The 115,343-nt window shown below is 51.0% G+C and carries 109 protein-coding genes, 1 tRNA gene, 6 pseudogenes and 1 other annotated feature (1 of these 117 running past the window's edge); of the genes and pseudogenes, 45 read left to right on the top strand and 71 right to left on the bottom strand.

The genetic code is table 11. The annotated features are described in order from the left end of the window. The 3 genes in view from gpmM to ACLD3P_RS14740 are tightly spaced (at most 33 nt apart) and all read left to right on the top strand, a layout consistent with a single transcriptional unit that may run on beyond the window. Window positions 1-800, top strand: partial view of a 2,3-bisphosphoglycerate-independent phosphoglycerate mutase gene (gpmM, locus tag ACLD3P_RS14750; protein ID WP_080210349.1) — the 3' portion only. It extends 745 nt beyond the left edge of the window; 800 of the gene's 1,545 nt are visible here — the last part of the coding sequence; its start codon lies off the left edge, out of view; its stop codon occupies window positions 798-800. 33 nt (window positions 801-833) lie between these two features. After that, complete coding sequence (gene envC / locus ACLD3P_RS14745) at window positions 834-2,093, top strand: murein hydrolase activator EnvC (RefSeq protein ID WP_058814511.1); 1,260 nt, start codon at window positions 834-836, stop codon at window positions 2,091-2,093. A 3-nt stretch (window positions 2,094-2,096) separates the two neighbouring features. Further along, window positions 2,097-3,059 carry a divergent polysaccharide deacetylase family protein gene (locus ACLD3P_RS14740; RefSeq protein ID WP_001135510.1) on the top strand — a complete coding sequence of 321 codons (963 nt, stop codon included), beginning with the start codon at window positions 2,097-2,099 and terminating at the stop codon, window positions 3,057-3,059. On the opposite strand, the gene ACLD3P_RS14735 is transcribed toward ACLD3P_RS14740, so the two are convergent. The 3 genes from ACLD3P_RS14735 to kbl all read right to left on the bottom strand — a co-directional run bounded on the left by ACLD3P_RS14735 (window position 3,046) and on the right by kbl (window position 6,805). Next, complete coding sequence (locus ACLD3P_RS14735; protein WP_000798190.1) at window positions 3,046-4,080, bottom strand: glycosyltransferase; 1,035 nt, start codon at window positions 4,078-4,080, stop codon at window positions 3,046-3,048. The two genes, ACLD3P_RS14740 and ACLD3P_RS14735, sit on opposite strands and share 14 nt — an antisense overlap. 493 nt (window positions 4,081-4,573) lie before the next feature. Further along, window positions 4,574-5,599: an L-threonine 3-dehydrogenase gene (gene tdh, locus ACLD3P_RS14730; protein WP_131046734.1), complete on the bottom strand. Its 1,026-nt coding sequence runs from the start codon at window positions 5,597-5,599 to the stop codon at window positions 4,574-4,576. 9 nt (window positions 5,600-5,608) lie between these two features. Next, entirely contained in the window at window positions 5,609-6,805 is a 1,197-nt protein-coding gene (kbl, locus tag ACLD3P_RS14725) for a glycine C-acetyltransferase (protein ID WP_001213790.1), read from the bottom strand. 202 nt (window positions 6,806-7,007) lie between these two features. Here kbl and rfaD point away from each other — a divergent pair, with 202 nt between their 5' ends. The 4 genes from rfaD to rfaL are packed head-to-tail and all read left to right on the top strand — an operon-like array spanning window position 7,008 to window position 11,196. Then, entirely contained in the window at window positions 7,008-7,940 is a 933-nt protein-coding gene (rfaD, locus tag ACLD3P_RS14720) for an ADP-glyceromanno-heptose 6-epimerase (protein ID WP_000587771.1), read from the top strand. 2 nt (window positions 7,941-7,942) lie between these two features. Further along, window positions 7,943-8,989, top strand: coding sequence for an ADP-heptose--LPS heptosyltransferase RfaF (gene rfaF / locus ACLD3P_RS14715; RefSeq protein WP_023213299.1), 1,047 nt, complete (start codon window positions 7,943-7,945; stop codon window positions 8,987-8,989). After that, a complete protein-coding gene (rfaC, locus tag ACLD3P_RS14710; protein WP_001264614.1) occupies window positions 8,989-9,942 on the top strand; it encodes a lipopolysaccharide heptosyltransferase RfaC in 954 nt (317 codons plus the stop codon). The genes rfaF and rfaC overlap by 1 nt, the downstream gene beginning before the upstream one ends. A gap of 39 nt (window positions 9,943-9,981) precedes the next feature. Beyond that, window positions 9,982-11,196, top strand: coding sequence for an O-antigen ligase RfaL (gene rfaL, locus ACLD3P_RS14705; RefSeq protein ID WP_131046733.1), 1,215 nt, complete (start codon window positions 9,982-9,984; stop codon window positions 11,194-11,196). Window positions 11,197-11,253: 57 nt separating this feature from the next. Here the strand turns inward: rfaL and ACLD3P_RS14700 are convergent, their stop codons facing one another. The 10 genes from ACLD3P_RS14700 to rfaQ form a co-directional block, all read right to left on the bottom strand. Beyond that, on the bottom strand, window positions 11,254-12,399 hold the full coding sequence (locus ACLD3P_RS14700) for a lipopolysaccharide N-acetylglucosaminyltransferase (protein ID WP_000591817.1): 1,146 nt from the start codon (window positions 12,397-12,399) through the stop codon (window positions 11,254-11,256). Between the two features lie 99 nt (window positions 12,400-12,498). Continuing rightward, on the bottom strand, window positions 12,499-13,308 hold the full coding sequence (gene waaZ / locus ACLD3P_RS14695) for a 3-deoxy-D-manno-oct-2-ulosonate III transferase WaaZ (RefSeq protein ID WP_131046732.1): 810 nt from the start codon (window positions 13,306-13,308) through the stop codon (window positions 12,499-12,501). 149 nt (window positions 13,309-13,457) lie between these two features. After that, window positions 13,458-14,156, bottom strand: a complete 699-nt coding sequence (rfaY, locus tag ACLD3P_RS14690; RefSeq protein ID WP_000582820.1) for a lipopolysaccharide core heptose(II) kinase RfaY — start codon at window positions 14,154-14,156, stop codon at window positions 13,458-13,460. A 22-nt stretch (window positions 14,157-14,178) separates the two neighbouring features. Next, on the bottom strand, window positions 14,179-15,189 hold the full coding sequence (gene rfaJ / locus ACLD3P_RS14685) for a lipopolysaccharide 1,2-glucosyltransferase RfaJ (protein WP_023217913.1): 1,011 nt from the start codon (window positions 15,187-15,189) through the stop codon (window positions 14,179-14,181). A gap of 17 nt (window positions 15,190-15,206) precedes the next feature. Beyond that, a complete protein-coding gene (gene waaO, locus ACLD3P_RS14680) occupies window positions 15,207-16,220 on the bottom strand; it encodes a lipopolysaccharide 3-alpha-galactosyltransferase (RefSeq protein ID WP_131046731.1) in 1,014 nt (337 codons plus the stop codon). A gap of 5 nt (window positions 16,221-16,225) precedes the next feature. Next, a complete protein-coding gene (gene waaB, locus ACLD3P_RS14675; RefSeq protein WP_131046775.1) occupies window positions 16,226-17,305 on the bottom strand; it encodes a lipopolysaccharide 1,6-galactosyltransferase in 1,080 nt (359 codons plus the stop codon). A gap of 85 nt (window positions 17,306-17,390) precedes the next feature. After that, complete coding sequence (locus ACLD3P_RS14670) at window positions 17,391-18,263, bottom strand: glycosyltransferase family 52 (RefSeq protein WP_253777133.1); 873 nt, start codon at window positions 18,261-18,263, stop codon at window positions 17,391-17,393. 105 nt (window positions 18,264-18,368) lie between these two features. Next, complete coding sequence (gene rfaP, locus ACLD3P_RS14665; protein ID WP_076935879.1) at window positions 18,369-19,166, bottom strand: lipopolysaccharide core heptose(I) kinase RfaP; 798 nt, start codon at window positions 19,164-19,166, stop codon at window positions 18,369-18,371. Then, on the bottom strand, window positions 19,159-20,283 hold the full coding sequence (locus tag ACLD3P_RS14660) for a glycosyltransferase family 4 protein (protein ID WP_079944099.1): 1,125 nt from the start codon (window positions 20,281-20,283) through the stop codon (window positions 19,159-19,161). The genes rfaP and ACLD3P_RS14660 overlap by 8 nt, the downstream gene beginning before the upstream one ends. Beyond that, the gene (rfaQ, locus tag ACLD3P_RS14655; protein ID WP_001522125.1) at window positions 20,280-21,350 is read right to left on the bottom strand and encodes a lipopolysaccharide core heptosyltransferase RfaQ; all 1,071 of its coding nucleotides are present in this window, start codon (window positions 21,348-21,350) and stop codon (window positions 20,280-20,282) included. Before rfaQ ends, ACLD3P_RS14660 begins: the two co-directional genes overlap by 4 nt. A 408-nt stretch (window positions 21,351-21,758) precedes the next feature. Between rfaQ and waaA the strand changes: the two genes are divergently transcribed. Both waaA and coaD read left to right on the top strand, forming a co-directional pair. Beyond that, window positions 21,759-23,036 carry a lipid IV(A) 3-deoxy-D-manno-octulosonic acid transferase gene (gene waaA / locus ACLD3P_RS14650; protein ID WP_000891580.1) on the top strand — a complete coding sequence of 426 codons (1,278 nt, stop codon included), beginning with the start codon at window positions 21,759-21,761 and terminating at the stop codon, window positions 23,034-23,036. Window positions 23,037-23,044: 8 nt separating this feature from the next. Then, window positions 23,045-23,524 carry a pantetheine-phosphate adenylyltransferase gene (coaD, locus tag ACLD3P_RS14645; protein WP_076727425.1) on the top strand — a complete coding sequence of 160 codons (480 nt, stop codon included), beginning with the start codon at window positions 23,045-23,047 and terminating at the stop codon, window positions 23,522-23,524. A gap of 27 nt (window positions 23,525-23,551) precedes the next feature. Here coaD and mutM read toward each other — a convergent pair whose 3' ends face one another. The 4 genes from mutM to radC all read right to left on the bottom strand — a co-directional run bounded on the left by mutM (window position 23,552) and on the right by radC (window position 25,766). Further along, on the bottom strand, window positions 23,552-24,361 hold the full coding sequence (gene mutM, locus ACLD3P_RS14640; protein ID WP_001114508.1) for a bifunctional DNA-formamidopyrimidine glycosylase/DNA-(apurinic or apyrimidinic site) lyase: 810 nt from the start codon (window positions 24,359-24,361) through the stop codon (window positions 23,552-23,554). Window positions 24,362-24,458: 97 nt separating this feature from the next. Further along, the gene (gene rpmG, locus ACLD3P_RS14635) at window positions 24,459-24,626 is read right to left on the bottom strand and encodes a 50S ribosomal protein L33 (RefSeq protein ID WP_001051798.1); all 168 of its coding nucleotides are present in this window, start codon (window positions 24,624-24,626) and stop codon (window positions 24,459-24,461) included. 20 nt (window positions 24,627-24,646) lie between these two features. Then, complete coding sequence (gene rpmB / locus ACLD3P_RS14630; RefSeq protein ID WP_001519051.1) at window positions 24,647-24,883, bottom strand: 50S ribosomal protein L28; 237 nt, start codon at window positions 24,881-24,883, stop codon at window positions 24,647-24,649. Window positions 24,884-25,100: 217 nt separating this feature from the next. Further along, on the bottom strand, window positions 25,101-25,766 hold the full coding sequence (radC, locus tag ACLD3P_RS14625; protein WP_000380129.1) for a RadC family protein: 666 nt from the start codon (window positions 25,764-25,766) through the stop codon (window positions 25,101-25,103). Between the two features lie 175 nt (window positions 25,767-25,941). Here radC and coaBC point away from each other — a divergent pair, with 175 nt between their 5' ends. The 3 genes from coaBC (at window position 25,942) to slmA (ending at window position 28,302) form a co-directional block, all read left to right on the top strand. After that, window positions 25,942-27,162: a bifunctional phosphopantothenoylcysteine decarboxylase/phosphopantothenate--cysteine ligase CoaBC gene (coaBC, locus tag ACLD3P_RS14620; protein ID WP_000050176.1), complete on the top strand. Its 1,221-nt coding sequence runs from the start codon at window positions 25,942-25,944 to the stop codon at window positions 27,160-27,162. Next, complete coding sequence (gene dut / locus ACLD3P_RS14615; RefSeq protein WP_000976078.1) at window positions 27,140-27,598, top strand: dUTP diphosphatase; 459 nt, start codon at window positions 27,140-27,142, stop codon at window positions 27,596-27,598. Before coaBC ends, dut begins: the two co-directional genes overlap by 23 nt. A 107-nt stretch (window positions 27,599-27,705) precedes the next feature. Then, complete coding sequence (gene slmA, locus ACLD3P_RS14610; protein ID WP_000818607.1) at window positions 27,706-28,302, top strand: nucleoid occlusion factor SlmA; 597 nt, start codon at window positions 27,706-27,708, stop codon at window positions 28,300-28,302. A gap of 77 nt (window positions 28,303-28,379) precedes the next feature. Here slmA and pyrE read toward each other — a convergent pair whose 3' ends face one another. Continuing rightward, window positions 28,380-29,021, bottom strand: a complete 642-nt coding sequence (gene pyrE / locus ACLD3P_RS14605; RefSeq protein WP_000806167.1) for an orotate phosphoribosyltransferase — start codon at window positions 29,019-29,021, stop codon at window positions 28,380-28,382. 78 nt (window positions 29,022-29,099) lie between these two features. After that, the gene (gene rph / locus ACLD3P_RS14600) at window positions 29,100-29,816 is read right to left on the bottom strand and encodes a ribonuclease PH (protein ID WP_001247078.1); all 717 of its coding nucleotides are present in this window, start codon (window positions 29,814-29,816) and stop codon (window positions 29,100-29,102) included. 125 nt (window positions 29,817-29,941) lie between these two features. Between rph and ACLD3P_RS14595 the strand changes: the two genes are divergently transcribed. Beyond that, the gene (locus ACLD3P_RS14595) at window positions 29,942-30,805 is read left to right on the top strand and encodes a YicC/YloC family endoribonuclease (protein WP_000621352.1); all 864 of its coding nucleotides are present in this window, start codon (window positions 29,942-29,944) and stop codon (window positions 30,803-30,805) included. A gap of 47 nt (window positions 30,806-30,852) precedes the next feature. Here ACLD3P_RS14595 and ACLD3P_RS14590 read toward each other — a convergent pair whose 3' ends face one another. Next, window positions 30,853-31,755 carry a LysR family transcriptional regulator gene (locus ACLD3P_RS14590; protein WP_001050866.1) on the bottom strand — a complete coding sequence of 301 codons (903 nt, stop codon included), beginning with the start codon at window positions 31,753-31,755 and terminating at the stop codon, window positions 30,853-30,855. A 73-nt stretch (window positions 31,756-31,828) separates the two neighbouring features. Here ACLD3P_RS14590 and ACLD3P_RS14585 point away from each other — a divergent pair, with 73 nt between their 5' ends. Beyond that, window positions 31,829-32,710 (top strand): HARLDQ motif MBL-fold protein, encoded by an 882-nt coding sequence (locus tag ACLD3P_RS14585; RefSeq protein ID WP_131046730.1) that lies wholly within the window; start codon window positions 31,829-31,831, stop codon window positions 32,708-32,710. A gap of 250 nt (window positions 32,711-32,960) precedes the next feature. Then, on the top strand, window positions 32,961-33,578 hold the full coding sequence (locus ACLD3P_RS14580; protein WP_000924334.1) for a trimeric intracellular cation channel family protein: 618 nt from the start codon (window positions 32,961-32,963) through the stop codon (window positions 33,576-33,578). On the opposite strand, the gene ligB is transcribed toward ACLD3P_RS14580, so the two are convergent. After that, the gene (gene ligB / locus ACLD3P_RS14575; protein ID WP_131046728.1) at window positions 33,575-35,260 is read right to left on the bottom strand and encodes an NAD-dependent DNA ligase LigB; all 1,686 of its coding nucleotides are present in this window, start codon (window positions 35,258-35,260) and stop codon (window positions 33,575-33,577) included. The two genes, ACLD3P_RS14580 and ligB, sit on opposite strands and share 4 nt — an antisense overlap. Window positions 35,261-35,516: 256 nt before the next feature. Here ligB and gmk point away from each other — a divergent pair, with 256 nt between their 5' ends. From gmk to recG, 5 genes are read left to right on the top strand one after another with little or no spacing between them, the layout of a single operon-like run. Beyond that, window positions 35,517-36,140 carry a guanylate kinase gene (gmk, locus tag ACLD3P_RS14570; protein ID WP_000046966.1) on the top strand — a complete coding sequence of 208 codons (624 nt, stop codon included), beginning with the start codon at window positions 35,517-35,519 and terminating at the stop codon, window positions 36,138-36,140. Between the two features lie 54 nt (window positions 36,141-36,194). Next, window positions 36,195-36,470 carry a DNA-directed RNA polymerase subunit omega gene (gene rpoZ / locus ACLD3P_RS14565; RefSeq protein WP_000135058.1) on the top strand — a complete coding sequence of 92 codons (276 nt, stop codon included), beginning with the start codon at window positions 36,195-36,197 and terminating at the stop codon, window positions 36,468-36,470. An 18-nt stretch (window positions 36,471-36,488) separates the two neighbouring features. After that, complete coding sequence (gene spoT / locus ACLD3P_RS14560) at window positions 36,489-38,600, top strand: bifunctional GTP diphosphokinase/guanosine-3',5'-bis pyrophosphate 3'-pyrophosphohydrolase (protein WP_000280481.1); 2,112 nt, start codon at window positions 36,489-36,491, stop codon at window positions 38,598-38,600. Window positions 38,601-38,604: 4 nt separating this feature from the next. Continuing rightward, on the top strand, window positions 38,605-39,294 hold the full coding sequence (trmH, locus tag ACLD3P_RS14555) for a tRNA (guanosine(18)-2'-O)-methyltransferase TrmH (protein WP_001068433.1): 690 nt from the start codon (window positions 38,605-38,607) through the stop codon (window positions 39,292-39,294). A 5-nt stretch (window positions 39,295-39,299) separates the two neighbouring features. Next, window positions 39,300-41,381 (top strand): ATP-dependent DNA helicase RecG, encoded by a 2,082-nt coding sequence (recG, locus tag ACLD3P_RS14550; protein ID WP_131046727.1) that lies wholly within the window; start codon window positions 39,300-39,302, stop codon window positions 41,379-41,381. A 35-nt stretch (window positions 41,382-41,416) separates the two neighbouring features. On the opposite strand, the gene gltS is transcribed toward recG, so the two are convergent. Beyond that, window positions 41,417-42,622: a sodium/glutamate symporter gene (gene gltS, locus ACLD3P_RS14545; protein ID WP_000462249.1), complete on the bottom strand. Its 1,206-nt coding sequence runs from the start codon at window positions 42,620-42,622 to the stop codon at window positions 41,417-41,419. Between the two features lie 227 nt (window positions 42,623-42,849). Between gltS and xanP the strand changes: the two genes are divergently transcribed. Next, window positions 42,850-44,241 carry a xanthine/proton symporter XanP gene (gene xanP, locus ACLD3P_RS14540; protein ID WP_000115428.1) on the top strand — a complete coding sequence of 464 codons (1,392 nt, stop codon included), beginning with the start codon at window positions 42,850-42,852 and terminating at the stop codon, window positions 44,239-44,241. 120 nt (window positions 44,242-44,361) lie between these two features. Next, entirely contained in the window at window positions 44,362-46,071 is a 1,710-nt protein-coding gene (locus ACLD3P_RS14535; RefSeq protein WP_000766665.1) for an AsmA family protein, read from the top strand. Window positions 46,072-46,173: 102 nt separating this feature from the next. On the opposite strand, the gene yicI is transcribed toward ACLD3P_RS14535, so the two are convergent. Both yicI and ACLD3P_RS14525 read right to left on the bottom strand, forming a co-directional pair. Then, window positions 46,174-48,492: an alpha-xylosidase gene (yicI, locus tag ACLD3P_RS14530; RefSeq protein WP_131046726.1), complete on the bottom strand. Its 2,319-nt coding sequence runs from the start codon at window positions 48,490-48,492 to the stop codon at window positions 46,174-46,176. 11 nt (window positions 48,493-48,503) lie between these two features. Then, window positions 48,504-49,886: a glycoside-pentoside-hexuronide family transporter gene (locus ACLD3P_RS14525; protein WP_000834259.1), complete on the bottom strand. Its 1,383-nt coding sequence runs from the start codon at window positions 49,884-49,886 to the stop codon at window positions 48,504-48,506. 287 nt (window positions 49,887-50,173) lie between these two features. On the opposite strand from ACLD3P_RS14525, the gene ACLD3P_RS14520 reads away from it, so the two are divergent. From ACLD3P_RS14520 to ACLD3P_RS14505, 4 genes and pseudogenes are all read left to right on the top strand, one after another. Next, window positions 50,174-50,268: transfer RNA gene (locus ACLD3P_RS14520), tRNA-Sec, on the top strand. A 161-nt stretch (window positions 50,269-50,429) separates the two neighbouring features. Then, window positions 50,430-50,609, top strand: a pseudogene (locus tag ACLD3P_RS14515) (Arm DNA-binding domain-containing protein); the annotation flags it as partial. Between the two features lie 369 nt (window positions 50,610-50,978). Further along, entirely contained in the window at window positions 50,979-51,932 is a 954-nt protein-coding gene (locus ACLD3P_RS14510; protein ID WP_023210794.1) for a retron St85 family effector protein, read from the top strand. Then, window positions 51,919-52,869: a retron St85 family RNA-directed DNA polymerase gene (locus tag ACLD3P_RS14505; RefSeq protein WP_080250800.1), complete on the top strand. Its 951-nt coding sequence runs from the start codon at window positions 51,919-51,921 to the stop codon at window positions 52,867-52,869. Before ACLD3P_RS14510 ends, ACLD3P_RS14505 begins: the two co-directional genes overlap by 14 nt. Before the next feature lie 225 nt (window positions 52,870-53,094). Here ACLD3P_RS14505 and ACLD3P_RS14500 read toward each other — a convergent pair. Beyond that, window positions 53,095-53,434, bottom strand: a pseudogene (locus tag ACLD3P_RS14500) (transposase); the annotation flags it as partial. Between the two features lie 385 nt (window positions 53,435-53,819). On the opposite strand from ACLD3P_RS14500, the pseudogene ACLD3P_RS14495 reads away from it, so the two are divergent. From ACLD3P_RS14495 to misL, 3 genes and pseudogenes are all read left to right on the top strand, one after another. After that, window positions 53,820-53,930 (top strand): annotated as a pseudogene (locus ACLD3P_RS14495) (transposase); the annotation flags it as partial. Window positions 53,931-54,686: 756 nt separating this feature from the next. Next, complete coding sequence (locus tag ACLD3P_RS14490) at window positions 54,687-55,304, top strand: helix-turn-helix transcriptional regulator (protein ID WP_000984809.1); 618 nt, start codon at window positions 54,687-54,689, stop codon at window positions 55,302-55,304. Window positions 55,305-55,378: 74 nt separating this feature from the next. After that, window positions 55,379-58,246, top strand: a complete 2,868-nt coding sequence (gene misL / locus ACLD3P_RS14485) for an intestinal colonization autotransporter adhesin MisL (RefSeq protein WP_131046725.1) — start codon at window positions 55,379-55,381, stop codon at window positions 58,244-58,246. Between the two features lie 94 nt (window positions 58,247-58,340). Here the strand turns inward: misL and ACLD3P_RS14480 are convergent, their stop codons facing one another. Both ACLD3P_RS14480 and ACLD3P_RS14475 read right to left on the bottom strand, forming a co-directional pair. Then, entirely contained in the window at window positions 58,341-58,805 is a 465-nt protein-coding gene (locus ACLD3P_RS14480; protein WP_001521985.1) for a hypothetical protein, read from the bottom strand. Window positions 58,806-58,815: 10 nt separating this feature from the next. After that, window positions 58,816-59,673, bottom strand: coding sequence for a transcriptional regulator (locus ACLD3P_RS14475; protein WP_131046724.1), 858 nt, complete (start codon window positions 59,671-59,673; stop codon window positions 58,816-58,818). A 784-nt stretch (window positions 59,674-60,457) separates the two neighbouring features. On the opposite strand from ACLD3P_RS14475, the gene ACLD3P_RS14470 reads away from it, so the two are divergent. After that, window positions 60,458-61,138 (top strand): isochorismatase family protein, encoded by a 681-nt coding sequence (locus ACLD3P_RS14470; protein WP_000106461.1) that lies wholly within the window; start codon window positions 60,458-60,460, stop codon window positions 61,136-61,138. Window positions 61,139-61,365: 227 nt separating this feature from the next. Here the strand turns inward: ACLD3P_RS14470 and cigR are convergent, their stop codons facing one another. The 5 genes from cigR to ACLD3P_RS14445 form a co-directional block, all read right to left on the bottom strand. Next, window positions 61,366-61,845 (bottom strand): anti-virulence regulatory inner membrane protein CigR, encoded by a 480-nt coding sequence (gene cigR, locus ACLD3P_RS14465; protein WP_115285537.1) that lies wholly within the window; start codon window positions 61,843-61,845, stop codon window positions 61,366-61,368. Between the two features lie 101 nt (window positions 61,846-61,946). Continuing rightward, window positions 61,947-62,033, bottom strand: a complete 87-nt coding sequence (gene mgtU, locus ACLD3P_RS14460; RefSeq protein WP_253777138.1) for a magnesium transporter protection protein MgtU — start codon at window positions 62,031-62,033, stop codon at window positions 61,947-61,949. Window positions 62,034-62,045: 12 nt separating this feature from the next. After that, complete coding sequence (gene mgtR / locus ACLD3P_RS14455) at window positions 62,046-62,138, bottom strand: protein MgtR (protein ID WP_001082117.1); 93 nt, start codon at window positions 62,136-62,138, stop codon at window positions 62,046-62,048. A 21-nt stretch (window positions 62,139-62,159) separates the two neighbouring features. Further along, on the bottom strand, window positions 62,160-64,886 hold the full coding sequence (gene mgtA, locus ACLD3P_RS14450; RefSeq protein ID WP_131046723.1) for a magnesium-translocating P-type ATPase: 2,727 nt from the start codon (window positions 64,884-64,886) through the stop codon (window positions 62,160-62,162). A 219-nt stretch (window positions 64,887-65,105) separates the two neighbouring features. Further along, entirely contained in the window at window positions 65,106-65,801 is a 696-nt protein-coding gene (locus tag ACLD3P_RS14445) for an MgtC family protein (protein ID WP_000392699.1), read from the bottom strand. Window positions 65,802-66,307: 506 nt separating this feature from the next. Between ACLD3P_RS14445 and ACLD3P_RS14440 the strand changes: the two genes are divergently transcribed. Next, window positions 66,308-67,210: an EamA family transporter gene (locus ACLD3P_RS14440; RefSeq protein WP_131046722.1), complete on the top strand. Its 903-nt coding sequence runs from the start codon at window positions 66,308-66,310 to the stop codon at window positions 67,208-67,210. Between the two features lie 42 nt (window positions 67,211-67,252). Here ACLD3P_RS14440 and ACLD3P_RS14435 read toward each other — a convergent pair whose 3' ends face one another. From ACLD3P_RS14435 to dagR, 8 genes are all read right to left on the bottom strand, one after another. Next, window positions 67,253-68,182 carry an Rpn family recombination-promoting nuclease/putative transposase gene (locus tag ACLD3P_RS14435; RefSeq protein WP_000749536.1) on the bottom strand — a complete coding sequence of 310 codons (930 nt, stop codon included), beginning with the start codon at window positions 68,180-68,182 and terminating at the stop codon, window positions 67,253-67,255. Window positions 68,183-68,417: 235 nt separating this feature from the next. Next, on the bottom strand, window positions 68,418-69,161 hold the full coding sequence (gene dagF, locus ACLD3P_RS14430; protein WP_001631336.1) for a 2-dehydro-3-deoxy-phosphogluconate aldolase: 744 nt from the start codon (window positions 69,159-69,161) through the stop codon (window positions 68,418-68,420). After that, a complete protein-coding gene (dgaE, locus tag ACLD3P_RS14425) occupies window positions 69,148-70,257 on the bottom strand; it encodes a D-glucosaminate-6-phosphate ammonia lyase (RefSeq protein ID WP_131046721.1) in 1,110 nt (369 codons plus the stop codon). The genes dagF and dgaE overlap by 14 nt, the downstream gene beginning before the upstream one ends. A 3-nt stretch (window positions 70,258-70,260) precedes the next feature. Continuing rightward, on the bottom strand, window positions 70,261-71,121 hold the full coding sequence (locus ACLD3P_RS14420) for a PTS system mannose/fructose/sorbose family transporter subunit IID (protein WP_001526325.1): 861 nt from the start codon (window positions 71,119-71,121) through the stop codon (window positions 70,261-70,263). After that, a complete protein-coding gene (locus tag ACLD3P_RS14415; protein WP_000380259.1) occupies window positions 71,118-71,867 on the bottom strand; it encodes a PTS mannose/fructose/sorbose/N-acetylgalactosamine transporter subunit IIC in 750 nt (249 codons plus the stop codon). Before ACLD3P_RS14415 ends, ACLD3P_RS14420 begins: the two co-directional genes overlap by 4 nt. Before the next feature lie 145 nt (window positions 71,868-72,012). Next, window positions 72,013-72,498 (bottom strand): PTS system mannose/fructose/N-acetylgalactosamine-transporter subunit IIB, encoded by a 486-nt coding sequence (locus ACLD3P_RS14410; protein ID WP_001284295.1) that lies wholly within the window; start codon window positions 72,496-72,498, stop codon window positions 72,013-72,015. 10 nt (window positions 72,499-72,508) lie between these two features. Further along, window positions 72,509-72,934 carry a PTS sugar transporter subunit IIA gene (locus ACLD3P_RS14405; protein ID WP_000214106.1) on the bottom strand — a complete coding sequence of 142 codons (426 nt, stop codon included), beginning with the start codon at window positions 72,932-72,934 and terminating at the stop codon, window positions 72,509-72,511. 218 nt (window positions 72,935-73,152) lie between these two features. Then, window positions 73,153-75,951, bottom strand: a complete 2,799-nt coding sequence (dagR, locus tag ACLD3P_RS14400) for a transcriptional regulator DagR (RefSeq protein WP_069721088.1) — start codon at window positions 75,949-75,951, stop codon at window positions 73,153-73,155. Between the two features lie 196 nt (window positions 75,952-76,147). On the opposite strand from dagR, the gene ACLD3P_RS14395 reads away from it, so the two are divergent. Together ACLD3P_RS14395 and ACLD3P_RS14390 are read left to right on the top strand one after the other, a co-directional pair. Further along, on the top strand, window positions 76,148-76,441 hold the full coding sequence (locus ACLD3P_RS14395) for a YicS family protein (protein WP_076166800.1): 294 nt from the start codon (window positions 76,148-76,150) through the stop codon (window positions 76,439-76,441). A gap of 105 nt (window positions 76,442-76,546) precedes the next feature. Further along, window positions 76,547-77,929 (top strand): glycoside hydrolase family 1 protein, encoded by a 1,383-nt coding sequence (locus tag ACLD3P_RS14390; protein ID WP_411006477.1) that lies wholly within the window; start codon window positions 76,547-76,549, stop codon window positions 77,927-77,929. 59 nt (window positions 77,930-77,988) lie between these two features. On the opposite strand, the gene nepI is transcribed toward ACLD3P_RS14390, so the two are convergent. Further along, a complete protein-coding gene (nepI, locus tag ACLD3P_RS14385) occupies window positions 77,989-79,182 on the bottom strand; it encodes a purine ribonucleoside efflux pump NepI (protein ID WP_061377038.1) in 1,194 nt (397 codons plus the stop codon). 215 nt (window positions 79,183-79,397) lie between these two features. On the opposite strand from nepI, the gene ACLD3P_RS14380 reads away from it, so the two are divergent. The 3 genes from ACLD3P_RS14380 to ACLD3P_RS14370 all read left to right on the top strand — a co-directional run bounded on the left by ACLD3P_RS14380 (window position 79,398) and on the right by ACLD3P_RS14370 (window position 81,028). Further along, a complete protein-coding gene (locus tag ACLD3P_RS14380) occupies window positions 79,398-79,757 on the top strand; it encodes a type II toxin-antitoxin system RelE/ParE family toxin (protein ID WP_001217953.1) in 360 nt (119 codons plus the stop codon). Further along, window positions 79,741-80,064: a helix-turn-helix domain-containing protein gene (locus tag ACLD3P_RS14375; protein ID WP_001274842.1), complete on the top strand. Its 324-nt coding sequence runs from the start codon at window positions 79,741-79,743 to the stop codon at window positions 80,062-80,064. Before ACLD3P_RS14380 ends, ACLD3P_RS14375 begins: the two co-directional genes overlap by 17 nt. Before the next feature lie 184 nt (window positions 80,065-80,248). Further along, on the top strand, window positions 80,249-81,028 hold the full coding sequence (locus ACLD3P_RS14370) for an LEM-3-like GIY-YIG domain-containing protein (RefSeq protein ID WP_411006710.1): 780 nt from the start codon (window positions 80,249-80,251) through the stop codon (window positions 81,026-81,028). Window positions 81,029-81,055: 27 nt separating this feature from the next. On the opposite strand, the gene ACLD3P_RS14365 is transcribed toward ACLD3P_RS14370, so the two are convergent. From ACLD3P_RS14365 to uhpA, 13 genes are all read right to left on the bottom strand, one after another. Continuing rightward, window positions 81,056-81,217 (bottom strand): hypothetical protein, encoded by a 162-nt coding sequence (locus tag ACLD3P_RS14365; RefSeq protein ID WP_000343619.1) that lies wholly within the window; start codon window positions 81,215-81,217, stop codon window positions 81,056-81,058. A gap of 161 nt (window positions 81,218-81,378) precedes the next feature. Further along, on the bottom strand, window positions 81,379-81,648 hold the full coding sequence (locus tag ACLD3P_RS14360; RefSeq protein ID WP_000621026.1) for an HPr family phosphocarrier protein: 270 nt from the start codon (window positions 81,646-81,648) through the stop codon (window positions 81,379-81,381). A gap of 9 nt (window positions 81,649-81,657) precedes the next feature. Next, window positions 81,658-82,518: a class II aldolase gene (locus tag ACLD3P_RS14355; protein WP_001131798.1), complete on the bottom strand. Its 861-nt coding sequence runs from the start codon at window positions 82,516-82,518 to the stop codon at window positions 81,658-81,660. A 62-nt stretch (window positions 82,519-82,580) separates the two neighbouring features. After that, the gene (locus ACLD3P_RS14350; protein ID WP_079983975.1) at window positions 82,581-84,065 is read right to left on the bottom strand and encodes an FGGY-family carbohydrate kinase; all 1,485 of its coding nucleotides are present in this window, start codon (window positions 84,063-84,065) and stop codon (window positions 82,581-82,583) included. Further along, window positions 84,058-85,416, bottom strand: a complete 1,359-nt coding sequence (locus tag ACLD3P_RS14345) for a PTS galactitol transporter subunit IIC (RefSeq protein ID WP_000997825.1) — start codon at window positions 85,414-85,416, stop codon at window positions 84,058-84,060. Before ACLD3P_RS14345 ends, ACLD3P_RS14350 begins: the two co-directional genes overlap by 8 nt. Window positions 85,417-85,491: 75 nt before the next feature. Continuing rightward, window positions 85,492-85,779, bottom strand: a complete 288-nt coding sequence (locus ACLD3P_RS14340) for a PTS sugar transporter subunit IIB (RefSeq protein WP_000041396.1) — start codon at window positions 85,777-85,779, stop codon at window positions 85,492-85,494. After that, a complete protein-coding gene (locus ACLD3P_RS14335) occupies window positions 85,776-86,249 on the bottom strand; it encodes a PTS sugar transporter subunit IIA (RefSeq protein ID WP_001152237.1) in 474 nt (157 codons plus the stop codon). The genes ACLD3P_RS14340 and ACLD3P_RS14335 overlap by 4 nt, the downstream gene beginning before the upstream one ends. 17 nt (window positions 86,250-86,266) lie before the next feature. Next, window positions 86,267-87,010, bottom strand: coding sequence for a GntR family transcriptional regulator (locus ACLD3P_RS14330; protein WP_000854956.1), 744 nt, complete (start codon window positions 87,008-87,010; stop codon window positions 86,267-86,269). Between the two features lie 352 nt (window positions 87,011-87,362). Beyond that, entirely contained in the window at window positions 87,363-87,815 is a 453-nt protein-coding gene (locus tag ACLD3P_RS14325) for a DUF1198 domain-containing protein (RefSeq protein ID WP_001519640.1), read from the bottom strand. Between the two features lie 192 nt (window positions 87,816-88,007). Beyond that, window positions 88,008-89,399, bottom strand: coding sequence for an MFS transporter (uhpT, locus tag ACLD3P_RS14320; RefSeq protein WP_411006478.1), 1,392 nt, complete (start codon window positions 89,397-89,399; stop codon window positions 88,008-88,010). A gap of 142 nt (window positions 89,400-89,541) precedes the next feature. Continuing rightward, the gene (locus ACLD3P_RS14315) at window positions 89,542-90,870 is read right to left on the bottom strand and encodes an MFS transporter (RefSeq protein WP_000948164.1); all 1,329 of its coding nucleotides are present in this window, start codon (window positions 90,868-90,870) and stop codon (window positions 89,542-89,544) included. 9 nt (window positions 90,871-90,879) lie between these two features. Continuing rightward, window positions 90,880-92,382, bottom strand: a complete 1,503-nt coding sequence (uhpB, locus tag ACLD3P_RS14310) for a signal transduction histidine-protein kinase/phosphatase UhpB (protein WP_411006479.1) — start codon at window positions 92,380-92,382, stop codon at window positions 90,880-90,882. Continuing rightward, window positions 92,382-92,972, bottom strand: coding sequence for a transcriptional regulator UhpA (gene uhpA, locus ACLD3P_RS14305; protein ID WP_064013038.1), 591 nt, complete (start codon window positions 92,970-92,972; stop codon window positions 92,382-92,384). Before uhpA ends, uhpB begins: the two co-directional genes overlap by 1 nt. Window positions 92,973-92,994: 22 nt before the next feature. On the opposite strand from uhpA, the pseudogene ACLD3P_RS14300 reads away from it, so the two are divergent. Continuing rightward, window positions 92,995-93,180, top strand: a pseudogene (locus ACLD3P_RS14300) (hypothetical protein); the annotation flags it as partial. On the opposite strand, the gene ACLD3P_RS14295 reads toward ACLD3P_RS14300, so the two are convergent. The 3 genes from ACLD3P_RS14295 to rbsK are packed head-to-tail and all read right to left on the bottom strand — an operon-like array spanning window position 93,126 to window position 96,418. Next, on the bottom strand, window positions 93,126-94,139 hold the full coding sequence (locus tag ACLD3P_RS14295) for an aldose 1-epimerase family protein (RefSeq protein ID WP_000213195.1): 1,014 nt from the start codon (window positions 94,137-94,139) through the stop codon (window positions 93,126-93,128). The pseudogene ACLD3P_RS14300 and the gene ACLD3P_RS14295 overlap by 55 nt on opposite strands. 11 nt (window positions 94,140-94,150) lie before the next feature. Next, window positions 94,151-95,467, bottom strand: a complete 1,317-nt coding sequence (fucP, locus tag ACLD3P_RS14290; protein ID WP_000998359.1) for an L-fucose:H+ symporter permease — start codon at window positions 95,465-95,467, stop codon at window positions 94,151-94,153. Window positions 95,468-95,497: 30 nt separating this feature from the next. Beyond that, on the bottom strand, window positions 95,498-96,418 hold the full coding sequence (rbsK, locus tag ACLD3P_RS14285) for a ribokinase (RefSeq protein WP_024798149.1): 921 nt from the start codon (window positions 96,416-96,418) through the stop codon (window positions 95,498-95,500). A 327-nt stretch (window positions 96,419-96,745) separates the two neighbouring features. On the opposite strand from rbsK, the gene ACLD3P_RS14280 reads away from it, so the two are divergent. Then, window positions 96,746-97,531 carry a DeoR family transcriptional regulator gene (locus ACLD3P_RS14280; protein ID WP_000448642.1) on the top strand — a complete coding sequence of 262 codons (786 nt, stop codon included), beginning with the start codon at window positions 96,746-96,748 and terminating at the stop codon, window positions 97,529-97,531. Window position 97,532: 1 nt separating this feature from the next. On the opposite strand, the gene ilvN is transcribed toward ACLD3P_RS14280, so the two are convergent. From ilvN to ivbL, 3 genes are all read right to left on the bottom strand, one after another. After that, on the bottom strand, window positions 97,533-97,823 hold the full coding sequence (ilvN, locus tag ACLD3P_RS14275) for an acetolactate synthase small subunit (RefSeq protein WP_001171826.1): 291 nt from the start codon (window positions 97,821-97,823) through the stop codon (window positions 97,533-97,535). Window positions 97,824-97,826: 3 nt separating this feature from the next. After that, window positions 97,827-99,515 carry an acetolactate synthase large subunit gene (gene ilvB, locus ACLD3P_RS14270; RefSeq protein ID WP_000168439.1) on the bottom strand — a complete coding sequence of 563 codons (1,689 nt, stop codon included), beginning with the start codon at window positions 99,513-99,515 and terminating at the stop codon, window positions 97,827-97,829. Window positions 99,516-99,621: 106 nt separating this feature from the next. Continuing rightward, window positions 99,622-99,720 (bottom strand): ilvB operon leader peptide IvbL, encoded by a 99-nt coding sequence (ivbL, locus tag ACLD3P_RS14265; RefSeq protein WP_001541152.1) that lies wholly within the window; start codon window positions 99,718-99,720, stop codon window positions 99,622-99,624. A gap of 522 nt (window positions 99,721-100,242) precedes the next feature. Between ivbL and ACLD3P_RS14260 the strand changes: the two are divergent. From ACLD3P_RS14260 to emrD, 4 genes and pseudogenes are all read left to right on the top strand, one after another. Further along, window positions 100,243-100,357 (top strand): annotated as a pseudogene (locus tag ACLD3P_RS14260) (hypothetical protein). Continuing rightward, window positions 100,354-100,443, top strand: a complete 90-nt coding sequence (tisB, locus tag ACLD3P_RS14255) for a type I toxin-antitoxin system toxin TisB (RefSeq protein ID WP_000117642.1) — start codon at window positions 100,354-100,356, stop codon at window positions 100,441-100,443. The pseudogene ACLD3P_RS14260 and the gene tisB overlap by 4 nt, the downstream one beginning before the upstream one ends. A 92-nt stretch (window positions 100,444-100,535) precedes the next feature. Next, window positions 100,536-101,396 (top strand): DMT family transporter, encoded by an 861-nt coding sequence (locus ACLD3P_RS14250; RefSeq protein WP_079973792.1) that lies wholly within the window; start codon window positions 100,536-100,538, stop codon window positions 101,394-101,396. A 202-nt stretch (window positions 101,397-101,598) separates the two neighbouring features. Next, on the top strand, window positions 101,599-102,783 hold the full coding sequence (gene emrD / locus ACLD3P_RS14245; RefSeq protein WP_000828742.1) for a multidrug efflux MFS transporter EmrD: 1,185 nt from the start codon (window positions 101,599-101,601) through the stop codon (window positions 102,781-102,783). Here the strand turns inward: emrD and ACLD3P_RS14240 are convergent. Both ACLD3P_RS14240 and dsdC read right to left on the bottom strand, forming a co-directional pair. Continuing rightward, entirely contained in the window at window positions 102,710-103,795 is a 1,086-nt protein-coding gene (locus ACLD3P_RS14240) for a cellulase family glycosylhydrolase (protein WP_033903574.1), read from the bottom strand. The two genes, emrD and ACLD3P_RS14240, sit on opposite strands and share 74 nt — an antisense overlap. Window positions 103,796-103,858: 63 nt before the next feature. Continuing rightward, window positions 103,859-104,782, bottom strand: a complete 924-nt coding sequence (dsdC, locus tag ACLD3P_RS14235; protein ID WP_001522218.1) for a DNA-binding transcriptional regulator DsdC — start codon at window positions 104,780-104,782, stop codon at window positions 103,859-103,861. A 225-nt stretch (window positions 104,783-105,007) separates the two neighbouring features. On the opposite strand from dsdC, the gene dsdX reads away from it, so the two are divergent. Both dsdX and dsdA read left to right on the top strand, forming a co-directional pair. Next, the gene (gene dsdX / locus ACLD3P_RS14230; RefSeq protein WP_000543317.1) at window positions 105,008-106,345 is read left to right on the top strand and encodes a D-serine transporter DsdX; all 1,338 of its coding nucleotides are present in this window, start codon (window positions 105,008-105,010) and stop codon (window positions 106,343-106,345) included. 17 nt (window positions 106,346-106,362) lie between these two features. Further along, window positions 106,363-107,685, top strand: coding sequence for a D-serine ammonia-lyase (gene dsdA, locus ACLD3P_RS14225; protein WP_079982166.1), 1,323 nt, complete (start codon window positions 106,363-106,365; stop codon window positions 107,683-107,685). Between the two features lie 81 nt (window positions 107,686-107,766). Here the strand turns inward: dsdA and ACLD3P_RS14220 are convergent, their stop codons facing one another. From ACLD3P_RS14220 to ibpA, 6 genes are all read right to left on the bottom strand, one after another. Next, the gene (locus ACLD3P_RS14220; RefSeq protein WP_000147830.1) at window positions 107,767-108,297 is read right to left on the bottom strand and encodes a radical SAM protein; all 531 of its coding nucleotides are present in this window, start codon (window positions 108,295-108,297) and stop codon (window positions 107,767-107,769) included. Then, complete coding sequence (locus tag ACLD3P_RS14215; RefSeq protein ID WP_001113454.1) at window positions 108,294-108,656, bottom strand: DUF202 domain-containing protein; 363 nt, start codon at window positions 108,654-108,656, stop codon at window positions 108,294-108,296. The genes ACLD3P_RS14220 and ACLD3P_RS14215 overlap by 4 nt, the downstream gene beginning before the upstream one ends. After that, window positions 108,646-108,993 (bottom strand): YidH family protein, encoded by a 348-nt coding sequence (locus ACLD3P_RS14210; RefSeq protein WP_000703964.1) that lies wholly within the window; start codon window positions 108,991-108,993, stop codon window positions 108,646-108,648. The genes ACLD3P_RS14215 and ACLD3P_RS14210 overlap by 11 nt, the downstream gene beginning before the upstream one ends. Before the next feature lie 442 nt (window positions 108,994-109,435). Next, entirely contained in the window at window positions 109,436-111,097 is a 1,662-nt protein-coding gene (locus ACLD3P_RS14205) for a putative transporter (RefSeq protein ID WP_063916960.1), read from the bottom strand. A 188-nt stretch (window positions 111,098-111,285) separates the two neighbouring features. Next, window positions 111,286-111,714 (bottom strand): small heat shock chaperone IbpB, encoded by a 429-nt coding sequence (ibpB, locus tag ACLD3P_RS14200; RefSeq protein WP_001246919.1) that lies wholly within the window; start codon window positions 111,712-111,714, stop codon window positions 111,286-111,288. A gap of 109 nt (window positions 111,715-111,823) precedes the next feature. Then, window positions 111,824-112,237, bottom strand: a complete 414-nt coding sequence (ibpA, locus tag ACLD3P_RS14195; RefSeq protein WP_080083144.1) for a small heat shock chaperone IbpA — start codon at window positions 112,235-112,237, stop codon at window positions 111,824-111,826. Beyond that, window positions 112,231-112,304: a sequence feature (ROSE (Repression Of Heat Shock gene Expression) occurs in the 5'-region of heat shock genes and acts as an RNA thermometer to modulate expression.), on the bottom strand. It overlaps the preceding gene by 7 nt. Before the next feature lie 242 nt (window positions 112,305-112,546). Here ibpA and ACLD3P_RS14190 point away from each other — a divergent pair. Next, window positions 112,547-112,879, top strand: coding sequence for a YceK/YidQ family lipoprotein (locus ACLD3P_RS14190; protein WP_001675643.1), 333 nt, complete (start codon window positions 112,547-112,549; stop codon window positions 112,877-112,879). Between the two features lies 1 nt (window position 112,880). Here the strand turns inward: ACLD3P_RS14190 and ACLD3P_RS14185 are convergent, their stop codons facing one another. The 3 genes and pseudogenes from ACLD3P_RS14185 to ACLD3P_RS14175 all read right to left on the bottom strand — a co-directional run. Further along, window positions 112,881-114,107 carry a DUF3748 domain-containing protein gene (locus tag ACLD3P_RS14185; RefSeq protein ID WP_411006480.1) on the bottom strand — a complete coding sequence of 409 codons (1,227 nt, stop codon included), beginning with the start codon at window positions 114,105-114,107 and terminating at the stop codon, window positions 112,881-112,883. Between the two features lie 121 nt (window positions 114,108-114,228). Further along, the gene (locus ACLD3P_RS14180) at window positions 114,229-115,272 is read right to left on the bottom strand and encodes a cytochrome c-type biogenesis protein CcmH (protein WP_411006481.1); all 1,044 of its coding nucleotides are present in this window, start codon (window positions 115,270-115,272) and stop codon (window positions 114,229-114,231) included. Further along, window positions 115,269-115,343, bottom strand: a pseudogene (locus ACLD3P_RS14175) (hypothetical protein); the annotation flags it as partial. The gene ACLD3P_RS14180 and the pseudogene ACLD3P_RS14175, both read right to left, overlap by 4 nt.

The raw sequence follows: 115,343 nt of genomic DNA, 5'->3' as shown, positions 1-115,343 counted from the left end.
CGGCGATGGAAGACGGCGACACGCTGATTTTCATGAACTTCCGCGCTGACCGCGCGCGCGAAATTACCCGCGCTTTCGTTAATGCTGATTTCGACGGCTTTGCGCGTAAGAAAGTGGTTAATCTGAACTTCGTGATGCTGACCGAATACGCCGCCGACATCAAAACTGCCGTTGCCTACCCACCAGCCTCGCTGGCGAACACGTTCGGCGAGTGGATGGCGAAAAACGATAAAACCCAACTGCGTATTTCCGAAACGGAAAAATATGCGCACGTAACCTTTTTCTTTAACGGCGGCGTAGAAGAACCGTTTGCTGGCGAAGAGCGCATTCTGATCAACTCCCCGAAAGTGGCCACTTATGACCTGCAACCGGAAATGAGCTCTGCAGAATTGACTGAAAAATTGGTCGCGGCGATCGAAAGCGGTAAGTACGACACCATCATTTGTAACTATCCAAACGGCGATATGGTCGGTCATACCGGCGTGATGGAAGCCGCCATCAAAGCGGTGGAAGCGTTGGATAACTGCATTGAACAGGTAACAAAAGCGGTTGGGTCCGTTGGTGGACAACTGTTGATTACCGCGGACCACGGCAACGCGGAGCAGATGCGCGATCCGGCGACCGGTCAGGCGCATACCGCCCACACCAACCTGCCGGTGCCGCTGATTTATGTCGGCGAGAAAAACGTGAAGGCGGTCGAAGGCGGCAAACTTTCAGACATTGCGCCTACCATGCTGTCGCTGATGGGGATGGAAATCCCGCAAGAGATGACTGGTAAGCCGCTGTTCATCGTGGAATAATCCCTCCCCATGAGGGGAAAGGCGATTAACACCATTCAACAGGCCGTGAAACCAAGAACGTTTTCAGTCAGGCCTTTGTTCTACGCCAGCGTACTTAGCGCTGGCGTATTGTTGTGCGCCTTTTCCGCCCACGCGGATGACCGTGATCAACTCAAATCTATTCAGGCCGATATCGCCGCGAAAGAACGCGACGTACGCCAGCAGCAGCAACAGCGCGCCAGCCTCCTGGCACAACTGAAAGCCCAGGAAGAGGCCATCTCGGCCGCAGCGCGTAAGCTGCGCGAAACGCAAAGCACTCTGGATCAGTTAAACGCGCAAATTGATGAGATGAACGCCTCAATTGCCAAACTGGAGCAGCAAAAAGCCAGCCAGGAGCGTAATCTTGCCGCGCAGTTGGACGCCGCTTTCCGCCAGGGCGAACACACCGGCATTCAGCTTATTCTTAGCGGAGAAGAAAGCCAGCGTGGGCAACGCCTGCAGGCCTACTTCGGCTATCTGAACCAGGCGCGCCAGGAGACTATCGCCGAACTGAAACAGACTCGCGAACAGGTCGCCACACAAAAAGCCGAGCTGGAAGAGAAGCAAAGCCAACAACAAACGTTGCTGTATGAACAGCGCGCTCAGCAGGCGAAGCTGGAGCAGGCGCGTAATGAACGTAAGAAAACGCTTGCCGGACTGGAGTCGTCTATTCAGCAAGGCCAGCAACAGTTAAGCGAACTACGCGCCAACGAATCACGCCTACGCAACAGTATCGCGCGGGCGGAAGCGGCGGCCAAAGCGCGAGCGGAGCGTGAAGCCCGCGAAGCGCAGGCGGTACGCGATAAGCAGCAGGAAGCCTCGCGTAAAGGCAGCACCTATAAGCCGACGGAAAGCGAGCGTTCGCTAATGTCCCGCACCGGCGGTCTGGGCGCGCCTCGCGGTCAGGCATACTGGCCGGTACGCGGCCCGATATTGCATCGCTATGGCGAACGGCTGCAGGGTGAGCTACGTTGGAAGGGGATGGTGATCGGCGCGTCGGAAGGCACCGAAGTCAAAGCCATCGCCGACGGCAGGGTGATTCTGGCGGACTGGCTGCAAGGCTATGGCCTGGTGGTGGTCGTGGAGCATGGTAAAGGCGATATGAGCCTTTACGGCTATAACCAGAGCGCGCTGGTCAGCGTAGGCGCGCAGGTGCGCGCCGGACAACCTATCGCCCTTGTGGGCAGTAGCGGCGGTCAGGGCAGACCCTCGCTTTATTTCGAAATTCGTCGCCAGGGTCAGGCCGTCAATCCACAGCCGTGGTTGGGAAGATAAGTTTTGCCTCAGTTTCGTCGCTCCATTCTCACGCTGGCCACTTTGCTGGCGTTTGCACATCCCGTTTTCGCTGGCAAGCTCGCCATCGTGATTGATGATTTTGGCTATCGCCCGCATACGGAAAACCAGGTTCTGGCGCTGCCGCCAAACATCTCCGTCGCCGTGCTGCCCAACGCGCCGCACGCGCGCGAAATGGCAACTAAAGCGCACAATAGCGGGCATGAGGTGTTAATCCATCTGCCGATGGCGCCGCTAAGCAAACAGCCGCTGGAGAAGGATACGCTGCGACCAGATATGAGCAGCGATGAGATCGAGCGCATTATCCGCGAGGCGGTAAACAACGTGCCGTATGCCGTCGGGCTTAATAACCACATGGGCAGCGCAATGACTTCCAGCCTGTTCGGTATGCAAAAAGTGATGCAGGCGCTGGAACATTACAATCTCTATTTTCTCGACAGCATGACGATTGGCAATAGCCAGGCGATGCGCGCGGCATCCGGTACGGGTGTGAAAGTGATCAAGCGCAAAGTGTTCCTCGACGATACGCAAAACGAGGCGGATATCCGCCGTCAGTTTAATCGCGCTATCGAACTGGCCCGTCGCAACGGTTCCGCTATCGCGATTGGACATCCGCATCCCGCAACGGTTCGCGTGCTGCAACAGATGGTTTATCGCCTGCCGGCGGATATCACCCTGGTACGCCCAGGCAGCCTGCTCAACGAACCGCAGGTAGATACGTCCCGACCTGATTTGACACCGCAGAAAATTGACGCGCCGCGCAATCCCTTTCGCGGCGTGAAGATGTGCAAGCCGAAAAAACCGCTGCAACCGGTCTACGCTACGCGCTTTTTCAGCGTCATCGGCGAGAGCATTACGCAAAGTTCCGTGGTTGCCTGGTTTCAGCACCAGTGGCAAGGCTGGGGGAAAATCGCCGCGCCTAAAAACGTGAGCGCTAAGACAGATTGAGCGCCTTACGGGCCATACGACGGTGCGACAAGGTTTTGTCGCGCCATTGCCACAGCCGGAAAGACCAGAGCAGCGTCTGATAAGCCGCTTTCGCGCTGCGGACGTTAGCCATCATTCGTCTATACATGCCAGAAGTAAAAATTTCGGCAATCATACGCTGGCGGGTCAAAATATCAGGCTCTTTACGTACCGCATGACAAACGCGTAACGCTTCCCAGGTAATTTGCTGGCGAAATTCCGGGTAAATCGGAATACGACGGGCATAATCACGATTGAGCTTTTCTAATAACCGCGTAATTTTAATATAATGCCGCTGATAATTAAGATTTTTATTGCCTTGTCTTTGCAAACGGCTTACCGAATTATCATGCAGGAAATATTTATATAATGATTGTTCGGTATAACGTACGCGCGTGGCATTAAACATGACTTCCGTCGACCATAATATGTCCTGATGATGTAGTCCGGGAACGAAAGTAATATTATTATCGGTAATTAACGCACGTCGATAAACGCCCATCCAGACAACATGCGTCCAGCGCCGCGAGGCCAGCGCCATACGCAACCAATCCGGTCCGCTTAATACCCCGGTGGAACGCAGACGATCGGTCGGAATAGATTGCCAGGCGTGCCCGGTTTTTCGGACGCACCAGTCCGCATTACACTGCGCAACGTCCAGATCATCGTTAAGCGCCATGGTCATCAGCGTTTCATACATCTTCGGGTAGACCAGGTCATCCGCATCGACAAAGGCAACGTAATCGCCGGTCGCCGCTTGCAGGCCAAGATTACGGGCGACAGATGCGCCAGCATTGGCCTGATGAAGCAGTCGAACATGCGGGTAATGTTCCGCGTAATGTTTTGCTATCTCAACGGAATGATCCGTCGATCCATCATTCACAATAATAATTTCCAGCGCCGACCACGTTTGCGCGATTAACGACGCCATGCAAGCATTAAAATCCGCTCCCGCATTATATAACGGGATAATGATACTCACTTTGGTTTTACTATTTTTCATAACGATTACCAGAAAAACCTTAATTTACCCTGCCTTTATACTGTTGCTCTATTAAGAAACTATTAAGTCGCCATAATTAATTTTTACAGTAAAAAGCAAGCACAAAACTCAGAGTAGAGCGTGACGTTAGCGAGTAAAATAAGAGTAAAGCGCAATTACGAATGCTTGATGTCTATGACAATTCTTTACGGCTTTCCAGATTTTCCCTAACAAAAAAGGTTGGCGAATGACACCAACCTTTTACGATGAAACGTATATCAGACCCGATAAATATCATCGGGTCTCTATACCCTTCATACTTCAAGTTGCTTATGTGTTGGCTACGGATTACTCGGCCCATCCATGGGCCTCGCCCTGACGGGCCGTCGCAAGCGACGTTCAAATCTGCTCCCGGCAGATTTGTCGTTCACCCCAGTCACATAGTTATCTATGCTCCTGGGGCTCACTCCCTTGCCGCCTTTAAGCAACTCGAATTATTTTGGGTATATACATATTAATCCCAGCTCAGAATAACTTTTCCTGACTGGCCTGAACGCATGGCGTCAAAACCTTTCTGGAAATCATCAATAGAGAAACGATGGGTGATAATCGGTGACAGATCCAGACCGGACTGGATCAGCGCCGCCATTTTGTACCACGTTTCGAACATCTCACGACCATAAATACCTTTAATGAACAAGCCCTTAAAGATAACTTTTGTCCAGTCGATAGACATATCTGATGGCGGAATCCCCAGCATCGCAATACGACCGCCGTGATTCATGGTGTCCAGCATGGTACGAAACGCCGGCGGCGCGCCGGACATCTCCAGACCCACATCGAACCCTTCGGTCATTCCCAGCTCCGCCATGACGTCGTTCAGGCTCTCTTTCGCGACGTTGACCGCGCGGGTGACGCCCATTTTACGCGCCAGCTCCAGACGGTATTCATTGACGTCAGTAATCACCACATGACGCGCGCCGACATGTTTCGCCACCGCGGCGGCCATTACGCCGATTGGCCCCGCCCCCGATACCAGTACATCTTCGCCGACCAGATCGAAAGACAGCGCCGTATGCACCGCATTACCAAACGGGTCGAAAATAGAGGCTAAATCATCAGAAATGTTATCCGGGATTTTAAACGCATTGAACGCCGGGATGACCAGGTATTCCGCAAAGCAGCCGGGACGGTTGACGCCCACGCCGGTGGTGTTGCGACACAGGTGAGTACGACCGCCACGGCAGTTGCGGCAATGACCGCAGGTGATATGACCTTCGCCGGAGACGCGATCGCCGATTTTAAAGCCTTTCACTTCCTGACCGATGCCGACCACTTCGCCGACATATTCATGCCCCACGACCATCGGAACCGGGATGGTTTTTTGCGACCAGCCATCCCAGTTATAGATGTGAACGTCAGTGCCGCAGATGGCTGTTTTACGGATTTTAATCAGCAAATCGTTATGGCCGACTTCCGGTTCCGGAACGTCGGTCATCCAGATGCCCTCTTCCGCTTTCAGTTTGGATAACGCTTTCATCTTACATCCTCAGGCAATCACGCCCAGTTGTTTACCAATACGCGTGAACGCGTCTACCGCACGCGTAATTTGCTCAGGCGTATGCGCCGCAGACATCTGGGTACGAATACGCGCCTGACCTTTTGGTACGACCGGATAGAAGAAACCGGTAACGTAAATGCCCTCTTTTTGCAGTTCGCGGGCAAATTTCTGCGCGACAACCGCATCTCCCAGCATTACCGGGATGATGGCGTGATCCGCGCCTGCCAGCGTAAATCCCGCGGCAGACATCTGCTCACGGAACTGCCGGGCGTTCGCCCACAAGCGATCGCGCAGTTCTGCGCCCGCTTCCACCATCTCTAACACTTTAATAGAAGCCGCCACGATCGCCGGCGCCAGTGAATTGGAGAACAGATATGGGCGGGAACGCTGACGCAACCACTCAACGACCTCTTTGCGCGCCGCGGTATAACCGCCGGATGCGCCGCCTAACGCTTTGCCCAGCGTACCGGTAATAATATCTACGCGGCCCATTACGTCGCAGTATTCATGGGAACCGCGACCGTTTTCGCCGACAAAGCCTACCGCGTGAGAATCATCAACCATCACCAGCGCATCGTATTTATCGGCCAGATCACAGACACCTTTCAGATTGGCGATGACGCCATCCATTGAGAATACCCCGTCGGTGGCGATCAGGACATGACGCGCGCCGGCCTCACGCGCCTCTTTCAGCCGCGCTTCCAGCTCAGCCATATCGTTGTTGGCATAGCGATAGCGCTTCGCTTTACACAAACGCACGCCGTCAATGATAGACGCGTGGTTCAGCGCGTCGGAGATAATGGCGTCTTCCGCGCCCAGCAACGTCTCAAACAAGCCGCCGTTAGCGTCGAAACAGGAGGAATACAGAATCGCATCTTCCATGCCGAGGAAGCTTGCCAGCTTTTGCTCCAGCGCTTTGTGGCTGTCCTGGGTGCCGCAGATAAAACGCACGGACGCCATACCGAAACCGTGGCTGTCCATGCCCGCTTTTGCGGCATTAATCAGCTCAGGGTGATTCGCCAGCCCGAGATAGTTATTGGCGCAAAAGTTAATAACGTGGCTTCCATCCGCCACGGTGATATCCGCCTGCTGCGCAGACGTAATAATGCGCTCTTCTTTAAACAATCCTTCCGCCCGGGCGGTTTCCAGATCGTTGGTTAACTGTTTGTAAAAATCCCCACGCATTGCGATTCTCCAGACTGGGCAAATTTCAGCACATATTACCCAAAGCGATACGTTGATACGAGATGACGCGTCATCACTTCTTTAAAATGCAGCATAAATCACGCGTATCCTCACGGGTTATCAGTGAATGGATGAATAGTGTTATGATAAGAGCATTCATGTCTGAGACAGTCTCTGACACCATAATTCAAAGGTTACAGTTATGATCATCGTTACCGGCGGCGCGGGCTTTATCGGCAGCAATATCGTTAAGGCCCTGAATGATAAAGGTATCACCGATATTCTGGTGGTGGATAACCTGAAAGACGGCACCAAGTTTGTAAACCTGGTGGATCTGAACATTGCTGACTATATGGATAAGGAAGATTTCCTGATCCAGATTATGTCCGGAGAAGAGCTCGGCGATATCGAAGCTATTTTCCATGAAGGCGCCTGCTCTTCCACCACCGAGTGGGACGGCAAGTATATGATGGATAATAACTATCAATACTCCAAAGAGCTGCTGCACTATTGTCTTGAACGCGAAATCCCGTTCCTCTACGCCTCTTCTGCCGCCACCTATGGCGGTCGCACGTCTGATTTCATCGAATCGCGCGAATACGAAAAACCGCTTAACGTTTACGGCTATTCTAAATTCCTGTTTGATGAATATGTGCGCCAGATCCTGCCAGAAGCGAACTCGCAGATTGTCGGTTTCCGCTATTTCAACGTCTATGGACCACGTGAAGGCCATAAAGGCAGCATGGCAAGCGTGGCATTTCATTTGAATACACAGTTAAACAACGGCGAAAGCCCGAAACTGTTTGAAGGCAGCGAAAACTTCAAGCGCGACTTCGTTTACGTGGGCGATGTGGCCGCCGTTAACCTGTGGTTCCTGGAAAGCGGCAAGTCCGGCATCTTTAACCTGGGCACAGGCCGTGCGGAATCTTTCCAGGCCGTCGCCGACGCGACGCTGGCATACCATAAAAAAGGCAGCATTGAATACATTCCGTTCCCGGATAAGCTGAAAGGTCGCTATCAGGCGTTTACGCAGGCGGATTTAACCAATCTGCGCAACGCGGGCTACGACAAACCCTTTAAGACCGTCGCCGAAGGCGTCACGGAGTATATGGCCTGGCTGAACCGCGACGCGTAAGTATGAAAATTTTGGTCATTGGCCCGTCCTGGGTGGGCGACATGATGATGTCGCAAAGTCTCTATCGCACGCTTAAAGCGCGCTATCCCCAGGCGATAATCGACGTGATGGCGCCAGCCTGGTGCCGTCCGTTGTTATCGCGTATGCCGGAAGTTAACGAGGCGATACCCATGCCGCTGGGCCACGGCGCGCTGGAAATCGGCGAGCGCCGTAGATTGGGCCATAGCCTGCGTGAGAAGCGCTACGATCGCGCCTGGGTGCTGCCAAATTCGTTTAAATCGGCGCTGATTCCTTTCTTTGCCAATATCCCGCACCGTACCGGCTGGCGCGGCGAAATGCGCTATGGCCTGCTGAACGATGCGCGCGTCCTTGATAAAGACGCCTGGCCGCTGATGGTGGAGCGCTACGTGGCGCTGGCCTATGACAAGGGCGTGATGCGCACGGCGAAAGATCTGCCGCAGCCGCTACTCTGGCCACAGCTCCAGGTTAGCGAGGGTGAAAAGTCGCTGATGTGCAGCGACTTTTCGATATCTTCTGAACGTCCTCTGATCGGCTTTTGCCCCGGCGCGGAATTTGGCCCGGCAAAACGTTGGCCGCACTATCACTACGCCGAACTGGCAAAACAGCTCATTAACGAAGGGTATCAGGTCGTACTGTTTGGCTCGGCAAAAGACCATGAAGCCGGAAATGAGATCCTGGCGGCGCTGAATAGCGAGCAGCAGGCATGGTGTCGCAACCTGGCGGGGGAAACCCAGCTGGAACAGGCCGTCATTCTGATAGCCGCCTGTAAAGCCATCGTCACTAACGATTCCGGGCTGATGCACGTCGCGGCGGCGCTCGACCGCCCGCTGGTCGCATTGTATGGCCCAAGTAGCCCGGATTTCACGCCGCCGCTGTCTCATAAGGCCCGGGTGATTCGTCTCATTACGGGTTATCACAAAGTGCGTAAAGGTGATACGGCGCAAGGCTATCACCAGAGCCTGATCGATATCACGCCGCAGCGGGTTCTGGAAGAGCTTCATTCGCTGTTGTCGGAAGAGGGCGTTTAATGCGGGTTTTGATCGTTAAAACATCATCGATGGGCGACGTATTACATACCCTGCCTGCGCTTACCGACGCGCAACAGGCGATTCCGGGGATTCAATTTGATTGGGTTGTCGAAGAAGGGTTTGCGCAAATTCCGTCCTGGCACAGTGCTGTCGATCGCGTGATTCCCGTCGCTATTCGCCGTTGGCGCAAGGCCTGGTTTTCCGCGCCCATCAAAGCGGAACGCACAGCCTTTCATCGGGCGGTATGCGCATACCAATACGACGCTGTGATTGATGCGCAGGGGCTGGTGAAAAGCGCGGCGCTGGTGACGCGTCTGGCGCATGGGATAAAGCACGGTATGGACTGGAGTACCGCCCGCGAACCGCTGGCCAGCCTGTTTTATAACCGTAAACACCATATCGCAAAGCAACAACATGCGGTTGAACGGACGCGCGAGCTGTTCGCCAAAAGTCTGGGATACGATAAACCGCAGTCGCAGGGCGATTATGCCATCGCAAAACATTTTCTGCATTGCCAGCAGGCGGTTAGCGATCCGTATGCGGTGTTTTTACATGCCACGACCCGCGATGATAAACACTGGCCGGAAGCAAACTGGCGCGAGCTTATCGGCCTGGTGGGCAACACCGGATTACGGATAAAACTTCCCTGGGGCGCGCCTCATGAGGAGGCCCGTGCTAAACGACTGGCCGAAGGCTTTGACTATGTGGATGTGTTACCGCGCATGAGCCTGGAGGAGGTCGCCAGAGTGCTGGCTGGCGCAAAATTTGTCGTATCGGTTGATACCGGCCTGAGCCATCTCACCGCCGCGCTCGACAGACCGAATATTACGCTATATGGCCCAACGGACCCTGGGTTAATTGGAGGTTATGGGAAGAACCAAATGGCATGCTGCTCACCAGAACAGAACCTGGCGAATTTAGATGCCACAAGCGTATTTGGAAAGATTCATTAAAGAGACTCTGTCTCATCCCAAACCTATTGTGGAGAAAAGATGCTAACCACATCATTAACGTTAAATAAAGAGAAATGGAAGCCGATCTGGAATAAAGCGCTGGTTTTTCTTTTTGTTGCTACGTATTTTCTGGATGGTATTACGCGTTATAAACATTTGATAATCATACTTATGGTTATCACCGCGATTTATCAGGTTTCACGCTCACCGAAAAGTTTTTCTCCTCTTTTCAAAAATAGCGTATTTTATAGCGTAGCAGTATTATCATTAATCCTTGTTTATTCCATACTCATATCGCCAGATATGAAAGAAAGTTTCAAGGAATTTGAAAATACGGTACTGGAGGGTTTCTTATTATATACTTTATTAATCCCCGTACTATTAAAAGATGAAACAAAAGAAACGGTTGCGAAAATAGTACTTTTCTCCTTTTTAACAAGTTTAGGGCTTCGCTGCCTTGCAGAGAGTATTCTGTATATCGAGGACTATAATAAAGGGATTATGCCATTCATAAGCTATGCGCATCGACATATGTCCGATTCCATGGTTTTCTTATTTCCAGCATTATTGAATATTTGGCTGTTTAGAAAAAATGCAATTAAGTTGGTTTTTTTGGTGCTTAGCGCTATCTACCTTTTCTTTATCCTGGGAACCCTATCGCGAGGGGCATGGTTGGCGGTGCTCATAGTAGGTGTTCTGTGGGCAATACTGAACCGCCAATGGAAGTTAATAGGAGTTGGTGCCATTTTATTAGCCATTATCGGCGCTTTGGTTATCACTCAACATAATAACAAACCAGACCCAGAACATTTACTGTATAAATTACAGCAGACAGATAGCTCATATCGTTATACTAACGGAACCCAGGGCACCGCATGGATACTGATTCAGGAAAACCCGATCAAGGGCTACGGCTATGGTAATGATGTGTATGATAGTGTTTATAATAAACGCGTTGTCGATTATCCAACGTGGACCTTTAAAGAATCCATCGGTCCGCATAATACCATCCTGTACATCTGGTTTAGTGCTGGCATATTGGGTCTGGCGAGCCTGGTCTATTTATACGGCGCTATCATCAGGGAAACAGCCAGCTCTACCTTCAGGAAAGTAGAGATAAGCCCCTACAATGCTCATCTTTTGCTATTTTTATCTTTCGTCGGTTTTTATATCGTTCGTGGCAATTTTGAACAGGTCGATATTGCTCAAATTGGTATCATTACTGGTTTTCTGTTGGCGCTAAGAAATAGATAAAAAAAACGCGCTGATACTTATTACGGTATCAGCGCGTTTTCCATCGTCCGGACTCAATCACTTATCAAACCAGCTTTTCATTTGTTCCTCGAAACGCTGAGCTACATTTTCCCAACTGTATTTTGAAAACACCAGGGATTTTGCTTTTTCGGCAATCTGGTGGCGTTCCTTATCAGCAAGCGCACGGTTAATATCATTAATTATACTGTCGCTCGACATAGGTTCTGCGAGGTGATAGCCCGTTATGCCATCTAACACAAATTCGCTAATCCCCCCTTTTTTGCTGGCAAGAACCGCTTTTCCTGCTGCCATCGCTTCTACAGCCACCATGCAAAATGCTTCTTCAACCTGAGATGGCACAATAACCAGATCGGCTATATGATAGAAGTTATGCATCTGGTCAGGAGATTGCCCCCCAGCCATAATACAATCAGTTCCAATCTCTTTTGCGGCGTCCAGTACTTTCTTTTGATACTCTGCTTTTTCACCCTTGCGGCTTGCATAAGGATCGCCAACAACGACAAGTTTAATATTACTTCTTAAGGTACGTAATTTTTTGAACGCCTGCAAAAGCAACAGGATGCCTTTATCAGGCGAAATTCTCCCGGCATATAAGAGAACGGTGGCATCTTCCGCAATATTTAATTGCTGACGGAGGTTATTTTGTGGGTTTCTTTTATAAGTCTCAGCACAAAAACCATTAGGCACAATACTAACAGCAGCGGCGGGCAATCTTTCTTCATAAAACGCTTTAAGAAACTGACTGGGCACGATAATTTTTGCATCCTTATCAGGAAGTTCTGGTTCAAATGCGTTATGCATGTGCATAACCAGTTTTGCATTCGGATTGCGCTCTCTGATCTGCCGATACAGTTTCATACTATTATGAATAACAATGACGCTATCTTCCTGGGTAGTCACTTTATCTCTAATATTAAGGATGCGCTGGGAATAGGGTAATGGGTCGAGACGAGTCCATTTCTGAAAAAGACGCTTATAAACTTTACTAAACCCGATGTAATGAATATCACAATTATCGTTTATTTTATTATATTCAGGATAGCCAGCATTCTTTATACAAGCAATAGCATTCGGTATTGATAGTCGTTTTGCAACCTGGTAAATCCAGGTTTCTACCGCAGCCGCGCCACGTGGAGGAATTGAAAATATAGGAGTAACAGTAAATATGATTTTTTTAATCATAATAGCTATAATCCAGAATAGTTAACTTTATAGAAAAAGAAATGTTATAGAAAAAGAAATACGTGCCGAAGCAACGCAAAATAATGATTTATCTAGTGTCTAGACAATTTTATCGTAATATATTTCATCCTCAAGTTCCGAGGCTGTAATATATGGAATAATATCGTAATGAATTGCAGTATCATCTGATAAATTATAGATATTTAAATCACTCACATTTTTTCTCATAAAAGTAAAAAATGGCAGTATTTTAAACAGGTCTTTACTAAGCTCAGATGGCATAGGGCTGGTAGATTCGTCATAGAAACGTGGGCAACTCCCTGTTAAGTCAAGCCCAGAACATATAATACGGCCATACTTGAGGGAATAGGCAACCTGAATAGCGGTATAAGCAATAGTATGGCAAGAGCAATACCCGATGCTGATATCCTTGCAAAATCCAGCCAGTCGCCCTCTTTTCGAAAGGGGAACTGAAATAAGTAATGCTTTATGAACCCGCTTGAGGATATTAAATTTAATTTTCTTTAAAAAGCCTCCTTTTTCTCGGCGATAAAAGGAGCGAATAATTAAACAGTTTTCTTCAATATATTTTTGATCATCCACTGAAGCCTGTTCATACACATCAAGATTGACGATAGTGAACTGACTGTTACGGCTAAAGTTATAAAAATCTTCGCGCCGACGATGGAGGAAGCGAACATCCGTCAGAAGGTACAAAAATGGCTTGACGTTATTGTTTAGCAAATATTGAACAGAACCATTGACTGCAATGACATCTTTCATTCGTAACAAGGACAGCGGCGTCTTTCTGGACGTAGGACCAGAAAGAAAAATAATACAATCTTCAGCCGTTCTTTTCGCAATAAGTTGCAGAACATCGGCGTGAGTTATGAAGTTAACGCTGCCCATAAAAAACTCGTATGTTTATCATGCAACCTATAAATAAATGTTATATTCAATAACTAATATTACATCTCAAATTCTCTCAAGTATGTCATAACACTGCAGCAAATAAAAGTTAGTCAGCCCCTTAAATTAAACTAAACGTGCTACATTGATCAGCGCTTTTCCTTACCCTTAATACGACGAAGGAAATTTCGAAGTTTTTTCTTATAAATCAATAAGTAAAATCCGATATCTCTCACATTATTTTTGATACCATAATGTCTTTCTAAATCAATACGATCCTTTGCTTTTCGTTGCCTGGAAGGTCTTTTTCCGGACAAATCGATAATTCTGATCTCATTGCCCTGCAGGATAAAGTTACCTTTATGGGGATCGCCCGAAACCATACCATGCTGATGCAGAGAATATATCGACTGTTTGATTTTCCCTCTCACCTCGTCAGAAATTTCTGGCATATCAACAAGTTCAATACCTTCAATATATTCAATTATCATCACGTATGTTTTTACATAGCGTAATGTTTTAATTTCCGCCAGCAGGTAAAAATCATTAAGCGCCGCAAACCCTTCACGCCGCACACGATCTGTCTGATGAAAAAGCTTTTCGTAGTAATCCCCTTTTACTAACGATTTGAAAAAGCGTTCAGTATTTTTTACTTTTGGACTAAATACTTTGAGAATATATTTTCCGTAGTCTGTATTAATCAATACAACTTTTGTATCTTCTATATTACGGAAGACTTTAATAACCTGATGATTATAAGATAGAAAATCTTTAAATATCTCAATGTATTTTTCACCGTCTTTTTTGACAAAGACGGTATAGTTTTTAACCTTTTTTTCAATAATCATAATGGAGATTTAGGGAAGGGAATTATTTGTGGAAAAGTTTACGATAAAGATATGCGCTTCCAGCCAGAAGGCCTTTAAAGTAATGACCCTGCACGAGAAGATGTTTATATCGCTTCTTAAATTCAACTATGGTACGCGCATCTTTTGCAGGAAAATCTTTCCAGGGCGAATTCAACCGTGCATTTTTATAATAGATAACTGAAGGATAATTTGCCCAGGCATGCCATGGTTTTGTAGCGCCCGTATAATGAATTAAAATAGTATTATCATTAATTATATTGCTATACTTTTTATGTGACTTATCTTTCAACTCACTTTTGATAGTATAAATGGTATTATACGGTCGTGGGAGAAAAATGACTTTGTCCTGTAGGAGAATATTCAAAACATCCTGATCGGGATATTTAAAAGAGTCAGCCTCTTTACCTGCCAAAAGTAAAAATGCCTTTTTGGTTAAGGCATTCTCTTTCCATAATTTCAGGTTAACAAAAACCACGCCGGAGTTAAAATAACCACCTTGTAAATTAAATGCTCTTAATCTCTCATTTACCTTATTCTGGATGGAATCAACATCTTTTACGACCGCAGCAATCTTCTCTGTCAAATCAAGCTGTAGAAGATCTTGCAAAGATCCTTTGCATACAACATCGGCATCCAAATAAAGTAAGGTGTTTACCTTCTTGCTGAGATAATCGAAAGCAAATAAACGAAAATACATTGCTCTCGACCATACTTTAGTTTGAGGCAATACCTCAAGGCTTTCTACTTTAATAAGATAAAGAGAAATTTTTATGTGATGCTGTACGGCTAAACGCTCTATATATTTTACAAAACACGGAGAGTATGAATCACAAATAATGTGAAAAGCGAGCGGGATATTATTGTTTAGTACAACTGAAGCAATTGATACCCCCACACCATCAAGATAGTTTTCATCAACGCCATAAGAAATGTTTAATACGTTATCATCATTATTATTACTTTCATCAAAAACTTTATATTCAGCTATTTCTATCTCAGGAAATGAATCCATTACATCACCTATGGGTTTTATTCAAGAAGTTTACGTTTAAAGTAGGCTATATAATAATTTATACCCGAAGTATAATGCTTCTGATTAAACATATGCTTTGCCGCATAACGTAACTGATGGCTAGTCACTGGATTTAAAAGCGCACAATGAGACCATGGTGAGTTGGTCTTAGCCTGTAAAAAATATTGTGACACAGGATAAGCCCCCCAACTATGCCAGGGCTTCGTTGGTCCGATATAATGAACAAATACAGTCTCAGCATCAACTGGATTAATAACTGAATCTTTTAATTCATAGTTAAGACTAAATTGTGTATTAAATTTTTTATCAACAAAACGTACTTTATTCACTAACAATATATTTAATACATCCTGATCAAGGTGCGTTATGCGCTGTACTACCTCCGGATCTTTTAGCATTTCAATCGCTTTCTTAGAGATATTTTCTGCGGTCCAAAGAGGTATGTTAATTAAAATAAAACCGGCATTAAAATAGCCAGAAACCAGCCCAGGCGTTGCCAGGCTAACCGAGCGCTTAGTCCACCATTCCAACTCGCCTTCAGCAACGACAGCCGCAATCTCATTTTCAGCGAAGTTAAGATCAATAAGTTCCTGAATACTCCCCTTACATGCAATATCTGCATCCAGATAAAGTACTCTATCTGTTTTATCTGAAAAATAATCGGCGATAATGAATCTAAAGTATGTTGCATAGGTCCAGTTTTTGGTACTGGGTAGCGATTTTAAGCGCTCACAGTCGATTAGGTAAACAACAATCTGCGTAGCGTACTGTTTTGCTAATGCCTCAAATCGCTGCTGGTCTTCAGAGCCAAAGAAATCGGTAAAAACATGAAAAGCTAACGCCTTCTCTGGGTTAGTGAGGAGAACCGATGCAATAGAGACACCACAGCCAAAAAGAAAGTTTTTATCAATCCCATAAGCTATATTAAATTTAGCAGCATCACTATGTTGTGCATAGTTATAATCTAAAGTCTGTTGAATGACTTCTTCTTCAAAATATTTTCTGCTCATAGTGATCACTTTTGTAATTTCGAGAATATTGCATTATTAAAATTTTTAAAATATAGCACATCGTAAAATCTCTCAATCGTGCCGGGAATAATATCATGCTGATATTTTACCTCACCAGAAATAACACGATTAAGGTGTCCTACAAAATCATCTATAGCCCCCGGAGTGTAAAGCTCACCATTCAAACCGGGTTTAATCATATCGCGCGGGCCAGACATACAATCAGAACTAATACACGGAATTCCATATGACATTGCTTCCAGCAGGGTCATAGGAAATCCCTCAAATGCAGAGGTAAGTAGTAACGCGGTGACATTTTTTATTTTTTGCTGTACGACTTGCCACGGCGCGCTTTGCCAACCATACCAGATCACACGCTGCTCAATACCAAGCTCCCGACTATAGGCCTGGCACTTTTCAAAATCTGAGCCATCACCAATAATATGTAGCTGCCATTCCCCTGTCGTACGAGCTAAGCCATCAAATAAATCTTTAACTCTTTTCTGCCCTTCAAATTTAAGACGCCCTACATAGAGAAATACAGCGGGTTTATCGCGCTCAGGCGGTGGCACAATGATTGTTTTAATAGAGACAGGATTATAAACGACGCTAATATCTTGCGCTGAGATCCCCCGTGCCATCATCTGTTCTTTAATACCACTACTGATGGCCAGATGATAATCCGCGTACGTTATACATTCTGCATGTTTTTTATGGTCGAGCGAAAAATGCGGCCACGAGAAAATAAGAAACTGTTTACCACTTTTCTTTTGTGCTTTATTGGCATAAAGACATGAGATGACATCAATACATATCACAATATCCGGTGACGTTTCTTTCAGCCACTGACTAAAATTATAAATATGCTTAGCTCGACGAAGAAAACTTAATTTTATATTTGAGAATGATTGCGCATATTTAATCTCTTTTAGCCATGCTTTATCCATTTTGTCATTACGACAAAAGAAAAACATTTCACAGTTGATTTTCGGAGAGCTATTTTCAAACGTATGGATAACGTTGCTAATAACGGTTTCCATCCCTCCAAAACCAGATACCGCTTCGCCTATAAATGCTATTTTCAATGAAGTCACCATTTGCTGACACTCATGTTATTCGGCTTCCTTCACTTTTAAAATTCTGTAAGAACAAACCCAATCAACACTATATTTATACTGAGACCTGATTAAAATCGAACCCCAGTCCATGATTAAAGCTATCTTTTAGAAAAGGGCTGGTTATTTTATAGTTTTTGATAGTTGAGATATTATTTAGGTTATACTGAACTGTGCTATTAAATCCATATATCTCTAATGATATCCCTTGTTCCAGATATTCTAAAATAATGTCCTCGGCTATCATTTCAGAGTTAACATTCAATACACCATTAAACTGATGAGAGTCATATCGAGGGTGAGGAATATATATATCAACCGTTTCTTTTTTAATAAACCGCTGAAGATGCTGAAGAAAAACACACTCATCTTCTTTATTTTTTAACGCATCAGTATATACAGTTCCCAATAATACTTTTTTAAAGCCATTATTCGTATCAGGAAGACCGTTATGGTGTACCAATATAATTCCTTCGGTCTTTTCAATTATGTTGGTTCTATTAGGAAATAGAGTATAATGTTTTGCGTCTAACTTTAATATTTCATCTTTATGATATTTACGCCCCATCAGCTTTCGTATTAACTTCGATGTGGCGTTTATATTCTTATTTTCATACATTATACTTTTCTGATTGATATTATTTGTACCATCATCAAAGGTTTTTATTTCAGAAAAAGTGATACAAGATAAAATATGGTGTATAAGCGGGACATGAAAATTCGCGAAGAAAACGGTATGATATTCTCTGGCATACTTTTCCATGATTTTTTTAGCATACCGTGTTCTTTGAATCGTTTTAAATGTCGAAAATTTTTCTACCTGCGGGACGATCTCTGAGTGCCGACATAACGGCTGAATTTTTTTTAAATAGTACTGATTTTTTACGTTATCTACATCGCCGATAAATAAAACATCAACTTTTTTCAACCGCTCTTTTTCTATAATTGACCGTGCAATCAATAATTGCAAATTAGTCATGCATATGAATAGAAACATATAGCCTCTAAGCTATTTAAAAATATAATTTTTATATTAAAGATTTTTTCTTATTGTTCTTTCTTTGATTCGAGCGGCTTTAACATCCGCCAGGTGAATCAACCCCGATTCTTTTTGTAAAATCTCTCGCAGGGGGAGAGAGAAATACTCACGCATAAACCGGAATATATCTCGCTGAGTCAGGCCAATATTCATTGAAGAAAAATAAAGCCCAATTAAATCTTTGTCACGCCAGCGAAGGGGAACGTGCTGACGTATCTGCGCGCGATGCAGGTCGATTACGGAGATTTTTAAATCCTCTTCACGACCTGTGAAAGGTAAATGCAGAAGAAAGTGGCAAATATAACAGTCACGATGGTTAATTCCCCCGGCGTGCATTTTACGTACCATAGTCGCAACACGCTTAATGATCATCCACTTCACCTGCGCGTCCGGTGGATTAACAGCCCAGTCAGCACAGTAGTCTTCAAGGCTAATGGTGGGCGTTAAATCTTCGGTGATAATAAATGATGTTCTGGTTAGCGGGTTTACGCCTTTTTCACCAAAACCAACGCCGTGCATCGTATCAACGCCCAGCTCATGTAGACGATGAATGGCGTGCCATTCTCTGTCAGCGCCCAGAACAGGCATACGTAACGAAATCAGGTTCTTCACAATTTCTTTCAGCGAAGTGCCTTTATGCCACTTCAGGAAGTAGCTTTTGCCGTCCAGCTCAAACCGCAATGTTCGACGCGTCTCCAGCTCTCTGAACACTTCGCCCTGTAACGTTTTCACTTCCTCAAAAGCATCTTTACCGCGCCATAGTGTGGTTAACGGCGCTTTCAGCTCAACCATCTAAATCACCTGTAATAATATCTGCGGCCTTCTCCGGTAAGCTGTATAAATCCTGGGTATCAGCATAATACCGCGCATTTTCAGCCCAGGCGTTGCGTAAGGAAGGCTGTGTCAGCGCTTTGAGTAAAACCTCATTTAGCGCATCCTGGCGAAAAGGTTCCGTCATCGCTTCGCCACAGTTTGCATCCACAATATAATGTGCATAACCGCACACCGCGGTTGTCAGCACCGGCAAACCAGCAGTAATGGCTTCCAGCAAAACAATACCAGCAGCTTCCTGATAGGCTGGATGCAGTAAAAGGTCGGCTGCCGCCATTAACTCCGCGATATCATTACGTCCGGAGAAAAAATGCACATTCGTGCCAACGCCGCTTCTTTCAGCCAGTGCGGCAAACTTCTTCGGCTTATCCTGCCCGACAACATAGAGCACCGTATTTTGCCGTAAAGATTCGGGTAGCGATGCCAGCGCTTCAATAGAGCGATCCACACCTTTACGGGTGAAGTCAGACCCTACTTGCAACAGTAATTTTTGCTGTTCTGAGATACCATTTTTCTGACGATAAATTTGACGACTGTTTGGGATCTGTTGGCTATATTTTCTGTCCGGGTAAATCCCCGGTGGAAGAATATGGAAACGCTCCGCTTCAGTCTGATAATGTTTTTGGAAGTCAGCAATCTGCTTATTCGTCAGCATTAATAGTTGCGTCTGCTTGCCGTGTTCAAACGTGGCGCGTTCAAAAGCAGCATAATGCCGATAGCGTGATGTCAGGCGATAGAAAAATCCTTTTTCCTGTGCGACTTTTTCGGCGTAACACACGTCTGCGGCGTAATACACATCAAGGCCCGGCATCTTATTGAATCCAACCACCCGATCGACAGGGTGGTCGTGCAAATGGTGTTGCACCCAGGCATAATATTCTGCGTTACGACCGTGGTTCGTCCGGGATTTAACCGGCACGCGGATTAATTCAAAATTATCCGGGCATTCCCCTTCCCATGACTGAGTATAAACACGAACCTGATGCCCTCGCGCCGCCACGGTTTGGGCAATGCGCATAAAATCACGCTGCAGACCGCCAAAAGGAAAATATTTATATAAGCAAAAGGCAACTCTCATAGCAGGCTGTCCAAATCTATGGGGCGTGCCTCATGCGGCAGCATTTTTTCCGTCGCGGCGATAACATCTTCAGCTGGAATCACGGAAAGGTATTTTTTATTACGATCAAGCTCATGCCGTTCAGGCATCGGCTGATAATTTCCTGCCCAAAACTGAATGATGTCGTCGGTCCAGGGACGCCAGAACACATGATCCGTCGCGCCGAAAAGGCAAATGACCGGCGTTTTGACTGCTGCGGCAATATGACCAGGGGCCGAATCAACGCCGATAAAGAGATCCGCATGGTCAATCAACGCGCCCAATTCAGGAAAGCGAGTTTTACCCGCCAGACCAGTAACCGGTTTTGTCTCACAGCCGCGTGCAATAGCATCCACGCAGGCCATCTCGTCTGCGGCCGGGCCTGACGTCAGTACAACCTGATAACCGCGGCGCTGCACGGCATCAATAACCTGAGAGAATTTATCATTATCCCAGCACTTAAATAGCTGCCGTGCCGTAGGCTGAATAACAACATATTGTCGGGTCACACCAAGTTGTTTGAGCTGTTGTCGCATGTTTTCCCAATGTTCCGGGCGATAGCTCATGGTGGTTTCCGTGACATACTGTTTTAGCGCTAACGGCTTTAACGCGGATAATGTGCGCTCAACAGCATGTTCTCCCGCATAAGGTACTAAATGCGTAAAGCTCTTTTTCCATAAAGCAGACTGGCGATTACCGAAATCCTGCGAGATTTTTATTTTTGCGTTTAAAAAACGCACAATAAGCGCCACGCTCCACTGATCGGTGAGATTGACGACCAGATCATACGAGTTAGCACGCAATTTTTTGATTAGCGATAGCGCGTTTTTGATCTTCTCTTTTGTTCCTGCGCCTTTGTTACTGATGCCGTAGAGTGCATTAATCTCCGGATTTTCCGACAATATCGGTATGGTGTTCTGGTAAAGAAGCACATCGATTTTTGCATCGGGATAATTCTGCTTCAGCGTGCTGATGACAGGAGTGGTAAGTAACATGTCTCCATGAAAACGCATTTTTATAATCAGAATTCTTCGAAATGGCTTTTCCACAAGCGACTCTTTGGTTGAAATTGTCCGGATAAATAAGCAGAAAAAAGCACGCTACCGCCCCAGGCTTCACAGCAACCCGATGGCTAATACCGCACTCATTTTAGATGCGCTAGTGTAACACTTCTTTCGCAGCAATCCGATACGAATAATTTTTATACACAATCATTTTTTTAATCATAAATTCAAAGAGATATTAATTTATCCCTCTCTTGTGAATGGTCATTCCCATTGTCTGGGGCGACAAGGGCGGCAAATTTCAATGGATTGCGTAAAAATGCAAAAATAATGGGGTTCAGCGCCTGGAATCCTCGCTTCTGAGCCAATTTGGCGCAAAAATGGGAAAAGTAATGGTAAAGCCCAGGCTAAATACATAGAATCCCCAGCACATCCATAAGTCAGCTATTTACTATGCTCGAATTGCTTTACACCGCTCTTCTCTACCTTATTCAGCCTCTGATCTGGATACGGCTTTGGGTGCGTGGACGTAAAGCGCCGGCCTATCGTAAACGTTGGGGTGAACGCTACGGATTCTATCGCCGTCCGTTGAAACCGGGCGGAATCATGCTGCATTCCGTCTCGGTGGGCGAAACTCTGGCGGCCATCCCATTGGTCCGCGCTCTACGTCATCGCTATCCCGATCTGCCTATTACCGTAACGACCATGACGCCGACCGGCTCGGAGCGCGTCCAGTCCGCCTTTGGCAACGATGTTCAGCACGTTTACTTGCCTTATGATTTGCCCGATGCGCTCAATCGTTTCCTCAATGAGATTGATCCTAAGCTGGTATTGATCATGGAGACTGAGCTCTGGCCAAATCTGATTGCTGCGCTGCACAAACGTCATATTCCGCTGGTTATCGCTAATGCGCGGCTTTCCGCCCGCTCCGCCGCGGGTTATGCGAAGCTTGGCAAGTTTGTCCGTACGCTCCTGCGCCGTATCACCCTGATTGCCGCGCAAAACGAAGAAGATGGCGAACGCTTTGTGGCATTGGGCGCGAAGAACAATCAGGTCACGGTCACCGGCAGTCTGAAATTTGATATTTCAGTTACGCCGCAGCTGGCGGCTAAAGCCGTTACGCTACGCCGCCAGTGGGCGCCGCACCGTCCGGTCTGGATTGCCACCAGCACCCACGATGGCGAAGAGAGTATCGTTATCGCCGCTCACCAGGCGTTATTACATCAATTCCCGAATTTATTACTGATTCTGGTGCCCCGCCATCCGGAACGGTTCCCGGATGCTATCAATCTTGTGCGTCAGGCAGGGTTAAGCTACATCACTCGCTCTTCGGGCGAAGTGCCGTCCGCCAGCACCCAGGTCGTGGTAGGCGATACCATGGGCGAATTAATGTTGCTCTATGGCATTGCCGATCTCGCCTTTGTTGGTGGTTCGCTGGTTGAACGCGGCGGTCACAACCCGCTGGAGGCCGCCGCTCATGCGATTCCGGTACTGATGGGTCCGCATACCTTTAACTTTAAAGATATTTGCGCCCGTCTGGATCAGGCGAGCGGACTTATCACGATTACCGATGCGGCTACGCTGGCAAAAGAAGTTTCCTCTTTACTGACCGACGCTGATTATCGTAATTTCTACGGACGTCACGCAGTTGAAGTGCTGTATCAAAATCAGGGCGCGCTCCAGCGTCTGCTGCAACTGCTGGAACCTTATCTGCCACCGAAAACGCATTGAGGACTGTCATGCAAAAACGGGCGATTTATCCAGGCACGTTTGATCCGATTACTAACGGTCATCTCGATATTGTGACGCGCGCAACGCAGATGTTCGACCATGTCATTCTGGCCATCGCCGCCAGCCCCGGCAAGAAACCCATGTTCACCCTGGACGAACGTGTGGCGCTGGCGCAAAAAGCGACCGCACACTTGGGTAACGTAGAGGTGGTGGGCTTTAGCGACCTGATGGCCAATTTCGCCCGCGACAGACGGGCGAATATCCTGATTCGTGGTCTGCGCGCGGTGGCGGATTTTGAATATGAAATGCAGTTGGCGCATATGAATCGCCATCTGATGCCGCAACTGGAAAGCGTTTTCCTGATGCCGTCCAAAGAGTGGTCGTTTATTTCATCGTCGCTGGTCAAAGAAGTGGCACGCCATCAGGGCGATGTGACCCACTTTCTGCCGGACAATGTGCATCAGGCGCTAATGGATAAGTTGAAATAAGTTTCCTTCCTTGCCGGGCCTGGCGTTTTACTTCTGACAGTGACGGCAATAGAACGTCGCACGCTGTGCGTGTTTCGTTGCGACTATCGGCGTACCGCATACCCGACACGGCTCGCCTTTGCGCCCGTACACCTGCAACTCCTGCGCAAAATAGCCCGGTTTCCCATCGCTTTGCAGAAAATCCTTCAGCGTTGTCCCGCCTTGTTCGATAGAGCGCAGCAAAACGGCTTTAATCACCCGCGCCAGCAGGTCGCACTCCTCTGTCGAGAGTGACGACGCCAGGCGGTCAGGGTGAATACCAGCGGCAAACAGCGACTCGCTGGCGTAGATATTCCCCACGCCGACCACCAGCTTGTTATCCATCAGCCAGGGTTTAATCGCCGTCTTCTTCTTCGCGCATTTCTGCTGCAAATATTCGCCATTAAACTCATCGCTTAGCGGCTCCGGTCCCAGATGCGCCAGTACGTTATGCCCTTCCAGCTCTTTGGTCCATAACCAGGCGCCAAAGCGGCGAGGATCGGTATAACGTAGAATTTTGCCATTGCTCATCACCAAATCGACATGGTCGTGTTTTTCCGCCGGCAGCGCTTCCGGCAGTATCCGCAAGCTTCCCGACATCCCCAGGTGAATAATTATCCAGCCGTCAGGCAATTCCAGCAGTAGATATTTAGCACGACGCTGAACGCTAAGGACAGGTGTATCGCTCAGACGATAAATTTCGTCTGAAACCGGCCAGCGCAGACGGCCGTTACGGATATGGGCGTGCAGGATAGTAGCGCCAACTAAATGGGGTTCAATACCCCGGCGGCTGGTTTCAACTTCGGGTAATTCAGGCATAACGTCTCCGGCTGTATGGCAGGTCTCATTAATATGGGGACGGCCAGAAAACAAAAAACCCCGCCGAAGCGAGGTTTTTGTTACATCAAAGCGAGAATTATTTGATTTTCGCTTCTTTGTAGATCACGTGCTGACGGACAACTGGATCGAATTTTTTCAGTTCCAGTTTTTCCGGTTTAGTACGTTTGTTCTTCGTAGTGGTATAGAAGTGACCAGTACCAGCAGAAGAAACCAGCTTGATTTTCTCACGAATACCTTTAGCCATGATTTATTTCCTCTTAGTACTTAGTACTTTTCGCCACGGGCACGCAGTTCAGACAGAACTGTTTCGATGCCTTTTTTATCGATGATACGCATACCTTTAGCAGATACACGCAGGGTGACAAAACGCTTCTCGCTCTCAACCCAGAAACGGTGAGAGTGCAGGTTAGGCAGGAAACGGCGTTTAGTCGCGTTCAGTGCGTGGGAACGGTTGTTACCGGTCACCGGACGCTTGCCAGTAACTTGGCAGACTCGGGACATGTCTATTCTCCAAAAATCAAATTAGCTCGAGCTTCGTATGGGGTATCGGCGCCTCGTCAGGCTTTACAGCCTGGTCATCGCGCAGTTCTATTGAACTCTCGATTGCCAGGCCCAAATGCCAAACCCGAGATTCTCAAAGGTGGCGTAGTATACGCTGACCCGGCGATATGCTCAAGTCCCGAACAGACAAAGATCCCGATGGATCGCGCAAAGAATCTTAAATCCAGCCGCGTTCGGCAAAAGAAACGTACTCTCCGCGCCCAATTATCAGGTGATCGAGCACCCGGATATCCATAAACTGGCAACACTTTATCACGCGCTCAGTGATAAGTTTATCTGCTTTACTTGGCTCTGCGCAGCCTGAAGGGTGGTTATGCGCCAGAATGACCGCTGAAGCATTGAGTTTAATCGCTTCCCGAACAATCTCACGCGGATGCACCTCTACGTGGTTAAGCGTGCCGGAAAACAGGCGGCTGTGCTGAAGCACCCGGTGCTGGGCATCAAGGAAGATCACCAGAAAGATCTCACGCTCTTCGCCCGTCAGTTGGCTTTGCAGAAATTCCCGCGTCATTTCCGGACTCAGCAACGCACTTTCCTCATTCATGCGCACGCTGTAATAGCGCCTTGCCAGCTCAGCAATGCCTTTCAACTGCGCGAATTTCGCCAGGCCGATGCCGTTTACGCCGCGAAACTGCGCAAAGTCCGCCGACAGCAGGCCATACAGCGACCCAAAGTGCTGCAATATCTCTTTTGCCAACGTCATAACATCTTTTCCCGGCGTGCCGGTACGTAAAAAAAGCGCCAGCAGCTCCACGTCGCTGAGGGAAGCAATGCCGGATCTGAGCATTTTTTCACGCGGTAATAATTCGTCCAACGTATCCATACGCGCACCTCCTTTTTTAAGGAAGCGGCATAGTGGCACAGCCTTTGGGAGAGATCGACGCCCCGATTTTGTTCTTGCGTAGCGCCTCGCAAAGTGGAGCGCAGGCAAAGACACGACGCCGTAGAGATTGTGATAAAATAGCCGCCTTTCAAAGTCACCCAACAGGAAAGACATGATGAGCCTGGCCGGTAAAAAAATTGTTCTCGGCGTTAGCGGCGGTATCGCTGCGTATAAAACGCCGGAGCTGGTGCGCCGTTTACGTGAGCGCGGCGCTGACGTGCGCGTGGCAATGACCGAGGCGGCAAAAGCCTTTATTACCCCCCTGAGCTTACAGGCAGTGTCGGGCTATCCCGTATCCGACAGTCTGCTTGACCCTGCCGCTGAAGCCGCGATGGGGCATATCGAGTTGGGGAAATGGGCCGACCTGGTGATTCTTGCCCCCGCGACCGCCGACCTGATCGCCCGTGTAGCATCGGGTATGGCTAATGATTTAGTCTCCACCATTTGCCTGGCGACGCCAGCCCCGGTGGCCGTTCTTCCGGCCATGAACCAACAGATGTACCGCGCTGCCGCTACGCAACATAATCTGGAGGTGCTCGCCTCTCGCGGCCTGTTCATTTGGGGGCCGGATAGCGGCAGTCAGGCGTGCGGCGATGTAGGCCCAGGCCGAATGCTGGACCCATTAGTTATCGTTGATAAGGCCGCCGCGCATTTCGCTGCCGTCAACGATCTGCGACATCTTAATATCATGATTACGGCAGGCCCGACGCGCGAACCGCTCGACCCGGTGCGTTATATTTCCAACCACAGCTCCGGTAAAATGGGCTTCGCTATTGCGGCGGCCGCCGCGCGTCGCGGCGCAAATGTCACGCTGGTCTCCGGTCCCGTTTCGTTACCAACGCCGCCTTTTGTAAAACGGGTGGATGTCATAACCGCGCTGGACATGGAAGCCGCTGTTCAGGCCGCCGTTCAACAGCAGCACATTTTCATTAGCTGCGCCGCCGTGGCTGACTATCGCGCAGAGACTATCGCCAGTGAAAAAATCAAAAAACAGGCGGCGCAAGGTGATGAATTACTAATAAAAATGGTCAAAAACCCGGACATTGTCGCCGGGGTGGCCGCACTCAGTGACAATCGACCCTACGTTGTTGGGTTTGCCGCGGAAACGAATAATGTGGAAGAATACGCCCGGCAAAAACGTATCCGTAAGAACCTTGACCTGATTTGTGCAAATGATGTTTCTCTTTCAAATCAGGGATTTAATAGCGATAAAAACGCTTTACACCTTTTCTGGCAGGATGGAGATAAAGTCTTACCGCTTGAGCGAAAAGAACTCCTGGGCCAATTATTACTCGACGAGATCGTGACCCGTTATGATGAAAAAAATCGACGTTAAGATTCTGGACCCGCGTGTTGGTCAGCAGTTTCCGCTGCCGACTTATGCTACTTCTGGTTCTGCCGGGCTTGACCTGCGCGCCTGTCTCGACGACGCCGTAGAACTGGCGCCTGGCGCAACGACGTTGGTGCCTACCGGATTGGCCATTCATATCGCCGATCCATCACTGGCGGCAGTCATGTTGCCGCGTTCGGGCCTGGGCCATAAACATGGTATCGTGCTGGGCAACCTGGTCGGGCTGATTGATTCCGATTATCAGGGGCAACTGATGGTTTCGATCTGGAACCGTGGTCAGGACAGTTTTACCATTGAACCGGGCGAACGTATCGCGCAAATGGTGTTTGTTCCGGTCGTTCAGGCCGAATTTAATCTGGTGGAAGCATTTGACGCCACCGAACGTGGCGAGGGCGGCTTCGGTCATTCTGGCCGTAAGTAAATTTTACGCATCCCCATAACGTCATAATACTGCCGCAAGCGCTTAGTTTGCGGTTATAGCGTGGGTGCTCGCCTGGCAAGTGCTTATTTTCAGGGGTATTTTGTAACATGGCAGAAAAACAAACTGCGAAAAGGAATCGTCGCGAAGAAATACTTCAGTCACTGGCGCTGATGCTTGAATCCAGCGATGGAAGCCAACGCATCACGACGGCAAAACTGGCGGCCTCGGTCGGCGTTTCCGAAGCGGCGCTATACCGCCATTTTCCCAGCAAGACCCGCATGTTCGATAGCCTGATTGAGTTTATCGAAGATAGTCTGATTACCCGTATCAATCTGATTTTAAAAGATGAAAAAAACACCAGCACGCGTTTGCGCCTGATTGTGTTGCTGATTCTGGGTTTTGGCGAACGCAACCCTGGCCTGACGCGCATTCTTACCGGGCACGCGCTGATGTTTGAACAGGATCGCCTGCAGGGGCGCATTAATCAGCTTTTTGAACGCATCGAAGCGCAGCTCCGCCAGGTGCTACGAGAAAAAAGAATGCGTGAAGGCGAAGGCTACACGACGGATGAAAATCTGCTGGCAAGCCAACTGTTAGCCTTCTGTGAAGGTATGCTTTCACGGTTCGTGCGTAGCGAATTTAAATACCGCCCAACGGACGATTTCGACGCCCGCTGGCCGCTCATTGCCGCTCAGCTACAGTAACGCTGACTGGATAGAGGCTCACGCCTTATCCAGGCGAAAGAAACATAAGCCCGGTAAAGCGCCACCGGGCAATTCGCTTACACGCCAAATTCTTCCCGGTATGCTCGCACAGCCGCCAGATGCTCAGCCATATCAGGTTTTTCTTCCAGATAGGCAATCAGGTCTTTCAGCGTAATGATGGAGATAACCTTACAGCCATAGTCGCGCTCCACTTCCTGAATCGCGGAAATCTCGCCGCGGCCACGTTCCTGACGATCCAGCGAAATCAGTACGCCAGCCAGCGTAGCCCCGTGCGCCTGAATAATCTCCATCGACTCGCGAATCGCCGTACCTGCGGTAATCACGTCATCCACCAGCATCACGCGGCCCTGTAGCGCGCTGCCCACCAGACTCCCGCCTTCGCCATGATCTTTTGCCTCTTTGCGGTTAAAGCAGTACGGCAGGTCTTTATCGTGATGTTCCGCCAGCGCAACCGCCGTCGTCGTCGCGATCGGAATACCTTTGTACGCGGGGCCAAACAGCAGATCAAATTCAATACCGGAATCCACCAGCGCTTCGGCATAAAAACGGCCTAACAACGCCAGGTCGCGCCCGGTATTAAACAGCCCGGCGTTGAAGAAATAGGGGCTTTTGCGCCCGGATTTCAGCGTAAACTCGCCAAACTTTAGTACCTGCTTGTTAAGCGCAAACTCAATAAACTGGCGCTGATACGGTTTCATGGATTCGCTCCTTTTCTTACTTTCATCATTTACGAAATTTACGGACAAAAAAAAGGCGACTTTTCAGTCGCCTTAAAATCAATTTTCTAACGCCGCCTTCTGCGTCGCCACAATGGATTCAATTCCCCCTCGGGCCAGCGCCAACAAAGTGAGAAGTTCTTCATGGCTGAACGGCTCGCCTTCCGCGGTACCCTGTACTTCAATAATGCGGCCGTCTTCAGTCATCACGACGTTCATGTCGGTTTCTGCGGCGGAATCTTCAACATATTCCAGATCGCAGATCGCTTCGCCGTTAACGATGCCTACGGAAACCGCCGCCACCATGCCTTTCATCGGATTGGTTTTCAGCTTACCGTTGGCAACCAATTTATTCAGCGCATCCGCCAACGCCACGCAGGCACCGGTAATAGACGCTGTACGCGTGCCGCCATCGGCCTGGATTACATCGCAGTCCAGCGTAATGGTAAATTCGCCGAGCGTTTTCAGATCGACCGCCGCACGCAGCGCACGCGCGATCAAACGCTGAATTTCCATAGTACGACCGCCCTGCTTACCCTTTGCTGCTTCACGCGCATTACGGGTATGGGTAGCGCGAGGCAACATGCCATACTCTGCGGTGATCCACCCCTGGCCTTGTCCTTTCAGAAAACGTGGGACGCCTTCTTCAATAGAGGCGGTGCACAACACTTTGGTATCTCCAAATTCGACCAGTACCGAGCCTTCAGCGTGTTTTGTATAGTTACGGGTCAGGGTTACGGGACGCACCTGATTAGCGCTACGGCCTGCTGGACGCATATTGAGATCTCCGGCTTAAAACGAATGTGGCTGCGCATTATACGGACTTCCGATGGTTATTCCTATCCTGACAAGGCCTGGATAGCTATAATCCCCTCATCTCTCCTTTAAAAACGGGAACATCTATGATCCGCAGTATGACCGCCTACGCCCGGCGTGAAATCAAGGGTGAATGGGGTAGCGCGACCTGGGAAATGCGCTCGGTAAACCAGCGTTATCTGGAAACTTACTTTCGTCTGCCGGAACAGTTCCGTAGTCTTGAACCCGTCGTGCGCGAACGCATTCGTACACGCCTGACGCGCGGCAAAGTCGAATGTATGCTGCGTTTTGAACCCGATGCCAGCGCGCAAGGCGAGCTTATTCTGAATGAAAAGCTCGCGAAACAATTAGTTAGCGCCGCAAACTGGGTCAAAATGCAGAGCGACGAAGGGGAAATCAATCCGGTTGATATTTTGCGCTGGCCAGGTGTCATGGCGGCGCAAGAGCAGGATCTGGACGCGATTGCCGCAGAAATTTTAGCCGCGCTGGACGGTACGCTGGATGACTTTATCGTCGCGCGCGAAACGGAAGGCCAGGCGCTGAAAGCGCTGATTGAACAACGGCTGGAAGGCGTCAGCGCCGAAGTAGCGAAAGTCCGCGCGCATATGCCGGAAATCCTGCAATGGCAGCGTGAGCGCCTGGTCGCGAAGCTGGAAGATGCTCAGGTTCAGTTGGAAAACAACCGTCTGGAGCAAGAGCTGGTGATGATGGCGCAACGCATTGATGTGGCGGAAGAGCTGGATCGTCTGGAAGCGCACGTCAAAGAGACTTACAACATTCTGAAGAAAAAAGAGGCGGTAGGTCGCCGTCTGGACTTCATGATGCAAGAATTTAACCGTGAGTCGAACACCCTGGCCTCCAAATCCATCAACGCTGATGTAACTAACTCCGCTATTGAATTAAAAGTGTTGATCGAGCAAATGCGCGAGCAAATCCAGAATATTGAATAATTCTGGCGCTCAATATGTCACAGAGCCCGCCTTATGCGGGCTCTCGTTTATCGGTAGTACGTTTTTAATTTCCGGCGAATAGCGTCGATAAGGCGCCGCTTCCACTCTACCGTCGAAGCCCGATACTGCATAAAAATAGCGCCTTCCGCCTGCTCCCCGGCAAGCGGCAGGACAAAAAGACCGCGCTTATCGGATAAATTTTCATACCAGGGGCGCGGTACAATCGCCATTAGCGGCGCCGACTGGACAGCAGGCGCAAGTTGACTGTAATCATGACAAACAAACGCCAGCGGACGTTCAAACCCGGCACGAGCCTGCTGCCTGTCCAGTTCATTGTTCTCTTTTGTCCACGGCAAACAGTAAATGTGTTGATAATGCTGTAGATCAGCAAAATTCAACGCTGTGGCATTCTCCAGACGTGAACGCAATGGCGCGCCATAAACCGCGATCAAACGCGTAGTCCCCACCCGCTCGTAATGCAGAGCGCTGACCTGCTTTTGATGGTCGCCAATTGCCAGCACCAAATCAACCGAGCTATCCAACAGTTCATCACGCCAGGGTCGGCGGGCAAAAGGAAGGCACTCGATCACCGCCTGATGAAGATGACCTTTCTCTGCGAGAACGGGCGTAAGCAGCGCGTTCAATGCGGGAGGAAGTACCACCCGGAAACAACGGGAGCCGTTCTCTTTATCGCCAAACAGCTCCTCATTAAGCGAAACAAACACAGGCGCCAATTTGTCACGCAGCGCCTGCGCATAAGGCGTAGCAATCTGGCGGTTCCCTTCCCGTCGAAACAACGGGTCGTTTAGCGCATCGCGCAATCTCATTAGCGCATGACTTACCGCAGAAGGCGACAAAGCCAGCTTTTGCGCCGTTTTCCCCGTAGAGCTCGTCTCCAGCAGTACATACAGTACTTTTAACAGATTCATATCCATTTGCAGCAAGTTCATTAAACGTCTCTCTTATTGAACCTGGCTAAATTACTGCCAGGTATACTGCGGGCGCTTCAATCAGGAGAACATTATGAATCGCTATGCATTATTCTTTGTATGTATATTTTCAACATCAGCACTTCCTGCCATGGCGGCATTAGATCCTTCACAACCGTTATCACCCGCGCCTCCGTTATCACTGTTTAAAGCGTGGGCTAAGCCTATGAAGCCGTTTCAAATCACAGAAGGCGTGTGGTATGTCGGCACGGAAAATCTCTCTTCTATTCTGCTGACCACTCCGGCAGGGCATATTCTTATTGATGCGGGGTTGGATGAAAGTGCACCGCAAATTAAAGCGAATATTGAAGCGGCAGGATTCCGCCTCACAGACATACGCTATCTATTGAACAGCCATGCGCGGCTGGATCAAGCGGGGGGCATGGCACGTTTGAAAGCGTGGAGCGGCGCACAATTGGTCGCCAGCCAACCCAACGCCGATCAGATGGCGAGGGGTGGACGAGAGGATTTTGCGCTTGGCGATGCGCTCCCCTTCCCGCCCGTCACCACTGATAAAATTATCCACAACCAGGAAAGCATCAGCCTCGGAGGGATAACCGTGACAGCACTATTCACGCCTGGACATCTACCCGGCTCAACCTCCTGGCGCGTAACGCTCCGCAACGGCAAGACGCTAATTTACGCAGATAGTCTCGCCACACCTGACTATCTGCTGATTAACAACAAAAATTACCCTGACCTGGTTACTGATATTCAAGGTAGCTTTAAGACACTGGCCGCCCAGCATGTTGATATCTTTATTGCCAACAAAGGTGACCGCTTCGGGCTACTGGAGAAACGACAGCAACTTCGCAACGGCGATACACAGGCATTCTTTGATTCCAATGGCTTGCAACAGTATGTGGAACGCTCGCGCCAGCGCTTCATCACACAACTTACCGCACAGCAGCCATAATGAAATGACTCACCGGCGGCGCGTCCAGGGCGCCGTTCAGGTAATTTATCTAAGTCAAAACAGAAAAACCTTGCATACAATAAACCACAAAAATTATGTGCAATTTATTGATATATATAATAAATAATTATTAACCATAAATTTAAAATCATTACTAAAATTTATTAATCGTATAATGCCTTAGAAAATCTCAATCGTGATACAGCGCACAAATCGTTAATCTTCGCCCCCAGTAAATTAGGGGGAAATCATGCTGTTGCACGTTCTTTATTTAATTGGCATCACTGCCGAGGCCATGACGGGCGCACTCGCTGCGGGTCGCCGTCGCATGGATACATTCGGCGTAATTATTATTGCTACCGCCACCGCCATTGGTGGAGGCTCGGTTCGCGACATTCTGCTCGGTCACTATCCGCTGGGTTGGGTGAAGCATCCCGAATATGTCATTATTGTGGCGACTGCCGCTGTATTGACCACCATTGTTGCTCCCGTCATGCCCTATTTACGCAAGCTTTTCCTGGTACTTGACGCGCTGGGGTTGGTGGTTTTCTCTATTATTGGCGCTCAGATAGCCCTTGATATGGGCGAAGGGCCAATTATCGCCGTGGTGGCCGCCGTCACTACCGGCGTCTTTGGCGGCGTGCTCCGCGATATGTTCTGCAAACGCATTCCACTGGTGTTTCAAAAAGAACTATATGCCGGCATTTCGTTCGCCTCGGCGGTGCTCTATATTGCGCTACAACATTACGTCATGAATCCGGATGTCGTCGTTATCTCTACGTTACTGTTTGGCTTTACAGCAAGGTTATTAGCGCTACGTCTTAAACTTGGCCTGCCGGTATTTTATTACCGCCATGAAGGGCACTAAGACCCAAATCCGGGAATATGCTGAGCAGACAGCCATCTGCTCAGCGCTTTGATCTGCGGATTATCCCGCCAGTCGCTAACTCTCCCGGCACGACGCTCGCCCGTCGCTGGCAACTGCCGCCAGTGTTGCTCTGTTCGCATTAATAACTGCTCCCATGAGCGATCGCCGCTGGCCTGTAATGCGGCCTGCGTTAAGGGGATATCCATCGCCATGATCCAGCGGGTAAACGACTGCCGGCGCGCCAGGTTAAATTGCCGCCATATCTGCTCGCTTTTTCCTTTAGCAAAGCCTGGCGTATTGGCTATTTGCGCTGACGTCAGGGCAAGCCAGGAGAAGATATGCTCAAAGCGATGCGTCTGATGCAAGGCCCGCCAACTGGCTTCACCCATTCCGTCCAGACCCAACGCCGACCGTGACCCCAACCATACCAGCCTGGAGATAAACTGTTCCTGACACGTTGCCGACGCGTAAAAGCAGGTCAGCGAGTTGAAATGGCTATCAGGCGGTACAGGCTTACTCCGCTCACGACTCCGCCAGACGACCTCATCAAGTCGGGGAATGCCTTGCCCGGCCAGACTCACCAGGATCTGATCGCCCGGCGCGATATCCCACGCTTCCCAACGCTTCACAGAACCGATATTGACCCGCTGAACCCGCTTATCATCCAGTATAACGGGGACAAGCGACGCTACTACGGTAATTTTGCCGCTTTTCCCCACCGAGAACTGAATAGCGCTCACTTGCGCGACCTGCGCTACTGGCGGATATTTCCATGCTGCCAGCCAGTCGCCCTGCCCGGGTCGCCAGTGTTGTGACGCGGGTTCTTTAGCCATGCGTATCACTACGCCATCCGTCACAAAGGGCAACGCTGACGTCAGCCATGACTGGCGCACCCGCTCGACCTCGCTGGCATCTTTTACCGCCAGGGAATATTTCTTCGTCAGACTGAATCCAGCCTTAGCAAGTTGGCTTAACCTTTCGGGCATATTTGCCGGACCGTCCGGCCACGCCCAAATAAAAATACCCAACGAATTTAGCGCGGAGGCGTTATCCTGGCGCATTAACATTCCTGCGACTTTCGAGCGCGCATTCATCCCGCCCATTCGTTGCTGGATATGTCCCTCGCGCTGTAGAAAGATTTCGCCCTGCAACACCGCGTTAGCTAGCGCGCCTTGTGTTGTCTGCGGTATAGAGGGGATCAGGCGAATTTTTGGCGTCCAGTCCTCGCCTTGTAGTCCGTTACCCCGGCTGATAGCCCTGGTCAGTTTACCGTTTTGATAAACCAGCGTTACCGCTACGCCATCCACTTTTGGTTGTACCCAAAGCTCGCTGCGCCCGCGCATCCACTGTTCTACCGCCTGTCGGTCCGCGAGTTTGCGTACGCCCGTGTGCGCAACAGGATGCATTGTTGTACCGTTTAACGGCGGTGAAACCGGAGTAGATGATACATCCTGACCAACACAGCGTTGCCACTGAACCAGCCTTGCGCTGAGTTGGTCGTACACACTATCGTCAACCGCGCTAACACCTTGTTTCCAGTAGATGTCATTCCAGTCAGCGAGCTGTTGCTGTAAACGGGCGATTTCTTCAGCGGCCCTTGCTGGCGGCCAGGTCGGGCAAAGCGCCCCACTCTGCGAATGCCACAATAAAATTCCCCACGCCATGCTTTTCCATAATCTCATCACGACCTCCTGCGCACATTGCCCGGCAGGTATAGCGCTTTAGTGAATAAAAACCGACAGGTAAAAATGCATCATCCGAGCCACTTTCCAGATTTTTTGGTGGGTTGCTGCAACGACGCGATAAAAGCGGAAAAAGGGACGCAAAATGCAATAATCTGGCGCAAAAAGTGTGACAAAGACTACGTCGCATAACGGCGATGTGTATAATAAGCCCGTATCAAGGCTCTATTTCGATAATCACAGACGTAAGATACTCATGGCTCAAGGTACGCTTTATATTGTTTCTGCCCCCAGTGGCGCGGGTAAATCCAGCCTGATTCAGGCTTTATTAAAAACCCAACCGTTGTATGACACTCAGGTTTCCGTTTCACATACCACGCGCGCGCCGCGTCCGGGTGAAGTGCACGGTGAGCACTATTTCTTTGTAAATCATGATGAGTTTAAAACCATGATTGGCAGGGAGGCGTTTCTGGAGCACGCGGAAGTGTTTGGCAATTACTACGGCACTTCGCGCGAAACCATTGAGCAAGTGCTGGCAACCGGCGTTGATGTTTTTCTGGATATCGACTGGCAGGGCGCCCAGCAAATTCGCGAAAAGATGCCGCAAGCACGCAGCATTTTTATTTTGCCGCCATCAAAGATCGAATTGGATCGCCGTTTACGCGGCCGCGGGCAAGATAGCGAAGAAGTCATTGCCAAACGAATGGCGCAAGCGGTTGCAGAAATGAGCCATTACGCCGAATATGATTATCTTATTGTGAATGACGACTTTGATACCGCGTTAAGCGACTTGAAAACCATCATTCGCGCTGAACGTCTGCGTATGAGCCGCCAAAAGCAGCGTCATGACGCTTTAATCAGCAAATTGTTGGCAGACTGAACCCACTTTCAGTATCATGCCCAGTCATTTCTTCACCTGTGGAGCATTTTAAGTATGGCACGCGTAACTGTTCAGGACGCTGTAGAGAAAATTGGTAACCGTTTTGACCTGGTACTGGTCGCCGCGCGTCGCGCTCGTCAGATGCAGGTAGGCGGAAAGGATCCGCTGGTACCGGAAGAAAACGATAAAACTACCGTTATCGCGCTGCGCGAAATCGAAGAAGGTCTGATTAACAACCAGATCCTCGACGTCCGCGAGCGCCAGGAACAGCAAGAGCAGGAAGCCGCTGAATTACAAGCCGTTACCGCTATTGCTGAAGGTCGTCGTTAATCACAAAGCGGGTCGCCCTTGTATCTGTTTGAAAGCCTGAATCAACTGATTCAAACCTACCTGCCGGAAGACCAGATTAAGCGTCTTCGGCAGGCGTATCTCGTTGCACGTGACGCTCACGAGGGCCAGACACGTTCAAGCGGTGAACCCTATATCACGCACCCGGTAGCGGTGGCCTGTATTCTGGCCGAGATGAAACTCGACTACGAAACGCTGATGGCCGCTCTGCTGCATGACGTGATTGAAGATACCCCCGCCACCTATCAGGACATGGAACAGCTTTTTGGTAAAAGCGTTGCCGAGCTGGTAGAGGGGGTGTCGAAACTTGATAAGCTCAAGTTCCGCGATAAGAAAGAGGCGCAGGCCGAAAACTTTCGCAAAATGATTATGGCGATGGTGCAGGATATCCGCGTCATTCTCATTAAGCTTGCTGACCGTACCCATAACATGCGCACGCTGGGCTCGTTACGCCCGGATAAACGTCGTCGTATTGCCCGTGAAACGCTGGAAATCTACAGTCCTCTGGCGCACCGTTTAGGTATTCATCACATTAAAACCGAGCTGGAAGAGCTGGGTTTTGAAGCGCTGTATCCCAATCGTTACCGCGTCATTAAAGAAGTGGTAAAAGCGGCGCGCGGCAACCGTAAAGAGATGATCCAAAAAATCCTCTCTGAAATCGAAGGACGCTTGCAAGAGGCGGGAATTCCGTGTCGCGTTAGCGGTCGCGAAAAACATCTTTACTCGATCTACTGTAAAATGGTGCTCAAAGAGCAGCGTTTTCACTCGATCATGGACATTTACGCTTTCCGCGTCATCGTTCATGACTCCGATACCTGCTATCGCGTACTCGGCCAGATGCACAGTCTCTATAAGCCGCGTCCGGGACGGGTGAAAGACTATATTGCCATTCCCAAAGCGAACGGCTATCAGTCTTTGCACACCTCGATGATCGGCCCGCACGGCGTTCCTGTTGAAGTCCAGATCCGTACCGAAGATATGGATCAGATGGCGGAAATGGGGGTCGCGGCGCACTGGGCGTATAAAGAACACGGTGAGACCAGCACCACGGCGCAGATCCGCGCCCAGCGCTGGATGCAGAGCCTGCTGGAGCTACAACAGAGCGCCGGTAGTTCGTTTGAATTTATCGAAAGCGTAAAATCCGATCTCTTCCCGGATGAGATTTACGTTTTCACCCCGGAAGGGCGCATTGTCGAACTGCCCGCTGGCGCTACGCCGGTGGATTTTGCCTATGCAGTGCATACTGACATCGGCCACGCCTGCGTCGGCGCGCGTGTCGACCGCCAGCCTTATCCGCTGTCGCAGCCGCTTAGCAGCGGTCAGACCGTCGAAATTATTACCGCGCCGGGCGCGCGTCCCAACGCAGCCTGGCTGAACTTTGTCGTCAGCTCTAAAGCGCGCGCTAAAATTCGTCAGTTGCTGAAAAACCTCAAACGTGATGACTCCGTAAGCCTGGGCCGTCGTCTGCTTAACCATGCTTTAGGCGGCAGTCGTAAGCTGGCGGAAATTCCGCAGGAAAATATTCAGCGCGAATTGGATCGTATGAAGCTGGCAACGCTTGACGATCTGCTGGCGGAAATCGGTCTCGGCAACGCGATGAGCGTAGTGGTCGCGAAAAATCTGCAGCAAGGCGAAGCCGTGGTGCCGACCGTTGCGCAATCGAATCACGGCCACCTGCCGATTAAAGGCGCGGATGGCGTGCTTATCACCTTTGCGAAGTGTTGTCGTCCGATCCCAGGCGACCCGATCATCGCTCACGTCAGCCCAGGTAAAGGACTGGTGATCCACCATGAATCCTGCCGTAATATCCGTGGATACCAGAAAGAGCCAGAGAAATTTATGGCGGTCGAATGGGACAAAGAGACGGAGCAGGAATTCATTACCGAAATCAAGGTGGAAATGTTTAACCATCAGGGCGCGCTGGCTAACCTGACGGCGGCGATTAATACCACCACCTCCAATATTCAAAGCCTGAATACTGAAGAGAAAGATGGTCGCGTCTATAGTACCTTTATTCGCCTTACCGCACGCGATCGCGTACATCTGGCGAATATCATGCGCAAAATCCGCGTGATGCCAGACGTTATTAAAGTCACCCGTAACCGAAACTAGCGCTATGAATCCAAAACGTTATGCGCGTATATGCGAAATGCTCGCCAGGCGTCAGCCTGATCTCACGGTCTGCATGGAGCAAGTCCACAAACCTCATAACGTTTCTGCAATCATTCGTACCGCAGATGCCGTTGGCGTCCATGAAGTCCATGCTATCTGGCCAGGTAGCCGGATGCGCACCATGGCTTCCGCGGCGGCGGGCAGCAACAGTTGGGTACAGGTGAAAACTCACCGTACCATTGGCGATGCGGTAGCCCATTTGAAAGGACGGGGAATGCAGATTCTGGCAACCCATCTTTCTGATAAAGCCGTAGACTTTCGCGAGATTGATTACACGCGCCCGACCTGTATTCTGATGGGTCAGGAGAAAACCGGTATTACTCAGGAAGCATTAGCCCTGGCGGATCGGGACATCATCATTCCGATGATCGGCATGGTACAGTCGCTGAACGTTTCCGTCGCCTCCGCGCTCATTCTTTATGAAGCCCAGCGCCAGCGACAGAACGCGGGCATGTATCTGCGTGAAAATAGCATGTTGCCGGAAGATGAACAGCAGCGCCTGCTGTTTGAGGGTGGTTATCCGGTGCTGGCGAAAGTCGCTAAACGTAAAGGTCTGCCTTATCCTCGCGTCAATCAGCAGGGCGAAATCGACGCCGATGCTGACTGGTGGGCGACGATGCAGGCGGCAGGGTAATCACCATGTCAGGCCGCTTGTTAGACGCTGTTCCGCTCAATTCCCTGACAGGCGTCGGCGCAGCGCAAAGCAGTAAACTGGCGAAAATTGGCCTGCATACCGTGCAGGACCTCCTGCTCCACCTCCCTCTGCGTTACGAAGACCGTACCCATCTCTACCCTATTGGCGAACTGCTGCCTGGCATCTACGCCACCGTTGAAGGTGAAGTGCTGAACTGCAATATCACTTTCGGCGGTCGTCGGATGATGACCTGCCAGATTAGCGACGGTTCCGGCATTCTTACCATGCGCTTTTTCAATTTTAACGCGGCGATGAAAAACAGCCTGGCGACGGGGCGGCGTGTGCTGGCCTACGGGGAAGCGAAGCGCGGCAAGTATGGCGCAGAGATGATCCATCCGGAATATCGCCTGCAGGGCGATCTCAGCACGCCGGAACTTCAGGAAACGCTCACCCCCGTCTATCCGACCACCGAGGGCGTGAAGCAAGCGACACTGCGCAAGCTTACCGATCAGGCTCTGGAGTTGCTCGACACCTGCGCCATTGCCGAACTACTGCCGCCGGAACTGGCGCAGGGTATGATGAGCCTGCCGGAGGCGCTACGTACCTTGCATCGCCCGCCGCCGACGCTCCAGCTCGCCGATTTAGAAACCGGCAAACACCCGGCGCAGCGGCGGCTTATTCTTGAAGAGCTACTGGCGCATAATCTCAGTATGCTGGCGCTTCGCGCAGGCGCGCAGCGCTATCACGCTCAGCCGCTAAGTACCAACAACATATTGAAAGACAAGCTGCTGGCGTCGTTGCCGTTTAAACCCACCAGCGCGCAGGCGCGGGTGGTGGCAGAGATCGAACGTGATATGGCGCTGGATGTGCCGATGATGCGTCTGGTTCAGGGCGACGTCGGTTCAGGGAAAACGCTGGTTGCCGCCCTGGCGGCGCTACGCGCCATCGCTCATGGTAAGCAGGTGGCGCTGATGGCGCCGACCGAACTGCTGGCTGAACAGCACGCAAATAATTTCCGCAACTGGTTCGAACCGTTGGGCGTTGAAGTGGGTTGGCTGGCGGGTAAGCAAAAAGGTAAAGCGCGTCAGGCGCAGCAAGAGGCTATTGCCAGCGGTCAGGTGCAGATGATTGTCGGCACCCACGCTATCTTTCAGGAACAGGTGCAGTTCAACGGCCTGGCGCTGGTCATTATCGATGAGCAGCACCGCTTTGGCGTCCACCAGCGGCTGGCATTGTGGGAAAAAGGCCAGCAGCAGGGCTTTCATCCGCATCAGTTGATTATGACCGCAACGCCCATTCCGCGCACCCTGGCGATGACTGCCTACGCCGATCTCGATACCTCGGTGATTGACGAGCTACCGCCGGGCCGTACCCCTGTCACTACCGTTGCTATTCCGGATACCCGTCGCCATGAAATCATTGATCGTGTGCGCAACGCCTGCACAACCGAAGGCCGTCAGGCCTACTGGGTCTGTACGCTGATTGAAGAGTCCGACCTGCTGGAAGCGCAGGCGGCGGAAGCCACCTGGGAGGAGCTCAAGCTGGCGTTACCGGAGTTGAATATTGGCCTGGTACACGGCCGCATGAAGCCCGCCGAAAAACAGGCGGTGATGCAGGCCTTTAAGCAGGGTGAACTGCATCTGCTGGTCGCCACTACGGTGATTGAGGTGGGGGTCGATGTTCCTAACGCCAGCCTGATGATTATTGAAAACCCCGAGCGGCTGGGCCTGGCGCAGCTGCACCAGCTCAGAGGACGCGTTGGCCGTGGCGCGGTCGCGTCGCACTGCGTGCTGCTCTATAAATCGCCGTTGTCGAAAACGGCGCAGAAGCGTTTACAGGTATTGCGCGACAGCAACGACGGCTTTGTGATTGCACAAAAAGATTTAGAGATTCGCGGCCCGGGGGAATTACTGGGCACGCGCCAGACGGGTAATGCCGAATTTAAAGTAGCTGATTTGCTGCGCAATCAAGCCATGATCCCCGAAGTTCAGCGTATTGCCCGTCATATTCACGAACGTTATCCGCAGCAGGCACAAGCGCTGATTGAGCGCTGGATGCCGGAAACCGAACGTTATTCCAACGCCTAGTGAGCACGGCGGCTTTAATGCCGCCGTACAAACTATTATTGCGCGAAAATCGGTAACAGCAGGTAAAGCTTGATTACCAACGCATTGACGATATCGATAAAGAACGCGCCGACCATCGGCACCACCAGGAACGCCATATGCGAGGGGCCAAAACGGTCGGTAATCGCCTGCATATTAGCAATGGCGGTCGGCGTTGCGCCCAGGCCAAAACCGCAGTGACCCGCCGCCAACACCGCTGCATCGTAGTTTTTCCCCATCATGCGCCAGGTGACGAAGATCGCGTACAGCGCCATGAAGATGGTCTGTACCACCAGAATCGCCAGCATCGGCAGCGCCAGCGACGCCAGTTCCCACAGCTTCAGGCTCATCAGCGCCATTGCCAGGAACAGTGACAAACTCACGTTCCCCAGCACCGAAACAGCACGCTCAAATACGCGATAAAAACCCACCAGCGCCAGGCCATTGCTGAGGATCACCCCAACAAATAGCACACAAACGAAGACCGGCAGTTCAAGCACCGTTCCCGCCAGTAGCTGCGCTACGATTTTGCCCACGGTCAGACAGATAGCAATTAGGGCGATGGTTTCGATTAGCACCAGAGAAGTGATCATACGGCCCACATCCGGCTTTTCAAAGGCTGTCGGCACGGCCTGATCGTCAGGCATTCCATCCGGCGTGGTGGAGTGTTTCACCAGATAACGCGCTACCGGGCCGCCAATCAACCCGCCCAGCACCAGGCCAAAGGTTGCACATGCCATCGCAACTTCGGTGGCATTGGCAAAACCATAACGTTCGACGAACAGTTTACTCCACGCCGCGCCGGTACCGTGTCCGCCGGACAGCGTAATTGACCCGGCAATCAGCCCCATTAACGGGTCCAGCCCCAACAGACTCGCCATGCCGATACCGATGGCATTCTGCATCAGCAGTAATCCGACCACGACGACCAGGAAGACGCCAACAACGCGTCCCCCCTTGCGCAGGCTGGCAAGGTTAGCGTTAAGGCCGATCGTCGCGAAAAACGCCAGCATCAACGGATCGCGCAGGGTCATATCAAAGTTGACCTCCCAACCGACGCTTTTTTTCAGTACCAGCAGAGCAACCGCAACCAGTAACCCCCCCGCCACCGGTTCCGGAATCGTATATTTCTTCAGTAAGGAGACAGACTGGACCAGCTTGCGACCCAGTAGCAGCACCAGCGTGGCGGCGACAAGGGTCGATAAGGTATCGAGTTCAAACATTTAAAGCTCCTGTAGTGCGCTGTGACACGTGCGCACAAATCATTTCCTGAGTCAGTTTTTTAGCTCTTTGCGAGTCTTCGGCATGGATTTTAAGCAGAAAAAGGCAAAAAGTTATATAAAAAGGTGCATTTATCTTTTTTAAATATTAAGAATATTCGCTAGCAATCGTTTGCTTTTACCACCTGGTCAGATAAAATCACCGCTTTTCCACCACGAGAATGTCCCTGATGTCCGTTAACGCCATCGAGCCGGCAGATGCGCAACCGGTTGCGCAGACGCAAAACAGCGAATTAATTTACCGTCTTGAAGATCGCCCGCCGCTCCCTCAAACCCTTTTTGCCGCTTGTCAGCATCTGCTGGCCATGTTTGTCGCGGTAATCACGCCAGCGCTGTTAATCTGCCAGGCGTTGGGTTTACCGGCGCAGGATACGCAGCACATTATCAGCATGTCGCTGTTCGCCTCCGGCGTAGCCTCTATTATTCAAATCAAAGCGTGGGGGCCGGTAGGATCGGGGCTGTTATCCATCCAGGGAACCAGTTTTAACTTTGTCGCCCCGCTGATTATGGGCGGTACCGCGCTGAAAACCGGCGGCGCGGACGTCCCGACGATGATGGCGGCGCTGTTCGGCACGCTGATGCTGGCAAGCTGCACCGAGATGGTGCTTTCTCGCATTCTACATCTGGCGCGCCGGATTATCACGCCGTTAGTCTCCGGCGTCGTGGTAATGATTATTGGCCTGTCGCTGATTCAGGTGGGGCTAACCTCCATCGGCGGCGGCTATGCCGCAATGAGCGACAACACCTTTGGCGCACCGAAAAACCTGCTGCTGGCCGGCGTCGTCCTGGCCATTATTATCCTGCTCAATCGGCAGCGTAATCCCTACCTGCGCGTGGCTTCTTTGGTTATTGCCATGGCGGCTGGCTATCTTTTGGCCTGGTTTATGGGCATGTTGCCTGAGAATAACGCGCCGGTCTCACAGGACATCCTGATGGTGCCGACCCCGCTGTATTATGGTCTGGGCATTGACTGGAACCTGTTACTGCCGTTGATGCTGGTCTTTATGATTACGTCGCTGGAGACCATCGGCGACATCACCGCCACCTCTGATGTCTCCGAGCAGCCGGTATCCGGCCCCTTGTACATGAAACGGCTAAAGGGCGGCGTACTGGCTAACGGCCTGAACTCATTTGTTTCAGCGGTATTTAATACGTTCCCGAATTCCTGTTTCGGTCAGAACAACGGCGTAATTCAGTTGACCGGCGTCGCCAGTCGCTATGTGGGATTTGTCGTCGCGCTGATGCTGATTGTGCTCGGCCTGTTCCCGGCGGTAAGCGGTTTTGTGCAGCATATCCCGGAACCGGTGCTCGGCGGCGCCACGTTGGTGATGTTCGGCACCATTGCCGCCTCCGGGGTGCGTATTGTCTCGCGTGAGCCGCTGAACCGCCGCGCGATTCTGATTATCGCCCTGTCGCTGGCCGTGGGTCTTGGCGTCTCGCAACAGCCGCAGATCCTGCAGTTCGCGCCGGAATGGGTGAAAAATCTGCTCTCATCCGGAATTGCCGCTGGCGGCATCACGGCTATCGTGCTGAACCTGATTCTCCCGCCGGAAAAACCGTAAAAACCCTGCGGCGGCGACACGATTCGCCGCTGCTGTAACGCTCTTTCACCATTCCTGTCTTGAGGATTGCACGCAAATCGTGCATAAATCCCCTATGTGCATTTCACGGGATGGAAGACCATGAAATTGATTGGGAGGTTGCTTCTCTACGTGCTGATCGCCTGTTTAGTGGTGATTTTCGGCTTTTATTTTCTGCTGCAAACGCGCTGGGGCGCAGATCATGTCAGCAACTGGGTATCAGAGAACAGCGGTTATCACCTCACATTCGACGTGATGGATCATCGTTTTTCCGCCCCATCCCATCTTTTACTGGAGAATGTGACCTTTGGTCGTGATGGTCAGCCTGCTACCCTGGTCGCGAAAACCGTAGATATCGGTCTGAGCATTCGCCAGTTAACCGCGCCGCTGCATGTCGACACGATTCTGTTACAGGACGGCACGCTGAATATTTCAGTGCAAACCGCCCCTTTCCCGTTTGAGGCCGACCGCCTGCAACTTCGCAATATGGCGCTCAATAGTCCCGGCAGCGAATGGCGGTTGAGCGCCCAGCGCGTTAACGGCGGCGTTATGCCCTGGCGCCCCGAAGCCGGTCGGGTATTGGGCAATAAAGCCCAGATCCAACTGAGCGCCGGTTCGCTGACGTTAAACGACGTTCCCGCCACTAATGTGCTTATTGAAGGCAGTATCGACCATAATCAGGTGATGTTAAACACCGTCGGCGCCGATATGGCGCGCGGAGCGTTAACCGGCGTCGCCCGGCGTAACGCTGATGGTAGTTGGGTCGTTGAAAATCTGCGGCTGAATGATATTCGGTTACAAAGCGATAAATCCCTGAGCGAGTTTTTCGCGCCGCTTACTACGGTTCCATCTTTGCAGATTGGTCGTCTTGAAGTGACGGACTCCAGCCTGCAAGGACCAGACTGGGCTGTCACCGATCTTGACCTGAGTTTGCGCAATCTGACTCTGCGCAAAGAAGACTGGCAAAGTCAGGAAGGTAAATTATCGATGAACGCCAGCGAGTTTATTTACGGCTCGCTGCACTTGCTCGATCCAATCCTGAACGCCGAATTTTCACCACAGGGCGTTGCGCTACGCCAGTTCACTACCCGCTGGGAAGGCGGTATGGTCAGAACTTCCGGCGCCTGGTTACGCGAAGGCAAAGCGCTTATTCTGGACGATACCGCTATCGCCGGGCTGGAGTATACGCTGCCGGAAAACTGGAAGCAGTTATGGATGAAGCCGCTGCCCGACTGGTTGAACAGCCTGACGCTGAAAAAATTCAGCGCCAGCCGCAATCTGGTGATTGATATCGACCCGGCCTTCCCGTGGCAAATCACCGCTCTGGACGGCTACGGCGCAAACCTGGAGCTGGTACAACATCATCAATGGGGCGTCTGGAGCGGCAATGCGACCCTCAACGCCGCAGCGGCAACCTTTAACCGTGTGGACGTGCGCCGCCCGTCGCTGTCGTTGACGGCTAATGCCAGCACGGTCAACATCAGCGATCTGAGCGCGTTTACTGGAAAAGGGATACTGGAAGCCACTGCCAGCGTATCGCAACTGCCGCAGCGTCAGACGCAAATCAGCCTGAACGGACGCGGCGTACCAATGGATGTGCTACAGCAGTGGGGCTGGCCGGCATTACCGATTGCTGGCGATGGCAATATTCAGCTCACGGCCAGCGGCAATATTCAGGCCGATGCGCCGTTGAAACCGACGGTAAACGGGCAATTACACGCGGTCAACGCACAAAAGCAGCAGATAACGCAAACGATGCAAGCGGGCGTGGTGTCCGGCGGGGAAGTTACGTCAACGGAGCCAGCGCTGTAATTGAGGGCTTGCCCGGTGGCGATGGCGCTTACCGGGCTTACGGTTCTTGCTCATTTGTAGGCCGGATAAGCGCAGCTCACGGCGCCATCCGGCGATTCAGATTTAAAGCGTAATCACCATCTCATTTCCCTGCGGGGTGACCACGACGCCCAGTTCACTTTCCACATATGAACCGCATTTGGTACCGCTAATCTGCGTAATATTACGCAGACACAGCGTCCAGTTGCGCGCCTCGCCTTCGCCGCTCACCGTAATGGTATTGCCTGTGCGTTTCGCCTGCAGCGTAAAGATTGTCGAACCATCCGTAGCAGGGACTTCGCAGACCGCTTCGCAGCCGTCATCCAGATGGAATAACTGGAAGGCCGTACCCTCATGCCAGGCGTAATCGGGCTTCTGGCTATTGTTGCCCAGCGCCAGTAGTGTATTGTCACGCACGTACACTGGCAGGCTCAGGAAGCCATGCTGCTGTTTATGCCAGCGACTGCCCTGCACTTCATCGTTGCGCCACAGGTGCGTCCAGCGGCCTTCTGGCAGGTAGAACTCCACGTCGCCCGCTTCACTAAATACCGGCGCTACCATGACCGCATCTCCCAGCATGTACTGGCGATCAAGATAATCACACGCCGGATCGTCCGGGAACTCCAGCATCATCGCCCGCATCATTGGCGTACCGGCTTCGTTGGCGCGCGCCGCTTCCCGATACAGATACGGCATCATCCGGCACTTCTGTTCGGTGAAGAAGCGCACCACGTCACAGGACTCGTCGTCATAGGCCCACGGAACCCGGTAGGATTTGCTACCGTGCAGGCGGCTGTGGCTGGAGAGCAAGCCGAATGCGCACCAACGCTTGTAGACATGCGCCGGCGCGGTATTCTCGAATCCGCCAATATCATGGCTCCAGAAACCAAACCCTGACAGGCCGATGGACAGCCCGCCGCGCAGGCTTTCCGCCATCGATTCGTAGTTGGCGTAACAGTCGCCGCCCCAGTGCACCGGGAACTGTTGCGCGCCCACCGAGGCGGAACGGGCGAACAGCACCGCCTCTTCAACGCCGACGGTCTCTTTCAGCACGTTCCACACCAGTTCGTTGTAGATATAGGCATAATGGTTGTGCATTTTCTGTGGATCTGAACCATCAAACCACTGCACATCCGTTGGAATGCGTTCGCCGAAGTCAGTTTTGAAGCAGTCCACTCCCATCTCCACCAGGCCCTTCAGATTATCGGCATACCATTCGCAGGCTTGCGGGTTGGTGAAGTCATAAATCGCCAGGCCCGGCTGCCATTTATCCCACTGCCACAAGGAGCCGCCCGGGCGTTTTAGCAAATATCCTTTCTCTTTTAGCTCCTGGAAGACCGGGGATTTCTGGCCGATGTAGGGGTTAATCCACACGCAGACTTTCAGCCCTTTCGCTTTCAGGCGGCGAATCATCCCTTTCGGATCGGGGAAAGTCACCGGGTCCCATTCAAAATCGCACCACTGGAAGGCCTTCATCCAGAAACAGTCGAAGTGGAAGACATGCAGCGGCAGATTGCGCTCGGCCATACCGTCGATAAAGCGGTTAACGGTCGCTTCGTCGTAGTTGGTGGTAAATGAGGTGGTCAGCCACAGGCCAAACGACCAGGCAGGCGGCAGCGCCGGACGACCCGTAAATTGGGTATAGCGGTTCAGCACGTCTTTCGGGGTCGGGCCGTCGATGACGAAGTATTCCAGATACTCGCTCTCAACGCTGAACTGAACTTTGGAGACTTTCTCGGAGCCAATTTCAAACGACACGCACTGCGGATGATTCACCAGCACACCGTAGCCACGGTTGGTAATATAGAACGGGATGTTCTTGTAAGACTGTTCGGTACTGGTGCCGCCGTCGCGGTTCCAGGTCTCCACCGTCTGACCGTTACGCACCAGCGCGGTAAAACGCTCGCCAAGCCCGTAGACGGTTTCGCCCACGCCGAGATCCAGACGCTCGAACATGTAGTTGCGCCCGCTATTGGTGTCCTGCACATAGCCGTTATTTTTCAACTGACTACCGGTGATACGTACACCGTTACGCAGAAAATCCAGAGACCAGAGCTCGCCTTTGGTGACGCGCACGCTCAGGCTGCCGCTCTTGAGTTCGGCAAATTCAGCGTTGTTCTGCATCTCTACGTTGATATCTTGCAAGACATTGAGCGGATAATGTGGGCCGTTATCCAAAGCGCCCTGGAAGTGTTCCATCCGTACACCTATCACTCCTTCCTGCGGCGAGAAAAAGCGCAGGGTAAACAACGGGGTATCCAGTTGCCAGGTTCGTTCGCGGACATCGCGCGGCGCGGCATAGATCACCATCTCATTCCCGTGCTGTTCAACGTCGAACACCTGAACCGGGTGAATCAAATTAAGGCCAGGCTGGATCAGCCAGTTTCCGTCGCTAATTTTCATAGTCTGTTCCTTTAGTTTTGCAATTCTTTATGGGTAAATTCTTGTTCGTTGCGGTGTGCGCCCTGCGCCAGTTGTTCCAGAATGGTTTTCAGGAACGGGCTTTTCAGGGTGTAGTAGCGTTTAGCGATCGCGGCGCTCAGCAGATAACAGATGGCCGGGACGATAGTGAACAGTGCGATGATGATGCTGATCGTGGCGCTGTTTTGCGTTTTCGCCGCCGCGTCGTAACCGCCGCCTGCCAGCATCCAGCCAATCAGCGCCCCGCCGAGGGCAAGACCCAGTTTCAGCACGAACAACGTGCCGGCAAAACTGATCCCCGTCAGGCGTTTGCCGTTACACCATTCGCCGTAGTCGACGGTGTCAGACATCATCACCCACTGGATAGGCGTGACTAACTGGTGCAATACGCCAATCACAAAGATAAAGACGAACATAGCGATCGTGGCGTGCATCGGTACGAAGAACATCGCCACGCTGATTACTGCGAGTAAAGCATTGGTCCACCAGAAAACGCTCACTTTGCATTTCCAGTCGGTCAACGGTTTTGCCAGCGCCGAGCCAATCAGGTTGCCGACGCAATAGGTGGTGAGGAAGGCGACAAACACGCCCGGTTTGCCCAATATCCAGGTGACGTAATACATCATCGCCCCGCCGCGCACGCATACCGCCAGAATATTCAGGATGGTGAGCAGGCCGACTATGCGCCACTGGTCGTTGTGCCAGATATCACGCAGGTCTTCACGCATGGAGGTATGGGTGGCAGGCGCTTCAACGCGCTCTTTGGTGGTAAAGAAACAGAACGCCAGCATCAGGAATGCCACCACCGAGAGCGCCGCGATACCCCCCTGGAAGCCCAGCGCCTTATTCTCGCCGCCAATCAGTTTCACCAGAGGCATCATCAGTACGGTAGAGAGCATTCCGCCCGCCGTTGCCAGCACAAAGCGCCAGGATTGCAGGGAGATACGCTGCGTTGGGTCATTGGTTATTACACCCCCCAACGCGCAGTAAGGGATGTTGACCACAGTGTACAGAAGGGTGAGCAACGTGTAGGTGATGGCGGCATAAATCATTTTGCCGTTCAGACTGAGATCCGGCGTGCTATAAGCCAGCACACAAACGATACCAAACGGCAACGCGCCAAACAGCACCCAGGGTCGGAATTTGCCCCAGCGAGAGCGGGTACGGTCGGCCAACAGGCCCATGCAAGGGTCGGAGATGGCATCAAGCGCACGCGCCAGTAAAAACATGGTGCCGACAAAACCAGCGGGAATGCCGAAAATATCGGTATAGAAGAACATCATATATAACATGACATTATCAAAGATGATGTGGCTCGCGGCATCGCCCATACCATAGCCAATCTTCTCCTTAACGGAGAGAATCTCACTTTTCATTACGCATCCTTAACGCTTACAACGCTCACTGATACCGGTTACAGTTTTTGTAAACCTTCCCTGCGAGCGTGAATATTCCGTTATTTGGTTATCAAATTACGATTCTTGTTTTCTGTGATCAGGGTAGCGCCAAAAAGTGTGATGAAATGTAACTAATGGATTTTATGGGGGTTTATATGAAACCGATCATGGCAGAAGGAAAGGGAAGTTAAAAAAGCACGGGAGGGGATGTGGAAACGTCAGGAAGTAGCTATAATGCGCGCGCCTCCATGTAGCAATCGAGGCGCGGAAGATCGTCGTCTCCGGTGAGGCGGCTGGACTTCAAATCCAGTTGGGGCCGCCAGCGGTCCCGGGCAGGTTCGACTCCTGTGATCTTCCGCCAAAATTGCTCCGTAGCTATCCGAGAACATCTAAAAATTCTTTATTTTCAATATAGTTAGTAAATCACTCATCCGTAACCGTCCGACAAGTTCTCCCTGAATCCATGAAAAATATGTATAGTGATGTGTATAGATTTTTTATACACATTTTTGACTTATACACATGGCACTTACAGACATACAAATCAAACGAGCAAAGCCTCAAGACAAACCCTACACAATGAACGATGGACAAGGGCTGTCATTACTCATCAATCCAGACGGCTCAAAAGGCTGGCGTTTCCGCTTTCGTTTTGCAGGTAAAGCGCGGCTAATGTCATTTGGCAGCTACGACCTTATGAGCCGAATGATGAGTCAAATATTCACTATCCACTAAACATTCACCAAGCAATGCATTGAAATTATTACATAAAAACGCTTAATGAATAGTGTGATCAGTAACTACGTAAAAGATTCTTTTATCTTTAATCCTTCTCTCATCTACTTGAATCTATATGCTAAATATGAGAGTTTTAAGTAACCAAACCTAGCATTTTATGGGTTAACAGCCCATCGGGCCATGAGTCATGGTTTCGCCTAGAATTTTAACTATGCCCGTCGTTCAGTTATCGGAGCGGCGGCTGGGGGCCACCGATCCGATAACTGATCGACGTGCTCAAGTAGGTTTGGTTTTTTCTGTCCCCTAACATTTTGGTGTGTAAGGATTTGACCAATGTTAACCCAGCTCAAAAAAGTCGGTACAGAAGTTCATAGAGCTACTAATTTGTTTGCAACGTATGTTGGAAAAAACAAAGTAAAGTGTCCCGGGGATGTGAAAAAATTTATTTTCCTATGTGGAGCCAATAAAAATAATGGAGAGCCTTCAGCAAGACGTATAGAACTAATAGATTTTTCTGAGAAACATCTTAGTAATTGTCATTTCTTTCTTGCTGAACTGGTGTTCAAAGAGCTTAGTAAAGATGAAGAGGATTCATCCTCTGATAATTTATTAGATATAGAAGCCGATCTATCAAAACTTGCCGATCACATTATAATTGTTTTAGAAAGCTTTTCATCTTTTACCGAACTTGGGGCATTTGCATACAGTAAACAATTACGTAAGAAACTTATTATTATTAATAATACAAAATTTATTAACGAGAAATCTTTTATAAATATGGGTCCGATAAAAGCAATTACACAACAGTCCCAACAATCAGGCTATTTTTTGCATTATAAGATGGCTGAAGGAAATGAAAGCATTGAGCGGTCAGATGGAATAGGCCAGATATTTAATCCCTTATATGACATATTGTCAAGAAATGATCGAGCAATTGCAAGGACCCTAAAAAAAGAAGATTTAGATCCCTCAAATAACTTTAATAAAGATTCAGTTAGGTTTATACATGATATAATTTTAGCTTGCGGCCCATTAAAACTAAATGAGCTCATTGAAATAGCGATAAAAATATTCGGAAAGGATAGTTTTTATAGAAAGGAATTGCTGAAGCATCTTGGTATTTTGATGGCTATAAAAATTATTTCTTGTAAGGATGATTTTTATTACTCACTTTACAAGCAGTATTATTTTAAATATGATTTTGATATGGACAGCATATCATCAATGTTCAAGGTATTTTTCCTTAAAAACAATTTAGATAGGATTAAAAACAATGGAAATATATAACTTAATTGACGCTGAGACATTGATGAGAAAAGGATTCACCAGCGAGGTGATGCGATCCCCTGAATTGCCTAAAAAATGGTATATTCCTAAAAGAAATGGTGGTATCAGGACGATTTATCACCCTTCATCTAAAGTAAAACTAATACAATATTGGCTTATAAATAATGTATTCTCAAATCTACCTATTCATAATGCAGCCTATGCATTTGTTAAAAAACGCTCCATCAAAAGTAATGCTCTTATGCACGCAACGGCTAAAAATAAATATTATGTCAAAGTCGACCTGAAAGACTTTTTCCCCTCAATAAAATACAGTAATTTTGAGCATGCTTTTAATACTTATCGAGATCTCATTGAATTTCCCAGAATATATGATCAAGAACTTTTGCAACTGATAAAAACTATATGCTTCATTTCAGATTCTAGTCTTCCAATTGGATTTCCTACATCACCTATTATTGCGAATTTTGTCGCAAGAGAGTTTGACGAAAAACTAACTTTGAATCTCAATTCCATAGACAGTCTTAATGCTATATATACAAGATACGCAGATGATATTATCATATCTACAAATCGGAGGGGGAAAAGTGCTCAAATATTAAATGCTATAAAAAGCTCAATAAGAAAAGTCGAGCCTAATTTTAAAATAAACAATGATAAAATCCACATTTGCAGTGCTTCAGGTGGAAGTATAATTGCCACTGGATTAAAAATCTGCCATGATTTTCATGTTACCTTACATAGGTCAATGAAGGATAAGATACGGTTATATTTATCTCTGTTATCTAAAGGTAGATTAAAAAAAGAAGATTATAATAAACTTTCAGGTTACATTGCTTACGCAAAGAGTATTGACCCTCATTTTTATACAAAATTGAACAGAAAATATTTTCAAGAGATGAGAGGTCTTGAAAACTCGCATAATAAAGTAATCTAATGGGATCGTCCACTCACAAGTTGATGTAAATTATAGTATTACAACCCTTTAAATATAATTTTTAGCTTACTCCATAGTTAAAGTATGAGTATAAGATATGTATATAAATGTGTATAACATAAAATCACAACAATTAAAAAATATTACATATCAGAAAGTTGATTACCAAATACGCCCCCTGTGATCGCCAATTAACCTCTTCTGACCTCAATAAAATGAATTGCCACGCGCCCGTGGACTTCGGTATCCGACCCGAGCCTTTATCCCCACACGTTGCATCAACCACCAGACTTTGCTTACACCGCATTGTTCCTGATATCCCGCAGATCGAGACAGATCTTGCGATAGCCATAAACACAGCCCGATTCTAGCCAGAACTGCCTGTATGCCCCGTCAGATTCAGATCAACATGATGCCGTCGTGAATGTGGCGGCTTTATCCAGGCGTAAAGACTATGGGTAGTAATATCAAGACGTGTTGCGACGCTGGAAACAGAATGGCCGCGCTCAATAACCTGTTTTACCGCTTTAATTTTAAACGCTTTGGGATAACATTTACCGCTCATGGGCTCCTCTCTTTAAGTCATCTTAAATGACTCTGCGGTGTCTGTTAAACCTGTGGCGATTCACTCCTCCGTTTTATCCAGACGAAATTATCTTGATAATGTGCTGTAGCGGCTGAATGACTTAATGTCACATCATCCTAAACATTGAATAGTTTCTCAGTTACCTGATTTTTCATTGTTATCTATTAGATACTGCAAGCATTTCATCTTTATACCCTTGTTCTCCATACGTCCTGTTTATTCGTAACCCCTCCCATTATTATATTTCAGTAGTAAAATATCCGTATACATTCTTATACCAGGTACTCATATTACTCCACATAATCGTGCTATTCACATTTAGAGATCACGTAATCGATCTACTGACGAAGACGAAGAAATCTCTATGTGTAAAGCCCGTCTCACTGAGCATCAGAACATCGCCGTAATTAAGTTGGTCGAAGCCGGACGAACGGTTAAAGATATCTGCCAGGAGGCGGATATTTCTGAAGTGACTGGCGACATCTATAGACATTAGGTTTGACCACATTCTGTTTCTCACTAATGTGCTCCGGGAAAGAGTTTTCATCAGATGAACAATTGAAAAGAGAAGCCAGAAGCTGAAGTTGCTTCGACCGATAACTCTGTCAGGTGCTCAGACCGTCACGATCAGAATTAAGTTAGATCAACTTATTGGCAAGGTATAACTCCCGGCGTTAAGTTACAAGATTTTCTCATGGCATTAGCATTACACCCTCTTAAAGTTTACATGTGTCTCTATAAAATAGTCTTAAATTTGTATATAAGAAGTTGATGAGAGCACAAATTTCACCATTAAGTCATTGAATAACAATGCAATAAAAGAAAAAATCTTAAATTAGGTTTTAATAATAAGAATTCATTACAGGTTTACAGGATTTACTTTTATATTTCATCACATCACCCCGATAGTGACGAAGGCAGTAGACAGATGGTATTGAGAACCGTTATTTATCACTCTCATGATTTAGCAAATAGTGCTGTTTTAAGATTTTTTATGATATTGGAGATACTGTATAAAAATCTCAATGAGTGAAATACGAATCCGAAATGATGTATTACGACTGTCGGATCTGTCATGGTTCCTTAAAGCTGCATTTTAGGTCTTTCCAGGAGTTTATGACACTGACAATAATTCGCGACTTTTGACAGCCGTAGCACTGTATATTATCTGGATTGACACATTTATTTACCAATGAAATATTAATAGAAACATCGACGGGAGTCGTTCAGGATGATGAGAAAGCCTTCACAAATTGTCCATTGCATTAGTTGCGATTTATCCTGTCAATTATTTCCTGACAGCGCAGTACGGGTGCAATACTGCCATAATGCGGCATTTTCCATCTGGCCAGATGGTAATGCTTTCCTGAAAAAAGGGTTTATTGAAAAGTTATTGCTTGATAGACACAACCATTTATCCAGCGGTTTTATCTTTGTTGATTTTTCTTTCCCGAATCTTCGACGATTTACCGATTTACAATGGGCTGACAGTCTGGCAAACAGTGGTATGCATATTGTCCTGATTTCTGACAAAAGTTTAACTCCGCTGGCCAATTACTGGATTTTGAAAAGCAATAAAATACAAGGAATTATTTATTCCGATGACGATGATATTGTGCAACAGCAAAAGATGCACCGCTTGTTTACCGGTCGGCTTGCCAACAGTAAACGTGGACGAACGCTTAACTATACGGAATTTATATTACTGAAGCGTTTTGTATCAGGAATAAGTATTCAGCAGATTGTAAATATTGACAATATTGATATTAAGAAACTTTATGTGCATAAGTTGCGGCTTGAAAATAAGCTAGGGCATAGCATTCATAAAATAATATCAAATATTTTATAGATCCGTTTCCATTTTTATTATTTCCATATTATTGCGATGTGGAAGACGCTTTACGCCATAATGCAGGAGGCAGAATGCCAACTCCCCAAAATTACTCATTCATCGCCATAGCGGTATCAGCAGCGTTAGCCTCTATGGTATTTCCCTCCCAGGCGGCCTGGGTTGACGTTGATAGTCTGCCATCCAGTGGGCTGGTCAGCCAGTTGCCGCCGGAATTACAGGCTATTATTCCCGCTCAGGCCAGTACCGGTTTCACCAAAGCCGGTACCATGCCCAACTACGTTTATCAGTGGAACACCGGCACCATCCCGGTTTATGGCAATGGCCTCACGCTTAATGGGCCGGGCGCGGAGGCGTTTGAACACACTGTCACGGTTATTCAGAACAGCGGGACGGGAAGTCCGGGCGTGATTTTTGGCAACGACCTGACCATTCGGACGCAGTCGGCGAATGCCGCGAATAATGGTAGAGACGTCGATGGCATCCGTACTCACGGCGCAAATACTCCGGATAACCCGGTATTTATTATTACCGGTGACCGTACCAACATCTACGTGGATGGTCAGGATGGTGACGGTATTAACGCCGGATATAACTCCCTGGGCCAGGGTTGGACCGGATCGGCCAATATTTACGTCGGCGACGATCTGTATATCAAAACAACAGGTAGCCAGGGACGTGGAATTACAGCTAACGCCATGCGGGATGCGTCACGTGCCAAAAATACGATTGTCGTCGGCAATCGTGCACATATTGTTACTACCGGCGACAGTTCGGAGGGGCTGCGTACCGGACAAAGTGGTTCGTTGATTCGTCTGGGTGACGATGCAACCATCGAAACCTCCGGCGCATCCTCTACGGGGATTTACGCAGCATCCTCCTCCAGAACCGAGCTTGGCAACAACGCTACTATTACGGTGAACGGTGCCAGCGCACACGCGGTATATGCAACTAACGCTACCGTTAATTTGGGAGAGAATGCCGCTATTAGCGTTAACAGCGCCAGTAAGGCTGCATCCTATAGTAAAGCCCCTGCCGGTTTATACGCCCTCTCCCGAGGCGCCATTAATCTGTCAGGCGGTGCGGCTATTACTATGGCGGGCGATAACAGTAGCGAAAGTTACGCCATCAGCACGGAGACTGGCGGCATTGTTGACGGTTCTTCAGGAGGACGTTTCGTCATCGACGGTGATATTCGTGCTGCTGGCGCCACCGCTGCCAGCGGTACGCTACCGCAGCAGAACAGTACGATTAAGCTCAATATGACGGACAACTCGCGGTGGGACGGGGCATCATACATCACCAGCGCTACGGCGGGCACAGGCGTTATCTCTGTACAAATGAGCGATGCGACCTGGAATATGACCAGCAGCTCAACGCTCACTGACCTGACGCTGAATAGTGGCGCAACCATTAACTTCAGCCATGAAGATGGCGAGCCATGGCAAACGCTCACCATCAATGAAGATTATGTAGGCAACGGCGGTAAGCTGGTCTTTAATACTGTGCTCAACGATGATGATTCCGAAACGGACAGGCTGCAGGTTCTCGGCAATACTTCAGGTAACACATTTGTTGCAGTAAATAATATTGGAGGAGCCGGGGCGCAAACCATTGAAGGTATTGAAATTGTTAACGTTGCTGGCAATTCCAACGGTACTTTCGAAAAAGCAAGCCGTATTGTTGCCGGAGCCTATGACTACAACGTGGTGCAGAAAGGTAAAAACTGGTATCTGACCAGCTACATTGAGCCGGACGAACCGATTATTCCTGATCCAGTAGACCCTGTTATCCCTGACCCTGTCATTCCCGATCCGGTGGACCCTGATCCAGTAGACCCGGTCATCCCTGACCCTGTTATTCCCGATCCGGTGGCCCCTGATCCTGTAGACCCTGAGCCAGTAGACCCGGTCATCCCTGATCCGGTCATTCCTGACATAGGGCAATCTGACACACCGCCGATAACAGAACATCAGTTCCGTCCGGAAGTGGGCAGCTATCTTGCCAACAACTATGCGGCAAATACGCTGTTCATGACGCGTCTCCATGACCGTCTGGGTGAAACCCAGTACACCGACATGCTGACGGGTGAGAAGAAGGTCACCAGCCTGTGGATGCGTAACGTCGGCGCCCATACTCGCTTCAACGATGGCAGCGGGCAGCTAAAAACCCGCATCAACAGCTATGTGTTACAAGTGGGAGGCGATCTGGCACAGTGGAGCACTGACGGTCTTGACCGTTGGCATATTGGTGCAATGGCAGGTTATGCCAACAGCCAGAACCGCACGCAGTCGTCCGTGAGTGACTATCATTCCCGTGGTCAAGTCACCGGTTACAGCGTCGGCCTTTACGGCACCTGGTATGCTAACAATATCGATCGGTCTGGGGCTTATGTGGATACCTGGATGCTGTACAACTGGTTTGATAACAAGGTGATGGGTCAGGATCAGGCCGCTGAGAAATATAAATCCAAAGGAATTACCGCCTCGGTTGAAGCCGGTTACAGCTTCAGGTTAGGTGAAAGCGCGCATCAAAGCTACTGGTTGCAGCCCAAAGCGCAGGTGGTATGGATGGGCGTGCAGGCTGACGACCATCGCGAAGCCAACGGTACTCTCGTGAAGGATGATACCGCCGGTAATCTGCTAACCCGCATGGGCGTAAAAGCCTATATTAACGGCCACAACGCTATTGATGACGATAAATCTCGAGAGTTCCAGCCGTTTGTGGAGGCGAACTGGATCCATAATACGCAGCCTGCCAGCGTGAAAATGGACGATGTCAGCAGCGATATGCGTGGTACAAAAAATATTGGTGAACTGAAAGTGGGTATTGAAGGACAAATTACCCCGCGCCTGAACGTATGGGGCAACGTGGCGCAGCAGGTAGGTGACCAGGGCTATAGTAATACCCAAGGCCTACTGGGGGTTAAATACAGTTTCTGATTCAGGTAACAACAGAGCCGCTGATCTTCAGCGGCTTTTACCCGGAAGCGCTTTCATTTGGCTGATATGTTTCATGAACGGCTTCCAAAACCGCTTAATGTGTACAGAAAAATATCGGGCGTTTCCCGATGGTGAACATAAAGCCACGATGGCCCTGAGTCAGGATGGTGTAACTGATACTTTTCCCTGGATAGACATAAAAATCGGGTAAAACCGTCTCGATAACCGCATCGGACAGTGTTTCGTCACGCGTGACTTTGTTGATATCCGTCGATATAAAATGGGTGCTGTCTTTATTTTCACTCCATACATAGGAAACATCACGGCGGATCACGCCGCTCATTTTATTATCGACGTAATACGTTCCGCTGATGGAAACCACCCCAGTACGTTTTTTCAGCGAATACATAAAATCCAGCGTCAGGTTAGCCTGAGTGTTGTTATAAAACACAATCACAGGCGCCGTACATTTCTCTGGATCCCGGTTCTTTTCCGTATACAAATGAAAAAGATGTCCAAGCCCTACTCCCAGAAACAGTAACGTCAGGCAGGCTAACATCAGTGCCTTTTTACCCATGTGTCACCCCGCGGAAAAAAAGCGTCACGCAGCCTGTATCACCGCGCGTTTTATAAGGTTGCTGACAAATCAATGCCGTAACCGCTGGGGTGCGACTGCTGGAAGGAAAATAGACCCATGGGTATTTCTGACAATCCATACCGGTTTTTAGAATCATTGACTTATAGCCTGCAAAGCGGCTACCGCTTTCGATATCTTCATTCCGCGAGAAAAAATGACAACCCTGGGTTGTTTCAACCAGCGTGTAGCGATCATAAAAATCCTTATCAGGAACGGTTTGCCAGCTTATAGTGCCAAGCAAAATACCGACAGCAAATGTCCCGGTCATCCAAAGTACAGGTACATAATGTTTAAACCAACGCTCTGACATACGCGGCGGCGTCTCACCCTTTTTTTCTATTGTCTGAGCGAAGTCTTTGCGGATGGTCATGAGGCTCACACCAGGCTCAATCTGAAAGCCTCTACGCGGAACCGTAATTATCAGCGTATCTTCATTTTCGCCAACGGTACGTAATCCGCGGCGAATAATGGAGATATTCTGATAAAGCGTATTTGCCGACACCACCATGCCGTCTTCTTCCCACACTTTTTGAAAGAATGTTTGTTGTGAGACGACGGAGGGGGCGTTTTCCAGCAGAAGGCGCAAGCAGCGGCTGGCAGGCGTTGTCAGAATAATGTTGAGATCTGGCCTCGATAATGACGCCAGGCGATTCATTTCTGGATTAAATTCAATATTATCGTTAATTATCCATAACATCGCATTGTTACCATGCCAAAACATAACGTAGTTGGAGAGGGTTAATAGACACCACTGAGTATAGTCTGATGCTGTGGCTGCGTAGCAGGACATGGATTGTCCCCTGCACATACCGATCATATAGAAGAGCGAGAGGCATAAGACATTAACAGGTAAGCGTAGACACCGCTTTTCTCATTATAGCAGACTCAGGGGTGAAAGTACGTTTGGTTTTCTTGTTCGTTAAGTCTCCTGTTTTGTATTGAGGTGAGAATATCACCTTTAATAAAGTAGCCAAATTTACTGTGCCACTACGCTTTAATATCTCATATATAAATCATGAGAAAAACATATCCTGATAATCTACCCCAAATAAAAGACAGGGTTTTATTCAACGTGTTCCTATAATGGCTTGTAATATCCAAAAAAGCAGCACTCGTTATGTAGGGATAGTTTTCAATTTATTAAGAGTTACAGTAGCCATACTTAATAGCATCACGCTTCCCACTTAATATTTAAGCTACGCTTTATGTTATTTAAATATAAATAAGTTAACTCTTAATTGAACTATTTCAAACTTATACTAAACAAGTTTAAAACTATCTATCAGAAACAATTTGTAGGGATATTGCCTGTTTTTTCAATCAATAATCCTCTCTGACATGTAAAATAGAAACATTTATTCATAATATGAATATTGTTGTGATAACAGATTCGCGTGAAAGTAAATCGACTGAAGGTGATGCCGATGAATATTCCTTCAGAAAGAACTCAACAGGGTAATCCAGGATCGGCAACGGATTACTGTCATCAGCTTAAAAACGGAAATCGCCCCGGCGATTAATGACTTTAACACTGATAGTGATTATCAGTGAAAGGCAACAACAAGGAATGAATTATGTCTACACCCGCGAATTTTAACGGTCAACGCCCTGCCATTGATGCTAACGACGCAGTAATGCTGCTGATTGACCACCAAAGTGGCCTGTTTCAGACCGTCGGCGACATGCCGATGCCGGAATTACGCGCGCGCGCCGCGGCGCTGGCTAAGATCGCTACCTTATGCAATATGCCGGTCATTACTACCGCATCCGTACCACAGGGACCGAATGGTCCGCTGATTCCGGAAATCCATGCGAATGCGCCACACGCGCAATATGTCGCGCGTAAAGGGGAAATTAATGCCTGGGATAATGCCGATTTTGTACAAGCGGTAAAAGCGACAGGCCGTAAAACGCTGATCATCGCCGGTACTATTACCAGTGTCTGCATGGCTTTTCCAGCCATCAGCGCCGTCGCGGAAGGTTACAAGGTATTTGCGGTAATTGATGCCTCCGGTACGTACAGTAAAATGGCGCAGGAAATTACGATGGCCCGCGTGGTGCAGGCGGGCGTAGTACCAATGGATACCGCGGCGGTAGCCTCTGAGCTGCAACGTACCTGGAATAGGGAAGATGCCGCAGAATGGGCGGATGTATATACCAAAATATTCCCGGCCTATCAGCTACTGATTGAAAGTTATACCAAAGCGCAGGAAGTAGTAAAAAATAATGAACTGCTGGATTCTCAACGCGCATAAATAACGCCCTGAAGCGGCTAAATAGCCCCATTTAATGGGGCTATTTTACTTGCCATTTGGTCCTGGGCAGTGCTCGCCAAAACGCGTTAGCGTTTTGAACGCCGCTTGCGGCGGCCCGAAGGGCGAGCGTAGCGAGTCAAACCTCACGTACTACGTGTACGCTCCGGTTTTTGCGCGCTGTCCGTGTCCAAACTGGCTGCGCCAATAACGCCTGGTGGGATAGGCTCTTAATCAAATACGCCATTAATAATCGCCGTGACCACCGCGGTACTGAGCGCGATCAGCACCAGATTATCCCCAATGATTTTCCACTCATAGCCCGGATAATAAGGTAATTGTCCCAGCATAGACGCCGGCACCGTTTTTTTAGCGATTCCCGGCGGCAGCGGTTTTCCTCTCGCCAGATTTTTCGCAATCCCCGGAGGTAAAGACTGATAACCCGTCAGCCCTAAATTCACTGCCAGTTGCCTGGCGACAGCATAGCTAATGTCCGACTCGACGTGATCCGGTTTACCGCCATTTTTACGGTGTTCCGTTTTTTGCCCGGCATTTCCTTTATGTCCGTTACCGTTATTACCCTGATTAGCCGCGTTATTACCATGTCCGCCGCCATTGCCATTTCCCGGATTCGCCAGCACAGGCGTAGCGCTCAGGGAAAACATAATCAACGTCGCCAGGACGGCGGTTAAACCACGACGATTATTCATGATATTGCCCTTCTGATGTGGGATACCATGAAAATAGCGCCCCGCCATAAAAAGAACAACTGCATCGATTCTTATTTTAAGCGGGGCTCGCCAACAGCAGCTTATCGTATCCAGATAGTCAGTAAAATCAGGATGATTGCTATCAGGACAACCTGATAAAAGATTTCGTCCAACCCTCTTTTTTGCATGGCGTCACCTCGTTAGAAAACGATTTGCCAGAGGGCTAAACACAACACCAACAGGCTAATCAGTAAAAATATCAGCGCGATGATTTTATCGGGTGAGCGATTCATCTGGGCGATCCTCAAACATCATTAAAACCACTGGCCAAAGCGTTTGATATAAAAGCGCTTCATGCCTTGCGCCACCAGACAGTAGCTCAATAGTGTCGCCACCAACCACGGGAAGTATCTCAGCGGCAGCGGCTCCAGTCCAACCATCGCACCCAAAGGTGAGAATGGAATATAAATGCCTATCGCCATAATCAAGCCGGTCGTCAATAATACCGGCAACGTCGCCCGACTTTGGATAAACGGTATTTTCTGCGTCCTTAGCATATGCACGACCAGTGTCTGCGAGAGCAGACCCTCAATAAACCAGCCGGACTGAAAGAGCGCCTGCGCCTCTACGTTATTAGCCGCAAAGACGTACCACATCAACGCAAAGGTTGTGATATCGAAAATAGAAGACGTTGGGCCAATCCATAGCATAAAACGACCAATATTTTTCGCGTCCCATTTCCGCGGCTTACGCAGGAACTCTTTATCCATTTTGTCCCACGGCAACGACAACTGCGAAATATCGTACATCAAATTCTGGATCAACAGATGAATCGCCAGCATCGGCAGAAATGGAATAAACGCGCTGGCTACCAGTACCGAAAAAACATTGCCGAAATTAGAGCTGGCGGTCATATTCAGGTATTTAATGATATTACCAAAGGTTTCCCGCCCTTTGATGACGCCTTCCTCAAGCACCATGAGATCTTTTTCCAGCAGAATAATATCTGATGACTCTTTAGCAATATCGGCGGCGCTATCGACGGAAATCCCCACATCCGCATCACGAAGCGCGGGCGCGTCGTTGATCCCATCCCCAAGAAAACCAACGGTATGACCATTTCTCTGTAGCGCTTGCAAAATACGCGTTTTTTGTAACGGCGTCAGCCGGGCGAATACTGCGCGTTTCTCCACCTCAGATGCCAGTTCGGCATCCGACATCGCCTCAACTTGGGTTCCGGTCAGGATATCGTGCGTATCAATACCCACTTCCAGACAGATACGCGCCGTCACGACCGGATTATCGCCGGTGAGGACTTTGACCGCCACGCCGTTATCCCGCAACGCGGCAATCGCTTTACCGGCGCTCTCTTTCGGCGGATCGAGAAAAGTGAGCATCCCTTCGATGGTAAGTTCGGTCTCATCCTCCACACTTAATGTCGGATTGTTCCCGGAGCCATCCAGCTTACGTGTCGCTATCAGCAATACACGGAATCCCTGCGCATTGTAATCTTCGGTTTTCGCCAGCAGCAGCTCGCGGCGTGTTTCCGTCAGCGCCACTACACGATCGCCTTCGCGAAGATGGGTGGCTACCATCATCATCTCTTCAACAGCGCCTTTGCAGATCAGGCATCTGTCTCCATGCTGCGTATCCTCCACCAGGACCGATACCCGGCGACGTACAAAGTCGAATGGCAGTTCATCGCGTTTAATGAAGCGCGCTTTTGTCGATGGTGCGATGCGGCCCTCGCCAAAACGCAGTATGGCGCGATCCATCACATTCCGTGCGCCGCTCTGGCTGCTACTATTCAGCCAGGCCAGCATCAATACCCGGCTGCTTTTTACAGCACTCACATCCAGATGATGCTCCAGAAAAATATTGTCCTGGGTTAAGGTGCCGGTTTTATCTGTACACAGCACATCCATCGCGCCGAAGTTTTGAATAGCGTTCAGGCGCTTGACGATCACTTTGCGCCGCGACATCGCAATCGCACCTTTTGCCAGGTTGGAACTGACAATCATGGGCAACATTTCCGGCGTCAACCCCACCGCAACCGCCAGCGCGAACAGCGAAGCCTCTACCCAGTCTCCCTTACTGAAACCATTAATCAGCAGGACAACTGGCACCATGATCAGCATAAAGCGTATCAACAGCCAACTCACGCTGTTGACTCCGCGATCGAAAGCCGTCTGGGTACGCGTACCCACAATGGATTTCGCCAGCGAGCCGAACCAGGTACGGCTTCCCGTCGCAACCACGACCGCTTGCGCTCTGCCGCTGGTTACATTGGTTCCCATCAGACAGATATTGCCCAAATCTAACAGGCTTTTATCTTTGTCAGGCAATTGCTCGCTGTCTTTACCTGCCACATCAGCCATAACATCGTATTTTTCTACGGGTAATGATTCACCACTAAGAATTGACTGACTGATAAAGAGATCGCGCGACGCCAGCAGTCGGACGTCGGCGGGCACCAGATCGCCTGCGGCCAGAAAAACCACATCGCCCGGCACCAGTTCTTCAATGGGAATCTCTTCCTGCACCGCGCCTATATTGCCCGGCCCACGACGCAACACCGTGGCGGTGGTGCGCACCATCTTTTTCAGCGCCTGGGCTGCTCTGTTAGTGCGAAACTCCTGCCAGAAACGCAATAACCCGCTCAAACTGACCATCGTCAGAATAATCAGCACGCCGGTGAGATCGGTCTCTTCGCCACGGCGTAACGGGAGCCAGTAATCCGTGATGAAACTGACCCCTGCCAGTGCCATCAGAACGTAAATAAACGGGTTATTGAATGCCTGCAGAAGCTGAACCAGCACCGGAGGAACTTGCTCATGCGCCACTTCATTGCGCCCATACACTTTCAACCGTTCGCTGGCCTCCTCCGTTGTGAGGCCCTGACGATGGCTGTTCAGCCGCGCCAGTGTCTCCTCCGGGCTATGAAAAGCTTCCGCTTCGATCGGAAATACTTTTTTATGCTGCTTATCATTTTCTGACGCCGGGCGATTGATTTTCCGGTTTTCAATGTTCATGTCAGTCATGATGAATCCCCAAAATTAAGGTGTAGTGTTTCCTGCATATCACGCCCAGGGAATAGTAAACTCACGATTTGAAGGTGAATGCCCCGGGAGAATTATCTATGCATAAAAAAGGTTATTGCTTACTCACTATTTTGAGTGGGTTTTATTTTATCGACTCGGGAATATCCATCATTCCCTCCTTATACGTCTGGCGTAATGTTGAAATTGAATAAAAAACTATTATTGACTATCAATGCTCCAGTGAATTGCGGTGATATTATCGTTATCACCTATTCTGGATATAATCAATTCTCGCGTTTTACGATAATCAGCATGACCCACGAGCTCGGCACGAATTTCTTTATAGCCCTGTTCCTGAGCGGGGACCGAACCTAACCCTTGTAAACAGATCGCGGCCTCTTTTACGATATTCAGTAACCACTGGCGAACCGCGCTCTCATCTTCTTTATTACAGGTTACTTTCAGGATATAACGTTTTTCTCCCTCGGCGGATACCGGGAGTTGATTTATACGCTGCGCCGCTTCACGCAATAAAATATTGGCACAAAGAATAATGATCGTCGCCGCCAGCGCATTTTTGAACTGCCCTAAGCCGCATAACACGCCGATGCCCGCCGAACACCATAGCGTTGCCGCAGTGTTCAGCCCGCGCACATTCATCCCTTCGCGCATGATGACGCCCGCCCCCAGAAAGCCAATACCAGAGACAATCTGCGCCGCAATTCTCCCGGGGCTGTCTGGCGATGTCGTCATGGAGCTCAGAATAAAAACGGCGGCGCCTGTCGCCACCAGCGCATTAGTGCGTAATCCCGCCATACGTTGACGCCATTGTCTTTCCGCGCCAATCAGCGCGCCCAACAGCATAGCAGCCAGTAAATTTAAAATATAAGGAAACATTAACATACGTTCCTCCATTTTTTCTGGAAGAATAAGTACGTGCTATATTTAGCACACGACAAATTTCTGCCCTGAGGCAATTAGCGTCGTGTTAACGGCGGAGGAAATAAAGCGTGTTTAAACATGAACATGACGATTACCTCGCGACAATGCGCGTGTTGTAACATTATTGGGATGACAATCGTCACAAGGGGAGATTGCTGCCCACCGGTTCGGCAAGCAGCGCAGGAATAGCGTGCGTTAACTTGCCAGATGATTTACGTAAAAGTGACTGTCCAACATATTACTCCTGCATGAATTTGCGCTTATTATAGTCAGTCAATATGTTCTGTAAAGTGCAAAGGCGGGGATAGTGACGATCTGTTTAAGTTTGTTTGATATTTTCCTATGTCAAAAAAATGACAATATTATGTCAATAACAGGCTCGCCTGAAATCATTAAACAATAAATTCCTGCTTAATGCCGACGATAGCTCTGTTATGATGCCTGCACGTAAAAAAATAAAACAACATGACGAGGAAAAAATGGGTTCCACCAGAAAAGGGACGCTAAACGTCCTGATTGCCGCCGTATTGTGGGGGAGTTCAGGCGTTTGCGCGCAGTACATCATGGAGCAAAGCCGTATGTCGTCACAGTTCCTGACGATGATACGTTTGTTATTCGCCGGGCTGATACTGGTGACCTTCTCCTTTATGCACGGCGATAAGATATTTTCGATTCTTAAAAACCGCAAAGATGCACTGAGCCTGCTGATTTTCTCCGTGGTGGGCGCGCTCACCGTTCAGCTAACCTTCCTGCTTACGATTGAAAAATCCAATGCCGCCACCGCGACAGTGCTGCAATTTTTATCGCCGACCATTATTGTGGCGTGGTTTGCATTAGCGCGAAGAACACGACCAGGCATTCTGGTCTTAACCGCCATTCTTACATCGCTTATCGGCACCTTTTTACTGGTGACTCACGGCAATCCAACATCGCTGTCGATCTCTTCAGGCGCGCTGTTCTGGGGTATCGCCTCCGCATTTGCCGCCGCCTTTTATACGACCTGGCCTTCCAGGCTAATCGCCCAATACGGCACGCTGCCAGTAGTCGGCTGGAGTATGTCCTTTGGCGGCCTTATTCTGCTGCCCTTCTACGCTAAAGAAGGAACGCACTTTGCGGTGAGCGGCAGCCTGATTCTGGCCTTTTTCTACCTGGTGGTGATCGGTACGTCGCTGACGTTCAGCCTGTATTTGAAAGGCGCGCAACTGATTGGTGGCCCCAAAGCCAGCATTTTAAGCTGCGCGGAACCGTTAAGCAGCGCCCTGCTGTCGCTACTGCTGTTGGGGATTAGTTTTACCTTGCCGGACTGGCTGGGCACGCTGCTCATTCTCTCGTCAGTGATTCTGATCTCCCTCGATTCCCGTCGACGCGCGCGGGCCGCTTAACGCCGTCGATAATCACGATTACCGGGCGGAAGAGGGAAAAGTTTAATGGCGCTTTGCCTTAATCTCTTCGTCAGAAAGCCCGGTAATCATCAGCACCATCTCTCGCTCGATCCCCTGTTCCAGCATCGTATGCGCAATACGCAAGGCTTCCTCCTGCTTACCTTGATGTATACCTTGTTGCACGCCTTCACGCTTACCTTTTCTGCGCCCCGATTCACGTATTCTGTCTACGATCGTCATTAATCTCTCCTTGTGTTGGGGAACACGACGCGCCACCTCGCGGATAAACTTGCCAAAACGAGGCGTGCTGCCATGCTGTATTAGCAAATAATTAAACAGCGCTTTTAGCTGACTGTCATTAGCGTTTCCCGTAATCAGAAGTACCGCTAAGCGCTCGACCAATCCCATCAGGTCGCGCTGACGTATATGCTTTTGTACCAGCTCCAACATCGCGATACGTCGATGCTGCATAATCTCGTTATCCGGCACCACCGTAATGTCTACCAGTGGAAATGCCGTCGCATAAAGCTGACGCGCCAGTGCAGGATCGTCAAACTCATCCAGCCAGCACAGCGAAAAGGGATACGGGCTTTTCGCGCCATGGTAAAACAGCATGGGAATCACCAGCGGTAACGTTTTATGGCCAGCATCCAGATGGCGCTGCATCGCGGCAGTCGCGTAACGCATTAACCGGAACGCCATATGCGCGTCCGGCGTACTCTGATGCTCTATAACGACATAGATATAACCGTCGCCTTCACACGTTTTTAGCGACCAAAGGACATCGGAATAAAACGCGCGTAAATTTTTCTCGATAAAACTGTCCGGCGCCAGTTTCAACGTCGTCAGATCGCAACGTATTCTTAGCGAATGGGGAAGATGAATATTGAGAAAATCCCGCGCGGTATCCGGATGGCGTAAAAACGTTTTGAATACCGCATCATGAGGCGTGGACGTGGGGCTTTTTTTCATGGCGATCCGTCACCTGAGGAATAAGATGACGCCACTGTACTCGCCAAAAATACAGACAGCATTCAGGAAAATTTAACCCTGCGAGGAGGCTCGAAAGGGAATCACTGACGGCTGCAATACGTACATTTTTGCCCGGCCTGCTACGCATTATCGCCCGGTAGCGTAACGCTAACCGGGCCTACAAATACACGTCATCTGTAGGCCAGGTGAACGCAGCGCTCTTCGGCGATAAATCTCACACCAGCGCTTTGACTATCTCCATCAACCGAATGACGTCTTCGGGGCGCGTATTGCCGGTTTGCGGATCGATAATCGAGCTGTAAACATGCGGCATGACGCGCGGCACGCCTGCCTCCAGGCAGGTTTGCAGGATAATACCGAAATTATCCAGTGAGATACCGCCGGTCGGCTCGATGAGCGTCATGCCGTGGCGGGCGGCGGCTGTCGCCAGCGCATAGAGTTCCGGTAACGACTTTTCGCCGCCCATCGGGAAAAACTTCGCCGCATGTGCGCCCATATCCTGCATCATGCGTACCGCCGCTTCACAGGAAACGCGGGCTGGCGTTCCCTGGCTGCTGCTGACGCCGGTAGAAATCAACACCTCGCCAGGCGTTCCCGTCGGGCTGACCAGGGCGTTAATATGTGTTTGCTCGCCGCCTGTCGCCGCCAGTGCGCCCGCTGCGAAGCCGCTGCCGGTAAAGGTCTGGTTGACGTGGGCCGGGTGAGTATGGGCGGCAATCATCGCCGCTTTGTAGTACTGCGCCGGGTCGCCTGCGCCCAGACCCACTGAGATAGACGGCACCTCCGCCATCCAGCGTTTCACCTCCGGCACGCCCTCTTCTACCGTAGCGAACTGCGCGGAAAGTACGCCAATGACCGCATGGCCTTCGGCGGCTTCATAGATAGCCTTCGCGTTGGCGATATCCTTTGCCAGCACGTTAATCGCTACCCGCTGACGATAAAAATTAATCTGCTGCATGTTCTACAATCTCCCTGAGTCGCGCCACAATCAATGCCATTTCCCCTTCGGCTACCGTGCGTGGATCGAGGCTAAAAACCCCCTGATGAAGCTGATATTTGCGGGCGTAAATCGCTATCTCGCCGCCGCGCAACTGCGCTTCGACGTCCTGCGCGTTCAGCCCCAATTCTGATGCGTTCACCCGCACACGAATACGCCAGATTGCACGCCCGGCCTCATCCTGTTCGATATCGGCATAAAGCCCATGGATGGCGGAAATCGCTTCCGCGACCGGCTGTAACTGTGCTGCGGTCACGGTCGTCTGGCCCTGGTGGTAATTCTCCAGCGCATACACCAGCCCAACCATGTTTTCCTTGCCGATTTTCATTGCCCTGGCAATCCCCTGGTGCTGCGCTTTGCAGGCGGCAATCCACGTTTTCTTACCAGTGATAAAGCCGGAGGTTGGCGCATTAAAGGCTTTCGCGCCGCTATAGATAACCATATCCGCGCCGCTCGCCACCCAGCCGCGCAAATCCTCTTCCGCCGCGGCATCGACAATCAACGGCAGGTGGTTGGCCTGCGCCACCTGTACAAAATCGTCAATGCTCAACATGCCTTTCTGTACGCAATGGTGTGATTTCACATACAGTAGCGCGGCGGTCTTTTCGTTAATGGCGCTTTCCAGTTGCCAGCGGGCCGCCAGATTGCTCGACCCCACTTCCACTATGCGCCCGCCGCCAAGACGAATGGCGCTGGTGACTGGCGCGCCGTAGTCCACATTATGCCCGCGCAGCATCACTACCTCATTGGCCATACCGCTACTGTCCGGCATCAGGGCGACGCGCGCCCGATCGCCGTGGGTGATAGCGGCAGCGACGGCAATGGCAATACCCGCCGAGGCGCACGAGGTGATATAGCTATCTTCAGCACCCGTATAGCGCGATACCAGTTCGCCGGTTTTTTCCACCAGCGCATCAATCTCGACGAAAGCGGAAGCCGCGCGCGCGGTGGCCTGCATGACCTCCGGCGCGACGCTTGAGACGCCCAGAATGGTCATTTTGCCGCAGGCGTTAATGACCTTTTTCAACCCCAGTTGTTGATAGATATTCGGCGTCATGATTTACAGCACTCCCAACAACGAACAGACTATGCTCAGTGCGACAATCGACAGCAAAATGGTGGTGTAGCGCGGCCCTTTTTTTACCAGATAGAAGTAGATGGCGAATACCGCCGCCAGTGGCAGTAAGCCCGGCGCGATAGAGTCGAGGATCTGCTGAACCACCACTTCAGATCCTTTCAAGGCGCTAATTTTTAACGGCGTGGTGATTTTGACGTAGCTGGCGGAAAGCGCGCCCATCATGATCAAACCCAGCACGTTGGCCCCGTAGATCAGTTCTTTGATTCGCCCCCCCTGCAGCAGGCCGATAATCGAATCACGCCCCAGCGTATATCCCTTGTGGACCATACCGTAGCTGATCGCCAGGGTGATCGCCGGGTAGAGAATCAGCGGGATAATACCGCCCATCGCGCTGCCATTTGCTGCGAACGGAATAAAGATCGCTATCAACAGCGGCATCACCGCCGCCCAGATAATCGAGTCGCCCATCCCGGCAAGCGGCCCCATCAGGCCCGTTTTAATGCCGGTGATAGACGAGTCGTTAATCGGCTCGCCGCGCGTTTTTTGTTCTTCCATTGCAATAGAGATGCCCTGAATCACCGCGCCGAAGGTCTGCTCGGAGTTAAAGAAGTTAAGGTGGCGTTTTAGCGCTTCTACCTGCTCCTCTTTTTGCGGGTAGAGTTTTTTGATGATCGGCGTCATCGAGGCGCAGAAAATCAGGCTTTGTAAGCGTTCATAGGAGCTGGAAACCTCGGCGCCCAGCCAGTAGATAAACCAGGCTTTGGTGATATCTGCTTTGGTCAGCGCCCCGCTTTCCCGCGCGCGCTCAACCAGTTCATGTTGCATTACGTCACTGCTCATCATGCTGCTCCTTCATTTTTCGCCAGGCCTTTAATCAGGAAGGCGACACAGGTGCCGAAGATGGCCATCGCCATGATGTCGACCTTGAGGTACAACACCGCGAAGAACCCGCCGATAAACCACGGCAGCAGGCTCTTTTTACCGATCACCATAATGGTGATGGCAAAGCCCAGCGCTGGCAGAATGCCGCCCATGATTTCAAAGGAGTGGGTTAACCAGTGCGGCATCAGTTTAAGGAAACTTTCCACCACATCCTGGCCAAAGTAGTTAGCGGCAAAGACCACCGGGAAGCGCAGTACCAACCCCAGCAATGCCGGGTAAAGAAAGGCGCAACGCATGATGCCCGCCATGTTTGCCGTTTCCGCGTGTTTATCCGCCATATGCACCCAGGCGGCGTTCAGCGTGCGCCTAAGCTGATCGAGAAACACGCCAATCACGCCAAACGGGATTGCCAGCGCGATCGCCAGGTTTGGGTCCATACCGGCCTTCACCGCGATAGGAATGGAGATACAGGCCGCCAGCGCCGGGTCCGACGGCACGTTGCCGCCCGGCGTTGAGGTCACGCCCAAATAAACGAGCTGCATCCCTGCGCCGATAATCATCGCGGTCTGCATATTGCCAAGCAAAAGCCCGACAAATACCGCGATCACCACCGGTTGTAACAGCATCGCGGAGAAGGTGTAGCCGAGGCGTAAACGGGCAAACCAGTAATACAACCCCATCAGGCTTGCAAAGAGTAAGGTATCCATAGTGTTATCCTATACACTTCATCCTTCAGGCTGCCTCTTTGTTGGCTGCCTTCGCTCACCCCAGTCACTTACTTTAGTAAGCTCCAGGGGATTCACTCAGTTGCCGCCTCGATGCATCCAGAATGATTTTGTGTCTATTAAAGGGTTAGAATTTTTTCAGGATATCGTCGAGCGGCTGCGGCTTATCTTCCGGAATGGTCTGGAAAAATACCTGAACGCCACGGTTTTTCAGGTCGTTAAGAATGCCGACGTCTTTTTCATCCAGCGTAATATTCTGAAAAACCGCTTTGCGGTTTGGCCCGCCGCCGAGACCGCCAACCTGAATGCGGGTGACGTCAAAGCCCAGTTGTATGGCGTCCTGCACCGCCGCCAGTGAGGGAAAAAGCACCAGCACGTTACCGTCGCCAAGCTGATTTTCTTTCCATGCGGCGGCAAAACTCTGGTTGCCGAAGCAATCCACTTTGATATTTGGCGGCGCGGCCATCAGGTAGATATTTTTCATAAACGGATCGGCATCCAGTTCATCACTCACAACGGCTATCCGGTTCGCCTGAGATTGTCCGACCCACTTCGTGACAACCTGCCCATGAATGAGACGGCTGTCGATGCGGCATAAAACGATATTGGCCATGATGTTTTCCTTAGAGTGATTGTTGTAGCTGACGTACATGGGCGACCACATCCAGGCAGCTACTGCGCCCGGCCTCAACTAACTCATCCACGCAGGCGGTTAGCATCCCTTGTTCGCGCCTGTCCAGCGCCTCCAGCAGTAGCGACGCATTCAGTCCGGCAATCACCGCCACCGGATAATCGGCGCTTAGTCGCGCCGCGACGTTGGACGTCGTGCCGCCGACAAAATCCGTCAGGATCAGCGAGCCTTCCGGCAGCGTTTTCACCACGGCCTCGACGCGTTGATAAAACTCGCCCAGCGTATCGACAGGCATTAGCGCGATTTCCGTCACGCCTTTAATTTCGCCCGTGACCATACGCAGGCTGTTGCAAAGCGGTTGTCCCCAGCCGCCATGCGTCAGCAGCAGGATGTGGGGCAACGGTTGTGTGGTAGTCAAAATGGCCTCCTGGCGCAATTACATGAGAACACCGGCATATATTGCCCGGTGGCACTGCGCTTACCGGGCCTACAGAACACTCCTGGTAGGCCGGATAAGGCGTTTACGCCGCTATCCGGCATAACGCATCATCAGAAGAGCAAAGGTTGTGCCAGAATTTGTGTCACGCGAGGAAGAAGAAAGGTCTGGCGAGGCGCGAAGCCCCGCCAGTAAAAGGATTAGCTATAGAGCAGTTCGTAGATATAAAAATATTCCGCATCCGATAAACGGATGGCGTAGGCGTCTTCGATGGGCAGAAAAGCGGATTTGATGACACTAAACGCGCGCGCGTCCAGATTCGGCTGACTTTCCAGCGCCATCTGTAACGGTTTACGGTTAATCACAATACGCTCTACCATACAGCAGCAGTGGATCAGGAAGCGCAGTGTCACCTGGCGGCTTGGTTTCAGGGAAAGCGAAGACGTCAGATGGTTAAAAACGCCCTCCATCTCTTTCAGAATACGCTGCGGGTTAAGCACGGAAATATGGTTGATGATGCTCTCCATCGTTAGCGCGCTGATAAAGCGCATGGCGCTGCGCTCCATCTCCAGACGGCGTTCAGCGTTGGACAGATCGGGCGTTAACAGGCTCAACACCAGTTCAGGCCCTTGTTCGGAGAAAAGCTCTTCCAGCGAAATAAACGGAATATCCGGCAGCCCCGGCTGGAAAGTGCCGACAATCCCCGCCAGCCGCTCGCTGGCATTCAATGCCTGCTGAACGCGCTCCAGACTTCGTACCTCGTTATAATCAAGGATCACCATCCTGGTGTCCTGCGACATCAGTTCGCCAAAGCTCTCCTCCAGCACCTTTTTGATTTTTTCCGCCGTTCCCATGCCGGTAATACAGGAGATGACCAGCACTTTGCCGCCGTTCTCCTGCTGCGGCGTACAAAGCTGGCAGGGGATATTTTTACTCTGCAGGAGCGCCGTCAACTGTGGTAAGTCGCTGGTTTCATAGCTTAAATCCAGCCCGACTTCCAGTAGACTGGTCAGCGTGATATTCGGCATGAGCAAAACATCTATCTGGAATAATTTACTGATCGTACTGCCGAAATGGATTAATGAACCGATGTCCACCAACAGGATAAGCCGCCGATATTGGCGGGTTTGAATCATTTGGGTCAGCGTTTCCAGCGTGTCATGCACCGACTGTTCAAACGGCATGTCGATGGCGCTGAACAGCTCGCGCTCCAGCACGCGGTTGACATATTGCGCCTGACTGGTGGCGGTGGTCGCGCCGTGGGCGATCAAAATGACCCCGCAGTCGGGGCTGGCATCGATGCGCTGACGATAATGGCGGCACTCTTTCAGGAACAGGCATAGCCAGACCACTTCCGTCGCCGGACACTGAATATGCAGCAGTTCGTTGATTTTCCGACACAGCAGCGCGGCGTTGTCATATTCGTCTTTGCAGCGATCCAGGATCAAACTGGAAGAGTAAAGCTGCGGGATCAGGCCACGCTGCACGTAGCCTATCAGCGCCAGGAAGTGTTTACGCAGTGGGTTAACCAGATTTTCCGGCAGCGAAAAGCCCAACACCTGCTCTACGCAGCCAATCAGCAGCGTCACGCGCTCTTCAATCTGGTCGCCATAGCGCGGCGGATGCGCCACGCTGTCGCGGCTGTAGAGACCGTATTCAAAAATCGAGCTGAGTTTATTTTTCAGGATCGCCAGCGTCTCCGCCGGGGGGACGTTACTGTTGCGCAAATTAACATATTCGCGCGTCAGGAAGCTGTAAAAGAGGTCGCTCTCTTCAATTTCCGCCCCGGTCGCCAGCGACGTCTTCAATGCGGGCAGCGTGCGCGCGTCTATATTTAGCCGCGCTTTACCGTCAAACAGAGTATCCACCAATAGACGCTGTTCCGGCGTCGGGTTAACCGACATCTCCGCCAGCCGTTTATCCAGCTGTAGCGTGTCGTTATGCTCGGTCATTCCCGATGCCCACGCCTGAGCGCAAAGAAACTGAATATCGCTTTTTAGCTGACCGATATTGCCTTCCAGGGGTTTATTCAGCAACCAGAGCAACAACGGTTTATCAATGCTGACCGTGCGTTCTATTTTGCGGCTTTCCCGCTGTAAGAACCCCACGATCAGTTCGATCTGTTCTTCAACGGAGCGCTGGCGAATGCCCGGCAAATCAATGCATACCTGAATACGCCGCTGGAAAGTACGTAACAGCGCCGACCCGACCGGCTCGGTAGTGGCGCAAATCAGGCGTACCGAAATTGATCGCGGCTGGCTGCTCACGCCGAGCGGACGGTACTCGCCTTTATCCAGAATAGAGAACAGCTTTTCCTGCCCTTCATAAGACAGACGGTGCACCTCGTCCAGCAGCAGATAACCACCGTCCGCCTGCTCCACGAGGCCTGTTTTATGTTCATTCGCGCCGGTAAATGCCCCCTGCCGATGACCAAACAGATGAGAGGAGAGCAGTTCCGGGTTATGGGCGTATTCCGCGCAGTTAAAGTAGACCAGCGGCGGGATAACGCCGCTCGCCTGTTCACAGGCGAAACGGTGCATCAGTTCCGCAAAAAAGGTTTTACCGACGCCGGACGGCCCGGTAAGCAGAACGTGTAAACCGTGCGGATAGAGCACCGCCGCACGGCCTTTTTCTACCGCATCGCGCAGGCTGCGATCGTAACCAATCAGGCTGGTAAACGGATCGTCGGGCGCGTAATGCTCTTCATGCGGCAGCACATCCGCCACCGACCGCACTTCGCGTTCAGACTCTTCCAGCTGTCGTCCCAGCAACGTTTCCAGCGCCTGACGATGCAGAAAATAGACCGGGCGGCCACGGCTTTTGATTGCCAGGCCGTCATTCCATAACTGATTGAGATCTTTGCTGACGGAGTTACGCGCCAGCCCAAGATTGAAACCTATCGCCTCCGCCGTAAACGCCGTCTCCTGCGCCAAATCGGCAAGACATAGCCCGCGCGTCAGCCGTTCCAGCTCTCCCAGTACGATCTCAATACGTCTCATTACACTACCGCTTACGAAATAAAAGAGTAGTCAGAACATACACTATTCTGCCACGCAAGAAAGTGAAGGCGCAGCGAGAAACCGCCTTCCCACTTTTGCCTGACTTCAACGCCAACGGATAGCACGCCACGATGAGTGAACGTCGCACGGTCTACACTTACTCTTGAAAAAGTGCAAACTGATAAGGATACCGTTTATGAAACGAAAAACGCTTCTGCTTATTGCCACACTTGTCACGCTACCGGGCGTCACGTATGCCGACTCTCCGTTTAGCTCACTCCAGTCGGCGCATGAAAAAAATACGATTTTAAAGGATTTGCGCAAAATGTGTACGCCCAAAGGCGCGCTAACCGATGAAGCCTGGGAGAAAAAAATCATGGCGAGCGAGGGGAACCAGCAGCATATTCGGGAGGCGATGATCGCGATAGAGCGCAACAATCAGCATAACTACTGGCAGGCTCTCGGCAAGGTGGAATGCCCGGAGATGTAGCACACCTTTTCCGTTTTTTGGTCGCGAAAATGCGGACTGTAACCGGTTTCTGTTCGCTAAAACCGCGTATTCTGGAGCGAATTTACGCGATCAAGGAGCACGACAATGCGATACCGTTTTCCCGATAACTTCTGGTGGGGCAGCGCCTGCTCAGCGTTGCAAACCGAAGGGGATAGTCTGAATGGCGGTAAAAGCCAGACCACGTGGGATGTGTGGTTCGAGCGCCAGCCTGATCGTTTTCACCAGGGCGTCGGCCCAGCGGAAACCTCAACGTTCTATCGCCACTGGAAGCAAGACATCGCGCTACTGAAACAGTTAAAACACAACAGTTTTCGCACCTCGCTAAGCTGGGCGCGGCTCATTCCAGACGGCGTAGGCGAGGTGAATCCACAAGCGGTGAGCTTCTACAATCACGTCATCGACGAGCTACTGGCGCAGGGCATCACGCCGTTTATTACGCTGTTCCATTTTGATATGCCGATGGTCATGCAGGAGAAAGGCGGCTGGGAAAATCGCGACGTCGTAGAGGCGTTTGGTCGGTACGCGCAAACGTGTTTTACCTTGTTTGGCGACCGCGTGAAGCACTGGTTTACCTTTAACGAGCCGATTGTGCCGGTGGAAGGCGGCTATTTGTACGACTTCCACTATCCCAATGTGGTGGATTTTAAACGTGCAGCCACCGTGGCGTACCATACCGTGCTGGCGCACTCGACCGCCGTGCGCGCCTGGCGCGCCGGGCGCTACGACGGTGAAATCGGCGTAGTGCTGAATCTGACGCCGTCCTACCCACGCTCGCAGCATCCCGCCGATGTGCAAGCCGCGCATCATGCGGATCTGTTATTCAACCGCAGTTTTCTTGACCCGGTATTAAAGGGAGAATACCCGGCGGACTTGGTGGCGCTGCTGAAAACCTATGACCAGTTGCCTGCCTGTCAGCCAGACGATCGTCAGCTTATTGCCGACGGCAAAATCGATTTACTGGGGATTAACTATTATCAGCCGCGCCGCGTGAAATGCCGTGATACGGCGGTGAATCCGCAAGCGCCGTTTATGCCGGAGTGGTTATTTGACTATTACGACATGCCGGGGCGCAAGATGAACCCTTACCGCGGCTGGGAAATTTACGCGCCAGGAATTTACGACATCATCACCAACCTGCGGAATAATTACGGCAATCCGCGCTGTTTTATCTCCGAAAACGGGATGGGCGTTGAGAACGAGCAGCGTTTTGTGCAAGCGGGACAGATTCACGATGATTACCGGATTGACTTTATCTCTGAGCATCTTAAATGGCTGCATAAAGGCATTAGCGAGGGCTGTCACTGTCTTGGCTACCACATGTGGACCTTTATCGATAACTGGTCATGGCTGAACGGCTATAAAAATCGCTATGGTTTTGTACAACTGGATTTAGCCACCCAAACGCGCACGGTGAAAAAAAGCGGAGAATGGTTTGCCGCCACCGCAGAGCATAACGGTTTTGATTAAGCGTTTATTATTGCCGGATAACGACTAACGTCGTATCCGGCCTACAAATGGCAGCAATATCAACTCATTGGCGTAATACGGACTTTCGCCGCCACGACTAACATCGTCAACAGCATCAGTCCGCCGGAAAGCGCCAGCGGCGAAAGCAGCCCGAAATTGTCGAGCGCATAACCGCCCACCGCCGCGCCACAGGTATTTGCCAGTTGAATCACCGCGACCTGGATGGAACCGGCTTTTTCCGCCTGATCGGCAAGGGAACGAGTGATCCACGTTGACCATCCCACCGGCACCAGCGCAAACGCCAGCCCCCAGATAATCGCTATGACCGCCGCCACGGTTTTGTCGCTTCCCCACACAATGAGCGTCAGCGCGCTCAGCGCCAGTAGCAGCGGCGCACCGGCCAGCGCCAGTTTTACCGAACGTTTCAGGACATAAGATGAGAAAGAAGTGCCAACGAAGCTGGCAATACCAAAACTGAGCAACACCAGCGTCAGACCATCAACGTCAAAGCCCGCCAGATTCATATAGACCGGGCGAATATAGGTAAAGAAAGCGAACTGCCCGGCAAAAGACATAAAGATGGCGATCATCCCGGCCATCACGCCAGGGCGTTGCAACAGGCTAAACATATTCTGTTTCTGGTGAGAAGGTTCGCCCGGCAGCGACGGCAGTGATTTCACCACCCAGATGACGCACAGTACGCCCATCACCGCAGCGGCGTTAAAGACATTACGCCAGCCAATAATACCGCCCAAAAAACTGCCCAGCGGCGCGGCGATCACTAACGCGATGGAAACCGCGCCAAAAATCACCGACAGCGCTTTCGGCACGGTACGCGCGGGAACCAGTCGCATGGTCAGCGACGCCGACATCGCCCAGAATCCGCCCAGCGCCAACCCAAGACAGGCGCGGCCCAGCAACAGCAGCGTAAAGCTGTTGGCAAAGGAGACCATCAGACAAGAAGCCGTCAGCAAAACGGCGAACAGAATAACGATATAACGCCTGTCGGTCGCCTGAATAATCTGGGTAATGAACAGGCTGGAAAACATCGCGACAAATGCCGTAACGGTGACCGACTGACCGGCGACGCCCTCGGAGATCCCCAGATCCTGCGCCATCGGCGTCAACAGACTAACGGGCAAAAACTCAACGGTAATCAGGCAGGCGACACAAAACGCCACGGCAAAAACGGCTGACCAATTAGGCCTGGCAACTCCATCAGCGCGGAATTTTTCTGCGATATTTTCATTCATTGTGGTTACCTGCGTCGTTTTAGTGCGGAAAATCCACGCAGTGTAACATTACAAAATGTGATCTGATTAACATTTTAGCAACTGACATTGTTGCGCTGCATTTTGCGAGGCTGGTCGAGCGTTGAGAATTATCTTCTCTCGCTGCGTGCAAAACCAAAAGGTAAGACATAGTGTATCACCTGGTGCTATACTTTAGATTACAGGATGTCAACCTGATGCGAATCTTCAAAACCAGGTGGTTTAACAGAGAAGCGAAGTCCCACACGATAAAAGACGACGAGTTAAGCGAGGCCATCAACGCCGTACTGCAAGGAAAAGCAGATAATCTCGGCGGCGGAGTTTATAAAAAACGTCTCAATCAAAACCGCGATCGCGCAATTGTGTTGGCAAAGGGAGGCGAACATTGGTTTTACACCTTCCTGTATGCCAAACAGGATATGGCCAACATTAGCTATCGCGAACTCGCGGGTTTCCGTGAGTTAGCAAAACACTATGCTTGCCTGACCGAAGATCAGATAACGGCACTCATTAATAACAAAGAACTGGTAGAGGTGCGCCATGTCAGCAAAAACTAAATTCAAAAGCCCTGCCTTTGAAGCGATTCATAGCGCGGCATCTGGATTATTTAGCGTGGATGCCATTCCCCAAGAGACAATGCGCAGTTTTGACACGGCCTGCTTAAGCAGCATCAAAGACCTGCAGCCACTTGAAATAAAAGCGTTACGAGAAGAACTCAACGTTAGCCAGTCGGTTTTCGCTCGGTACCTGAATACCAGCGTATCAACGGTTCAAAAGTGGGAAAGCGGCGCCAAGCGTCCCAGCGGGATGTCACTGAAACTACTTAATGTTGTCCAAAAACACGGGCTAAAGGTGCTGGTATGAGGGTTTTACCGATGGTCTGTTAAGACTAAGTCGGATGTCTGGGGTTGGGCAAAGTTAAAATGTCCGCTAAGCGCCAACAACAGACGCTGCTCACTTTATCAATCATCGGGAAAGATTAATGAGTACTATAAGTTGTTAATCGACAGTATCATGGTTTTATGAATCAATTGATAGGCGTTATGACATGGATATTAATGAGTTTCCACCGGGAGTAATGGAACACCTTGGCTGGTATGTGTATCGATTAATTGATCCCAGGGACGGAAGTACCTTCTACGTGGGGAAGGGAAAAGGCAATCGTGAATTTGCTCATATGCGCGGTGAGGTTGCAGCAGTGGATGATGATGAGTTACTTAGTAACAAGCTCAAGCAACTTCGAGAGATAAGATTAGCTGGTCTTGAGGTCATTCATGTTATTCACCGACACGGTATAGCTGATGAAAAGACCGCTTACGAGGTTGAAGCCGCCCTTATAGACGCCTACCCCGGTTTAACTAATATCATGAACGGTGCTGGCAGTAATGAATATGGCGCTGCACACATCAAAGAGTTAATCGCCACGTACCAACCTGAAACAATTGTATTCCAACATAAAGCCCTGATGATCTCTGTTAACAGAAGTTCAAAAGATGTGGACCTTTATGATGCCGTACGTTTTAGCTGGCGGGTCAGCGTTGAGCGTGCCCGTAAGGCTGAAGTTATATTGGCTACAGTGAAGGGAATCGTAAGGGGTGTATATGTCGCTGATGAGTGGCTCAAATCTACCCGTGAGAATTTCCCAGAGATATCCTCATGGGATGAAGACGAGGAGTTTGAAGCTACTCAAAATTCCCGCTTTGGATTTCGAGGAAAAGTAGCGCCACCTGCGATAGCACAGCTTTATCTCGGTAAAAAGATTCCAGAGGATCTTAGAAAGAAAGGTGCGATGTCACCTGTGAGATATTCTCCTGGTTTCGATTCCTAAAGAGTCTGTCAGTAATTCTGTATAACTTTAAAGGTGATCGCTCAGGTGGTCACCTAACTTGAGAATAAAACGACTCACCGCCAGTTTTGGATCGGCATACTCCATTTTTTCGAACGTAGCAACAATTTCGCGCGGGGTCATCCCTTTAGTCAGTTCCGCCGCAAGGGCTTTGAGTTTCTTTTCGTCCATAATTTGCCTGTCCCGTTGTTGAAATGAGCACTTCAACAACGGGTAATTAAACAAATTTAATAACAGTCTCAGACGGGATTGTTTTCCGGGTGGAGACGATTCATACGATAATGAGTGCAGGAAGCCTCTACAACTTCCTGCGCTGTTTGACGGGAATTGCACTATACTGACTCACCAAAGCCATCAGCAAATGCAGATTTTAATTCATCCATAAAAGCCAGTTCATCCTGTCCATCACAAATTAAATCAATCATTGTGTTTCCCTTTACGCCAGCCCCCAAAATACTCATCATTCCTTTAATGGGAATTTCTTTGTCATTATTAACTAGCGTTAATGAAGACTGGTATTTTTTGACAATTTTCGCAAGCGTAGCGGCTGGCCGCGCATGAAGCCCCGTACTGTTCATAACGCGTACTTTTTGTCTAATCATATATTTTCCTTAAGAGACTTTGCGGAATGCTGAGTGATTTTTATTCATCATCTTAATTTTAGAATAAACATCATCCTCAACTGCCTGTTTTGCGTTCGCCATGACACGCGCCAGATTAGCCTCGTTGTTATTATTTACCCAAGCCTTACCGACAGTAGTAATAAAGGCTTTACGCAAATCACTCGCAATATTCACTTTGGCTACTTTGTAATTAACAAAGCTGCGAAGAATATCCGCGTCAATACCAGAACCTCCATGAATAACCAAAGGGACCGGACTGACAGACGCGATGCGTTGTAATAGCGGGATATCAATGCGTGGGATATCTTCAAGACCATGTACATTACCAATTGACACTGCCAGCATGTCGCACCCTGTCTCCTCAACAAAGCGCTGAACCTTCTCAGGTTCAGTTTTGCAGTCAGCCTCGCTGACATGATCATCTTCCTTACCCAGAATAGCGCCTAATTCCGCTTCGACGGGAACACCAAATGATTTACAGAAATCGACGGCTTCTCGGGTAAATGCAATATTTTCTTCGAACGGTAGCGCCGCGCCATCAATCATTACTGAGGTAAATCCGGCCCGGACAGCCTGCTTAACATCTTCCAGAGTTTTCCCATGATCCAGATGCAGGCTGACAGGAATATCCATTTTATCGGCATGTCGCTTAACTATTTCATAAATGTAATCGTAACCTGAAAGCTGTGCATTAGTAGGAGCAATTTGAATAAAATTGGGCAATCCGGAACGTTCTATTGCATTAAGAATGGAAATTGTTGTCTCCAGGTTCGTTGTATTAAATGCACCCGCAAGGACATGTTTTTCCTGAATACAATTGAGCAGGATCCTACCATTGACTAAAGGCATATTAACTCCAGATATTTATGTGAGCAGTGTAAGTAAATTATCGAACTATTGAGTTATCACAGTTATTCACCAATAAGCGCCCCTTCTTGCCGCAGTTTAAATTGGTAAAATGACAGCCATTGCTGCTGATATATTTTCAACTTTGCAGAACGAACCGCGTCAGGAAAATATCGCTCAGCCACAGGAACAGTCGGGGGGACAACATTCGGACAGGCTATCAACAATGCTCCAAGGGAGACGGTTTCATCAAAAGCAATGGCCTCAATTGGACACTGGAGGATGTCAGCCTTCAACTGGAGCCAGTATGGGTTTTTCACCGCAGGGCCAATGACTTTTACTGTCCTGCCTGCCGGGATATTAAAGCACCCGTGACAGTGTGCAAACTCCATCGCCAGGCCAATAAAGACACTCTCAAGCAGAGACTCCGGAGGAAGTGAATCCGTCAGACCAAAAAGCAGGCCACGAGTGTGCCGATTTTTATTTGGCGAACCCGAGCCCCGCAAATGAGGAATAAATACCGGCACATGCTCGACAGACCAGGAAGGTTTGAGGTATTGCTCCATGGCTTTTTCCAGGCCTGTGCTTATTTCCTTATCAGTTAAACGAAAGGTTTTTTTCACCCATTCAAGCGCATAACCGCCGACAGGCAGAGAAGCGAAAAGCGTGAAAAATTCACCATCGGAGTAACAACCATTTGCCAGCTTATCCCTGCGAGCCTGCACATCAAGCGTTGGCTGTGTATTCAGCAGTAAAATACCCTCTGTCGTGCCGGTAGAATTCAGCACATCGCCCGGTTGCATCTGTAATGCGCGGGCACCGACCATATGATCGTGTCCGGCCAGGGTGACTTTTACCTCATGTGGTAATCCCAACTCCTGCCTGAGTGTTGCCGTCACCCATCCGGCCACTTCACCCGGCTTTATCAACGGAGCCAGTACACCGAACGGTATGCCGAGAATCCCGGCAGCATTACGAGACCAGGTACGGCGAGCAATGTCCAGACACAACGTTCTACTGGCCAGGGATATTTCCGTCTTTTTCGCACCTGTCATTCGCCACAACAACACTTCTGGTGCATGTAACCAGCAGATATCTTTTCTTTCATGCAAGGAGTAGTTATCAAGCAACCATCTCATTTTAAATGCTGAGTAATTACTGTGAGGTGGCAATCCCGTTATAGAATACAGTTCTTCAGCCTCTGCCTTGCTTAATGACGAGAGATAAGATTCACCACGTCGATCATACCAGGCCAGCATCGGGGTAAGAATGACGCCCTCCTTATCCACAAAGACGCCAGACTCACCGAAACTTGCAATACTGATATTTTTTACCGGGAACGGTACTGAAGCCACCAGTTCAGCCATTACCAGTCGCAGTGCCTGCCACAGCGCTTCGATATCGAAATCTACCTCGCCTTTGTCCGACGATATTGTTGGCGTCGGAAACTTGCGGACTTCCAAAACTGACACGTCATGACAGGAATAACAGCTGACTTTGCAGTTAGTTGTGCCAATGTCAATGACAAGCGCTGCGTGGTAATCAGGCATAGACCGTTCCTTTTGTCAGGCGAAAAACACCATAAATAACCAGCGCAAGCACAGGAATCAGCCCGATAGCAATAATATTTCCGTTGAATATTTCAAGCAGCCAGAAACGGAAGGGGTTACCGCCATCAAGGAAGCTTGATACCTGACCACTTGACCCCTCAGCCATTTTGAAATTGACATCTTTAGCCATACCGGTAATAAATGGCGCAATTTTGGTCGCAATCCACAAGTCGGCGACAATAACAGGAATTGCGGTTATCACAGCCCGGAAAATATTGCCACGACATGCCAGTACAATCATGGAAGCCATGACTGCCAGGTTCGCAAGGTCTCCGAGTGGCAGGACTTTATTGCCAGGAAGAAGGAATGCAATAAAGACAGAGATGGGTGTCAGAATCAGTGCTGTAGATATAATGGCTGGGTTACCTACTGCTACCGCGATATCCAGTCCGATAAAGAGATCATCACGGCCAGGATATTTGGCATTCAAATATTTCTTAATGGCTTCAGACAGAGGTAATAAACCTTCCATCAAAATTCGTACCATACGCGGAAGAATGAACATGACACCGCCAATGCTGATCCCCAGCAATAGGATATGTTTAAAGTCATACCCGGCAATGATGCCCAACAAGACCCCCAGAATAGTACCCACCATCATAGGCTCACCGAAGATTCCCATTTTTTTCTGAACGTTTTCCGGATCAATATGAATACGGTTAACGCCAGGGATCTTGTCGATAATTTTGTCGAACAGCAATCCAATTGGAAAGAAGACGACAGATGACAGGGTCGGAAGTGAAATACCTTCCAGACCGAAGTACTTTGCCACTAATGGCGCTGACCAGTCCGCCAGTTTGAGAACCACGATCGCGGCAATAGCGGCTGCGGACAGACCCAAAACAAAACTCCCTGTGCTGTAGTAAACCAGCGTTCCAGCCAGGGCAAAGTGCCAGTAGTTCCACATGTCGACATCAACAGTACGTGTCTTATTCAGGGCCAGCATGGCGACATTAATCAGCATCGTCAGCGGAATGACAAAGGGTGCGATTGGCGAGCCCCAGGTAATTGCGGCCAATGGTGGCCAGCCTAAATCGACAACAGGAAGGCTAATACCAGTTCGCTCAACCATTGCCTGTGCAGCCGGGCCTACGTTGCTGGTAAGTATGTCAAAGATGGCATAAATTCCGACAAACCCTATTCCGACAATTAACGATGAGCGAAGTGCTTTAGCGGGTTTTACTTTGAAGAACAATGCCAGGAAAAAAAGGACCAGCGGCAATAAAACCGTTGGGCCAAATCCCAGGACATATTGCACAACGGTATAGAGAGTATGTGCTATATCATTCATATCCGACCTCTTATTCAGATGTGACCAGACCTCGCGTTAGCGCCTGGGTAATTTATCTGTTTTTTATTTATGAAATCAGGCTTGGCCTTTAAGGATTGAAACTATTTTTTCAAGAACTTTATCTTCACCTACTCCGGTAATGATTGGCAGACCACTAACAACCGGAATATCCAGTTCATAAGGAACTTTCGTTGTTGATACAACCAAAGCTGCACCATCGGTATTGTTTGGCAATGAGGCTACATTAGTTTGGGAATAATTAACATCAAGCCCATTGTCTTTACAATATTCCATTACTTTTTCTGCCACCGCCGTGGAAGTAGCAACACCCGTTGCGCAAACAAATAGTATCATTTTACTCATACTTCACCTCTTTCAGATATGCGTGTGTAAATTGACTGATAAATTTCATCATCATTCATGACCAGTAACTGCTGCATAAAATCCTCATCCTGGATCACATCCATAATCCAACCCAGTACGTTGAGCTGCTTATTGCTTTCACCTAAAGCAAGCATAAACACCACCCTGACAGGTACGGGATCTGGTTCCCCGCCCATATCTTCGAAATTGACGGGTTCTGCCAGTATTCCAACGCTAATGGCGTTTTGGCGAACATACCTGTGATCAGTATGTGGAATAGCGACACCTACAGGCTCAACCGGTAGACCCGTTGGAAAATTCTGTTCTCGCGTAATGACGTGATCGGCAAAATCAGATACAACCATACCATCGTTAATTAACGGACTGGCAAGAGCCTTGATTATGTCATTCTGACTCACCTCTTTAGGGAGGTGGCGAACATAATGACGGCGAAAATGAATATCCTGCATAGATTCCTCTTTGCTAGTTAGGCATCCAGGCGCTGTAAAATAGTGCCAAGATAATATTTATTACCTTTTAACCAGACGTTACCAAAATCAATGGCCAATCCTCTAGAGAAAAATACCAACTGTTCCAAATGCAAAACAGGTGCGTCTTCACCAATATCAAGATAATGGCCTCGCTCATTACCAATTAATTTAGCTGCGTAACGGCTTTCAGAAAAACTTATTTTCTTATCAGATAATCTTTCTATTGCTGAAAATAAATTCTCCCTGGTAAAATCTACATCAATAATACCGGGGCAGAGATCAATGTTGATACGATTTTCAATCAACATGACTTTTTCATCGCCAATACAACGAAGGCGTTTAAGAAATAAAACATCTTGTCCCGGTTTGATACTCAGTTTCTCTGCTACAAAGCGGTTAGCGGGCTCCAGTCGGGAGGTTATAACACTGGTTGTGAAGTTTATCTTCTGGCTGGCTAAGGCTTCAGCAAAGGAGAGCAAACCTTCACCCAGTGGGTAAGCAACATTTTCCTTCTTTACGAAAGTTCCTTTACCCTGCACTTGCACAAGAACACCTTCCCGGACAAGTTGGTCAACCGCTTTTTTAACGGTACCGCGACTCACCTCCAGCATATCCATGATTTGAAACTCTGAAGGTATCCGGTCATCCTCAACTAATTCTCCGCTATAAATACTTTCCCTTATCCACTCCACAACCTGTTGATACAGTGGGATGTGTGAACTTTTACTCAATGTTTTCATGGGGCGTGCCTAAACATTTAGAGTTGTCTATAGACAATCATGTACAACTTCGAGTTTATGATAAGAAATTTTGAGACAGGAGGTATGGCAAGGAGTCACAGTTTTAGTGTTCAAAACAAGATCACATTTCCGTGATATATGTCACGGAAATGATGAGCTATAAGTCTCTGATGTTCTGGCGTCGTTAGCGGTTATTCGGTGCGTTACTTCTGTGGTTCACCCTTAGCAAATACGATGGCGGCTACGCTTTATTTGGCTAACGATGAATCGCGCCACCCGGCCGTTAATCGTGGCTCGCCGCCCTTGCCAGCCTCATTCATCTCGTCTTTTGTTAACGAGATAGTGAAGAGTATCAATGCAGCCAGTGGACACCCTCTTCCGGCTGAAAAAAGGCGTTATAGCGCAGTTGAAACGCGTTGATCTCCTGCATATCGGGTTCCATTTCGCGCAAAAAGCCCAGCGCCAGCCGTACCTGTGTATCGGTGATCGGCGCGGCTAAACGCGCTTTTTGCAGCAAGCGATGCCACCGCTGCAAATTCTGATCGCCGCCATCGACAATCACCATTTGCCAGATCAGTAACACCTGAGCGGCATTTTGCAAATGCGACTCATCAGGGCGATGCAGATACTGTAAAAATTCACCGCCCGCCGTTTTACCCATCTGATCAATCATCGATTCTATCGGCACTACATCAATATTCAGACGTTCGCTCAGGCGGCGAATCGCCCGGCGGGTATCCGATGTCAGTACCCGAAACCCCACAATAAACACCACCACAAACGTGGCCAGAATCAACCAAATCATGCGCACATCCGTCACCAAACAGGATGCCCATCATAACGGTAAATTTATAACTGTCGACGTTCTGGCCTGTCAGTATGTGATTTATTAACGCCTGTCTTCATTTACGCCAGACGCCGGATATCCTGTCTGACGAACGCAAGGCATAAAAAAGCCCGGCGTTAAGCCGGGCAAAACGTTACCAAATGCACACATTTAAGCGATATTGACTTGCTGAATTTTTTTCTCACGGCGGATCTTGCGCTCTTCCATCACGGCGACCATCGCCATCAGGCAGATACAGCCGATCGCGGCGGCGTCCAGCGCGGCGAAGGTGCCCACCCAGCCGGTCAGACCAAAAACGGGGGTGCCGTCGGCAATCATGCCCAGACCCAGCTTGGCAAAGCTATCGCCGATAAGATAAGCGAAGGTTCCTTTGATACCGTCCGCAGCGCCGATGGCTTTTTTCGGTACGAAACCGACTGCTGCCACGCCAATTAATAGCTGCGGCCCAAACACCAGGAAACCGAGCGCGAACAGCGAGGCCAGATAGACATACTGGTTGCTGGCGTGCTGGTAGACGCCGAGGGTGGCGATGATTAACGCCAGCGCCACACAGGCTACCAGCGCACGACGACCGTTCGCCAGGTCAGAGAGCCAGCCCCACAGCAACGTGCCGACCAGCGCGCCCACTTCAAACAAGGTAAAGCCCTGAATCGCCACTTCTTTGGAGAGCTTCAGTTCCTGGAAGGCGTAGACGGTTGACCACTGGTCGATACCAATACGCACCACATACAGGAAGATATTGGAGAAGCACAGCAGCCAGATCACTTTGTTTTTCAATACATATTCAACAAAGATCTGCCACTTGGTCATTTCGTTTTCTTCAGTCTCTTTGTCCTCTTCGCTGATCTCTTCGCCGAACAGTTCTTCAGCTTTGCCCAGACCGTAAGATTCCGGGGAGTCGCTGCCAAAACGCAGACCGATAAAGCCAACAATCAGCGCGATAATCGACGGGAAGATAAACATGCCGATGACGTGACCGTCGAACAGGTAGTTGGCGCCGAACAGCGCCACGCCTGCCGCGCCCGCGCCGCCGAGGTTGTGGGAGATATTCCAGAAGCCGAGAAAGGTGCCGCGTTTACGACGCGGAGTCCATTTGGTGATGGTCGAGTAGCTGCACGATCCGCCGGTACTCTGGAAGAAACCGCTCAGGGCATAGAAAGCGATCATCAGAAACAGACTGGTTGACCCCGCGCCCATGCTGGCGCTGAAGCCGAGCATACAGATAGCGGAGAGGATCAACATAAACGGTAGAAACTGCTTGGTATTTTTACCGTCAGCGTAGTAGGAAACCAGCGTTTTCCCCACGCCGTAGGTGATCGAAAAGCCCAGGCCAATCATCCCCAGCTCGGTCATGCTCAACCCGTAGGTAGAGATCATGTCGTTCTGCGCGATGTTAAAGTTTTTGCGGATCAGGTACATGGTCAGGTAGCCGATAAAAACCACCAGATAGGACTGCATGAACGGCTTGAACCACATTTTACGCCGCACATCGAGCGGCAGATCCAGGGTCGGCTTGCGCACCTGGTTTAAGAAGGCCAGCATGGATTACTCCTGAGCTAATTTTTATACCTGCGAATGGCAGGCATTGTAAAAATCCACAGGAAAAGTGGCCTGCGACAGCGTCCAGGCAAAACCGGGAAAATTTCTTAGTTTTGCTCCATTCAGCGCAAAAAGGTGAGGTGCATCACGCTTCGCTGGTCTCGCGTGGGGCCTGAGCGTTCAGAAATGGCAGCAGCAATAGCGCGGAGATCCCCGCCGCGATGGCGATGACCGCAAAAAAACCGGTCCAGTGCCAGATCTCCAGCACTTTCGCTAACGGCCAGCCGGAAAGCGACGCGCCGAGATAGGCGAACAGGCCGACAAAGCCGGTGGCCGCGCCCGCCGCCTCTTTATGCGAGCACTCCGCCGCCGCCATGCCAATGAGCATCTGCGGGCCGAAGACAAAGAAACCGGTGGTGAAGAAACAGGCCGCCTGCATGACGTAGCTGGCGAACGGCATCAGCCACAGCGAACCCACAGAGAGCAAAATCCCGGCAGCGAAGATTAAATTCATCGGTCCGCGGTTACCGTTGAAGAGTTTGTCCGAGCCCCAGCCCGCCACCAGCGCGCCGATAAATCCCCCCAGCTCAAACATCGATACTGCCGTGTTGGCCGTGACCAAATCCACGCCCAGCGTCTCGGACATATACAGGTTGCCCCAGTCGTTGATCGCCGCGCGCACCACGTACACTAAGACATAACACAACGAAAGCAGCCAGATATAGGGATTCAACAGCACATATTTAGCGAGGATTTCTTTGCGACTTAGCCCCGCGCCCTCTTGCTGTTGGGCGACCTCCAGCGCATCGTGCCGCCAGTCGCCTACCGGCGGTAAACCAATCGCCTGCGGACGGTCGCGCAGCCGCCAGCAGAGGACCATGCCCACCCCGATGGCAAGCAACCCGGCCACCATCATCCCGACGCGCCAGCCATAATGCAGGGCGACAGCGGCCATAACGAGAGGGATCAGCGCCCCGCCGACATTGTGCGCGGTATTCCATAACGCCCACCAGCCGCCGCGCTCGGTACGCGAGTACCAGGCGGTCAGCAAACGGGCGCAAACCGGCGATCCAAACCCCTGGAAAAAGGCGTTCAACGCCCATAGCAGAGCAAAGGCCCACAGCGAGGTCGAGAAGCCGAACAGAATATTCACTACGCCGGTCGCAATCAGCCCGATGCCCATAAAATAGCGAGCGTTAGAGCGATCGCTAACGATGCCGGAGACAAATTTCGACACCCCGTAGGTGATGTAAAACAGCGTCGCCAGCAGGCCGATATCGCTGCGACTCAGAATGCCGCTGGCAAGGATTTCCGGCGCGGCGGCGTTAAAGCTTTTACGGGTGAAATAGAACAGCGCGTAACCCAACCAAATGGTGATCAGGATGTGCCGCCGCCAGTAGCGATAGCGGGCGTCAACCTCGTGCTTATCGGTGATGAGCGGCGCGTTGGCCGGGGCTTTTAAAAACGAAAGCATTATCCTTCCTTAAACGTAACGCTGGGGCAACGAGACGCTCACCCGCGTACCGTGGGTACAAGAGATGGTTAGCGTCCCGCCGAGCGCCGACACGCGTTCGCGCATTCCGGTCAGGCCGAAGCCCTGCTGCTGAGAGCCCGGCGGCAGGCCGCTGCCGTCATCCTCAATCACCAACATCAGCCGCTCATCCTGCTGCCAGCCCTGGAGCGTCACCGCGCTGGCATTGGCATGTTTTACGATGTTATTCAGCCCTTCCTGACAGACGCGAAACAGCGTCACGCGCTGACTTTCACTCAGCGCCGTTTCGTCAATTCGCCAGTCGAGGTGACTGACAATACCGCGGCTTTCCAGCTCCATTTCGCGCAGCAGCGAACGGATGGCCTGCGCCAGCGTTAAGTCGTCTAACTGGCGCGGGCGCAAGCGCCCCAGCAGGCGACGCACGGCGTCATACACGCCCAGCGAAAGCTGCTCGATAAGTTGCCCGCTCTGCTTCACGCCGCCGTTATCCGCCGCCAGTCGTTGCACAATGCCCGCCTGGGTACGAATCGCGGTGATGGTCTGCCCGATGTCATCGTGCAGCTCACGCGCAACATCGCGCCGCACGCTCTCTTCGGTCTCCAGAAGACGCTCCGCCAGCCGATGGTTGCGCGCCAGCTCCTTTTGCAACGACTGGTTCAGCTCGCGCAGACGCTGAATGCCCGCGCCAAGCAGTAACCCGATCAGGCTTTGCGCCAACAGCGAAAGTAATAAATCGACAGGATGATCGTGCCAGGTCTGGCTGGCGATCAGCGCGATAGCGTTCATCAGTGTGGCAATGAGCGCGCCCTGCCAGCCATAATGCCAGGCGAGCGCGATAATCGGCAACGCCAGGCAGAACGGCGTGAAGCGCGAAAGTTCAGCAGGTAAACCCAGTTGCAGCCACAGACTGACGATAAACAGCAGCAGATACCAGATCAGATGCCGCCCGCGCCAGTTTACCGGCTGCGATACCAGCGATGGTCCCAGCGGCAGCCAGGTAGTGCTGGTGAGATAGTGCCAGAAAACCAGGCAGATGGGGGCCAGCGTCAGACCCCCCGTGAGGGTCAGCAGTAGCGCGTTCCATGCCGCTTCCCCCTGCCCCAGCCAGGGCAGGGATTGCAGTAGCGCCGCGGCGGTGAGGGCCGCGCCCTGAAGCAATAACGTGCGCCAGTCGCGCTGATGGCGGTAACGCGAAGTCAGCGCCACGGGCAGTAGCGTCAACACACTACCGATCATCAAAAGCGGCAGATGGGCCAGTGCAACTTCCTGCGCCAACCAGTACACCAGCAGCCACTCCGCGCCCAGCAATACTGGCCAGTAGCCGCGCGGGCATTGCAGCATAAGTCCCAGGCGCAGGCCGAAGGGAAAGAGCAGCGCCGCCAGCTCCGGGCGTTCTACCAGATGCAGGCTGATGCTCCACAGGCAGAACCACGCGGCGGAGAAAATAAAAAAGCAGGCAGCAACGGTGATTAAACGGGAAAAAAAGGTGTTCATTACCAACCGTCAAACATGCGATGCGCCAGTTCAACGTCATTGCTGACGCCTAATTTTTCCAGCAGATTCGCGCGATGGACATGCACCGTTTTTGGCGACAGCCCCAGCTCGGCGGCAATCTCTTTTACCGCCATACCCTGGGCGAGTTTTTCCGCCACCTGACGCTCGCGTTTGGTCAGCGGATCTTGCCGACCCGCCGCCAGTTTCACGGCAATATCGGGGGTCAAATAGCAGCCGCCCGTCGCCACCGTATGCACCGCGGCGATCAGTTCATCCGGACTACAGCGTTTAGAGAGAAAACCGCGCGCACCGGCGTTCAACGCCTGTTCCACCAGCGCCGGGCTATCGTGAACCGAGAGCATGATCGTCGCCATCCCTTTTGGCAGTTGGCTTAGCAGCTCCAGTCCGGAAATATCCGGCATTGAGATATCGCAGATACACACCTGTACGCCGCGCCCCGGCAAGCCTGCCAACGCTTCGTGCCCGGAACCAAACTCAGCGACCACCTGCAAATCAGGTTCCAGCCCCAGTAGCTGTGCAAAGCCGGAGCGGACGATAAGGTGGTCGTCGATAAGGGCAACGGTAATCATGGGTTCATCCTGGCGCTAAGGCATGCCTGATGGCGCTGCGCTTATCAGGCCTACGGGCAGGTGCCGTTGTAGGCCGGATAAGGCATTAATGCCGCCATCCGGCAAAAGCACTTACCTTAACGATAAGTGCCTGGGTGTTCAAGCCTTGAGCGGTCAGACAATGCCTGTCGTGACGGTGAACGTCCGGGTTTGCTGCGGTTCCAGTTGAAGCAAGGTTCCATTTCGCTGCGCCGCGAGAAAACCTTCAGGCCGACAGGTCGCGGGCAGGGCAAAGGCGGCTACCTGCTGATCGCCGTTATAAAGAATCCAGCGGGTCACGTAATTCAGCTCCGCGCTGGCGAAACGTGTCACGAACGTAGTGCCATCCGGGGCGATCATACTGAATTCCGGGGTATCCGTGTACCTGTCCAGTTCATCGGCGAAGAACACGATTTCCGGGTCGTAAAAGCCAGGCTCGTTGAGCGTTGCCAGCGAGGCTTCACCCTGCAAAAGTCGTTGATTAAACGCCAGCCACTGCGCCGTGGGTTTGACATGCGCCGGCACCGACTCGCGTAGCTTCAGCGCGGTATCCGGGATATTCTGACGGAACGTGGCGTTCGGCACATAGGCATAGTTCATGTGGCACATGTACTGTAGTGGCATGGCGACTGAAGCCAGGTTAGTCACTGTCATCTGAATATCAAACAGCGCGCTTGCTTTACGCATTACCACCGCAGGTTGCGCCTGATAATGATGACCGAACCCCATCACATACTCGTAGCGTCCGGTCACGCGCAGACTGTCGCCCTCTAACTCCAGCCAGGCGTCGTCCATGGCAGCGCAGGGCATCTCGCCGTGCAGCGGATGTGTATCTTCCGGCGACGGGCAGCCATTCGCCAATAGTCCGGAATGGAAAGCAAAGCAACCATACGTTGCCACCACTTCCGCAGCCGGCTTCGGCTGGCGGAACATGTTGAGCATAGTCAGATCATGACCGTCAAACTGCGCGTCCCAAATCATCTGCCCCATCCAGGGCAGAATCACCAGATGACCGCGGCTGTTTTGTATTTTCAGTCCTTCCACGCCGCTGGCGTAACGAAACGCCGTAACCGTAAAATCATCATTTTCCAGCAAGATACGCGGCTGCTCGCTAAAAAGCTCCCGCCATAATGTAATACGTGTTGTCATGGTTGATCTCCTCAGGACGCGGCGACTTCAGCCAGGTTGCCGCGTACTTTGCTTTCGCGCCAGAAGTAAACGCCAACGTAAACAAAGCACAGCATGGAAACCAGGAATGAGAGCTGTAGCGAGTGGAACATGTCCGCCACATAACCCTGAATCGCAGGAACCACCGCCGCGCCGACAATCGCCATCACGATGACCGCCCCCGCCATTTCGGTATGTTCGTTATCGACGGTATCGAGCGTTCCGGCATAAATGGTCGCCCAGCAGGGGCCAAACAGAACGCTGACCAGCACCGCCACGTATACCGCGCTAAAGCTGGGCGCCAGCGCCACGTAGGCCAGGAACAGCGCGCCGATCACAGAGTAAAGGATCAGGACTTTTTCCGGGTTGAAGCGTGTCATCAGAATGTTGGCGATAAACTTGCCGATAAAAAAGCAGGCGAAGCTATAGACCATAAAGGTTGAGGCATCGCGCTCATTGATATCGCCTAATTCCAGCGCCAGACGGATAGTGAACGACCAGACCGCCACCTGCATTCCCACATACAGGAACTGCGCCACAATACCGCGACGGAAACGGGCGTTGCTGGCGAGATAGCGTAACGTATCCAGCGCCGAAGGACGTTTATGACTCGCGGTTTGCGCGACTTTACAGGTCGGGAAACGCGTCAGCAGGAACAGTACCATCACCACTACCAGAACCATAATCATGTACTTATAGGGTTCCAGAGTGTTTTCCAGCATCAGCACCTTGAAGTTGTGGACTTGCTCGGCATTCATGCCCGCCATCTGTTTTTCCAGGCTTTCCCCTTCGGAAAAGACCAGATATTTACCCAATAAAATGCCTGCCGCCGCGCCGATCGGATAAAAGGTCTGGCTGATATTCAGCCGCAGCGTGGCGTAGGCTTTCGGCCCGATCATCGAACTGTAGGTATTCGCCGCCGTTTCCAGGAAACTCAGGCCAATCGCAATGGCGAAAATCGCCGCGAGGAACATGGTGTAGGTCGCCATGTGCGACGCCGGGAAAAAGAGCGTACAGCCGACAATGTATAGCGTCAGGCCGATAAGTATCGCCACTTTATAACTGGTTTTTTTAATGACCAGCGAGGCCGGAATAGCAATTAAAAAATAACCGCCATAAAAGGCGCTTTGTACTAATGCCGAAGCAAAGTTGCTCAGCGAAAATACACTTTTAAATTGCGTAATCAGAATATCATTTAACGCGGCTGCGCATCCCCATAATGGGAATAAACAGGATAACAAAATAAACTGGAACAGAGGTGTCTTATTCAGATACCCGTCGGGCATCTGAACGATGTTTTTATCGTTCATAGTGCTACCTTTAACAGTGCAGGGTGATTGTTATTCGTTCAACGAAAGATACTCATTAAATTGCTCAATGCTTGGATAAGAGGATTGGGTGCCTTTCCCGGTGACGCTGAAAGCGGCAAAGAGGACGGCTTTTTTCATGGCGGCTTCCACATCCCCGCTCTGGACATAGTAATGCGCGAAACAGCCGATAAAGGCATCGCCCGCGCCGCTGGTATCGACAGCGTTCACTTTAAACGCCGGAACATGGACTTCCTGGTCACGCGTCATCCACAGCGCGCCTTTCTCACCCATGGTGACAATAATATTGTTCAGCCCTTTATCCACCAGCGAACGTGCCGCTGCGCGGATATGGTCATAGGTATCCACTGGCATACCGGTTAATATTTCCAGCTCGGTTTCATTGGGTACAAAGAAATCGCATTTACAGGCATAAGACATATCTAATTCCCGTAATGCTGGCGCAGGATTTAATAACACTTCAATCCCGTGTTTCTTGCCAAATTCTATTGCGTGATAAACCGTTTCAAGCTGAACTTCCAGTTGCAGAACAATAAGCTGGCATTTTTTTAAATCTTCCGCCGCGCGATCGATATCTTCCGGCGAGAGAAACTTGTTAGCGCCTTTGATGATCAGAATGCTGTTGCTGGAGTTGGCGTTGACGAAAATCGGCGCTACGCCACTGCTGGTACACGGTACTTTTTCTACATACGTCGTATTGATCCCCCAGGATTCGAGATTACGAATGGTGTTGTCGGCAAAAATATCGTCGCCCACTTTGGTCAACATCAATACTTTTGAATTGAGCTTAGCGGCCGCCACGGCCTGGTTCGCCCCTTTTCCGCCGCAGCCGATTTTAAACGCCGGCGCTTCCAGAGTTTCCCCTTCTTTGGGCATCTGGTTGGTGTAGGTGATAAGGTCCACCATGTTAGAGCCAATAACCGCGATATCCATTTTACTCCCTCTCAGAAATCGTCACACGACAATGATATTAAAATAACATTATCATGTTACTTCCGTATCATTTGTGACTATGATCGCGATTAGAGGATCATTTTGCCATTTACTTCGTGAACAATCCCCGGCGGAACATACGCCGCGCATTAAATCATTTTTAGGGTTACAATTTACTGAAAATTAACTATTTATTGTTATAAAACGCGAATAAACCCACTTTTATTTCCTGACGGCCAGACGTATAGTAGTGCCACACTGTAATGTTCTCAGAAACACATAAATGTTACTGATGGAACATAACAACATGATTTGTGGAGAGGGTGAATGGAGACCAAGCAAAAAGAACGTATCCGACGCTTGATGGAGTTACTGAAAAAGACCGATCGAATCCATCTGAAAGACGCCGCGCGGATGCTGGAAGTTTCGGTGATGACCATTCGCCGCGATCTCAGCCAGGATGATGACCCTTTACCGCTGACACTGCTCGGCGGCTATATTGTCATGGTAAATAAGCCTACGTCTTCAACCAATATGCCGCTGCCGGCGAAAAAGACGCATCATCGGGACGACCTTCCCGTTGCGATCCTGGCCGCCGGCCTGGTGCGTGAAAACGATCTGGTTTTTTTTGATAACGGTCCGGAAATGCCATTAGTTATCAGCATGATACCGGATGATATTACCTTTACCGGGATTTGCTACTCGCATCGGGTATTTATCGCGCTGAATGAAAAGCCTAATGCCACGGCGATTCTGTGCGGCGGCACCTATCGGGCCAAGAGCGATGCCTTTTATGATGCCAATAATCCTTCGGCGCTGGATTCGCTCAATCCGCGCAAAGTGTTTATTTCCGCCAGCGGCGTACATGAACATTTTGGCGTGAGCTGGTTTAACCCGGATGATCTTGCCGCCAAACGTAAAGCGATGGAGCGCGGTCTGCGCAAAATTTTGCTGGCGCGTCACGCCCTGTTTGATGAGGTCGCGCCTGCCAGCATTGGTCCGCTTTCTGCCTTTGATGTCCTGATTAGCGATCGCCCATTACCGACAGATTATGCCGTTCACTGTCGGAATGGTTCCGTCAAAGTCATCACGCCTGATTCGGAAAGTGAATAACTTACTCAAAAAAGACGGCAATTTTATTGAACATGGTGGGATCGGACTGGTTTCGTACCACCTTCGCCACGTCTTCCAGTTTATCGATCTGACTGATCATCTGTTCAAGCCGCTGATCGTCATTGACCAGAAGCCAGATGCGGCTCTGATCGCTACCCTGAATCGGTAAACAGAGAATACCCTCAACGTTGAAAGCGCGTCGGGCGAACAGCCCGCAGACGTGGGTCATCACGCCAGGATGGTTGCGAACGGTCAGCTCCAGAATAACGTTATCATGTGATTGTTTCTGCATGGCTTATTCCCCCACCATCTCTGTATTTGCCGCGCCCGGCGGCACCATCGGATATACTTTTTCTTCTGCATCAATGCGCACATGGATCAACGCCGGTCCAGGACGACGAATGATAGCCTGCAACGCCGCCTGCGGATCGGCTTCGTTATTCAAATCACAGGTGTCCAGACCAAACCCGGCGGCAATCTGCATAAAGTTGATGCTTCCCGGATAGGTTGCCGCAAAAACGCCCTGTTTATAGAACAGACTCTGTTGCTGATGTACCAGTCCCAGCGCGTCGTTATTCATCAGGATAATTTTCACATCCAACTGGTTTTCACTGGCGGTAGCCATCTCCTGAATATTCATCATCAAACTACCGTCGCCGGAAAAACACAGCACCTTGTTGCCCGGATTCGCCAGCGCCGCGCCAATCGCCGCGGGCAGACCAAACCCCATGGTGCCCAGCCCGCCGGAAGTCAGCCACTGACGCGGACGGTTGAGCGGATAAGCCTGCGCGGTCCACATCTGATGCTGACCTACGTCAGTGGTAATAATCGCGTTGTCGTCCACACAGGCGGCGACCGCATTAATCAGCCCATAGTGACTAAGCGGGTTATTTTCCTGGGGAATACTGCAAGGGAATTCTTGCTGCAAGTCCGCCACCAACTGATGCCATGCTTCCCGCGGCTGTGCCTCGATATGGGGAATTAACTGTGCCAGTACATCATCGACATCCGCCTGAATAGCCACATGCGGCTGCTTAATTTTGCCTAACTCGGCGCGATCGATATCCACATGGATGATTTTGGCGTTCGGACAAAACTGCTCCGTTTTGCCAATCGCCCGGTCATCAAAACGCGCGCCCAGGACAATCAGTAAATCGGCCTCTTGCAGAATAAAATTGGTACTGCGCGCGCCGTGCATCCCCAGCATTCCTAACGACAGCGGATGCGCCTTAGGCAGCATTCCCAGCGCCATTAAGGTCATTGTCGTCGGCAGTTGCGCTTTTTCCGCCAGTTCACGCACGCGTGTCGGCGCATTGATCACGCCGCCGCCCAGATACAGCACCGGACGCTTCGCCGCGTTAATCATTGCGGCGGCCTCGCGGATACTCTCTGCGCTAAACTCCGGCGGGGGTGATTTTTCCGCCGGCGACGGCAACGCATCCAGCTCAATTGTCGCCGTCTGCACATCTTTAGGAACGTCTATCCACACCGGGCCGGGACGCCCCGACTGCGCCAGACGAAAAGCATCGCTCATCACCTGAGGCAGCTCGTTGATATTTCTGACCAGATAGTTGTGCTTGGTGATGGGGATAGAGATACCGTAGGTATCCACTTCCTGAAACGCGTCAGTACCGATCATGGACGCCGGAACCTGCCCGGTAATGCAGATTAACGGAATGGAATCCAGGCGCGCATCGGCAATGGCCGTGACCAGATTGGTCGCGCCCGGCCCGCTACAGGCCATACAAACAGCAGGTTTACCCTCCGTTCGCGCCATCCCCTGCGCAATAAACCCCGCGCCTTGTTCATGGCGCGCCAGAATATGACGGATTTGCGTGCTTTGGCTTAACGCGTCGTAAACGGGGAGGATCGAACCGCCGGGAATGCCGGTGACGATACGAATCCCCTGGCGCTCCAGAAAATGAACAATAAATTCCGCGCCCGTAAAGCGCTGAGGTGTAGATGTTGTGCCCGAACTTGCCATGCTCCATTCCTTTTATTCTGAGCCGACGTTCCGGGAAGGTGTCTTAAACAAAAAACCCCGCCCGGTTTGCGCCGGCGGGGTTTTGGAATCGTGTGTGTTCCGGACCCTACGGCGCATTGCCGACGACCACCACCACACGCACGACGACCACTGCGCGAGATGGCGCAGTTGTTAGTAGGGTCGCGTTCAGCATGGAAGGGTTCATTAGGGGCCTTGTCTGTTTGTTATTAACACGTTTTATACAAGCACAGCGCTTTCAGCATGACAACGGAAAAATTTTCATCTGCACAAAAATGCGTCAGCGATCACATTTTTCTACGAATTTACACGCTTTGAGTATAGGCGTGATAAGCGTAGCGCCCTCCGGTAATCGCCGGGATTGATGATCACGCATTTCACAATGCCGGAAAACAAAAAACCTCGCCGAAGCGAGGTTCTTACAGCGTAATGCGGGTGGTAGCCGCGGAGCACACTGTGTTATGTCAACAGCAGAAGTATACGCGTTCTGTGCAGAACGCGCAATTTCGGCGCGAATTTTGATGAATTTGAGTATGGATCAGAAGCTCCGTTCTGTCTATAAATTACTGTTCATTTATACAGTACTTAACTATAATGTCTTTGACACAATGTGTTATGCGGGGGCCGCATCGTAAACCGGCGCAACGAAGTCCTGGCTGAAACGGGTGGTGCCGTCAGCGCCTTAACCCCCTCGTGAGCACACTGTGTTATGTCAACACGCATACTATTCCTCGCAAAAGGGATCGCGTGCGCAACAGCTGGCAACAGGCAGCGGAAAGGTACGTCGGCTGGCAGTGCTCCTTAACCACAGGAGACGCGTATGAGCGTAGTGGATATCACCATTCTTATCCTGAAACTCATTGTTGCAGCACTGCAACTGCTTGATGCTGTTCTGAAATACCTTAAGTAATTCAGATTCAAGCCGCACCGAAGGGGAGCGGGCAACCGCTCCCCTTTCACCTTATCCGCTGGTCTTTCGCTTCCCGGGTATGTTACGTTTTTATGACACCCTCAACGACGCCTGACGCTATGACCCTTTCCGTTTTCTGCATTTTGCTGTTCGCCGCGCTGCTACACGCCAGCTGGAACGCCATTGTCAAAGCGGGAAACGATAAGCTCTACGCCGCGATCGGCGTCAGCGGTTCCGCGGCGGTCATGGCATTGATCCTTTTGCCCTTCTCGCCGCAGCCAGCTCACGCCAGTATCCCTTTTTTAGCGGCCTCTACCGCGCTCCAGGTGGTGTATACCGTCCTGGTGGCGAAAACCTATCAGGTCTCGGACATGAGCCAGACCTATCCTCTTATGCGCGGCACCGCGCCGCTGCTGGTGGCGCTCATTAGCGTTCTGTTTCTTGGCGATAGCCTGTCGTCGCTCGCCTGGGTCGGCATCGCAGTGATCTGCATGGCGATACTTGGGATGGCCTGTAATGGCCGCGCCAGTTCTCAACGTGGTGTCGTGCTGGCATTAACTAACGCCTGTTTTATTGCCGGATATACGCTGGTGGACGGGACCGGCGTAAGACTCTCAGAAACGGCGCTGGGCTATACGCTATGGTCATTTTTTCTCAACGGCGCCTGCCTGTTAACCTGGGCGATGATTGCGCGGCGGCGGGAAGCGTCGCGTTATCTGGCGCAACAGTGGAAAAAAGGCATTTTGGGCGGGATTGGCACTATGGGATCTTATGGGCTGGCGCTATGGGCCATGACCCAGGCGCCGCTGGCGGTGGTCGCCGCGCTGCGTGAGACGTCGATTTTATTCGGCGCGCTGATAGCCTGGCTGTTGCTTAAAGAGAAAGTGGCCGGGCTACGTCTGGTGGCGGCAGGCGGGATTGCCCTCGGGGCGATTTTACTCCGTCTGTCATGATCGCCCAATAACAGCCGCAGACGTAACACATTCTCGGCAACATTTGTTGCCGCTTTTGTTTACATATCCTGCCGTTCCTTCGTCTGCCATTGCTGGTCGCTGTCTGGCCTTCTTTTTCTGGTGTGATAGATTCCTCTCGCATTTATGGGAATGCGCAGCAAGTTATTCTTATTTTTTCTTTTTTTGAAAAGTAATCAGCGAAATGAAAAGGCAGAGAAACGTCAATTTGTTGTTGATGTTGGTATTACTGGTGGCCGTAGGGCAGATGGCGCAAACCATTTATATTCCCGCCATCGCCGATATGGCACAAGCGCTAAACGTCCGGGAAGGCGCCGTCCAAAGCGTAATGGCTGCTTACCTCCTGACCTACGGCGTCTCGCAACTGTTTTACGGCCCGCTTTCCGACCGGGTTGGGCGCCGCCCGGTAATCCTCGTCGGCATGTCTATTTTTATGGTAGCGACCCTGATCGCCATGACCACGCATAGTTTGACGGTGTTGATTGCCGCCAGCGCCATGCAAGGGATGGGAACCGGCGTTGGCGGAGTAATGGCGAGAACACTCCCGCGCGATCTGTATGAAGGAACGCAACTTCGTCACGCCAATAGCCTGTTAAATATGGGGATTCTGGTCAGCCCGCTGTTAGCGCCGCTGATTGGCGGTCTGCTGGACACCCTGTGGAACTGGCGCGCTTGTTACGCTTTCCTGCTGGTGCTTTGCGCTGGCGTCACCTTCAGCATGGCGCGCTGGATGCCGGAAACCCGCCCCGCCGGCGCGCCGCGCACACGGCTGATCGCCAGCTATAAAACGCTGTTTGGCAACGGCGCATTTAACTGTTACCTGCTGATGCTAATCGGCGGGCTGGCTGGCATTGCGGTCTTTGAAGCCTGTTCCGGCGTGCTGATGGGAGCAGTATTAGGTCTCAGCAGTATGGTGGTAAGCATTCTGTTTATTCTGCCGATTCCGGCGGCGTTCTTCGGCGCCTGGTTTGCCGGACGCCCGAATAAACGCTTCTCAGCCCTGATGTGGCAGTCAGTTATTTGCTGTCTGCTGGCAGGCCTTATGATGTGGATTCCCGGCTGGTTTGGCGTGATGAACGTCTGGACACTACTCATCCCCGCTGCGCTGTTTTTCTTCGGCGCCGGGATGTTATTTCCACTGGCCACCAGCGGCGCGATGGAGCCGTTTCCGTTCCTCGCAGGCACCGCTGGCGCGCTGGTCGGCGGGCTGCAAAATATTGGTTCCGGCGTACTGGCGTGGCTTTCGGCAATGCTGCCGCAAACCGGTCAGGGCAGTCTGGGATTGCTGATGACCCTTATGGGATTGCTGATCCTGGCGTGCTGGCTGCCGCTGGCGTCACGGATATCGCATCAGGGACAGACGGTTTAACATTTCCCTCGCCCGGCTTTTTGCCGGGCGTTTCACATTCCGGCGCGATCATCGCATTGAGCAGGGGCTCCTGCGCCGGGCGCCACGCTCCTTCTTCGCCGTCATAAAACTGAGTGTCTGCGTTTATCGCATACGGAATATGCGCTTTTTTCAGCTCGCAGGCCATAAAACGGGCAAACGCGAACTGTGAAGCGACCGGCGTTATTTTTATCGACTCTCCCGGCGCCCATCCGCCCACCCAGCTTGCATGGCCGGTCTTATGCTGCCAGCGAACCGCAGCGTTAATCCGTGCCCGAATCGCCGCTTTTTCCGCCGCCGTGCCTGACGTCCACGGATATTTACCGCCGCTTTTCAGGGGCCCCCACGGGAAGATGTGCCACTCCGCCAGTACATAGTTCTGGCTTTGCGCCGGCAGTTTAAGCGCCGACAAATCCTCCGGCGCGGCGCGCATGCGGGGGGCAACGAAAATCATCCGCTGTGGGTCAATGGCGTGAATCAGGCGGATGGTTTTGTCATATACGCGATTCAGCGACGCCATATTATGATTGAGTTTGTCGGCAGGCTCATAAATGAGATCGAACCCCAGAAGCGGGGATGTCTGACCAAAATAGCGCGCGACCACGCTCCACCAGTTGATCAGCTCCTTTTCATGGCTGGCGCTGGGATCGGTTTTATACGCATCCGCCTGATAGGCAATAATGGGTATGACGCCATAGTATTCGCAGGCTTCTACCAGCTTACGCAAATGAATGAGGCGCGCTTCCGTCGGCGCGCCTGCCACACGAATACGGACATGCGTTAACCCTTTTGCCTTAAAATCCCGCACGACCAGCGGATCAAACTCGCGGATACCCCGTTCCGTTCGCGCCCAATCAACATCCATCCCAACGCCAAGCTGCTGCGCATAGCGCGCCGCCGTCAAAGGCATCGGTTTCGCATAGACGACCGCGCTGGTCAGCATGAGAGAGGCAATAAGCGGTTTAAACACGACGCCCCCTAAAATTTTTACCACGGTGATAGCACGTATTTAGCATATTCACTCCCGGCAGGTGTAGCGGCAAAGCGTAATAAATCTTCACACCTGTTCCTGCAACCAGCGAATAAATGCCTCGATTTTCGGCCACTGCCTGCCAGGCAGAGTGGTGACATAATAATGCTGATGACATTTCAGCCTCATGTCACCAAAAGGCGCAATCAGTTCACCGCTGTCGAGACGCTTTTGCACCAGCCGTTTACGCCCCATCGCCACGCCAATGTGGTTCATCGCGGCAATCACCGCTAAATCAGAACGATCGAAGCCAATGCCGGATGAATCCGGCAAATTTACTGCAAAATGCTGCGCCCAACTGTGCCACTCATCGGTGCCAGAATCGTTACTCCACGCCTGTCTGTCGTGTAAGAGCGTACAGTGCCGCAGGTTATTCAGGTTGTCCTGCAAGGCGAAACGATGGGCGTAATCCGGGCTGCAAACGGGCAAAATTGCCTCATCCATTAAAAAATGGTGCGTGAGCTGCGCCGACGGCGCATCGTCAAAATAGATAGCCAGGTCAATGCCGGCACGCTGTAGGTTAACGTTATCGTTGCCGGTCAGCATAGTGAGAGAAATTGACGGATAGCGACGGGTAAAGTCCCCCAGCGCGGGCACCAGCCAGCACTGGGCGATAGAGGGACGGGAATACACGGTCAGCGTGCCGGACAGTTCCTGATTTTTGATATCGAGGATTTCCTGATTCAACGTATCCAGCGACGATTTCAGCGCCCAGAATACCCGTTTGCCTTCATGGGTAAGCTCCACCTTACGGTGAGAGCGGACAAATAGCTGGATTCCCAACTCGGCTTCCAGTTGATTGATACGATGGCTTACCGCACTGGGGCTTAACGACAGCTCATCTGCCGCCAGAGCAAAGGACTGGTGTCTGGCCGCGACTTCAAAAGTATAGAGTTTGGATAACTGCCAACCGTTGAGTAAGCGGTTTCGGGTATCGCGAAGGGGTTCCATGGCAACCTCAGTCATCTTTTAATTTCCCGAAGTGTAAAAAAACACGCTGAAAAAATCCGCACATAGATGAAGCAAAATGAACCATATCGCAAAATAAAGGCAATATTAGATGGAAATCACATAGTTGATTCAATTTACATCATGTGAATGGCAAATTATATCGTTTGTCAGGGGGTGCTGTTTTTCTGTCCAATAAGAACAGATTAATCACAGGGTAGGTGAGATATGCACGCTCAAATCTGGGTAGTGAGCACGCTGCTGATCAGCATCGTGTTAATCGTATTGACCATCGTGAAGTTTAAATTCCACCCCTTCCTGGCGTTACTGCTCGCCAGTTTCTTTGTCGGCGCGATGATGGGCATGGGGCCGCTGGAGATGGTCACGGCGATAGAAAACGGAATAGGCGGTACGCTCGGTTTTCTGGCCGCCGTTATCGGTCTTGGCACCATCCTCGGCAAAATGATGGAGGTTTCCGGCGCGGCGGAACGCATCGGGCTTACGCTCCAGCGCTGCCGCTGGCTCTCTGCTGACGTGATCATGGTACTGGTGGGGCTGATTTGCGGTATCACGTTGTTCGTGGAAGTGGGCGTCGTGTTGCTCATCCCACTGGCGTTTTCTATCGCTAAAAAGACCCATACCTCGCTGCTGAAGCTGGCCATTCCGCTGTGTACCGCGCTGATGGCCGTCCATTGCGTGGTACCGCCGCATCCGGCTGCGCTGTTTGTCGCAAATAAACTGGGGGCGGATATTGGCTCGGTGATTGTCTACGGTCTGCTGGTCGGGCTGATGGCCTCATTGGTCGGCGGCCCGCTGTTCTTAAAGTTTCTGGGTAATCGTCTGCCGTTCAAGCCCGTACCGACAGAGTTTGCGGATCTTGAAGTGCGCGCCGAAAACACCCTGCCGTCGCTGGGCGCAACGCTGTTTACCGTTCTGCTGCCGATTGGCCTGATGCTGGTGAAAACCGTCGCTGAACTGAATATGGCGAAAGACGGCACGTTGTATACGCTGCTGGAGTTTATCGGTAATCCGATCACCGCGATGTTTATCGCTGTCTTTGTGGCGTATTACATACTCGGTCTGCGCCAGCATATGGGTATGAGCGCGCTACTTACCCACACCGAAAACGGCTTTGGCGCCATTGCGAACATCCTGCTGATTATCGGCGCGGGCGGCGCGTTCAACGCCATTCTCAAAAGTAGCGGGCTGGCGGACACGCTGGCGGTGATCCTCTCAAATATGCATATGCACCCGATTCTGCTGGCATGGCTGGTAGCGCTGATTCTGCACGCGGCGGTCGGCTCTGCGACGGTGGCGATGATGGGCGCCACCGCGATTGTTGCGCCCATGCTGCCGCTCTATCCTGACGTCAGCCCGGAGATCATTGCGATTGCCATTGGTTCCGGCGCCATTGGCTGCACGATCGTGACCGATTCCCTGTTCTGGCTGGTCAAGCAGTATTGCGGCGCTACGCTGAATGAAACGTTTAAATACTATACGACGGCCACGTTTATCGCATCTGTCGTTGCACTGGCTGGCACATTCCTGCTTTCCTTTATCATCTGATCGTAAAGAGACGTACTATGGAAAACATACAAAAGCTCATCGCCCGGTATCCTTTGGTCGAGGATCTGGTCGCCCTCAAAGAAACCACCTGGTTTAACCCGGGCACCACCTCTCTTGCACAAGGTCTACCGTATGTCGGCCTGACGGAGCAGGACGTAAACGCCGCCCATGACCGTCTGGCGCGCTTTGCGCCGTATCTGGCGAAAGCGTTTCCGCAAACCGCTGCCGCTGGCGGCATGATCGAATCTGACGTGGTCGCTATTCCGGCCATGCAAAAGCGGCTGGAAAAAGAGTATGGGCAAACGATCGACGGTGAAATGCTGTTAAAAAAAGACAGTCACCTGGCAATCTCTGGTTCCATTAAAGCGCGCGGCGGCATCTACGAGGTGCTAACGCACGCGGAAAAACTGGCGCTGGAGGCGGGTCTGTTAACCACCGACGATGACTATAGCGTGTTGCTTTCGCCGGAATTTAAACAATTCTTCAGCCAGTACAGTATCGCCGTCGGTTCAACCGGCAATCTGGGGCTATCGATCGGTATCATGAGCGCCTGCATCGGTTTTAAAGTGACGGTACATATGTCTGCCGACGCCCGCGCCTGGAAAAAAGCGAAGCTGCGTAGCCACGGCGTGACGGTCGTGGAATACGAGGATGATTACGGCGTGGCGGTTGAGCAGGGCCGAAAAGCAGCGCAATCCGATCCAAACTGTTTCTTTATCGACGATGAAAACTCCCGCACGCTATTTCTGGGCTATGCGGTAGCGGGTCAACGTCTGAAAGCGCAATTCGCGCAGCAGGGACGCGTCGTTGACGCCAGCCACCCACTGTTTGTTTATCTACCGTGCGGCGTTGGCGGCGGCCCTGGCGGCGTCGCCTTTGGCCTGAAACTGGCGTTTGGCGACAACGTCCACTGTTTCTTTGCCGAACCGACCCATTCACCCTGCATGTTACTCGGCGTTTATACTGGTCTGCACGATGCCATCTCAGTACAAGATATCGGTATTGATAACCTGACGGCGGCTGACGGCCTGGCGGTAGGTCGCGCTTCGGGGTTTGTTGGTCGGGCAATGGAGCGTCTGCTTGACGGCCTTTATACCTTAGACGATCAAACAATGTATGACATGCTGGGCTGGCTGGCGCAGGAGGAAGGAATTCGACTGGAGCCATCAGCTCTGGCGGGGATGGCCGGGCCACAGCGCATTTGCGCCGCCGCCGAGTATCAGCAAAGGCATGGATTCAGTCAGACGCAGCTCGGCAACGCGACGCATCTGGTATGGGCAACCGGGGGCGGCATGGTGCCGGAGGATGAAATGGAACAATACCTGGCAAAAGGACGCTAATACTCGCTCAGTGCCGGAAAGACGGCTGCGCCATCCGGCACGCCATCGCCTGATGGCGCTACGCTTATCAGGCCTGTGACGCTAACGCAGCATCGCCATCAACTCCTCCGGCGAGCGATGCTGCTTCAGTAAATCCCGCATCACCCGCATATGCGGCGAGGAGTAGTTAAAAAAGGTCTGGTAGCCCTCGCAAAGCTGATTTTTCCCCTGGCTATCCCGATGCTCAGGGCATCCGCCGCCGCAAAATCGTAATAAAGAACACTTCTGACATTCAGCGCTTAGCGGCGCCTTGTCCGGCGCTTCAGCGCCATTCCTGCCGCCGCACCACTGCTGTAGCGTCTCATCAAAAAGGCGAACCGAGATACGCTGAATATCTTCACGTACCCAAATATCAAATACGCTATTTAAAAACCGCCCCCAGTCTGCTGAACACAATGAATCCTCGGTCAACATTCCGTTCCGGTCATGTTCCAACAATGGGATAAAATGGACATTGCGAATGCCGAGCCGTTGTAAGTTACGGTACAGTTGCTGAGGGCGCTGGCTATTCTGGCGATTTACGACGACCTGAATCTGGTCATCACTCACGACAATGTCCTGACGTCCTGTCATATAAAATTCCCGATAAATGCAATAAGTTGGCGAATATGGGTAACAGCAAACAGGATTGCGAGCGACAACACCGCGAGGGAGATCAAAAATTTGTCACGCACGACATGAGTTTCGGAAAAATCGCTATGCGCGACATCCATCAAATTACGACTCAGGGTATAACGCCAAAGAATCACCGCCACTATCGCCAGAACGCTGATCGACACCCAGAACAAGAACCCCGCCTGATGCCAGTGGTGCCTGACGGCTAACGCCATTAACGCCCCGTATCCCAGCAGCGTGCGAAACCAGGCCAGTGACGTACGTTCCGGTTGCAGCCCCGGATCGTTCTGCCGACGGGCTTTACGACTATCCGGCATACAGTACCAGCCCCATTACTATCACCGCGACAATCATCAAAATAACGCTGATGATCAACAGGCTATGGGTATAGGGCAAATCCTCTTTCAGACGCATCGCTTTTTCATTACGTAACCAGCGTAGATAGCCATAAATCGCCAGGCCGCCCGCAAACAGACACAACAGTAGCGCCAGCAGTTCACGGATCACCGGCGTGGCAAAATCCGGGGCGAGCTGATCAAGACCGACGCCTGCCGCCAGAAATCCCAGCGAGGTGCGAATCCACGCCAGAAAGGTACGCTCATTTGCCAGCGAGAAGCGATAATCCGGCGCTTCTCCGAGGCGGGAAATCTTCATGACGACTCCTTTTACGTTCTTATGTATTCCCGTTCGTTTTCAGAATACCACTCACGTTGTTGCTGATATGCTTCACATTATCCCGCAGCAAGGGAATCTTATTGCAAAATAACTGTAGTTCACTGGTGACGTGTTTCGGCACAACCGCGCTCATTCCCGCTATTTTTCATTTCAGTTGCGACCTTTTTCAACGCCACCGCCAGGAAAGGCATTATTGCCGAATTAAAAGCTGAAAAACTACCCGTCGCGACGAAAAAAAAGGCGATGAAGATTGATAACTAACTGAAAAAATTGGAATTATGCTCGTTGCCATTACGCTGATTAGCGCGTTCATTGAGGAAAGAGATAAGAAGAAGAGCAGAAGTGTGACCGGTGCGGCGCGCGTTATCCAGCCTGGATTTAACACAGTGCATAGGCCGGATAAGCAACGCGCCATCAGGCGCTAACCCATTCCCCAAAAAATCACCGCCAGCAGTTGTGGCGTGATAATACGCAGGAACATCACTAACGGATAGACGGTCGCGTAAGAGAGCGCCGCCGCGCCGCTGGTGGCATGAAGATTGTTGGCAAATGCCAGCGCTGGCGGATCGGTCATCGAACCGGCCAGCATCCCGCACAGCGTCAGATAGTTCATTTTGGCAAAAATCCGCGCCAGCAAACCGACGGTAATCAGCGGAATAGCGGTGATGAAAATACCATAGCCAATCCAGCTTAATCCTTCGCCCTGCGTCAGCGTATCGACAAAATCGCCGCCGGATTTCAGCCCAACGACTGCCAAAAACAAAACGATGCCTAACTCACGCAGCGCGAGGTTGGCGCTCGGCGGCATAAACCAGTACAGCTTACCGATGCTGCCGATACGCCCCAAAATGAGCGCCATGATTAGCGGCCCGCCGGCCAGCCCCAGTTTTAACGCGACCGGGAATCCCGGCACAAACAACGGGATTGACCCAAGCAGAACCCCTAATCCGATGCCGATAAACACCGGCAGCATCTGCACCTGCTGGAGTTTTTGTTGCGCGTTGCCGACCACATTGGCTACCGCATCAATCGAGGCTGGACGCCCCACCAGATTGAGAATGTCGCCAAACTGCAGGCTAGCGTCGCTACTGGCGACCAGTTCAACGCCCGCGCGGTTAAGACGGGAGATAACCACGTCATAACGCTCTTTAAAGTGCAAATCGCGGATACGTTTGCCGAGCACTTTTTCGTTGGTGACGACCACACGCTCGACGCGTAAATCCGTGCCGCGCGTCGACAACGAGGTGTCCACTTCCTTGCCGATCACCAGTTGCGCGTTATGCAGGTCGGTAGATTGGCCGACGAGGTGCAGCAGGTCGCCTGCCTGGATAATCGTCCCCGGCGACGGCACCATCAGCGTGTCGTCGCGTTTCAGGCGTGAGCAAATGATTTTATCGCTGTTCAGGATCGGCACATCCTGGATAGCCATATTATTGAGGTTCGGATTCTCGACACGGATATTCATTGTTTGAATTAATGTATGACCGTTAGCGAGAGAGGATTCATGCTTCTGCGCCTCCGCCTCGACGTTAACGCGAAAAATCAGCCGCATCAGCCACATGGTGAGCAAAATACCGCAGATGCCAAACGGATACGCCATCGCATAGCTCATCCCCATCTGATCCACCAGATCCACTGGCGTTCCCAGATCGCGCAGGATTTGCTGACCCGCCCCTAACGCAGGCGTATTGGTGACTGCGCCGGAGAAAATCCCCAGCACCACTGGCAGCGGAATAGCGAAAATTTTATGCAGAATCGCGGTGACCAACCCGCCCATAATCACAATCAGAACAGCAAACAGATTGAGACGCAGCCCGGAAACGCGCAGCGAGGCGAAAAATCCCGGCCCCACCTGTATGCCGATGGTATAAACAAAAAGGATCAGGCCGAATTCCTGGATAAAGTGCAGCATATCGCCGCTCAGCGTCACCCCAGCCTGATCGACGAAGTGGCCGACGATAATACCGCCGAACAACACACCGCCAATACCAAAGCCGACACCGCGCACTTTAATGTTGCCGATCCATAAACCGACAACCGCCACCAACGCCAGAACGCTGACCGTCAATGCGATATCACTCATCTTCTCTTCCCTGTGAGTAACATTTCAATTTATAGGGATTATGACTGAACCGTTAAGGCATATATACAGCATGGCGCACATTCTCATGTTACAAAACCGCCCAGACGTCCTGACTTCGGCAGCGTCTTACCCTTTTTCGTGGCACAAAAAAGCCCCGCCATCTCTGGCGGGGCAAGGCAAGGAGCTCATTAGCTATTTAATGCGGAGCGTTCGTTAATGGCGATACGCTGCGGCGCAATGGTTTCCGGCTCGTTACGGGTTAAATCAATATGCAGCAGGCCGTTGGTAAAGGTCGCGCCGGAAACTTCCATATTTTCAGCCAGCGTAAAGCTCAGGCTAAAAGGCTGCATGACCAGGCCCTGATGTAACCATTTTGGCTCGTTTTCCGGCTGTTCCGGCGTGCCTTTCACCGTCAGGCGCGTGCCTTCCAGTTGAATATCCAGATCTTCCTGACGGAAACCGGCTAACGCTAAGGTAATGCGATAATGGTTATCGTCGCTTTTTTCGATGTTATAGGGCGGGAAGCTCTGGCTTTCGCCGCTGTTTTGCAGCGCATTGGCCAGCTTGTCAAAACCGATCCATTGACGCAGCAGTGGGGATAAATCGTAGTTACGCATAATCATTTCTCCTTCTAAGAAGCGAGTTTTTACCTTCACACTTTACGTGCGAATATGCTCCCTGACGGCGAGCATGGGATGACAGGCCGCGCGACGCGACCTGACGGAATCAGTTAATTTCGATACGGCGCGGTTTGTTCGCTTCCGGAATCACGCGCTCCAGCTCGATATACAGCAGCCCGTTGACCAGGTTTGCGCCGCGAACGTGAATGTTCTCCGCTAACTGGAACTTACGCTCAAAGTTACGCTCGGCAATGCCCTGATACAGGTAAGTACGTTCTTTCTGCTCGTCCGCATGAGCGCCTTTTATCACCAGTAAATTATCCTGGGCAGTAATCTCCAGTTCGCTTTCTGCGAAACCGGCAACGGCAATGGCGATGCGGTAGTGGTTTTCGTCTACCAGCTCAACGTTGTACGGAGGGTAGCCGCCATTACTTTGGCTTTGGTTATTTTCAAGCAGGTTAAACAGACGGTCAAAACCGATGGCAGAACGGTACAGCGGGGATAAATCAAAGTTACGCATAATCATAAACTCCTGAAATCAGCGAGAATGTCAGACCTTCCATCATGGACAGGCCAGGATTGCCAGAACACCCATCAGGCGTGCCCTTCTATTCACTACGTCTTATAAATGGGTCTGAATACGTACTTTTCAAGTATTTTAATCCGACTTTTTTTTGCAGTTTATTGGCTATTGCATAGACTGGTTGGGACAGCACTGATTGTTAAAGTGCGATTACCGCCACAGTGCCACGTACTGGTGATGTTATTTTTAGCAACGGATCGCTATAACTCATCATGCAAATAACGACAACCAACAGATGAATGAGTGATGATAAAAAACGTGTGGTTAACGCTGATAATATGGAATGGGATGCTTTTATTAGGCGGTTGTTCAAGCGTCATGTCGCACACCGGCGGTAAAGAGGGTACTTATCCTGGCACGCGCGCCAGCGCTACGATGATCGGTAACGATGAGACAAACTGGGGCACAAAATCGTTGGCCATCCTGGATATGCCGTTTACCGCCGTGATGGATACGATCCTTCTGCCGTGGGACATCTTCCGCAAAGACAGTTCGGTAAGATCGCGCGTCGAGAAAAGCGAGGAGGAGACGAAAATGACCAATGCCGTCATCCCCCCGGCGAAGATGCCTCCTCCCTGATTTATCGCCCGGTTTCCGTCACCCATAGCTGACGGAACCCTTTCACCTCTTCCATCCATGCGACGTGTCGCCCATCCGGTGAAAAAACGACGGCGTCCGCAGACGGCGGGTTGTCGTGCCTGGCGGTTAAGAAGTCGATCCTCCCACTTTGTGCGTCGCAGCAGGCAATCCGGTTTTCCAGCACCAGTCCCAGCCATTTACCCGACGGATGCCAGTTAAACGCTGACTGTACGCCGGTCGCATGATGCGTTAACTGCCGGGGCTCGCCTCCCTGAGGCGATATCAGCCACAGTTGCGCTACGCCGTTATCGTCCCGCATCAAAAAGGCGATCGCCGTCGCCTGCGGATTACTGCGGACCCAGTGGCGCGGTTCGTTAGTGAGTCCAGGATAAACACGCTGGTGAGTGAAGGTAAGACGCCGCTGAACTACGCCCAACGGCGGCGATGGCATCGTTGATTCGGTTCCCGTCAGCGGCGTGTCGCCTGCCTGTTTCCAGCCGTTTTCATGACACGGTAAATCGACAATAAACAGCTCCGGGACTTTTTTGCCCGTCAGCGACAGCGTATCGCCAATAAAGGCGATCTGGCGGTTGCCCACCCAGCCCTCTTCATAGGCGCGGTTAATGTCATCGCTACCAGGTCTCGGCGCCGGCGTCGTGCGGCTAACCAGTACGCACCAGTAGCTACCGCTGTATTCGCGCGGATGCTGAACCGGCACCGTTACCGGCCCATACGGCACGGCCACGCCGACATTACGCAGATCCAGCGCCGGATCGCGCTCATGCAGAACGTGGTCATTATAGGTAAAACTCACCAGCTCGCCGTTCGGGCTAAATACATGGACGTGGCTGCCGCCGCGCAGCGCGCCGGGAGTATACGGCGCAGTAATATCCATCGCATCGAGGTTAGTCACGCCCCCCGGCGTTGCAATAACGCCCCGACGGTGGTGGAAATCGTAATGCCACGTCTCATCAGGGTTTTCAGGGCCATGAATAAACACATAGTGATTGTCGGCAGGATGCACCGTCACCACACCGACATGCGCGCCCTGCACGGCGCGATAAATCACCTCCACGTCGCCGGTATGCACATTGACACGCTCAATAGTCTTGCCCGTAAATGACGCGCCTGAAGGCCGCACATCAAAGACCAGCCACTGGCTGTCAGGTGTCCAGGTATTGGTGTTGGTAAGCTGGTGATGGTGCGGCGTAAAAGTGATTTGTTTCATGGGATGTCCTGATAAGAGACGATGCTCGTCATCATACTGCACACGGGCTTCACTTTCAGGCTTTAGCGTATCGTTGGGATAGCCAGGCCCGATGGCGCCACGCCACCGGGCCGTCAGGGTCTTATTTCTCCTGCGCCAGCCGGATACTGCGCTCTATCACCGCCCGCCGGGCGTCACCCGCCGGCAGTAACTTCAGCATCATCTCCCAGGCCGCCACCGCCTCGCCAAAACGCTGCTGCTCAAAGGCGTTAAACGCATACAGGCTTAACACCCGGATATCCGTGTGGTCACGGCTCACCAGCCGGCGCAGCAGCTCCCCGCCGCGGCGGTTATCCTCCGGGTCGGACGAGCGCGTCAGCGCCTCCGCGTAGCCCAGCGCCGCATCGCTGTTTTTCGGGTCCAGACGGTAAGCGTTCGCATACGCCCCGGTGGCGGTACCGGCATTACCCAGTACCATACCGGTGCGTCCCAGCATGAGCCAGCCCTCAACATTGCCGGCATCATTCTGCAGGCGGGTGCGCAGCCCCAGCGCCAGCCGCGCCATCTCCTCCTCATTCAGCGGCTGCGCCTGCGGGTCCAGCGCCCGCGCCAGCAGCCCGGGCGTCTGCGCCGTCGCCTGCTGCCAGGCCCTGACCTGCTGATAGCTGCCGGTCAGGGCGTAGCTGCCGGCGCCGACCGCCAGCGCAATGACGGCCCCCGGCACGTAAACGCCCCACCCGGCGCGCGCGCCGCAAACCGGGGTGTCCGCCGGCAGCGGCTCCCGGCGCAGGCGCACCCGCCGGCGCGTGCGGGCGACGATTATCCACCCGCCCGCCACGATGGCGGCCAGAGGCAGCACCCACAGCAGCACCGTCAGCGGGGTCAGCGGCGGGTCGTAGGTGACGAAGTTGCCGTAGCGCGCCACCATGTAATCGATGATTTCCTGGCGGCTCCTCCCCTCCTGCATCAGGTCATACACCCTGCGGCGCATGTCGGTGGCTATCATCGCGTTCGAGTCCGCAATGCTGTTGTTCTGGCATTTCGGGCAGCGCAGCTGCTCCGTGAGCTGGCGGAACTGCTGCTCCTGCGCTTCATCTTTAAACGGCATCACGTCGGTGGTCGCCCGCGCTGACCCGGCGATAACCAGCGCCAGCATCAGCATCACCATGCCCGGTAACAGTCTCATTGCGCCGCCTCCCGGCTGTATCTGTCCCACAGCGGTTTCAGTTCACTTTCCCATACCCGGGCATTCAAATC

The organism is Salmonella sp. 741265073_HBA, assembly GCF_046569105.1.
Classification (GTDB): Bacteria; Pseudomonadota; Gammaproteobacteria; order Enterobacterales; family Enterobacteriaceae; genus Salmonella; species Salmonella enterica.
This window is presented reverse-complemented; position numbering and strand designations above follow the sequence as displayed.

Coding starts and splice junctions, on each gene's coding strand:
- ACLD3P_RS14475 (WP_131046724.1), bottom strand. CDS start 59,673: ATGTCCTGCTACGCAGCCACAGCATCAGACTATACTCAGTGGTGTCTA.
- ACLD3P_RS14735 (WP_000798190.1), bottom strand. CDS start 4,080: ATGAAAAATAGTAAAACCAAAGTGAGTATCATTATCCCGTTATATAAT.
- dsdX (WP_000543317.1), top strand. CDS start 105,008: ATGCACGCTCAAATCTGGGTAGTGAGCACGCTGCTGATCAGCATCGTG.
- radC (WP_000380129.1), bottom strand. CDS start 25,766: ATGGATACGTTGGACGAATTATTACCGCGTGAAAAAATGCTCAGATCC.
- ibpA (WP_080083144.1), bottom strand. CDS start 112,237: ATGCGTAACTTTGATTTATCCCCGCTGTACCGTTCTGCCATCGGTTTT.
- ACLD3P_RS14350 (WP_079983975.1), bottom strand. CDS start 84,065: ATGCCTGATTACCACGCAGCGCTTGTCATTGACATTGGCACAACTAAC.
- ACLD3P_RS14185 (WP_411006480.1), bottom strand. CDS start 114,107: ATGAAACAAATCACTTTTACGCCGCACCATCACCAGCTTACCAACACC.
- waaZ (WP_131046732.1), bottom strand. CDS start 13,308: ATGGGCAGCGTTAACTTCATAACTCACGCCGATGTTCTGCAACTTATT.
- ACLD3P_RS14585 (WP_131046730.1), top strand. CDS start 31,829: ATGAATCGCTATGCATTATTCTTTGTATGTATATTTTCAACATCAGCA.
- ACLD3P_RS14210 (WP_000703964.1), bottom strand. CDS start 108,993: ATGAAGATTTCCCGCCTCGGAGAAGCGCCGGATTATCGCTTCTCGCTG.
- rph (WP_001247078.1), bottom strand. CDS start 29,816: ATGCGTCCAGCAGGCCGTAGCGCTAATCAGGTGCGTCCCGTAACCCTG.
- ACLD3P_RS14595 (WP_000621352.1), top strand. CDS start 29,942: ATGATCCGCAGTATGACCGCCTACGCCCGGCGTGAAATCAAGGGTGAA.
- waaA (WP_000891580.1), top strand. CDS start 21,759: ATGCTCGAATTGCTTTACACCGCTCTTCTCTACCTTATTCAGCCTCTG.
- ACLD3P_RS14375 (WP_001274842.1), top strand. CDS start 79,741: ATGTCAGCAAAAACTAAATTCAAAAGCCCTGCCTTTGAAGCGATTCAT.
- emrD (WP_000828742.1), top strand. CDS start 101,599: ATGAAAAGGCAGAGAAACGTCAATTTGTTGTTGATGTTGGTATTACTG.
- mgtR (WP_001082117.1), bottom strand. CDS start 62,138: ATGAATCGCTCACCCGATAAAATCATCGCGCTGATATTTTTACTGATT.
- ACLD3P_RS14535 (WP_000766665.1), top strand. CDS start 44,362: ATGAAATTGATTGGGAGGTTGCTTCTCTACGTGCTGATCGCCTGTTTA.
- ACLD3P_RS14370 (WP_411006710.1), top strand. CDS start 80,249: ATGGATATTAATGAGTTTCCACCGGGAGTAATGGAACACCTTGGCTGG.
- dsdC (WP_001522218.1), bottom strand. CDS start 104,782: ATGGAACCCCTTCGCGATACCCGAAACCGCTTACTCAACGGTTGGCAG.
- gmk (WP_000046966.1), top strand. CDS start 35,517: ATGGCTCAAGGTACGCTTTATATTGTTTCTGCCCCCAGTGGCGCGGGT.
- rfaF (WP_023213299.1), top strand. CDS start 7,943: ATGAAAATTTTGGTCATTGGCCCGTCCTGGGTGGGCGACATGATGATG.
- ACLD3P_RS14180 (WP_411006481.1), bottom strand. CDS start 115,272: ATGAGACTGTTACCGGGCATGGTGATGCTGATGCTGGCGCTGGTTATC.
- ACLD3P_RS14420 (WP_001526325.1), bottom strand. CDS start 71,121: ATGATGAGCAGTGACGTAATGCAACATGAACTGGTTGAGCGCGCGCGG.
- dagF (WP_001631336.1), bottom strand. CDS start 69,161: ATGCAGCAGATTAATTTTTATCGTCAGCGGGTAGCGATTAACGTGCTG.
- ACLD3P_RS14355 (WP_001131798.1), bottom strand. CDS start 82,518: ATGCCTTTAGTCAATGGTAGGATCCTGCTCAATTGTATTCAGGAAAAA.
- uhpT (WP_411006478.1), bottom strand. CDS start 89,399: ATGCTGGCCTTCTTAAACCAGGTGCGCAAGCCGACCCTGGATCTGCCG.
- ACLD3P_RS14205 (WP_063916960.1), bottom strand. CDS start 111,097: ATGAGTGATATCGCATTGACGGTCAGCGTTCTGGCGTTGGTGGCGGTT.
- ACLD3P_RS14335 (WP_001152237.1), bottom strand. CDS start 86,249: ATGCAGGATATTCATTTTCGCCGTCATTATGTTCGCCACCTCCCTAAA.
- ACLD3P_RS14395 (WP_076166800.1), top strand. CDS start 76,148: ATGAAACGAAAAACGCTTCTGCTTATTGCCACACTTGTCACGCTACCG.
- mutM (WP_001114508.1), bottom strand. CDS start 24,361: ATGCCTGAATTACCCGAAGTTGAAACCAGCCGCCGGGGTATTGAACCC.
- fucP (WP_000998359.1), bottom strand. CDS start 95,467: ATGAACGATAAAAACATCGTTCAGATGCCCGACGGGTATCTGAATAAG.
- ACLD3P_RS14480 (WP_001521985.1), bottom strand. CDS start 58,805: ATGTTAGCCTGCCTGACGTTACTGTTTCTGGGAGTAGGGCTTGGACAT.
- waaO (WP_131046731.1), bottom strand. CDS start 16,220: ATGAGCAGAAAATATTTTGAAGAAGAAGTCATTCAACAGACTTTAGAT.
- coaD (WP_076727425.1), top strand. CDS start 23,045: ATGCAAAAACGGGCGATTTATCCAGGCACGTTTGATCCGATTACTAAC.
- ACLD3P_RS14510 (WP_023210794.1), top strand. CDS start 50,979: ATGTTAACCCAGCTCAAAAAAGTCGGTACAGAAGTTCATAGAGCTACT.
- rfaJ (WP_023217913.1), bottom strand. CDS start 15,189: ATGGATTCATTTCCTGAGATAGAAATAGCTGAATATAAAGTTTTTGAT.
- dgaE (WP_131046721.1), bottom strand. CDS start 70,257: ATGACGCCGAATATCTATCAACAACTGGGGTTGAAAAAGGTCATTAAC.
- ACLD3P_RS14445 (WP_000392699.1), bottom strand. CDS start 65,801: ATGGAGGAACGTATGTTAATGTTTCCTTATATTTTAAATTTACTGGCT.
- ACLD3P_RS14315 (WP_000948164.1), bottom strand. CDS start 90,870: ATGCTTTCGTTTTTAAAAGCCCCGGCCAACGCGCCGCTCATCACCGAT.
- ivbL (WP_001541152.1), bottom strand. CDS start 99,720: ATGAACCCTTCCATGCTGAACGCGACCCTACTAACAACTGCGCCATCT.
- ligB (WP_131046728.1), bottom strand. CDS start 35,260: ATGAGATTATGGAAAAGCATGGCGTGGGGAATTTTATTGTGGCATTCG.
- ACLD3P_RS14580 (WP_000924334.1), top strand. CDS start 32,961: ATGCTGTTGCACGTTCTTTATTTAATTGGCATCACTGCCGAGGCCATG.
- dut (WP_000976078.1), top strand. CDS start 27,140: ATGATGAAAAAAATCGACGTTAAGATTCTGGACCCGCGTGTTGGTCAG.
- ACLD3P_RS14490 (WP_000984809.1), top strand. CDS start 54,687: ATGATGAGAAAGCCTTCACAAATTGTCCATTGCATTAGTTGCGATTTA.
- ACLD3P_RS14280 (WP_000448642.1), top strand. CDS start 96,746: ATGGAGACCAAGCAAAAAGAACGTATCCGACGCTTGATGGAGTTACTG.
- ACLD3P_RS14380 (WP_001217953.1), top strand. CDS start 79,398: ATGCGAATCTTCAAAACCAGGTGGTTTAACAGAGAAGCGAAGTCCCAC.
- ACLD3P_RS14660 (WP_079944099.1), bottom strand. CDS start 20,283: ATGAGAGTTGCCTTTTGCTTATATAAATATTTTCCTTTTGGCGGTCTG.
- dsdA (WP_079982166.1), top strand. CDS start 106,363: ATGGAAAACATACAAAAGCTCATCGCCCGGTATCCTTTGGTCGAGGAT.
- cigR (WP_115285537.1), bottom strand. CDS start 61,845: ATGAATAATCGTCGTGGTTTAACCGCCGTCCTGGCGACGTTGATTATG.
- mgtA (WP_131046723.1), bottom strand. CDS start 64,886: ATGACTGACATGAACATTGAAAACCGGAAAATCAATCGCCCGGCGTCA.
- ACLD3P_RS14190 (WP_001675643.1), top strand. CDS start 112,547: ATGATAAAAAACGTGTGGTTAACGCTGATAATATGGAATGGGATGCTT.
- ACLD3P_RS14700 (WP_000591817.1), bottom strand. CDS start 12,399: ATGATTAAAAAAATCATATTTACTGTTACTCCTATATTTTCAATTCCT.
- ibpB (WP_001246919.1), bottom strand. CDS start 111,714: ATGCGTAACTACGATTTATCCCCACTGCTGCGTCAATGGATCGGTTTT.
- tdh (WP_131046734.1), bottom strand. CDS start 5,599: ATGAAAGCGTTATCCAAACTGAAAGCGGAAGAGGGCATCTGGATGACC.
- ACLD3P_RS14220 (WP_000147830.1), bottom strand. CDS start 108,297: ATGACAGGACGTCAGGACATTGTCGTGAGTGATGACCAGATTCAGGTC.
- rfaY (WP_000582820.1), bottom strand. CDS start 14,156: ATGATTATTGAAAAAAAGGTTAAAAACTATACCGTCTTTGTCAAAAAA.
- mgtU (WP_253777138.1), bottom strand. CDS start 62,033: ATGCAAAAAAGAGGGTTGGACGAAATCTTTTATCAGGTTGTCCTGATA.
- ACLD3P_RS14295 (WP_000213195.1), bottom strand. CDS start 94,139: ATGACAACACGTATTACATTATGGCGGGAGCTTTTTAGCGAGCAGCCG.
- ACLD3P_RS14360 (WP_000621026.1), bottom strand. CDS start 81,648: ATGATTAGACAAAAAGTACGCGTTATGAACAGTACGGGGCTTCATGCG.
- ACLD3P_RS14340 (WP_000041396.1), bottom strand. CDS start 85,779: ATGAGTAAAATGATACTATTTGTTTGCGCAACGGGTGTTGCTACTTCC.
- gltS (WP_000462249.1), bottom strand. CDS start 42,622: ATGTTTGAACTCGATACCTTATCGACCCTTGTCGCCGCCACGCTGGTG.
- rfaP (WP_076935879.1), bottom strand. CDS start 19,166: ATGGTTGAGCTGAAAGCGCCGTTAACCACACTATGGCGCGGTAAAGAT.
- dagR (WP_069721088.1), bottom strand. CDS start 75,951: ATGAGACGTATTGAGATCGTACTGGGAGAGCTGGAACGGCTGACGCGC.
- ACLD3P_RS14390 (WP_411006477.1), top strand. CDS start 76,547: ATGCGATACCGTTTTCCCGATAACTTCTGGTGGGGCAGCGCCTGCTCA.
- xanP (WP_000115428.1), top strand. CDS start 42,850: ATGTCCGTTAACGCCATCGAGCCGGCAGATGCGCAACCGGTTGCGCAG.
- ACLD3P_RS14365 (WP_000343619.1), bottom strand. CDS start 81,217: ATGGACGAAAAGAAACTCAAAGCCCTTGCGGCGGAACTGACTAAAGGG.
- ACLD3P_RS14410 (WP_001284295.1), bottom strand. CDS start 72,498: ATGGCCAATATCGTTTTATGCCGCATCGACAGCCGTCTCATTCATGGG.
- ACLD3P_RS14325 (WP_001519640.1), bottom strand. CDS start 87,815: ATGATTTGGTTGATTCTGGCCACGTTTGTGGTGGTGTTTATTGTGGGG.
- ACLD3P_RS14215 (WP_001113454.1), bottom strand. CDS start 108,656: ATGCCGGATAGTCGTAAAGCCCGTCGGCAGAACGATCCGGGGCTGCAA.
- ACLD3P_RS14330 (WP_000854956.1), bottom strand. CDS start 87,010: ATGAAAACATTGAGTAAAAGTTCACACATCCCACTGTATCAACAGGTT.
- ACLD3P_RS14250 (WP_079973792.1), top strand. CDS start 100,536: ATGACACCCTCAACGACGCCTGACGCTATGACCCTTTCCGTTTTCTGC.
- coaBC (WP_000050176.1), top strand. CDS start 25,942: ATGAGCCTGGCCGGTAAAAAAATTGTTCTCGGCGTTAGCGGCGGTATC.
- rbsK (WP_024798149.1), bottom strand. CDS start 96,418: ATGGATATCGCGGTTATTGGCTCTAACATGGTGGACCTTATCACCTAC.
- ACLD3P_RS14505 (WP_080250800.1), top strand. CDS start 51,919: ATGGAAATATATAACTTAATTGACGCTGAGACATTGATGAGAAAAGGA.
- ACLD3P_RS14415 (WP_000380259.1), bottom strand. CDS start 71,867: ATGGATACCTTACTCTTTGCAAGCCTGATGGGGTTGTATTACTGGTTT.
- uhpA (WP_064013038.1), bottom strand. CDS start 92,972: ATGATTACCGTTGCCCTTATCGACGACCACCTTATCGTCCGCTCCGGC.
- ilvB (WP_000168439.1), bottom strand. CDS start 99,515: ATGGCAAGTTCGGGCACAACATCTACACCTCAGCGCTTTACGGGCGCG.
- rpmB (WP_001519051.1), bottom strand. CDS start 24,883: ATGTCCCGAGTCTGCCAAGTTACTGGCAAGCGTCCGGTGACCGGTAAC.
- ACLD3P_RS14345 (WP_000997825.1), bottom strand. CDS start 85,416: ATGAATGATATAGCACATACTCTCTATACCGTTGTGCAATATGTCCTG.
- ACLD3P_RS14525 (WP_000834259.1), bottom strand. CDS start 49,886: ATGAAAAGTGAGATTCTCTCCGTTAAGGAGAAGATTGGCTATGGTATG.
- pyrE (WP_000806167.1), bottom strand. CDS start 29,021: ATGAAACCGTATCAGCGCCAGTTTATTGAGTTTGCGCTTAACAAGCAG.
- trmH (WP_001068433.1), top strand. CDS start 38,605: ATGAATCCAAAACGTTATGCGCGTATATGCGAAATGCTCGCCAGGCGT.
- ACLD3P_RS14440 (WP_131046722.1), top strand. CDS start 66,308: ATGGGTTCCACCAGAAAAGGGACGCTAAACGTCCTGATTGCCGCCGTA.
- rpoZ (WP_000135058.1), top strand. CDS start 36,195: ATGGCACGCGTAACTGTTCAGGACGCTGTAGAGAAAATTGGTAACCGT.
- yicI (WP_131046726.1), bottom strand. CDS start 48,492: ATGAAAATTAGCGACGGAAACTGGCTGATCCAGCCTGGCCTTAATTTG.
- nepI (WP_061377038.1), bottom strand. CDS start 79,182: ATGAATGAAAATATCGCAGAAAAATTCCGCGCTGATGGAGTTGCCAGG.
- rfaC (WP_001264614.1), top strand. CDS start 8,989: ATGCGGGTTTTGATCGTTAAAACATCATCGATGGGCGACGTATTACAT.
- ACLD3P_RS14470 (WP_000106461.1), top strand. CDS start 60,458: ATGTCTACACCCGCGAATTTTAACGGTCAACGCCCTGCCATTGATGCT.
- rpmG (WP_001051798.1), bottom strand. CDS start 24,626: ATGGCTAAAGGTATTCGTGAGAAAATCAAGCTGGTTTCTTCTGCTGGT.
- ACLD3P_RS14435 (WP_000749536.1), bottom strand. CDS start 68,182: ATGAAAAAAAGCCCCACGTCCACGCCTCATGATGCGGTATTCAAAACG.
- kbl (WP_001213790.1), bottom strand. CDS start 6,805: ATGCGTGGGGATTTTTACAAACAGTTAACCAACGATCTGGAAACCGCC.
- slmA (WP_000818607.1), top strand. CDS start 27,706: ATGGCAGAAAAACAAACTGCGAAAAGGAATCGTCGCGAAGAAATACTT.
- uhpB (WP_411006479.1), bottom strand. CDS start 92,382: ATGAACACCTTTTTTTCCCGTTTAATCACCGTTGCTGCCTGCTTTTTT.
- rfaL (WP_131046733.1), top strand. CDS start 9,982: ATGCTAACCACATCATTAACGTTAAATAAAGAGAAATGGAAGCCGATC.
- recG (WP_131046727.1), top strand. CDS start 39,300: ATGTCAGGCCGCTTGTTAGACGCTGTTCCGCTCAATTCCCTGACAGGC.
- ilvN (WP_001171826.1), bottom strand. CDS start 97,823: ATGCAGAAACAATCACATGATAACGTTATTCTGGAGCTGACCGTTCGC.
- ACLD3P_RS14590 (WP_001050866.1), bottom strand. CDS start 31,755: ATGAACTTGCTGCAAATGGATATGAATCTGTTAAAAGTACTGTATGTA.
- tisB (WP_000117642.1), top strand. CDS start 100,354: ATGAGCGTAGTGGATATCACCATTCTTATCCTGAAACTCATTGTTGCA.
- rfaD (WP_000587771.1), top strand. CDS start 7,008: ATGATCATCGTTACCGGCGGCGCGGGCTTTATCGGCAGCAATATCGTT.
- misL (WP_131046725.1), top strand. CDS start 55,379: ATGCCAACTCCCCAAAATTACTCATTCATCGCCATAGCGGTATCAGCA.